Below are 114,641 nucleotides of genomic sequence, written 5' to 3'. Positions count from 1 at the left end.
AATGAAGCCGCGGAAATGGCGATTGAAGAGTTTGAGGCCGAAACGCCGGACTCCCCGAGTGTGTCATCGCATTCAGGGAGCCGGAAGACGGGGAACAGGTTCGTTGCGAGATTGCCTTCGCGGGGATCAGCCGCCGATTCTTCGCAGGTAGGCTTCCCAATCAGAGAGGTTCTTTTCGCATTCCCGTTTGTAGCGTTCCCAGTCCTGCTTTTCCGTAATCAGGGAGTTTTTCTTCACTTTCAACGCCGCCAGCGAGAGTTCCAGGACAAACACCGCCCCTTCGTTGTTTTCTTTCTTTTTCGCCTCGGCCACTGCCAGTTCGGCGGCGATGATCAACAAATCCCCGGCAAAAATCCGGTTGGTGCGGTCTGTGATTTCTGTGGTGGCCTTGCTGATGTTGGCCTTGCACTGGCTGATTTCGTAACGGGCCGTGCTGGCATCCTGCGCCCGGCCGGAACCGGGCAATCCCAACAGAACCGTGGCGGCACAAAGAATGCCAAAGAGGCCGCGAGCACGGTGCGAGTTTGCATAAGAGCGGAACATTCGATGTCTCTCCGAAAGGCGCCACGAAATAGAGCGATGGAACGAGTCGGGTCACTGGCAAACACCGCCTTGGCGCCGGGCGGAGACCCCATGACCGACATCACACTCGGGAACAAAACCGATTCGGGCTATCGTGGCTCTCTGACCCCGTTGTTTGCCGCCATCAAATGACTTCACACTTGATGTGTCGGCGAACGAAGAGGGCGTGACGGGTCGGCCGCGGCGTTTTTCCCTTGCCCAAAGGCAAGGAAAATGCCACCGGTGGTTTTGGCCACATTTCAGACCCGTTTGGCCCGCTTGGGACAGCGCCCGGAATGAGATTGCCCCCGCAATCTTCCACCGGCACGAACTTGCCCGACGAGTTTGACGCAAGCCAGCCATCATTGGGAATAGTCGATCAGATCGATTTGCGACTGAAAATCCCAATCAAGCAATTTTTCAATGGCTGGTTTGTGCGATAGGAAGGTCAAAAGACCTAACTTAAACTCTCTATCTTCAAGTTAGCCGCCGACAAACCAGCGGTCAACTTCAAAATAGAAATTATTTCATATTTATTGTTTAATTAGATTTATTGCGATTAATTGATTTCGGAAAGGATTTGCCCGTCAGCACCGCCGCCAGACTGTTTTGTCCCCATGATGTGCGGGGCTCGGCGGACAAGATCATGATCCCCGTTACAGGAGCATCCGCCGGGCGGAAATTGGCAGATTTTCAACAGTCCATCATTGCAACAACGCCGCAAGCGGCATCATCCTCGGCGACGGAATGCGTCCGTGGATGATACCGCTTGCGGCGTTGCTTCGGGGCGTCGCCCGGCGGTCAATCGGAGCCTCTCTTATGGCTTGCTTTCAGCCCCGACGCCGCTGAGCGGGTGATGGGTGACGGCATCCCATGCCAGTCTTTGCAGGAGGTGATTGAGCTTTTCCTCGTCATCCCCGAGTTTGGCCTGTTTGAGAATTCCCGGCACCGGCAAGCCCACCGGGCTGCGGCGATACATGACGGCGTAATTGCAATAACCGACCAAGGCCATCAGCGGCGGTTTGCCGTGGCCAAGGGGATCGGTGAACAAATCTTCCTGAGCCTTCAATCCGGGGGCCTGCCCCGCGATGACCTTTTCCCGCAGCGAGATCACGGCCTGTGGGGCTGGGACGATGTACAGCACAGTCTTGCCCTGTTGTTTGTTCAGGTTCTGAATGTGTTCGTCCATTTCCTTGAAATACACCGCGTGGCGCTTGCGCAGTTCTTCGCCGGTGATCGCGTTGTGATCGACCTTTTCAGGCCGCTTGGTCGTTGGCTCGTAAATGTCCCAACGCAACCAGATGGGCTGGACGAGAATGCGGATGTCTTTGTTGTGTTCGACGGCCAGCTTGGTGAAATTTTCAAGGCCCGGATCGGGGAGGAAGATCGGCGACAAAGTCAACACATCAACCTTGCCGGTCTTGAGGGCTTCCTTGGCTTTGTTCTTCTCCTCGGCGATGTCCCAATGTTGAATGACCCGCGAACCGCCGATGGAGGAGACGCCAAGTTGGGCGTGATCCGGAATCTTGGCCTGCTTGGCGAGATCGGCCACGATGCCGGGAACCCACACATGGAAACTGTGGCCACAGGTGAAGACCCGTTGCCCCTTGGTGATCGGCTCGGTCGGATTTACATTCTTGTCTTGGGCGAATGCCACGGCATTCGGCAGAAATGCGAGAGCCAAGACCGTCAAAACAGCGGCGATGGCTCCGCATCGGAAACTCATAACCATCATGCGGACTCCTTGCGTAGAGAGTTCAGAAAGGCCCCCGCCGATTCTAAAGCCACGCCGATCCGCACACCAGAACCATCTTCCGTCCGTTTTGATGAACAGATGCGGGCAAAGAGAGGAAAACGGGTTGGCGTCGTCGACGCAAATGGCTGGCTTGGCCCGGCAGGCGCTCTTCAGCAGGGTTTGCCCCGGCGTTTCGGCTTCTCTTAGGGGACTTCGGCGGCGAACTCCCCATACTCCAGTTCAAGGGCCGCCAGGGCAAGCCGGCACACCAGCGGCACAACCGCCAAGGGACTGCGTGTCTCGCCGGCCAGATGGTCGAAGGTCTCGAAACTGGTCAGCGTGTGGAGGACGTTGACCACTTCGCCAACGGCCTCCGGCAATGGCTTGCCGTGCTTCTCCGTGATCCGGCCGACGACCGTGCGGAATCCTTCCCGCCGATACTCTTCTCTCACGCGCACCGTCTGGGAAATATCGGCGTCAATCAGGGACAGACCCCGAATCCGGCGAATCACCAACCGGTCGGTTTCCCAGAAATTCCCGAACGCGCCAATGAGTTCCGTCAGCGCATCACGCGGCTCCGGCTGTCCGAACGCCGCCCGGAGCCGGTCAATGAGGCCGCGCGCCGCTAGGTCGTCGAAGAGGGCTTCGAGAAGGCCGGTTTTGGAGCCGAACTGGTTGTACACCGTCATCCGGGCCACCCCGGCCTGACTCGCGACGGCATCGACCGTGAAGGCCGTGACGCCATCAGGCGACGATAATAGTTCGCGGGAGGCGGCAACGATGCGGGCGCGAGTTTGCTCGGCGGCCGTCTGGCGTTGCCCAAGTCGGTAGGGCCTTGGGTTCATGAAACCTTGACGCCCTTTCAAGATTTAGTTAGATTCACAGTACAATCAAATTTCCGGCGTTGCTCGATCAAGACTGCCTCCGATTTTAGCATGAGGCTTTCGGTGGTCGAGGGCGCCGATCGGAAAGGGACTTTTCCATGACGATCCAAGAGAGCCTTTCGACCTCCCCGCATCATCTTCCGGAATCGGGAACCGGGGAAAAACCGGCGAAGCCGCCGCGCGTCTGGCCCCCCGTCTTGCTGCTCGGCATTTTCTGGGCCGCCTATTCGGTCCAGCGCTGGACGGAGTTGGGAATCTCCTTCGGATTCTTGGGTTTTCTAATTCTGATGGGGCTTGGCGCCCTCATCACTTGTCTGTTCGTCGGCTGGTGGCTGGGCGCCAGCCGGACCGGGATCAAGGAGAGGTTCTCGGTGTTCGCCGTCGTCATTTTCGCCGGCGCCGGCACGGTGGTTCTTGCCCACAAATCCGTTGCATTTTTCCTGCTGGTGCCAGGATTGCCGCTGGTGTTGACCGCTTGGGCGCTCTGTTTTCTCCTCATCCGAAAGCAACCTTCCGGGCTGCGAGGCGCCATCATGGCCGGGGCGATGGTCATGAGCTGGGGGGCGTTCGACCTGATCCGGGCGGAAGGCATGGGGGGCGACGGGCAGTTCGCGATTCGCTGGCGGTGGAGCGCGACGGCCGAGGAGGTGTATCTTGCGGAATTGGGACATACAGAGGCAACAGCCCCGGCATCGTTGACTCGATTGGAGTTGCGCGTGCAACCGGGGGATTGGCCCGGATTTCGCGGCCCGAATCGGGATGGAACCCTGCGGGATGTTCGCATCGCCACCGATTGGAATGTCACACCGCCGAAGATGGTCTGGCGCCGACGGATCGGGCCGGCTTGGTCGTCGATCATTGTTGTGGGTGATCGACTATTTACCCAAGAACAGCGAGGCGGGCAGGAAGCCGTTGTTTGCCTTGACGCCGCCACCGGGCGAACGCTCTGGTCGCATGAGGATGCCGCTCGGCATGAGGATGTGCAGGGAGGGGTCGGCCCGCGCGCCACGCCGGTGTTTGCCGATGGCCGCCTCTATTCCCTTGGATCAACCGGGTTGCTGAACTGCCTCGATGCCACCACCGGCGAGCGAAAATGGACCCGCGAACTTGCGGCCGACTCGGGCGCCAAAATTCCCATGTGGGGCTTTTCAAGCTCGCCGCTGGTGGTCGGAAACTTAGTGATCGTCTTTGCCGGAGGCGAGGGAGAAAAGACCCTGCTGGCCTATCGCACCGACTCGGGCGAACCGGCATGGTCCGCCCCGGCCGGTTCGATCAGTTACAGTTCGCCGCAACTCGCGTCGGTTCTCGGCGAGACGCAGTTACTTTTTGTCGGCGACCGGGGACTGTCGGCCTACGATCCCGTCACGGGGGCGGTACTCTGGCGACATGCCGCCCCGAGCAGCAATCCGGGGGTGCCGCGATCCGTCCAGCCGAGAATGATCGGGTCCGGCCGCATCCTGTTCGACGCCGGCCCCGACCGGGGGACGGCGCTCATTGATGTGACGAAGACGGACGGATCATGGGTCACAACGGAACGATGGGTTTCCCGGCAGTTGAAGCCTTCGTTCAACGACTTTGTGGTGTCCGGCGATGCCATCTACGGTTTCGACGGCCGAATCCTGAGTTGTGTCGATTTGCAAACCGGCAAAAGACGTTGGAAGGAAGGGCATTACGGCAGCGGGCAAGTGTTGCTGCTCGACGATCAACCGTTGCTCTTGGTGATCTCCGAAGAAGGCGAGGCGGTCCTTGTGGCGGCCGATCCGAAAGAGCATCGGGAACTTGGCCGGTTCAAGCCGATCGAGGGCAAGACATGGAATCACCCGACCATCACCAAGGGGCGGTTGTACGTCCGCAACGCCCAAGAAATCTCCTGCCACGAACTCCGGCCAGAAGGGGCGCCTTGAGAACCCAACAAGTTTGGGAAATGGCTTATTTACCGGCGATTTCGTGGCGATAGGTGACCATTGACCGGGCCGGAAGGGTGTCGGTGAAACTCCCGGCGACGACCTTCAGTTCCGGCAGGGCGGCCACATCTTCCGTGGCGCTGGTGCGGGTCCGTTCGACAGCAGGAACGGTCGCAAACTTGCCGGTTAGCTTGAGCGTGATCGGGGCATCCTTGCCGGTCATGTTCACGATATGAACGACAAGCGTGCGGCCGTCGGCAGAGAGAAAAGCCGTGGGCTTCGCGCCATCGGCCCCCTTTCCGGTGACGCCCGCTTCCACGACACGCATGCCGGGTTTGAGCGGCGAGGCCCATTGACGGAAGAGATGGTAAGGCTTCGTCAATGTGTATTCTTCCCCCCATTTCACATGAATCAGGGCTTCGCCGGTGTCGCGAGGCGGATAGACCCAGTCGTAGGCCATGAACACGTTCGCCCCGCCGACAAACGCCTCGTGCATGGCGTTGCCGTATTCCGTGGCCGAATTAATCATCCCCGGCGAGGAGTCCTTCGTGCGGGGACACCATTCCGTGACCCAGACCGGCCGTTTGTCGGCCAGTTTCCGAAGAGCGCCCCAGCGGTCGCCGCGCGGGTCGTAATCATGCGCCCCGACGACATCGAGATACTTTCCGGCGTTCTTCAAAATGAGCGGCACATAGTCCTTGGCGGCACCCGGCGCGCTCAGCGTGTTCGGCCCGACCAGTTTGGGCCGGGGAACTTCCGGGAACTTCTTCGCCATCTTGTCGAGGTATTCCCCCGCCGTCTTGAACAAGGCGGCATGTTTCTCCGGCGTGAGGCAATAGCCCGGTTGCGTGTGGGGCCAGTCCGGTTCGTTCGAGATGCTCAGGTATTTGATCGGCACATCGTTCTTTTGCATGTGCGCGAGAAATGCCCAGGCATATTCGGCCAGTTCAAGCTCCATTCCCGGCTTGATGGTGGCGCGGGCTTCGCCGCCGGCGGAGGCTTCGTTGTTGGTCTTCATCCACGGCGGCGGCGTGTAGAGCGTCGCATAAAGCTGGATGTCCGGCTGCCGTTTCAGCGCGGCCTTGGCAATGTCAATCGTGTGTCTGCAATACTCAAAGTTTTTGACATCAAACGCGGGCGTGAGCGGGTCGTTGTTGTCGTTCTGCGGCTCATGCGTTTCGCGAATCATGAGTTGCAAATATCGCGTCGGCACGCTCTTGAACATGTCGTCGTACAGTTGTTCCTGCCGCTCTTTCTTGTCGCGGGCCGACAGGCTGGTGATGTGGCCTTCGTAGAAAATGGCGCCGACTCCAAGCCCGTCAAAGACTTGTTTGGGCCGCGCGGTCTGCACGATGATTTGAGTCTTTTCCTGGGCGAGGACATCACCGCCGGGCATGGCGAATGCGGCCATGATCGCCGCGACGAGAACGTGAACAGGCGAGAAGTTTTTCTGGGACAAGCCGTGTTTCGGCGGGAATTCCTGTGCCATCCGCCACCTCTTCACCGATTTGGGGTTCGGGAGTTCCACATCACCCGCCGGGCGGCTGGCGGGGCGTTGCTCCGATGCGAGTCAGACTACCAGAAGCCTTGTCAGCCCCCAAACGAAATGCGCGTCCGGTATTGTAACGTGGTTCTTCCGATGGTGATTTGATCTCAATGATGAGGCTTGGAAGTTTTGCCCCCGACTTTCATGGTTGCCGCTTGAGTTCCGACTTCAGCCGGTCTTGCTCCGCCAAGAATTCTTCCCACTTTTCGCCGGGGATACAACTGATGGAGCCATCGAGAAGAGTGACCCAATGACGGCCGCCGTATTGCCGTTCGCCATTGTGGCCCAGTCCGGCTTTGTCCCAGAACAGGGCCAGCCGGGAATCGTCACCCGGTCGTAGTCCCTCGACATAATGCCAGCCGCATGTTTCCGGGGTGAGAAGATCCCCGGCATCGAGACGGGCTTGGACAACCTCAACCGGAACAGTCTTGCCCCGAAGCAGGTTCGCGGAAACTTCCTCGGGACTGTTCCGGTGCAGCAAACTTAAACTGGCTTCGGGAGTGGCCTCCCCTTTGGGAAACCAGCCGTCATGCTGATCGGCGTAGTTCAACAAAGCCATGTATAACTGCTTGTCACAACAGTGGCTCCAGCCGTGGGGGTAGCGATGGTCATAGATCACGCCCCCCACAACTCTCAACACGGCAACCAAGGCAATAAAAATGACCGCCCGTTTGGCCAGTCTTCGCATCCGCATGGTGGCCTCCGGGAACCGGGCCTGTCCCCGTCAGCTTACTTGGATTTGACCGGGTTTGCGTAGGTCAGAACCATGAGGAGCATGTCCGCGACTTCATCGTCCGACTTGGCCTTCCCGTAAAAATTCGCGTGAGTCTGCGTGAACGTCACGTACAACATGCGGTCTTTGGTGAGGGCCACACGCACCGTTTGACCGTCGATGACCTGTTCTTTGCGCCACAAGAGGGTGTCCTTGTCCAAGGAACCGGCGGCATCGCCCGCCAGTTTGCCGATGTCGTACCCGAAGGCGAAGCCGCTAGCCTTTGCGATCTTGCCGACACGGGTGTCTATTCCCTGAAGTTTCTCATGCTTGTAGCCCGGCAACAGTTTGATGCCGCCCGGCGTCGGGTCGGCGGGTTCCTCCGCGAAACCAGCCGGAACACTGAGCAACCCAATGACGGACAACGCAAGGACGACGGACGGAATACGCATGACGGCGGCTCCCAAGAGAAATTCGCTTACTTGAACGGCTCGGTGCTGACCTCGACTTTGCCGAGGACAAACGGGATCGATTGTTCCGGCCGAAGGGCAAAATCGTGGCCCCACATTTTCGAGAAACAGGCATTGGTCACATGCCACGTGTGCGTTTGCCAGCCGGAATCAGCGCTGGCGCCAAACCATTTCCCCACGTTGGCGTATGGCGAGCGTCCCTGACTGTCGGCGACCTCGTAAAAGAGATTCATCCCGACATTCCCGGCCGCCAATCGGCGAACAGTGGCGCGGACGTAATACTCCTTCGTTTGGAAGGATGCAAAACTCGGGTGGACATAAAACCGCACCGAATGCTCGATGTCGCCTTTCATCACGATTCCGGTCGAACCATCCGGGAATTTGACCGTCGGCGAGCCTGCCTGCCCGATCAGGAAGACACCGTCGTTCGGCTCGGCTGTTCCCGGTTTGTGGCTCACTGTCTTTGCCTTGGAATAATCGCCGCCCCAAGGGAAATTCTTGCCCGTGTTCGCCTTGGCCAACGAGACGAACTCCGCCGGAATGCCAGTGACAATCACCGGGGAATCGGTCAACGTAAAAGGCTGGTCCGCCTTGAGGGAGGCGACGCGGCCAAGGGAATCAATTATTTCCACATCGCCTGAGAACGACATCGTTTTGTCCGCCTGGCCGGAAGGCATCCACGCGACCAGCACCGGCGAGGTCTTTCCCTCGAAAACGAATCCGTATCCCTTTCTGTCCTTCCCCATCGCCAGCCATCCCACATACTTCGGCGCGAGACCCAAACTGGCTGACATCGCCTTCAGCATCTTGTAAGAGGCTCGCGGGCTGCCATCGCGGTTCAACAAGCCGAAGCCTTGATCTTCGCCGACCGGGTCTTGGGCCTCGAACCACTGAACCTTGGCAATCCCCTGCGCCAAGGCCATCGTGTAAATCTTGACAAACGCGCGGGCGGCTTCCTGCTCCGTCACGACGCGGTCCTTCCGCTTCTCAATCCGGCGGCCGACTTCGGTGATCCAGATTTCGGCATTCGCCCGTTCGGGGGCGCTGGTTTTCAGCATGTCCCGCAGCATTCGGCTCATCCACAGAAACGGGATTTCGCCATCGACTTCGTCGATGCCATCCGCGATTTCGTAGGGGTGAATGCAAAGGAAATCGAAGTTATCCGGCTTGCCCGCCTTGGCCATCGACAGGATGGCTTGATTGAGGTAAGGGGCGTCAAAACTGGCAACCGACAGGCCGACGGCCGCCTTGGGGTTGCCCTTCTTGGCGGCTGTTCGCGTGGCGATGGCGAGTTTCGCATAATCGGCCGTCGTATGGTGGCCATCGTTAAAGCCGCCGTTGCCTTCGTTCCAGACTTCCCAATAGCGAACATCCTTCTCGTACCGCCCCACGACTTCCGAGACATACTTGGACCAGCCTTCGAGGTTTTCCATCGGGAAAGCATGAGAAGCCTTGGCGCCCGGAGGCGATCCCATCAGGATGCCGTTAATCTCGATCTTGTTGGCGGCGGCATTCTTCACCAGCGTGTCGGCCTGATCCCACTTCCACTTCCCCTGCGGCGTTTCAAAGCCGTTCCATTCGGGAAACAGTCGAACCGTGCCAACCCCGGCCTCCGCCATTTTCGGCATCCAGGCCGCATGATCCCTGTACCCGCTCGCCGACGAACTGACGCCCCAGGGATTCCCGACGGGAGTCTGGGCCGACAGTGGGGAAGCCCCGGCAATCGCCGCGAAAATCAAAGCCGCCTTGCCCAGCCAGACACGAGCCACGCACATGAATAACCTCCGGAGAGTGAGACATCATCGTGGCCATCATGATATGCCCCCGCCCGCTCGAAAATGAGTCGCGGAAAGAGGCCACTCGGGAGGGCATCAGCTTCTCTTGTGTTCAGACGAAACAAACCGGCCAGAGTTTTCCCGCAGGCCAACACGCTACAGAGTCCCGATTTTTCCGATTTCAAAACCGATCAAAATGTGACCCAAAAGTGACCTGAAAAGGTGAAAAACAGTCGTCCGGCGACCATTTTTGAGTCATTTCACACCCCAAAAGTGGTCAAAAACAGTGGGCCAACTGAACACTATTTTTCAAAAACCCCGGAAAAACAAAGGAGTCGCCTGATGATTTTGGACAAATGCGCAGCGATTCTGGGCTGTCGAAAATGGCCCATTTCAAATGCTCAAGGTTGATACCCGGATGGTTGAAAGGGATTTGCGTGGCCGAAAAAGCGAATTAGCCCAAACTTGGAAGGCAGAGGTGACAGTTGCCGGCGGCGTCGAACATCGCCGCCGGATGTGATCGTTCACGGACGAGTTCGTCCATCATTCAACAGAGGCAAATCAAGGCTTGGCCGCCACGGCGTTCCAGACCTTGATGTCGTCAAAGAAGCCGTCCTTGCCGGCGACTCCGAGTTCGATCTTGGATTTGGTTTCGTGGCCGATGCCGGAGGACTTGAGATAACCGGCGGGCTTGCCGTCGATGCTCACTCGCATCTCATCGCCGACAATTTCGACGACGAGGGTGTACCATTTGCCGGTCTCCAGTTTGGCGGGGAAGGTGGCGCTGCGGCCGACGAGCAATTTGGCGACCTCGGCCTTCTTGGCGGGGTCTTTCTTCATCTCATAGATGTCGTTACGCATCCCGCCGTCGCGTTCATCCAGAATGGTGACGCCATTGAGGCGGACCATCGCGCGACAGAGGTGGCCGTAATGGGCGCCCATGTATTTGCGATCATCAAATTCGACATCAATCATGGACGCGCCTTCAAACCGAATCTTCACTTCGACGACGCAGTTCTTGGTGGGGATCTCCAGCCCATGCACGGCCGCATGGGCGGTGACGGCCGGCTTGCCATCGGCGGCGGGCGTTGTTTTGTCGCGGGTTTGCGTCCCCTTGAGCGTCCCCTTTTCGACAACAAACGTCGGGACGACCTTGTGCCAGACCTTGGTCGGCTCGGCCCCCTCGAAATCATCAGAGAACAGAAGTTCCTTCTTCTCGGCAATCGGCTTGGCCGGGATGACGGGCAAGTCGGCGGCCACGGCCGCGGCATTCACGGCGCAGAAGAGGGCCAACAGGATGCGGGATTTCATGGATGGCTCTTGTCAAAAAATGTTCGTGCGGAGGGTGTCAGCTATGGTACGCGATTTGACGTTCGCAAACGAGGAATGATTCAGCCAAGAACCAACCCCGGCCGATGATGACGGAGAATCGGACGTTCGATCGTTTCCTCAACTGTTTTCATCCAGCCAAGACGCGACCCTCATCCCTCATCCTTCATCCCTCATCCCTTCCTCTGCCTACTCGCATCGCATCCTTCGGCCAAATGTGATTTAATCACCCCATCACCAATCGCAAGGGGTCTGTTGTCGCGTGAATGCCGAGTTTAAGTCACCGGAGGCGCTTTCGGGCGTCGTCGAGCGGATCACGTTTCACAACGAGGACAACGGCTATGTGGTCCTGCGCGTGGTCGTGCCGGGGCAGCGCGATCCGGTGACCGTCGTGGGCACACTTTCCAACGTCGTTTCCGGGGAATACATCGAGGCGAGCGGCGAATGGATCAACGACCGCAACCACGGGCGGCAGTTCAAGGCGGGCGTGCTGAAGACCACCCCGCCGCACACCTTGGCGGGCATCACCAAATATCTCGGTTCCGGGCTGATTAAGGGAATTGGCCCCACTTATGCGAAGCGGATTGTCGAAGTGTTTGGCGAGCGGACGCTGGATGTCATCGACCGGTCGCCGTCATTTCTCTCGGAAGTGAAGGGAATTGGCCCGCAACGGCTGGAGCGCATCCGGCAAAGCTGGCAGGAGCAAAAGGGCGTGCGGGCAATCATGGTGTTCATGAACTCTTACGGGATCGGCACCGCCCGCGCCATTCGCATTTACAAAACCTACGGGGACAATGCCGTCGAACTGGTGAAGAGCAATCCCTATCGGCTGACGACGGACATCTGGGGCGTCGGCTTCAAAACCGCCGACGATCTGGCCATGCGGCTGGGGTTGCCCCCCAATTCGCCGTTGCGGGCGAGGGCGGCCGTGCGCTATGTGCTTCAGGATCTCGGCACAAAGGGGAACGTCTGCTATCCCGAGGCCGGGGTGATTGAAGAGACCATGCGGCTCACCAACATCACCCCGGAGATTGTCCGGGAAGTGATCGAGGCCGGGCGGGTGGAGGATGAGTTTGTCCGCGAGACGGCCACGGTTCCCGCCCCGGACAGCACGGAACCGGAGCCGTGGTTGTATCTCAAGCCGATGTTTCTCGCGGAACTCGGCGTCGCGCGGGCCATCAAGCACTTGGCGGCCGGGGATCACCCGCTGCCGGCCATTGACGCCGGTGCCGCGATTGATTGGGTCGAAAAAGAAATGAAGATCGCCTTGGCTCCGTCGCAACGGGAAGCCATTGAGGCAGCCACCACCGAAAAAGTGCTGGTCATCACCGGCGGGCCGGGCGTCGGCAAGACGACCATCGTTCGTGGGTTGATCGAGATTTTTTCCGCCAAACGACAACGCATCGCCCTCTGCGCTCCGACCGGCCGGGCCGCCAAACGTTTGAGCGAATCCACCGGAAGGGATGCTCGTACAATCCATCGGTTGTTGGAGTTCGACGCCGGGTTGGGCAAGTTCAAGCGGGACCGCGAAAACCCGCTCGATGCCGACTTGCTGGTCATCGACGAAACATCAATGGTGGACATGGTGTTGATGAACCAACTCCTGCGGGCCGTCCCCCTCTGGTGTTGTGTCGTCTTCGTGGGGGACGTGGACCAGCTTCCCTCCGTGGGGCCGGGGAATGTGTTGCGGGATCTGATTGACTCCGGCACGGTGCGGGTGGCCCGGCTGACGCAGATTTTCCGGCAAGCCGGTTCCAGCCATATCGTGCTGGCGGCCCACGCCATCAACGCCGGGGAAGAACCCCAATCGGCACCCGACCCCACCGGGGACTTTTTCTTCATTGATGTCGATTCCCCGGAAACGGTGGTGGACCGCATCATCACGATGGTGCGCGACCGCATCCCCGCCCGGTTTGGGTTCGACCCGTTTCGGGATATTCAAATCCTCAGTCCCATGAACAAGTCCGAGTTGGGGGTGAACAACCTTAACTTGCGGCTTCAGGAAGTGCTAAACCCGCCGGACTCGCGCAAGCCGCAGGCCGAACGGTTCGGCCGGACTTTCCGGGTGGGGGACAAGATCCTCCAATCGCAAAACAATTACCAGAAAGAAGTCTTTAACGGAGACATCGGCCGGGTGGCGGCGATTGACCTCACCGACCAGCTTTTGATGGCCGATTTTGACGGTCGTCAGGTTCCTTACGATTTTGGCGAACTGGATGAACTGACCCATGCCTATGCGACCAGCATCCACAAAGCGCAAGGATCGGAATATCCGGCAGTGGTGATCCCCCTGCACACCCAACACTTCGTCATGCTTCAGCGAAATTTGCTGTACACCGGCGTCACTCGTGGTAAAAAATTAGTGGTGATCGTGGGGAGCCGCAAGGCTTTGTGGATTGCCACGCAAAAACAGGAGACGGCCTTTCGATACTCTCTGTTGAAAGAACGCTTGAAAGCCGCCGACGCAACAACATAAAAGTCGGACGATGATTTGGCGAGCCGGACAGCGCAAGCTGATCGGATAGAGACATTCTCCCGTCGGCGGCAGACTCTCTCAACCCGATGCTTGACAGTGTTCGGCTCGCGGAAACCGGGTGTTTTGGGGACGGGAGACGACATGAACCGACGGAACGCCGACGAATGGCATCAATGGGTGGAGGAATTCGCCCAGGGTGAAAGCACGGAGGCGTGGCGGGGCATCATGTGCTTCCTGCGGTGGATTCAAATCCGCGCGGACAACGGCCACCCCATCCCTAATTTCCTCCCCGCGATCGAGGGGGATATCTTCCACAGCTACCTCCTTCGCCGGATGCTCCAAGGGAAGGAACCGCTAACCGCCCCGCCGCCGGAATCCTACGGGCAGCCGTGGTACGAACTCGTGGAATCCGGCCGGGGAACCGCGACGGATGTGAAGCCGTGGGAATGGGCGCCGGAACAGAAAATCTCGATCAACGAGGGGATCTGGACCATCGTCGAAAAGGTTTCCGACAAAGAATACATCATCATGTATCGCCTGAACCCCGGCAATTATCGGCTGACCAAACAGACGGACGGCGACACTTGGGTGATTGAACAAATCATTTAAGGAACCCGGTTTCTTTCCGCAAGCAGGCGATTCTCTTCGCGGTCATCTCTCCCGGCCGTGACTCCCGATCATCTTTCCGGGTTGCCGCATGTCTGTCCCGTCTGACGATGAATCCACCCTTTCCAAGCTTGGTTATGTGCAAGAACTCGCGAGGTGTCTCGGCGGGTTCTCGAATTTTGCCATCTCGCTTTCCATCATCTGCATTTTGGCCGGCGGGCTGACCTCGTTTCACCTCGGCTTTGCGGCCGCCGGGCCGGGCGGGGTGTGCATTGGCTGGGCGGCCTGCGGGTTGTTCTCACTGGCGGTGGCGGCCACGATGGGGCAACTGGCCTCCGCTTATCCCACCGCCGGGGGGCTATACCACTGGGCCTCCACCCTCGGCGGCCGGGGATGGGGTTGGGCGACCGCGTGGTTCAATCTCGCGGGCCTGATCGCGGTGCTGGCCGCCATCAATGTCGGCATGGTCCTGTTCGCCTTCGGGGCGTTCGCCCCGGACGACCCGCCTTCGCCGCTGACGCAGGCGATTCTCGTGGCGTTGGTCACGGCTTCGCAAGCCGCCATCAATCATTCCGGCATGCGGGTGACGCGGATTCTCACCGACTTGTCCGGCTATTGGATCATGTTGGTGGCGGTCGTCCTCACGATTAGCCTGTTCCTTGCCGCCCCGGCGATTGACTGGTCGCGGTTGCGGACCTTCCAAAACCTCACCGGAACCCCGGCCGGGGATGCGCCGGTCTGGCCCCGCGTGGAATCGGTCGCGTGGGCGTTTGCCTTGGGGCTGTTGCTCCCGGCCTACACCATCACCGGGTTCGATGCGTCGGCCCACACGGCCGAGGAAACCTTGTCGGCGGCCCTCAATGTGCCGAAGGGAATCATCCGCTCCGTATGGGTGTCGGGCGTGTTCGGCTGGTTCATGGTCGTCGGCATCGTGATGGCGATTCCCGATTTGAACGTGGCCGCCGAACAGGGAACCAATGTGTTTTTCCACACACTGCGGGGAGTGATGCCGCCCGTGTGGGCCAATATCCTCTTGGGCGGGTGTGTGCTGGCCCAATATCTGTGCGGGCTGGCGACGGTCACTTCCACGTCCCGCATGGCGTTCGCGTTCGCCCGCGATGGCGGCTTGCCGACGTCGCATTGGGTGCGCCGGGTGTCGAAGAAGTTTCAGACTCCCGCCGTCGCCATCTGGGGAATCTCCACGGCGGCCGTGCTGTTCACCATGTACACGCCGGTCTATTCCACCATTACGGCGGTCTGCACGATCTTCCTCTATGTCTCGTATGTTCTGCCAACGATCACCGGGTTCATCGCCCACGGCAACCGCTGGACGGTGATGGGGCCGTGGCATCTGGGCCGCTGGTATCGCCCGCTGGCGGCCATCAGCGTGCTGGGTTGCGCCGGGCTGATTTTCATCGGCATCCAACCGCCGAACGACCAAGCCGTGATCGTCCTCGGGGCGTTCGTGCTAACTCTGCTGGCCGGTTGGTTCGGCTATGCCGCGAAACATTTCCCCGGCCCGCCACACTTGCGCGAGAACCCGTGAAAAGGTGTTTCGTCAGTTCGCGGTTTGCCGGCTCGAACCTCGTTCTGATTTGGGCGAAACTCCCTCATTTCTTCGGGGCGAAGTCCGCGAACACATTGTCTCGCTCCAGCGGCAGCTGGAAACCATCGGAGATGCGGGTCATGTAGAGGCCACGGCAGAGCCACCAGAAGGTGTGCATCGCCTTGTCCGGGCCGAGTTCCTTTTCCAGTTCCCGATAGTCGCCGGCCGTCAGCGCCCACGGCGTCAGGGATAGTTTGCGGGCATACGCATAGGCCCGCTGTTCGGCCGGGGGAAAGCATGACCAATCATCACCGGCCAGTCGGCGGGTGCGGGCGGCGACGGCTGTTTTGTCCAGCCCGGCCAGTTCGAGCAGCATCTCGCAGTGGCCCATGCAGTAATTGCACTGGATGCTGCGTGTCTGAATCCAGAACAGGCTTTCCTCAAACACGCGATCCTGTTGAGACTCGGCCCACATCGTCCGGGTGGTGATGTTCCACGGAATCGCCAGTTCCGGGGCATAGCCATTGCACACCAAACTCCAGACGATCCGGGTCGGGTGGGTGGCGCTGGCCGGGGGCAGGTTCTTCTTCACGGTTTCCCAATCCGGGATCGGCAAGCGCGGGGTGCGGCCGCGTTGCTTTTCCAGCCGGGATTGGAGTTCCTCGTAGCTCAGCTTCGTCCATTCCGCATCCGGCGGGACAACGGCTTTCCCGTCCGGCAACAAGGCGGGCACTTCCTTTTGCTCGGGCAAGATCGGGGCGACTTGCAACGCCCCGGCGGCAAATTTGACGACGACCGGGGCCATCGGGCCGCCGTCTTCCAGCGGAATGTTCAGGCCCAGCAACAGACGGTCTTGGAAGTTGCCATAGGCGGCCAAAAGCACCATCGCGGCCACCTGCCTGTCCCCGTGGGTCTTGCGCAGGGTAGCGAACAATTCATCCTTGATCGTGGGGGCGGCCACGGTCAGCAACCGGGCGAACTCCAACGGATCTCGGTCGGCGGCCGGCCAGCCCGACGGATGGCCGGTGAGGAGGCGAACGGCGTCTTCATCAGCCGCCCGTTTCAAATCGGCGAGAGCGGTGGCTTGGGCATACTGGCACTTGTTCGCGTTGGCGACGACCCAGCGCATTTTCGCCCGCAACGCGGGGTCGAGCGGGCTTTTGGTCCGGTGGACGAGGTCGAGTTCCAGCATGGCCGCCGCCGTGCGCGGCAAATGCCCGACGACCGCCTTCGCCCAATTGGGCAGTGAAGTTCCGGCGCCGACATCCGCCTTCGGTAGTTTCGTCCAAGTTTCTTTGTCAGTCGGCAACGGTACAACCGACCGTTGATCGGTTCCCTTTTCACTTTCGAGGATGCTCATGACGAGGGCTTGCTCCATTTCACCGGGCTTGAATCCGAACGGGCCGCGGCCGTTCTTGAAGGCGATTTTTCCGTTGGTGTCAATCACATACAACCGGGTGGGCATGCCGCTGTAGGCCGTCCCGGCGGGGTCGGTGATGTCATCCACCAGCACCGTCATGCCGGGGTTGAGTTTCTTGCGGAACTGGGCGCACACGGCCACCCGCTCTTCTGTCGTGGTGGGCTGCTTCACCGCCACGCCCGCCCGCGTGTTCACTTCCATTTTCCAACCGTCCGTCGGGTGGGCTTCGCGGACATAGACCATCACGAACGTCGCCTTGTCCTTGTGCCGTTCGTAGACCGCCTCCACGTCGGGGAAGAGGGCACGGAACGGGCCGCAGGTGAAATTGCCAAAACAAAGCACCACCGGTTTTGGCCCGATCAGCGACGACAAGCGAACCGTTCCTTTCCCGTCGGCGACGCCGAGGGTGAAGTCCGGGGCCTTGTCTCCGAGCTTTGGCCCTTCGCCCATTGACCCGACTTCGCCCGAGAACAGGCCGCGAACCAAGGTCGGCACCGTCGGGGCATCCCCCGGCCCGAGACCGGAGGGGCCTCGCGGGATCAGCGCTCGCCGCAGGTCATCCGCGATGAGGGTTTCTTTGCCGCCGGCCGCCATTTTGAAGAAGGCGTCGAGTTCCTCCCGTGTGAGCCGGCCATCCCCGCCGGTGTCCATCCGGCGGAAAAACCGGGTGACCATGTTCGCTTGCATCACATACGGGTTCCGGTCGGACCAATCGAGGTCCGTCGGCGTGATGAAGCCATCCCCGTCCCGGTCAAGCCGGTCGAACAGAGAGGCCGGCCCCCGGAATTTTTCCTTGGGGATCTCGCCAGATTTCGGGTCCACACCCGCTTGAGCGGCGAGCCAGTCCCAAGTATACCGGCTGGTCGCCGGGCCGAACCACCCGTTCGAGCCGTCCATTTGCAAGCCCCGCAGGATGGCCACCAACATGCGAGTGGCTTCCGTCTGCGGGGCCGGATACTGTTTGTCCAACAGGTCGGCGACGCGGGCGGCCTCCTTCGGGTCCGCAAGGCTGTCGGGCGTCACCCCGTCGGGAAGTTTCAGACGGGGCGGGGTCATCGGCGGCGGCTCCTTCGCCCGGACGGCCTCCGGGCATGCGGCCGCCAGAATGGCAATAAGAGAGATGCGGAACAGTTTCATGTGGATTGACTCCTCAATAGCCAGCCTTGAGGACAGAGAATGAACGATGGACCGAAGGGATTGAATCAACCCCCGGAGCGGGGTCAGCCGCTCCGGGGAGGGGCGACGGTCATTTCTCGATGGCCAGCCCGGCCGCTTCCGTGATGCGGTCGAACGAGGCGCGGTTGGTCGTGTAGCTGATCAGTTGGACCACTTCCTTGGGGCCGGTCAGCTTCAAGGCCTTTTCCACATCGGCATCCGTCAGGACAACCGGGGAGGCGGCCAGTTTGCGGGCCAATGTGTACAAGGATTGCTCGGCCGGAGTGGCCTTGGACCAGTCGCCGTCGAGGGCGAAAATCTGGTCGTCGGTCTGGCCAAGAGCCTTCAACCGCTTTTGGGCTTCGCCGGTCGCGTACCACGCGCGATCCTGGCGGGCGATGATCCAGCTCACTTGGGCCTTCAACAGCAGGGTCAGATCACCCTTCTCCACGGCGCTCCGCTCGCTGGCGACCCGGCCTTTGCCCGAGTTGAAATTGACCACCAACCGGACCCATTGCGGCAGCGGAGTCTTGGCGGGCCACGTTTCCCCCAGAATTTCGCGGGCCTTGGCTTCCTCCACCAGCGGCAGCCGGGGAGTGCGGGCGGCGGCGGCGGCCAGTAATTTCTCCGTCTCGGCTCGCGGTTCGAGGGCCGGACGGATACATGCCGTCATTTGGGTCGGCTGATTGGTCTTCTCGTTGATCTGGAGAGGGGCAACTTTCGTCACCTTGCTTTTGAACGCCTCTGAGGTTGGGGTCAGATAGGTTTGCTTGCGCGGCGTGGCCGGTTCCGGTTCTTTTTCCTTCGGCGGGGCGCCATCCTTGCTGCGGAAGCCGCCACCGGATGCGGATTGCGGCACGCCCGCGCCTTCCTTCCAGCGATTGATGGAGTTGTTGCCGGCCATCGACAGGATCATTTCAAGGATCTGCAAATCCTTGTAGTGCTTGCGAAGTTCGTCAATGTCCGCGTCCGACAGTTTGTGCGGCTCATAGGTGAACTTGCGGGCAAAGGCATACGCGGCTTTCTGGGCCGGGGAATGTTCGGACCAGTCGCCGTCAAGGGCGGCGATCTCGTCCTCGGTCATGCCGGCGCCGAGCAGTTTCGACTCTTGATGACCGAGACAGTATTGGCAATTGTTGGTGCGGGAGACGATCCAGAAAAGCTGCGTCTTGAACTTGTAATCCAGCGAAATATTTGGGTCCGCTTCCCGGCCGCCGCCGCCCATGCCGAACGACTGCGAGGAACCGGCCGGCATGTACAGGGCGCGGATGCGGCCTTCGTATCCCCCGCCGCCACGTTCACCGCGTTCGCCGATCTTGGCCTTTTCCTCGGCCGTCAGTTCGGGAAGCGGAATCCGCGGCTTGCGGGCCTTCATGTCTTCCAACAGGACTTTCATGTCCGGCCGGGTCAGGGGGATGGGCCGGGGAACCGTCGGGTCGTCGGCCGCGAAGGCCGGGCTTGCAAAAGCGGCCAGACCGGCGGCGATCATGGAAAGTTTGCGCATGGGAGAGAATCCTCGGATGATGAATGCTGGCAAAAACTAGTCTCAATCGCCGGATCAGTTTCAGACGGAACACTCGCTTGGGATCAGTTCGCGGTTTCGCCGCCGTTGCGGGTGCCCATCGCCCGCCACACCGCCAGGTTCACGCTGTACGGGACCGTGCGAACGGAGCCATCAAACAAGGCGACGTTGACGACCTTGGAATGCCCGCTGTTGGCGGTCGTCGAAATTCGTTGCGGCGGATACATGCACGAGCGGTTTCCGGGGGGAAACGCATGATAGTAGCGGGTGCTGGTGTGCCCGCCGGAGGTCCAGTAGTCGCCGGCGGCCGAGTTGCCTTGGAACGAGAGATTGGTGATGTCAATGGCGTTGCATTGGGCGAGGGCTTCGTCCGGCGTGGCGGGATAGGTGCCGGGTTGGAACGTGTCCCCGTCGGCCGACGAGGCCGTGTCCGTCTGGTCTCCCTTGACGTGTTCGCTAAGCGCGGCGGTGTTGCTTGTTCCGTCGGTGATGTCCGCAAAGGCGTATGGCGTCGTGGGCCAGAAACCGCCGTCGTTCGGCGGCATGGTGGCATTCACCGATGTCGGGTAGCTGTTGACGATGCTCACGCCGTGGTTCAGGCGATAGTTCACCCCCGGCAACCCCGGAAGTGTCTGTCGCGGGTCGGAGGGGCAGAGGAACATCGGCACCACCGTGGCGCGGTAGGGCAGGTTCACCGCCGCGCTCGGGCTTTGGGTGATGTCGAACGACTTGTACAGATTGCCTTGCTCGATGAACGGGAGCAGATTGAAAAACGCGGCATAGCTCTTGGCATCCGTCCCCGCCGGGAAGGCGCCGACGGAATCATGGTGGTTATGCAACCCCAAGCCCAATTGCTTGAGGTTATTGGTGCATTTCATCCGGTTAGCGGCCTCCCGGATCTTCTGAACGGCCGGCAGCAACAAACCGATGAGGATGGCGATGATCGCAATCACCACCAACAACTCGATCAGCGTGAAGGCTTTTCTGGTTGTGGACATGGAACGAATCCTTCAAGGACGAAAAATAAATAATGGAGAGACTGCCCGTCGGGTAGCCCCGGACAGACACCAAAACAAGACGAGAAGAAAAACGCCATACGGCAAGCTGGCCCCGCGACGGGCGGCCCGGACACTCCCGGCGCGGACACGTCGGGGGAAAATCATGTCATGGGTAAACGATTGGAAGCCGGGAATCAGTCAACCGGCATGGGCGGACGACGGCGAAACGGAACGAACCCTGTGCGCGCGGTTTCCCGTAAGCAGAATGGAATCAACGGGGAGGATGGTAAATCATGTCCGTTAACCGGACAGGGGAAAGGAGGGCCTGATCGGTTGGGAACGGTCTGGAGACAATGGCGAGGTGGTTTGTGTCAAAAGCAATGCAGGCCAGATCATTTCCCCCGGTCGAAACCCGAACGGGAGTTTCGTGAAGCGGGGCTGGCGTGACCGGTTTCTTGGAACAGTCGGGGCCGTGGCATTTCGGTTTGACGGGAGCCGGGCCGTGGTTGGCGGCCAGGTGGCCGATTCCGGGAGGCATCTCCGGCATGTTGTAATCACCGCATCCCGCATCGGCCTTGTCGGGCACGAACGCCGCCCCGGCCAGCACCGCGATGGCGATGATGAGCTTGTGACGGACAGATGTGAGGGAGAGAGAGAACATACTCGTCCAAAAACGGCACCACCAAGTTCTAAACGGCCTGCAAACGAAACACAATCAAAATCTTAATAGTTTGTTAAAAGGACTTGTCCGGGCATCTGAAATCAGCCTGAAACACCTTCATTGATTGACCGCCGCTTAAGCCGATGGCCGTTGAAAGTCCGGACCATCCAACCAGACGGCCTTGCAACCGACACAAATTACCCGGACGGACCATTCCGCATTCCCGGCGATTCCGGCATGACCCTGATGTCGGGAATTCGAGAGGGCCAAATCCCATGTCTTTGCCGGAAAACCCGGCACCCCGGCTCCAACACGCGCCGACTGAATATACGGTCCCGCCGTCATTTCGCGCATCTTGATGAACATGCCCCGGCGGTCGAATTATTCACTCCTGCGAAGGATTCGTCGATGAACGTTCGATCCCTGTTGGGCGGGGCTTGCACCCTGCTCGTGACCGCCGGCGTTCAGGCCGAAATCCCGACGGTCGGCCCGGCGCTGGCTCCCCCCGCAAAAGTTTCCGACACCCCCCCGCTTCGTCCGGCGCCGACTTCCTACGCGAAGGTGAAAGTGAAGGGGGGCGAGGTGAAGCCCGCCAGCATGAAAGTGGAGGAGGACGCGGTCGTCTCCCCCGCCGAATCCAAGCCCGCGGACCCGGCCCTGGCGGTCAGGCCCCCGGTTCCGGTTTATTCGCCGCTTTGCCTGGATGAATTTGTCACCGGCCCCCGGATCTGGGCCAGCGCGGAAAGCGCCCTGTGGTGGATGAAACCGGGGCCGGTTCCACCGCTGGTCACCCGTGGAAACCTGGCGGACCCCATTCCGGGGGCGTTGGGTCAGCCCGGCACCCGCGTGATTTATGGCGGGAGCAACAACACCGTCGATTACGGCTCTCAAGGGGGTTTCCGGTTCAACGCGGGGGGCTGGCTGGATTCCGCCCATGATCTCGGACTGGAGTTCGGCGGGCTCTATTTCAGCAACAAAAGCGAGTCGCCGTTCTCCGCCGGTGGAAACGGCCTCTATCTGCCGGTCACGCTGGCCGGAACCAACACGCCGGGAACGTTCGTTGTTTCCGATTCGACGGTGGGTTTCAACGGCCGGCTGAGCATCACCGACGAGACGCAATTCTGGGGGCTTGAAGGGAACGCCCTCACGTCCTTCACCAGTAGAGAAGACATTTCCGTTGTGGGGATCGCGGGCTTTCGCTATCTCGATCTCAGCGAACGCCTGACCACAACCCTCACCTCGGCGGACACCATCTTCGGCGGTTCGCTGACGGCGACGGATAACTTCCGCACCCGCAATCAGTTTTACGGCGGGCAACTCGGCTTGCAGGCCGCTGTGTCCGAGGGGCGGTTCTTCGCCAGCATGCGGGCCACCGTCGCCTTGGGCGGCACGGTTGAATCCCGAGACGCCCGCGGCATCTCCTCCGGCGACGCCCCGCCCGCCGGGACGTTCCCGCACGGCGTCTACGTCCAGCAAACCAACTCCGGCCATTTCTCGGACGGCGAATTCAGCGTCGTGCCGCAAGTCGGCCTCAAGTTGGGGATGGACGTGCTGCCCTTCCTGCGGATCTTCGCCGGTTACGACTTCCTGTACTGGAGCAACGTGGTCCGCCCCGGCAATCAAATCGACACGACCGTGAACCCCACGCAAGCCTTCGGCGGCACCCTCGCCGGTCCCGCCCGCCCCGCCCCGATCATCCGCTCCTCGGACTTCTGGGCCCACGGCGTCACCCTTGGGTTGCAACTGCGGTATTGATTGGCCGCTGTCCCCGGCTTAACGCGATTCGGAACAGTCTGCCTGAATCAACAAATATTGGTCAGGCAGCGCTTCCAGCCCCTTTCGCAGGTTCTTGTTGAACTCGCTCCAGTCAATCTCGGCCAGCGTGAGATTTCGACCGCCAAAACCTGCGGAAACGCTGATGCCGCCACCCAAGCGTTTGTCGCCCACAATCACGCGGCTGCCATGACTCAACTGTGGTGACAATCCCTTGCGAGGAATCCGATCGGCGATCAACGTGACGACCAGAAGAACCCCGCTGTCGTCCGGGATTCGTTCCAGCGTGATCTTGAGGCCACGCGATCCCTCCGGAAGCGATCTCGCGGTTTCTTTGAGCAAATCCATCACCGTGCCTTCTGTCAGCGTTTTTCCTTGGAAGGCTTCCACTCGGGCGCGGGTGGCCTCATTTGGTTTCGCGGAATCGCTCGCAAAACGAACCTCGGCAACGATCAAAGACAGTCGCACGGCCAGCGATTTCACCTCGGCATGCGCCGGGTGATCCGGCTTAAGCGAGGCCAACAGCTTGCGGACAGCCGGGAGGGCCGGCAATCCAATTTCCGCAAGGGCTGACGAAGCCTGCTTTTGTTCGGCCGGAGTTTTCGCCGCCAGCATCGCCTTCAGAAGCGGTTCCAGCCTGGCCTCCGGCGCCGGCGTGATTCGACGCGGCGCCGGCACGGGCACCGGTTCTTTGCCGCGTTTCTTCAGCCAGATATTTTTGATCTCCAAATGCTGGCGTTCGCGAATTTGCATTGGTCCTGTGATGTCGAAGAGCTTCGGCTGATTCAAGCGTTGGGCCAGAGCCTCGGCGGCCAGATCACCAATCATGGGCTCGTTGACAGATTTGCCGTTGGCCCGGCTGGAATAAGAATGCACCCGTTCTTGGTCGCTCATGATTTTGACGAGAACATCCTCGATTGCCTCGGTGGCCTCTTTTGTCAGCGGGTTTTTGCGAAGATCATCCTCCACGACCCTCAATTGATTGACGACGAAAGATCGGACGAGTCCCTCAAGAAAGGACATCTCTTCCCCCAGAAGTCGGATCGTCGCCGGATCGCCGCTTTGGATGAGAGCATTGGCCAATCCGATGATGGCCCATCGATCTTCTCGCCAGTCGATGTCTTTGTCCGGTATTTGCTTCCATTCGCGGACCAAAGACTTGAGGCCTGTCGAATCTTCGCGGGCAACCAGTGCGGCGGCGGCTTTCACACGGGATTCCAAATAAGGCCCGCTCACCTCTTCTTGGAGAAAGGCCGTCACCTTTTCATCTTTCAATTGATCGGCGGCCAACACCAAACGAGATCGCGTCCAGGCTTTCTTGCTGGCTTTGGCGCCTTGGATGATTGGCATCAGAGCTGCCTCGGAATACTTCCCGACCAGTTTTTCGGCCAGTTCAGCACTGTCGCGGTCACCCCTGGCCACCCCCTCGACAAGCATTTGCTTTTCGCCCTTGCTCTGAAACTCCCGCCACCATTTCTCGGCATTTTCCCGAGATTCTTTGCCCTTGCCCCCCTGAATCGGATAATGGCCACCTTCAAAAATTGTCCGGCCGGTGATGCTCTCAAAGATCTGCTGGCAACAATCGCCATACCGGAGCAGGTGTTGCCCGTCCGGCGAGTAAATTCGCCAGTGGCCCTTGCAACGAGTGGGCCGGGCATCGTCCAAATGCGCGATGAGTTGAGGGACGGCGGCGAAGCCAAGTTTCTTCAATTCAATGGCGGCATTGATTTTCTTTGCCTGGTCGTCCGTCATAAATGCCTCACTCAAAACATAACATCGGCCGGGATTGGACCATTGGCCAATGTCCAGATCTCGCAAGCGATATAGCCAATAAGCAACACGTTGATCGACCGTCATTTTGGCGAGCATGGCGGGAGTCGGTTCGACCCAACGTGCATCCTCATCAATCAGGCTCTGATAGTGTTTGGCCATCTCCTTTGCTTCGTCACGGTATTGGTGGTGAGGAATAGCCGCGATGGTTTCCCACCGCTTCTGAAGTTCCTTGCGGGAAAGGCTGCCGTGCCCTGCATAGATCGCGTTGTTACGAAGTTGGGTGGCAAGCTGCCCGCCCACGAAGCGGTGGAGTTCGGCAATACGTTCATCGTCTCGAACGTATTGGTCCGAATAGGTCGTGTGCGCTTTGCGGGCATGGTTGTAAAGTTCGGCGGCGAGTTCCTTGCGTCCCGTTTGACTGGCAAAATGGGCGTACCGGGCCGCCTGAACCGCAAGTTGGGACCGCCCGTCAACGAATCCGAATCTGGCCTCGTTTTCCTGGTCCTTGGGCGGGCCATCATCAAGGAGCTTTTTGCAGGCGACAGAGAAATCCTGTGGTTCGATTTGCCACGCAACGGATCGGTCGGCATTCCAGATATCCGCTAATGAAAATTGTCCCTTCTCATCTTTCTTGATCTCCGGGCGTTTTTCATCAGGCATTGGCATCCGCAATTGATAAACATCGCCTTCTCGATCAAGAAGAGTGATTTCCTTTTCACCTTTCTTGACAAGCCAGCCGATCCGTTCGGATTCGTGCTTCGCCGGTCCGACGCTGATTTTCACCCACGGTTTGTCCTTCACATCCGGCGTTCCCGGCGGCGAAAACACTTCGGCCAGACGCTCGAAATCAACCGGCTGCGGTGATTTGTTTTTCCCATCCTCACCCCGCGCCGGTTCACGATTGGCGAGGAAAACGAGACATAAACCCGCAACGCAACAAAGGCGAACAAGACGAGGCGAGGGCATCAGCATCTTCCTTGAAAGGAATCGCCAAGATGAGCGGTCAATCCGATTGGTCGGCGACACAAGTGCGGATTATCCCATCCTGGCAAACCTGTGTCCGCCGGTTTTCCCTGCCGGGTTTTGGCGGATGCCTCATCACCGGCAATGATTGTTCCTTTGTCAGGATGAGCATATCAAGGTGAATAGCCCAAGAGCGTATTCACCCGAGGCGATCATGCGTTTCATTCCTCTCCTCTTGTTGGTCTCATTTCCACTGTTCGCGGAGGAGCCGAAGGGCCGCCGCGATGTTCCTTATGCCGAGCCGGTCCATGAACGGCGGACGCTTGATGTCTATGCCCCGGCCGAGGGCAAGGGGCATCCCGTCGTTTTCTGGATTCATGGCGGCGGTTGGCAGGCGGGGGACAAAAAGGAAGTGCAGTTGAAGCCGAAGGCATTCACGGACAAAGGCTTTGTTTTTGTCGCCACCAACTATCGATTCTTTCCCACGGTCACCATCGGGGAAATGGCGGGCGACATTGCCAAGTCAATCCGATGGGTCCACGATCATGCGAAGGAATTCGGCGGCGATCCGGACACGATCTTTGTCATGGGGCATTCGGCCGGCGCGCAACTGGCGGCGTTGATCTGCACGGACGACCGCTACTTGAAAGCGGAGAAACTGCCGCTGACCATCATCAAGGGTTGTGTGCCGGTGGATGGCGACACCTACGATGTGCCGATGCAGATTGCCACCGTCGAGGAACGCCGGGCGACCAGTTACAAGAAGAAGTTCGGCGACGAGAAACAGCAGAAGGAACTGTCGCCGGTCACGCATGTCGCCAAGGGGAAGAACATCCCGCCGTTTCTGATCCTCCACGTTGCCGACCATCCAGAAACCAAGGCGCAATCGCAACGGCTGGCGAAGGCCCTCATGGATGTCGGCACCCCCGCCAGCGCCTACCCGGCCGAGGGGAAGAATCATGGCACGATCAACTCGGAACTAGGGATGGCCGATGACAAACCGACGAAAGCCCTGTTTGAATTCGCGGACAAACTGCTGAAGCCCCGCTGAGATCACTCCTCCGGCCGGTTCTGCTTGGCTTTCGGCTTCGGCTCCGGCGGCACGTCTTTGCCGGCGAGGGCGGCGTATTCCTCTTGTTGTTTGGTCCAGATAACCGCCAGTTCGCGGGCTTTCTCCGGCTTGTCCTTGGCCAGATTTTTGGATTCAGAGCGGTCGGAACTCAGGTCGTACAACTCCCACGGGCTCTCTTTTCCGGCGGCGACGATCTTCCAGTCGCCGACGCGCAAGGCCCGGTTGCCCTCGTGTTGCCACCACAAGAAATCTCGTGAAACTGGCCCGTCTTTGGCGAACACCGGCACGAGGCTTTTGCCGGGCGGGGCAGGGACGGGCTTGCCTTCCCATGTTTCCGGGCGTTTGCCGCCGGTCACTTCGAGAATCGTCGGCACAAGATCGATGAGGTGGCCGGGCGTGTGCCGGGTTTCGCCTCGGGCGGCGATGCCTTTGGGCCAATGAACGATCAGCGGGGTAGAGATGCCCCCTTCGTGAACCCATGTCTTGTGTCGACGAAACGGGGTGTTGGCCAGGCTCGACCAACCCGGCCCGATGCTCAGAAAGGTCGCCCCGGTGCCGCATTCGGCGTGTTGGTCGTGGCCGTCCCCCCGGACCATGATCTCGGCGCTGGCCCCGTTGTCGGACATGAAGAAAACCAGCGTGTTATCGAGCGATTTGGCCGCCTTTAATTGATCCAGCACGCGGCCGATTTCGCGGTCCATGCGGTCAACCATCGCCGCATGAACCGCCATCTTGTCGGCTTGAAATTCCCGCTGTTCCGCGTTCAGATCCTTCCACGGAAGCGGGCGGTTCAACTCATTGGGGCCGAGTTTCTTGATGGCCTCGGGAAACGCATAAGGCGGCCCGACCTCCCGCTCGATGGCGGACAACGATGTCCCGCCGATCTTGAGTTCCTGCAACCGCCGCCAGCGGTCTTCCCGCATGGCGTCCCAGCCATCCAAATATTTCTTGCGGTACTTGGCGATATCCTCCGGAGGCGCTTGCAGCGGGAAATGCGGGGCGGTGAAGGCAAGGTATTCAAAGAACGGTTTGTCGGCGTGTTTCTCCGCGTGTTCCTTCAAGCATTTGACGGCATGATCGGCGATGGCCGTGCTGGAGTAATAACCGCTCTTGGCATCGGCGGGGGGCAGCGGCTTGTCGTCCTCCGTGTGTTTGCGCGGGGTGAAGTGCCGGTCGTGATCGTCGAGACTGTAGGAGTGGTCGAAGCCGTTTTCCAAAGGTTTGCCATCGACATGCCACTTGCCCGAGTGATAGGTGCGGTAGCCGAACGGTTTTAGCATTTCCGGCAGAAGTTTGGCCCAAGCGGGACGGACGCCCTGGCTGCCGCTCTTGATGCCGGGGACGGTGTCCCGGCGAACCTGTTGGGCGTAGTACCCGGTGAGGATCGACGCGCGGGACGGCCAGCACCGGGCGGTGTTGTAAAACTGCGTGAACCGCAGGCCATTTTTGGCGAGCATGTCCAGATTCGGCGTCGCAATCTCGCCGCCGTAACATCCGGCGTCGGAAAAACCCATGTCATCCGCGACGATGAGCAAAATGTTGGGCCGAGCGTTGTCGGCGGCTGCCACCGAGGTCAGCGAAGCCAGCATCAACCCGGTGAGCCAAAGCAGTTGTCGTGTCATGTGGTCAATCCATTTGGGAGAGATCAGAGCTTCTTCAACATCTCGGCGACCTTGGCGTAAAAGAGTTGTTCCCACTCGGGGGCGAGCAGGCAATCGCTGTCCTCTTGGGCGCCGCCGACGTTTTCGAGTTGTTTGGCCGTGGGCGAGTAGTAAATGTATCCGTTCGTGTAACCCGCCACGAAGGTTGTCTTGTGCGGGGACGATTTTTTGATGTTCAAGCCAATCTCGACCGTCAATTCGCCGGGGAAGGTCATCAACACAAAATCGCCGACACGAAGAGCCGTCATCTCCACTTCAATCGGCTTTCGCCCGGCGGCCAGATACGACGCCTGATGCTTTTGCAGCAGGGCCAGATTGGTTTGCAAGCGGGTCAGCTTCTCCATCGTGAAAATGTTGTCCAAATACTGCTTGAGGTTCTTCCGGTTGGTTTCGTCCATCTTCAGCAAATCATCGCGGCCAAGCATTTTCTCGGTGAGATAGCGGTGGGAGTAGTAGGAGGGGAATTCGGCCGAGAGATTGTGTTTCGCCGTCAGTTCGAGAAAGGTCTTCAAGTTCAAACTGGTTCCGTGAAGCGATTTCAACAGCTTGGTTTGCTCGGCGAGCATCGCGGCGATTCGTTCCGTGTGATCGGCCCTCGGCAGGTTGATTTTCTCATGCACGATCTTCAAGGCCGCTCCCTCGGCCCCTTTGATCTTCCGGGCCGCTTGCAGGACGGAGAGGCCGAGCATGTTGCCGAGCGGTTCCGCGTTGTGGGGTTGGTTGACATCCTTGTAAACGGTCGGGTTGATATCCCCGGCGCAGCCTTGGACGAACAGGGCCACCGTGTCGTCGCCCAGATTATTCTCGATCACCCCGGAAGAAAAACCGGTGATGTCCGCCGTGTTGCCGCCGTTCGGCATCCCCATGATGGGATGGCAGGCGAAATTGTAAACGACCGCCAGCGGTTGCCCGTTCTTCTTGTCCAACCGCAGGATGCCGATCTCGGGATCGATGGGGCCAACGGCCGCGACTTCCTCATCCGCCGGCATCGAATAGGCATGCCGGACATCGGCCTCTTTGCCGTTCTTCAACCGGAGCCGCCGGTTCTCCGAGATGCGTGTTTCCCGGCCAACGCCGACGCCGGCCGTCACCGGAAGCAGCTTTTTGACGGCCTGCCGAACCGCTTCGACTGTCTTCTCATCGACGTCGGCGCAGACGATGCCGTGGCAATGGCTGGCGTTGACCATCACACTGTCCGGCTCGATTTGCAATTCTTTTTGAAGCTTCCCCCGGACCTTGTCCAGGTAGTCATTGGGAATCGGCCCGATCCCGCCGATGGCGACGGCATCCACGGAGATCATCACCGCCGTGGCGCTGCCATTCTTGATGACGAGGGCGCGGGCATAGAGCGGATCGTTGGCCGGGAAGATTTGCTTGTTGGTGATCTCCACCTTCGCGGCCCCGGCCAGTAATTGCCCCGCTTTGGCCGGTTCGACAACTGGTTGCTTCTCGACGACCTTTGGAGTCTCGGAGGTTTTCACGCCCGGTTGCCGTGTGGCCTCCGGCCGGGGTTCTTCGCAACCAGCCATGAGAAAAACAAACAGCAGCAAGCCACAGCGGCAGGACATGTGAGCCACCTTCGCAGGAGGAATCGGCGCGCAAAGCCAAGAGCGGAAAATTGTACCCGGAGCTTTTGGACGAAACCATTTGGAGGTGAATTCAACGGTTTTGGAGGCGAGTCCAAAACTCCGGGGCGTTTTCAGCCAGTGCCCCGGTGATGCCAGTTTACCCGGCAGTGACCATTTCCGCATGAGTGGGAGCGGCCGCTTTCTCTTTCGACACCGGCTCCGCCTTGACCGTCAAAACGGGACAAGGGGCTTTGCGGACCACTTCTTCGGCCACGCTTCCGAGAATCAACCGGCCGATCCCGGTGCGGCCGTGGGTGCCCATCACGATCAGGTCGGCCTTCACATCGAGCGCCGTTTCGATGATCGCCGTCGTAGGCGAACCGGCGAGATGGATCTTCTCCATCCGCACCCCCGGCGAGGAGGACTGGATCTCCTGCATTTTTTGCTCGGCATCCGCATACAACTCGGACTCGTCGTAGGGAATGATGATGCCGTCGCCGACCATCTGGGTCACCGGCTCGATGGTGTGTAAAATAATCAGCCGGGCTTCATAATCACGGGCCATCTCGCAGGCATAATGAAACGCCGCCTCTGATCCGGCCGAGAAATCGGTCGGATGAAGAATAATGTGAAACTGTCTCATGGGAATACCTCCGAGGTTCCAGATTGTTCCGATGGCCGATATTTTTGTGCAACCCGCATACCATCGAACAATTTTCCGGGCTTCACACCTGAGAAATTCATCACCGGCTTGTCCGTCGGAAGCGCGCCCTCCACGCTTGGAATAAAACCGTCTAACTTTTGATTGGCTCTCAACATGCCACCATTTTCTCCGGCCGTTTGGAGTCTTCCCGTCGAGGATGTGCTGGCGCGGTTAAACGCCACGGCCGGGGGGCTTTCCCGCGAGGAAGGGGAACGGCGGCTCGCCACCAGCGGAGCCAACCGGCTCCGGCGAAACCGGTTCTCAGCCATCTCACTGCTGTTGGCTCAGTTCTCCAGCCCGATTATTTTGCTGCTGATCGGCGCCGCCGGGTTGTCGTTTGTTCTCGATGATCCGGTCGATGCCGGGATCATCATCGGGCTTGTGTTAGTCAGCGGGTTGCTGGGGTTCTTTCAGGAACGGGGTTCCTCGCTTGCCGTGGAAAAGCTCCTCTCGATGGTGCGGGTACGGGTCACGGCCATTCGTGATGGAGTCCCCGTTGATCTGGCCCTTGATGAAATTGTGCCGGGGGATGTCGTCCGGTTGAAGGCGGGCGACAGCATTCCGGGGGATTGCCGGGTACTGGAGGCGAAAGATCCGCACGTCAACGAGTCGGCGCTGACCGGCGAGACCTTTCCGGTCGAGAAAGCCCCCGGCGTGGCCCCGGCCGATGCGCCCCCCGCGAAGCGAGGCAATTCGCTGTTTTTGGGAACTCACGTCATCAGCGGGACCGTCACGGCCTTGGTCACGGCCACCGGATCGAACACCGAATTCGGGAAAATCGCGGAGCGATTGCGATTGCGACCCCCGGAGACCCAGTTTGAACAGGGAGTGCGGCACTTCGGCTATCTGCTGATGGAAATGACGCTCATCCTGGCGCTGGCGATTTTTGCCATCAACGTCACCCTGCATCGCCCGGCGCTGGATTCGTTGCTATTCTCCCTGGCGCTGGCCGTGGGGCTGACGCCGCAACTTTTGCCGGCCATCATCAGCGTCAATCTCTCACGCGGGGCAAGGCGCATGGCGGCGGCCAAGGTGATTGTCAAACGCCTCGCGGCTATCGAAAACCTCGGCAGCATGGATGTGCTTTGTTCGGACAAGACGGGAACCCTCACACTGGGCGTCGTCGAATTGCGAGGCGCCCTCAACGTCTCCGGCAAACCATGTGATGATGTTTTTCTGCACGCCTATCTGAATGCGTCTTTGGAATCGGGCTTCACCAATCCCCTCGACGAAGCGATCCGCAATCACGCCAAGCCGGATATCTCCGCTTACCGCAAACTGGACGAAGTACCCTACGATTTTCTCCGGCGACGACTTAGCATCTTGGTCGCCGGTGGCAACCAAAGTCTCATGATCGCCAAAGGTGCATTGGACAACATTCTGAATGTCTGCTCCCAAGTCCGAGTGGAGGATGGAAAAACGGTCCCCTTGGACGGAATGCGATCAGAAATCAACACACTGTATCATCGTCAAAGCGAAGAGGGGAACCGCGTCCTTGGCCTCGCCATCCGGGAAATGGGGCAGGCCGTCGGGATCGCCCGAGAGGACGAGAAAGGCATGACCTTTCTGGGATTCCTCGTCTTCTTCGACCCGCCCAAACCCGGCGTGGCAGCCACGATCACGGAGATGCGGCGAATGGGCGTCGCCTTGAAAATGGTGACCGGGGACAACCGGTTGGTGGCGGCCCATGTGGCGAAGGAAGTGGGGCTGACTCACGCAGAGGTTTTGACCGGTCCGGAGATCGGCAAGATGACGGCCGAGGCGTTGCGTAAACGAGTCGAAGAAGTGGACGTGTTCGCGGAAGTGGAACCGCAACAGAAAGAACTGTTGGTCGCGGCCTTGCGGAAGGGGGGCCATGTCGTCGGTTTTCTGGGGGATGGCATCAACGATGTCTCGGCCCTGCACACGGCCGATGTTGGCATTTCTGTGGATAGCGCCGTGGACGTGGCCAAGGAGGCCGCTGATATTGTGTTGCTGGAAAAGCAGCTCGGTGTCCTTTCCCAAGGAATCGAGGAGGGACGCCAGACTTTTGCCAACACGATGAAATACGTGTTTATGGCCACCAGCGCCAATTTCGGCAACATGTTCAGCATGGCCGGGGCCTCGTTGTTTCTGCCGTTTTTGCCACTGTTGCCCAAGCAAATCCTGCTGATGAACGTGATGACCGATCTTCCCGAGATGGCCATCGCCAGTGATTGCGTCGATCCTGAGATGGTGCAAAGCCCGCGGCGATGGGACATCCGTTTCATCCGCAAATTCATGCTGGTTTTCGGCGCCCTCAGTTCGCTGTTCGACTACCTCACATTCGGCCTGTTGATTTGGATCTGGGGCGAAGACGAGAACTTGTTCCGGACGGCTTGGTTCGTGGAATCGATCATCTCGGCCACGGCGATCGTGCTGGTGATCCGCAGCCGGCGCCCGTTCATCCGCAGCCAGCCCGGCCGGGCCTTGGCATGGGCCACCGCGACGGTCATTGGCCTCACGCTGGCGCTGCCCTATTCCTTCGCGGGCCGCTGGTTGAATTTCGTCCCGCTTCCCTTTTCACTGCTCGCCACCATCGGGGCGATTGTGCTGTGCTATGTCGTCGCCGCCGAGTTCGTGAAACGGGCTTTTTATGCCCGCGTCGATCCATGATACTCCGACTCGAAACCGCCAAAGCGTTACAAGCCCCCGGTTTTTCGGATTGCAAAACCGGTCAAAATCGGACCCAAAAGTGATGTGAAAACGCCGAAAAACACACTCCGGCGATCATTTTGGACAGTTGGACACCCCAAAAGTGGTCAAAAACAGTGGGCCAACTGAACACTATTTTTCAAAACCCCCGGTAAAACAGAGGGGTCGCTTAATGATTTTGGAGTAATGCGCAGCGATTTTGAGGCATTGGAAATGGCCCATTATGGGAAGAGCTGCTTCCAGACTTGTTGGCGGCGGGTTGAACGATCAGCTTTGGCGGCCCGAACAGCATGATCCGTTGCCGTGGGTATTTTTGCCAAGTTGGTCAAAAGATGATGGACGTGACAAAGGAACGTGTGCGTGTCGAGGAGCAACCTCACGGCATGTACTCGGTGAAGTCCTTCAGGTGATCCTCATCATCGGACAGGATGGTCAGCATCCCCTTGCATGAACCGAAAATTGGAATCGGCTTCTCCGGGGTTGGTTTTACCAACTTGGCGACAGGCAGATCGTCCCGCGTAATAACGAGTTCGTCACCGGGTTGGAGTTGTTCGATCAACAAGGACAATTGAGATTGCGCCTGATCAATGGTCAGTGTCGTCATGATGCGTCCTCCAACCCGGTTGTATCACAACCGACCCTTTACTTCTTCACCGGCTTGTCCTGACTTTCGACCCACGCCTTCCACTTGGCATGGGCGGTTTCCCGTTTGGCGTCGTCTTGGAAGCCATAGGCGCCGCAACTGTCGGGCCAGTCGATTCCGACGCGGTCGTCGTTGCCGAATTCCCAAGGTTTGCAACGTTTGTCGAAGCCGAAATCACCGGGTTTTTGCCCCGAAAGGATGATGCTGACGCCCAAGGCCATGTCGCGAAGTTGGACTTTCAGGGGCGGCACATCGCCAGCGAACAAATTTGTCTCAATCAATGTGTGGTCCGTAAGCGACGGTTCCAAATCTTTCAGGTTGTTCTTGTCGCCCAACTTTACCAAAGTCATCATCGCCCGGCCGCGAAAATGGCCTTCCAGTTTCTTGTCGGCGATGGCTTTCAACACGGCAGGCGATGCTTCTTTCATCTTGGCCGATCCGGCGAGCAAAAATCCATTCGAGGCCACATAGGGATCTTTTTCCTTCGGGAGCCAGTGCAAGAACAGCTTCTTCATGCCGGGGATTTCCTCCGGGCCGCTCACCGCTTGTTGCAGTTTCTTCGAGTTCATCAGCATTGCATAAGTAAAAGCATTTTCAGGATCGTCGATGAATCTCGGGTTCGCGCGGACGAACAAGAACAGAGCCATCTGGCTGCGTTCAGTAAACAACTGGTCGGTGCGAGTTTTGTTCGTGATGGGCTGGCGGGGCGGTAAATGACTCGACCAATGATCGTACAGTTTGTCAATGAACTTGTTCATCAGCATGGAACCGGCTTTCGGGTCCGATTCCATGGCCTCGATGATGGCATGGTGCGAATCCAGCATCTCCGCATACAGTTGCCGGGGCGCGAGGCCGTCTCCCGTGATGGCGATGAACTGTTCCAATCCGACAAGTCCCTTCGGCAGCGGGCCAAGAGGTTCCTTGAGCAACTGAGCCAGTTTTTCGTTCCGCTCTTTTGCGGCCGCAACAGGCAATAGCTGGCGGCACCGCTCGGCCACTTCCGAATTGGCGTCTTTGGCTCCAGCGGTTAGATAAGGAACCGCCTCCGTCCCCTTCTTCAACAAATCACGGGCGGCGATTTCCCGCACTTGGAAGGATTTATGCCCGAGTTGCCGGATTAATTCCAGCATTTTGGGGTCGGGTGAAACTGGCATGTCCGGCGGGGCACCGAGCAAGACGACGGCGGCGATAAGACCGAAAAGCGGGTTCATGGGCGTCAGCCTTTGGGAAACGTAATCTTCGGGCGGCCAAAATGTTGATTTGCAGAATTTACACCGAACTCTTTCGCCCGTCGAGGCCACCCGCCGGTTGACTCATCGGGGAGGGTGGCTATCATCTGCAAGGATGGATGGAACGTGTTTTTCCGGACCCAACCCATGATCCTTGCCGATGCGGTGCTGACCACCGCCGGAGTGGAGTCGGCCTTTAGCCTGGCCGACTATTACCCGGTGTTCATCTTCCTTGGCGTGGTGACTGGCTTCGCCTTGAGTTCGCTCATCGGCTCTCAACTCTTCTACCGCCTTGGATTGAAGCCGTTCAAGCCCACCGCCGTCAAGGCGATGGCCTATGAGTCCGGGATGGACCCGGTCGGCACCGCCCGGATGCAATTCGATGTGAAGTTCTACCTGATTGCAATTCTCTTCCTCGTGTTCGACGTGGAATTGCTGTTCTTGTATCCGTGGTCCGTGGTCGCCTATTCCGACGGTTCCTCCCCTGAGTGGAAGCAACTTTTCGGCCGGCTCGTGTTCTGGGAAATTGTCGTGTTCATGATCTCGCTCGGCATCGGTTACATCTATGCCTGGCGTAAGGGCGTCTTCAAGTGGAAGTGACCGGGCGGTTCCGGTCGGGGGTGGATTGATGGCCGCGAAGTTTCCCGATTTCCTCGTGACCAAACTGGATTGGGTCGCCAATCTCGGCCGGGCGAACAGCCTGTGGCCGATGCCCTTTGCCACGGCCTGCTGCGGCATCGAACTGATGGCCACCGCGTCCAGCCGGTACGACATCGCCCGGTTCGGGGCCGAGGCCATGCGGTTTTCGCCCCGGCAATGCGACCTGATGATCGTCGCCGGCCGGGTGGTGATGAAGATGGTTCCCGTGATGCAGCGCATCTGGCAGCAAATGCCAGAACCCAAGTGGTGCATTTCGATGGGAGCCTGTGCCTCCTCCGGCGGCGTGTTCGACACATATGCCGTTGTGCAAGGGATTGACCGATTCATTCCCGTTGATGTGTACGTCCCCGGCTGTCCTCCCCGGCCCGAACAACTCTTGCGGGCGGTGATCGACCTTCAAGAAAAAGTGCGGCGAACCGGGACCATCGACGCCCGCGAATTCGCCGACCGCAAGACCTACGAAGGCCCGGCCAATCTGGCCCGGCAGATCGCCCCGGAGGACACCATGATGGTCCCCGGCGACTTTACCACGGCCACCCGGTTGCGAGACTAACGGCATGACCGCCTGGCAAACCAAGCTGACCGAAACCTTCGGCGACGCCTGCAAATTCGAGACGTTCCGCGACAACATCCGCTGTGATGTCCGCACGGAACGCTTTCTCGAAGTCATGAAGAACCTGCGGGCGCAGGGCTTCGATTTGCTGCTCGACGTGACCGGCATCGACTACCTGCATTACCCGAAGGCCGCCGACCGTTACGGTGTGGTCTACTCGTTGGTGAACACGGAATCCGGGGAGCGGGCTTACATCAAAGTCCGGCTCAACGACCCGGACCCGGCGGTTCCCTCCGTCTATTCCATCTGGAAGGGCTGCGACTGGATGGAGCGGGAAACCTACGACATGTTCGGAATCGTCTTCGAGGGCCACCCGGACCTGCGGCGAATCCTGATGCCGGAAGAGTTTACGTCGTTCCCCCTGCGAAAAGACTACCCGTTGCGGGGGCGAGGCGAACGCCACAACTTCCCGACCGTGCTGCGTTCCGACGGTTGATGATATTTTCCGGATGACCGATCCGCCGGTGACCCATTGGACGATAAACGATGCCGCTAGCACCCGCCGCCCAATACCCGATTGACGCCGACGAGACGCCGGACCACGAGTATCTCTACACCCTGAACTTCGGCCCGCAACACCCGGCCACGCACACGACGCTTCGCCTGATCCTCACGCTGGACGGCGAAACCATCGTGAAGGCCGTGCCGGACATCGGCTACCTGCACAGCGGCTTCGAGAAACTGGGCGAAGACCTCGACTACAACCAGTATGTGACCATCGTCGACCGGATGAATTACATCTCGCCGATCTGCAACGAGATCGCGTGGCATCATTCGGTTGAAAAGCTGATGGGGCTGGAACTCACCCCCCGCTGCAAATATATCCGCACAATCATCGCGGAATTGGCCCGAATCAGTGACCACCTTCTCTGCGTCGGGGCCGCCGCCCTCGACCTCGGCGGCATCACGGCCTTCCTGTACGCCTTCAACATGCGAGAGAAGATTTACAACATCTTCGAGCGCATGGCCGGCCAGCGTTTCCACCCCAGCTACACCCGCGTCGGCGGGTTGATGTTCGACGTGGACGATGGCTGGGTGAGCCTGATTCGCACGTTCATCAAGGACGAATTCCCCAAGGCCCACACGGATGTCGCCCGGCTGCTGAACCGGAACAAAATCTTCATCGACCGCACCAAGGGCGTTGGCGTGCTGACGAAGGAAGAGGCCATCAACCGCAGCGCCAGCGGCCCCGTGGCCCGCGCCTCCGGCGTCGTGCGGGATGTCCGCAAGGAAGAACCGTATCTGGCTTACAAAGACCTTGATTTTCAAGTGATTTGCGGCACCGGCGGCGACTGCGCCTCCCGTTATCTCGTCCGCATGGGGGAGATGAACGAGAGCGCCAAAATCATCAGCCAGGCGGTGGAAAACATCCCCTCCGGCCCGATCAACATCGACGTGGAAGACAAGCTGACGGTTCCGGACAAGTCCTCCACTTACCGCAGCATCGAAGGGCTGATCCAGCACTTTGAACTGTTCATGTGGAACCGCCGCTGGAAGCCGCCGGTCAACGAATGCTACGGCGCGACCGAAGCTCCCAACGGCGAACTCGGCTTCTACCTCGTCTCCGACGGCGACGGCAAAGCCTACCGGGCCAAAACCCGCCCGCCGTCGTTCATTCATTTTTCACTGTTCCCGCACCTGATCGAAGGCCATGCAATCGGCGACGTTCCGGCGGTGCTGGGAAGTTTGAACATCATCGCGGCGGAATTGGATCGTTGAGGCAGGCGCCAAACAGTGACAAGCGCCAATAATCTTCGAGAGCCCCACTGCGTGAGCGGTGGGGGTGTTTTCAGAGTGTGACGGCCACCCCCACCGCTCACGCAGTGGGGCTCTTGGGGTTTTTACACTAACAGGGGACGTGATCCGGATTTTGCGAGATTCGTGCATCATTCGCTTGGTTCATTGATGGAAGCCGACTATTTCATCACTCTGGCGAAGGATTTGGCGTATCTCCCCGACGAGCGGGCGGAGGAATTTCACAACCAAATGAGCGAGGCACGCCGGATGTTGATTCGATTGCTGCAAACCTTGAAGTCTTAGTCTTTTGTTTTCGGTTTAGCTCACGGCTCATGGCTCACGGCTCATGGCCATCCCGCAGGGACCAATTACCAACGATTTGAAACATGGCCTTCCTTAGCGACGAAATCAGAGCCCGGATTCAAGCCTATATTCCGCGTTATCCCAACAAGCAGGCGGTGACGCTGCCGGCGTTACACATCGTTCACGATGAACTGCGGTGCGTGCCGAACGAGGCGATCCGCGAAATTGCGGATCTACTGGATTTGGCTCCGTCCGAAGTTCGCGACACGATGACCTTTTACCAGTTCTTCCGGGAATCGGATAACAAACTCGGGAAAACCCGGTTGTGGGTATGCCGTACACTGGCGTGCAATCTTCGCGGCGCGGACGACTTGCTGGAGCATTGCTCCCACAAGCTCGGCGTGCCCGTCGGCGGAACCACGACGGACGGGAAGATCACGCTGGAATTCGCCGAGTGTATCGGGGCCTGCGAGGGCGCCCCGGCCGTGCTGGTCAATGATGAGCATGTGATGAACGTCACCAATGATAAAATGGACGAGTTGATCGAAAAACTCCGCTCGGCCTGAGCGGGCCAACCCAGGCATTCCTTCAACGGGATTCGATCAACCTTTCGGTAAGAACTCATGGCATACGAACCTATTTTGCTCGCCCGCGTCAACAAGCCCGACAGCACCCGGCTGGAAGGTTATCGGATTGACGGCGGCTATGCCTCCTTCGAGCGGGCGCTGGCCGAGCTGAAACCCGAGGAAGTCACCACCCGCGTGAAGGACTCCGGTCTTCGCGGTCGCGGCGGCGCGGGCTTCCCCACCGGGTTGAAGTGGACATTTCTGCCGAAGGATCATCCCGGCCCGATTTATCTGTGCATCAACGCGGATGAATCCGAACCCTGCACTTACAACAACCGCATCTTGATGGAGAAAGACCCCCATCAAGTGCTGGAAGGGATCATGCTCGCATGTTACGCGATCAAGTCCCGCTGCGCGTATTTTTACATCCGCTACGAATACGGCACTGCTTACCGCACCTTGCAGTCGGCCATCGACGAACTGTATCAAGCCGGCTTGCTCGGCAAGAACATCCTCGGGTCCGGGTTTGATCTGGATATCTTCCTGCATCGCGGCGCCGGGGCCTACATCTGCGGCGAGGAAACCGGCCTGATCGAAAGCCTGGAAGGCAAACGGGCATGGCCCCGGATCAAGCCGCCGTTCCCGGCCATCGAAGGGGCCTTCCGCAAGCCGACCATCGTGAACAACGTGGAAACGATGGCTTGCGTCACCCAAATCATGCGTCGCGGGAACGACTGGTTCAAATCGATGGGCGTCCCGCCCGATCCCAAGAACCCGCGTGACGCCGGGAGCTATGGGCCGAAACTGTACACCATCGCCGGGCATGTCAACACGCCGAAATGCGTGGAACTGCCGATGGGCGTGACCATCCGCGAACTGGTCGAAAAGCACGGCGGCGGCGTCTGGAAGGGTTTAAAGGCCAAGGCCGTCAACCCCGGCGGGATTAGCATGGGGTTCGTCGATTGCAACCTGAAACTCAAGGACAGCGACCAAACGGAATACGACATCCCGCTGGATTTCAACGGCCCCGGCCGCGTCGGCTGTCTCGGGTTGGGCACGGCGGCCGTCACGGTGATCGACGAGCAAACCAGCATGGTGGACGTGCTGCACAACGTCTGCCAGTTCTTCGCCCATGAAAGCTGCGGGCAATGCACCCCCTGCCGCGAAGGCACCGGTTGGATGTTGAAGATGACCGACCGCCTCCGACGCGGACAGGGTCGCAAGGAAGACCTCGACATCCTCGTGGACGTGTCCGACCGGATCGGCATCATCCCCGGTACCACCATCTGCGGCTTGTCCGACGGGGCCGGCTGGCCAGTGAAGACCGCCATCCGCAAGTTCCGCAAGGAATTCGAGGATGCCATCCAGTCGGGCCGAAAGAGCGTCGTGAAGTCCTTGAAATTGCTGGGAGCCCACTGATCGTCTCCAAAAGGAGGCCAAGCCGATGGTTGTGAAGACAGACCCGGTTGAGATTGCGTCCCTGACGTTCCGTGATCTGCCGGACACGGACGGTGAGATCGTGAACAACCCTTATCAGGCTCCGCAATTGAACATCCTCTCGGCATCCATGCGGACATGGCTGGCCGAGCATCATCCGAGCGGGGATGCCTTCATCGGCCCGGACACCGGCATTTACTGGCTGCCGACCAATCCCCCGATGGCCGGTTGCCGGGCGCCGGACTGGTTTTATGTCCCCGGCGTGCCCGCCATGGAAGAAGGGGAGATCGTTCGCTCATATGTGATGTGGCAGCACGATTATGCCCCGCCGTACTTTCTGGTGGAGTTGGTGTCGGGGCCGGGAGGCGGCGAACACGACGACACGCCGAACTCAGGCAAGTTTTGGATCTACGAGCAACGGGTGCGGGCCGAATACTACGTGATTTTCGACACGTTCAGCGAAGGCGAATTGGAAGTTTTTCATCTGGAGAACGGTCGATATCGCCGGATGGAACCCAACGCCGCCGGACGGTATTTGATTCCGGCCTTCGGCTACGAAGTCGGCGTGGTGTACGAGACCCACGAACTCTTTTATGAAGGCTATTACATCCGGTTCTTCACCCCGGATGGCAAGATCGTGCCATTGCCGGAAGAAATCGCCGCGCAGGCCAATGAGAAGGCGGCTGAGGAACGAAAAGCCCAATTGGCGGCCACCCGCCGGATGAAATCCGAGCAAAAGGCCCGTCAGGCCGCCGACGAACGGGCTGAGTCCGAGAAGCAGAGAGCCGAAGCCGCCACCAATCAGCTTCAGGAACTCCTGAAGAAACTGCGGGAACAGGGAATCGACCCGGAAGCGTTGTGATCGGAAAACAGCCGCCCAACAGGGAGCGCCGGACCATGAAGTGGATCACGTTGAGTGTCTGCGTCTTCGCCGGATTGAGCGCCGGTTGCAAGAAGGCGATGGACAAAATCGAATCGGCGGCGACAACACCCTCCAGTTCGTCCCCGGCGCCATCATCATCGGGACCATATTCCGGCGGTGGCAATCCGACCGTACTCGGGGCCACGCAAGCCGTGCGGGGAGCGGCCGACCGAACGGTCACGCTCAACGAATTGAACAATCTCAAGTTGTTCATGTACAACGCCTATTCGGCGAACGGGCAGGTGCCGGATTCTAGGACAACCTTCGATCTCCTCAAAGAAGACCAGAAACTCTACAATCTGGTCAAGGATGGCTTGGTGGTGCTGGTTTCCAATCCCACGCCGGAAGGTGTTTGGGCTTATGTGAAGGAAGCGCCGACCACGGGGGGATTTGTCGTCACCCAACAAGGTGTCGAACGGATGACCCCCCAACAATTCCAAGCTCTCCCCAAGTAACTGACAGGCACCCTGCGTTCGTATCTGGTTTCACCGTCCTTCGGAAGAACTCATGGCCACGGTTTACGTGAACGACAAGCCGGTGGATATCGGCAACGAACGGCTCAATTGCGTGCAAGCGGCGGAAAAGGGGGGAATCCATATCCCCCATTACTGCTATCACCCGGATCTGACGGTGGTGGCTTCCTGCCGGATGTGCCTCGTCGAAATGGGCGATTTGAAAGACGGCAAAGTCGCCATCACGCCCAAGGTCTTCCCCGGTTGCCAGACTCCGGTGAAGGATGGCACGGTGATTGTCACCGGGGATTACGCCAAGCGGGACACCTCCCTGCCGGTCCTTGGCTATCCCGATAACTACAAGCCGGGTGACCGGGCGAAGAAAGCCCAAGCCGACACGCTTGAGGGGCTTTTGATCAATCACCCGCTGGATTGTCCGGTGTGCGACAAGGCCGGCGAGTGCAAGCTTCAGGATTACAGTTTTCAGTACGGCCGTTCGCAATCGCGGATGATCGACGAGAAGAACACCCCGCCGAACAAGCCGGAAATCAGCTCGAAAATCACGCTGTTCACCGACCGCTGCATCATGTGTACCCGGTGCGTTCGCTTCACCCGCGAAGTCTCCGGGCAGGCCGAATTGTCGGTGGTCAGTCGGGGGCATCACTCGGAAATCGACGTGTTTCCCGGCGAACCGCTGGAAAACAAGCTGGCCGGCAACGTCGTCGATCTCTGCCCGGTCGGCGCGCTCGGCTCGAAGGACTTTCTTTACAAACAACGGGTTTGGTATCTCAAGACCGAAGACAGCGTGTGCGCCGGGTGTTCGACCGGTTGTTCCATCAGCGCGGACAGCAACAAGGATGTGATCTTCCGGTTGCGACCCCGGCCGAATCCGCAGGCGCAAGGCTACTTCATGTGCGACGAGGGGCGGCATGGTTACCACTATGTCAACGCCGCCGAGCGCCTGAACCGGCCCCACGTCCGCAAGGATGGCAAACTGGCGCCGATTGCCTACACCGACGCCGTGAAGGCCGTTTCGGATGAATTCAAAGACGCCATCAAGAAGAACGCCGCCAGCGTGTGGTTGGTTCTTTCTCCGTTCCTGACGGTGGAAGAAGCCTTCCTCGCGGCCAAATGGCTCAAGGAATCCTCCAAGCAAGTGAAACTGGCCCTCGGGCCGGTTCCGTTTGTCGGCGAGGATGACACCTACCCGAAAGACCGTCGCGGCAAGGCCCTCCAGCCGGTGCGATTCACCATCCGGGCCGAGAAGTGCCCGAACCGTCGCGGAGTCGAAGAAGTCTTGCGAACCCTTCAGGGAGACGTGATTACTTTTCCGAAAGTCATTGAGGCGATCAAGAAGGGGGACGCCAAGGCGGTTTTCCTCGCCGGGGGCTATCCGGTGAAGGGTTCGTTCGATGTCTTCTCCGAAGTGAAGGCCGAAAACCTGTTGCTCGCCGTCTCCGATTTCTTCACCAGCCCGGCGACCGAACTGGCCAAATATGTGTTTCCGGCCGCCGCTTTCAGCGAAAAGGAGGGGACGTATCTTAACCATGCGAACCTCGCCCAGACGCTGCACAAGGTGTCGCATGCCCCGCAGGAAACCCGGCAGGAGGGGCAATTGTTCCAAGACTTGGCCCATCGCCGGGGGTTGTTCAACCTCGCGGCCGTTCGTAAAGAACTGGCGAAGGAAGTCCCGTTTTTCGGGAAGCTAGCCGATCAAGTGCCGGAATTGGGTGTCAAGCTGGTGTGAGCCGCTTGCACATGACCTCACCGACCCATAAACCTTGTGGGATATGACGGACTTCAACATCGTTTACACGCTGGCATTGATCGTGGTGGCCTTCGGGGCCGTCATGACCACCGTTGGCTACCTGACGCTCGCGGAACGCAAAATTTCCGCCTACGTGCAGGACCGCATCGGCCCCGACCGCGCCGGGCCATTCGGTCTGTTGCAGCCGCTGGCAGACGGCATCAAGATGTTCTTCAAGGAAGACTCCACGCCAAAGCACGTGGACAAAATCTTCTTCTTTCTGGCCCCCGGCATCGGTGTCGCCACCGCCCTGTTGGCGTTTAGCATCGTCCCGTTCGGCCCGTCCAGCCCGCCGCCCGGCCCGGTGTCGGTGGATGCCGGACGGCCATTGGAACTGGCGATCACGACCCACGAAGCCGAAATGAAGGCGTACCAAGAACACACGACCTTCGCCATCGCCCCCGGCCTCGACATCGGCATCCTGTTCAGTTTCGCCATCGGCTCGCTGGTGGTGTATGGCATCATCCTCGGCGGCTGGTCCGCGAACAACAAATACGCCCTGCTCGGGTCGCTGCGGTCCAGCGCCCAGATCATCAGCTACGAGATTCCGCTGGGCATGTCGATTCTCGGGCTGATCCTGTTCACCGGGTCGCTCAACTTGGAAGTGATTCTCGATTACCAGATCAAGCACGGCTGGTTCATCCTGTATCAGCCGCTGGCCTTCCTGTTGTTTTTGGTTTCCGTGTACGCGGAATGCAACCGGCTGCCATTCGACTTGCCGGAAGCGGAACAAGAACTCGTCGGCGGCTTCCACACCGAATTCGGCTCCATGAAACTCGGCTTGTTGTTGATGGTGGATTACATCCACATGATCACCACGAGTTTCTTCATGGCCATCCTGTTCTTCGGCGGCTGGCACCTGCCCTTCGGCCTCACGAACTTCGACGGAATCACCGGATTGGTCATCAAGGTCGCCGTGCTGGGCTTCAAGACGTTTATCTTCCTGATGCTCTACATGCTGGTGCGGTGGACGATCCCCCGCTTCAAGTTCGACCAACTGATGGGCCTCGCCTGGCAGGTGATGATTCCGCTAGCCATTATCAATCTGGTCACGGTGATGGTGATCCGTGAATTCAAGCTGACGCCGTGGATTCTGACGGCGACTTCGCTGGTGACCTTCTTCGCGGCTGCGACGATCAGCACCCGCGACAATCCGGCCGCCAACAAGAAGCGGGTGGTCGTCCGGAAGCCGGAACCTGTGACGACGTGATTGTTGGTTTTGCAAACACGCCTTGGTCATGAGAGAGAAAAGGAGGCGGATGATGATATGCGACGACATACGTGAAATCGCTTGCATCACCTCCCGTAGCTCAGCGGCCAGAGCATAAGCCTTATAAGCTTGTGGTCGCGGGTTCGATTCCCGCCGGGAGGATCACCGGCGGCGAGCGTTGGCAGCCTGAAACTTTGGAACGGTTAGCTTGGCGAGAACGGGGTATTGTTGATGTCCGCATCATCCGCGAGCGTGCGATTCATCGAGGAGCCGAAGATCGGCTTCCTGGAGCGAATGTACATCCCCGCCATCATGGAGGGGCTGTCCATCACGGTCGGCCACATCTTCAAGCCGCAGGTGAAGACCGAACAATATCCGGAGCAGGAACCGGAGCTTCCCCCGAACTATCGCGGCGTTCACCGGTTGAACCGGGACACGAATGACCGGGTGAAGTGCGTTGCCTGTTACATGTGCGCGACCGCCTGCCCGGCCCACTGCATCGATATCGTGGCCGCCCCGGCCCCGGCCGAATGGAAGGACCGCGAGAAGTATCCGGAAACCTTCGTGATCGACGAACTCCGGTGCATTTACTGCGGCATGTGCGAGGAGGCGTGCCCGGTGGACGCCATCGAACTCACCACGCTGTACGATCTCACGGGCCTGAGCCGTGAGCAGATGATCTTCGACAAGGAAAAGCTGTTGAGCGTGTTTGACCAGACGACGAAGCCCGACCCTCATCGGGGCAACAAGATCACCGACCCCGTGCGCACGCGATCCGGTCTGCTTGGACCGGCCGCCGAACTCCCGACCGTGAAATGAGACCCTCCGAGGCTCCCTTGATTCTTCTGGCTGACACCACCGACAACGCCCTCAACTGGACCGTGCTGACGCCCGTGGTCGCCGGGGCGTTAGCCATCTGGTATTTGCTGCCATCCCCGCAGAAGCGCCCCCTCTTCGGGGGCGCCATCGCCGGGGTGGTTGCTCTCGCCGGGCTGGCTGGCTTCCTGTTGCAAGGGTTGGGGCAAACCGTTCCCGCCACCGTGGAGGCCATCCTGTTCTTCGGCTTCGCCGGAACGGCCGTCCTGTTCGCGGCCCTGATGATCACCAACCCGAACCCCGGCCGCTCGGCCTTGTGTTTCGCAATGGTGGTTCTCAGCACATGTGGCTTGTTCCTGTTGCTGGCCGCTCCGTTCCTCATGGCGGCGACCATCATCATCTACGCCGGGGCGATCATCGTCACGTTCCTGTTCGTGATCATGCTCTCCCACCAAAACGGGCCATCAAACGCCGATTTGCGATCCCGCGAGCCCGTGCTGGCGGTCGGGACGGGTTTCGTGTTGCTGGCCACTTTACTGGTTGGCCTGCAACGGGTGTATGACAATCGAAGCGTCGAATCGGTGATCAGCGAGTCAATCCAACTGGCTGCCTCTGAGAAGGTTGATTCCGAATATCTGACCGTTCGCAAAGATGGCGACATGGGCAAGCCGGTGGAATTGACGCCGCGAGCCAAATCATTTGTCAGCCGATCAAAGGCCGCCTTGGCGAGAATGAAACTCGCCGCCCCGGAACCGGGAGACAAAGCCTTGGGTTGGGATATCCGCGTGCGGGCGGCCGAGAACGCCATTGCCGACTTGGAACGAACGCCGTTCAAAGACTCGGACATGGATGCCATCCGCGACGACACCATGACCATTGCCGCCTCGCTGACTTACCTGAAAAGGATTCGAGAAGGAGGCATTCCCCATGAGGGAGTGACTCTCTCGCCTTATGGCCAGGTGCGGCAAATCACGAAGCCCGGCGACAACCCCGAATCCTTCGCGGAACAACCGCCCGAGGCTCGGTCAACCCCCGTGCTGCTTGAGCCAGATCCAGATTTGAAAATGAAGAAGATGCCTTCCGCGAACATCGCCGCCCTTGGCCGGGTGTTGTTCACCGATCACTTGCTGGCGGTCGAACTGGCCGGAACCCTCCTGTTGGTCGCCACCGTCGGGGCCATCGTCATCGCCGGCGGACGGCGGGAGCATCCCCGATGATTACCATCTCGCATTACCTCGCGGTCGGGGCCGTGCTGTTCACCCTCGGCCTGATCGGCTTCCTGACCCGCCGGAACCTCATTGTGATGTTCCTCAGCGCGGAAATGATGCTGCAAGGCGTGGCCATCAATTTCGTGGCTTTCTCCCGGCATCATGGCAACATGCACGGACAGGTTTTCACTCTGTTCATTATCGCGGTGGCCGCGTGCGAGGCGGGGATTGCCCTCGCCTTGTTTCTGAGTCTGTACCGCAAGAAGCGGACCTTGGACGTGAGCGTGTGGCAGGATCTCCGCGAGGCGGGGATCGACGAAACGACGGACGCCCAGCCGTTGACGACCACCCCCGAGGACGCCGACCCCATTCTGACGAAAGCCGGCATCGCCCCGAAGCGGCCGTTGGAGGAAACCAATGTTTGAACCCTCCAATCTGTTGCTGGCGGTTCCCGCGTTGCCGTTGCTTGGCGCGTTGCTGTGCGTCGCCTTCGGTTCCGTGAAGGAACTGCGGAAGTGGGCGCATGTCCCGGCCGTGTTGTGTGCCGCGTTGTCCTGTGCCGCCGCCCTGACGGTGGTGAGCAACATCGGCGAAGCGGACGTGCATTTTCCGCAGGACCGCACCGGCGAACCGATCTCGTGGTTCTCCGTCGCCACAGCGACCACGAAACTCTCGGCCGATTTCGGCCTTGAGGCCGATCAACTGTCCGGCATCATGCTGATCGGCATCACGTTCATCGGCACCTGGATCGTTGTGTTCTCCATCGGATACATGCACGGTTCGCCGGGTTATCCCCGTTTCTTCGCGGCCGTGAGTTTGTTTCTGGCCTCCATGACCCTGCTGGTGCTGGCGGATAACTTCCTGCTAATGTTCGCCGGTTGGGAAGGGGTCGGCCTATGCAGCTACCTGCTCGTCGGCTACTGGCACGACAAGCCCTCGGCCGCCGCCGCCGCCCGGAAGGCGTTCCTCGTCACCCGGCTTGGGGACGTGGGATTGTTGCTCGGATCGTTCCTGCTCTGGCAGATGGCCGGCCGGAACTCCTTCAACTACCAGTTCATCTTTGAAAAAGCCGCGGAGATGGTGAACGCCCATCCGTACCTGTTCCCGGCCGCCTGTCTGCTGGTGTTCAGCGGGGCGGTCGGCAAGTCGGCTCAGTTCCCGCTCTACGTCTGGTTGCCGGACGCGATGGAAGGCCCCACCCCGGTGTCGGCCCTCATCCACGCGGCCACGATGGTGACCGCCGGGGTGTATCTGTTGGCCCGGTGTGCCGCCCTGTTCACGCTCTGCCCGGCGGTGCAAGCCACGGTGGCCGTCATCGGAGCGTTCACGGCCATTCTGGCGGCGTACATCGCCCTGACCCAGAACGATCTCAAGCGGGTGTTGGCCTATTCGACCGTGAGCCAGCTTGGGTTCATGTTCCTGGCCCTCGGTTGTGCCGGCCCGGTGGTTCCGTCGTTTGCCGTTACCGCCGCCGTGTTTCACCTGTTCACCCATGCGTTTTTCAAAGCCGTTCTGTTCCTGTCGGCCGGTAGCGTGATGCACGCCATGCACGATGAGATCGACATGCGGCTCTTCTCCGGCCTCCGGAAGAAGCTGCCGGTGACGCACCTCGCCTTTCTGTGCGGGGCGGCCGCCTTGGCCGGGCTTCCCTTGCTCTCCGGCTTCTGGAGCAAGGACATGATCTTGGAATCGGCCCTCGAAGCCGGAGAGAGCAAACGCTTCGGCACGCTGTATTACCTACTGTTTGGCGTGGCGATCACCACTGCCGCGATGACCGCTTTCTATACCTTCCGGGCCTACTTCCGTACCTTCTGGGGACCGCTGAAGATGCCCGAAGGGGCTCACCCGCATGAAACATGGGTGATGAACATTCCGCTGCTGGTTTTGGCCATTGGCGCGCTGGCCGTCGGTATTGTGGCCGAACCGTTCACGCATTGGTTCAGCCATTTCCTCGGCCACGCGAAGACGCTGGTGCAAGCCGACGCCGGGCGGGTGGCCGAGCATCATTTGAACTGGCCGTTGATGATCGGCAGCGGAGCGGTGGCCTTGCTGGGAATTGGCGTGGCGTGGGCGATGTACGCAGGCAATAGCCAGTCGGCCGACAATCTCGCCAAGAATCTGAAGACGCCGTATTACGCTTCGCTGAACAAGCTTTATGTGGACGAGATTTACAACGTCCTGATCGTGCAACCGTTCCTGATGATCGCGGGCTTTTGCAAATTGTGCGAGGCCATCGTGTATGACCTCGTTCGGTTGGTGGCGATGGTCCCCCGCTTCCTGGCGGATTTGATTCGTCCGCTGCAAAACGGACTGGTACAGTTTTACGCCCTCTCGATGGCGATGGGCCTGGCGGCAATTGTCGGTTACCTCGTGCTGGTGGCCAAGTAAAACGGATCCCGTGAATTACCGATGCTGACTTCCGACCTGATCCGAACCCTGTTGCCCGGCCTTCTGCTCCTGCCGATCGCCGCCGGCGTCGCGCTGCGATTTCTGGACGGCCAGAAAGCCCGCATGGCCGCGTTGAGCTTCGCCATCGCGCAACTGCTGCTCACGATTGTCATCGTGGCCGGGGGCATGTTCGAGGTGCAGGATACCGCCGGTTTGGAAGCTCTCACGAACATCCGTGAGAAGCGGAGCGGCCCGGTGTTCGCCCCCCGATGCGTCCCCGGCGATCCGATGACCAACGGCAAGCAAACCTTCACCACCAAATTTGACGTGATGCCGTTCTCCAGCGGCCATCCCAAGATCAAAGCGGCCCAGTTCTTCATCGGCATTGATGGCCTCAACATCTGGCTCATCGGTCTCGCCGGTGTGATGCTGCTCCCGGTAGTGTTGCTCTCGTGGGACACCGTCACGGATCGTCTCGGGGCTTACTACTCATGGCTGTTCCTCTTGCAAGCAGGCGTGACGGGAGCCTTCCTGAGCTTCGACTTGCTGTTCTTCTACGTCTGCTTTGAACTCACGCTGGTTCCCCTGCTGTTCCTCATCGGCGGCTGGGGACCGGGGCCGAACCGGCGGGATGCCGCCCGCAAATTGTTCCTGTACACGCTGGCCGGCGGTCTCATGACCCTCGTCGGCCTCGCGGGCACCGTGCTTTACGTTTACGACCGCACCGGCGAACTGACGTTCTCGATCCCGAAACTGGCCGAACTGATCGACGTGAACATGAAGCGGGCCGACGAAGCCGGCCAAGCCTCCTGGCAGAACGCCCAGATGTATCTGTTCTTGGCGATGGCTTTCGGGTTCATGGTCAAGATTCCGCTGGTACCGTTCCATTCGTGGTTGCCCGGAGCCTATTCGGAAGCCCCTCCCGGCGTGACGGTGATGCTCTCGGCGTTGCTGGCCAAGATGGGAACCTTCGGCCTCTTGCGAATCTGCCTGCCATTGGCCCCGGATGCGACCTTGTCCGTCGGCATGCCGCTCTTGGGTTTCCTCGGGGCCTTCGGCATCGTCTACGGGGCGATGTGCGCCTACATGCAGACTGACTTCCGGCGGTTGGTGGCTTACAGCTCCATCTCGCACTTGGGCTTCTGTGCGCTGGCCATCGTGTCGTTCAACTCGTTTGGGATTTCCGGCAGCGTATTGCACATGGTGAATCACGGCCTCTCGACCGGGGCCATGTTCGTGCTGGTGGGGATGCTCACCCGGCGTTATGCCTCGTCGCAGATTGCGGATTTCAGCGGCATCTGGCTCAAACTGCCGATGCTGACCTTCTTCATGATCTTCATCGCCCTCGCCACCGTCGGCCTGCCGGGGTTGAACAACTTCGTCAGCGAAGTGTTGATGATGGGCGGCCTGATCGACATGCGAAACACCAAGGTGACCGGCATCGTCTTCGCCGCTGTCGCCGGGTTCGGGATCTTCCTCAGCGCTTGGTACACCCTGACCATGATCCGCACGGCTTTCTTTGGACCGTTGAAAGAGCCGCAAGCCGCCGTGGGTGAAGTGAAGGATTTGACCGGCCGGGAACGCTTTGCCATTGGGCCGCTGGCCCTGTTGTGCCTGCTCTTGGGGGTGATGGCCCAGCCGGTGCTGGACGTGATGAAACGCGATTCGGACCGTCTTGCCCAAGTGGCCGACGATGCCCGTTTGCGAGTGAAGTGAATTGTTTGGACGGGGAAGACGGCCAAAAGTTAGAAAGGATGAAGGATGAAGGATGAAGGATGAAAACAAGACAAACAACCCATCAAAAGGCTTGTTGTCGATTTTCATCCTTCATCCTTCATCCTTCATCCTTGCATTCAGGGGTGTGAGTTGAATAGCCTCGAACACACGTTGCAACAAGCCTTTCAACTGGCGGTGCCGGAAGTGGCCCTGGTCGGGGTGGCCTGCGTGCTGTTCCTGCTGGGGACGGCTCGCGGCGTCAACCGGCACCTGGCCGGGTTCATCGCCTTGGGCGGTCTCGCCATCGCCGCCATCTCGCACTTCACCGCCTTGCCGCGGGTTCCGGGCATCGAAACCGTGACGCCGTTGCTTGGCGACAAGTTTGCCATGTTCGTGCGCATGGCGGCCTTCGCCACCGGAGCGGCGCTCGTGTTGTTTGCTTGGAATGAGTGTGATGACCGCCGTAGCTCCGATTACATGGCTTGCCTCTTGATCGCCACCGCCGGTTCCTCGCTGGTCGGGACAGCCAACGATCTCATCTTCCTGTTCCTCGCCCTCGAACTGGTCAGCATCCCGACCTATGTGATGCTGTATCTGCCGGGCTTGCAAAGCAAGAAGGGACAGGAAGCGGTCGTCAAATACTTCATGCTCAGCGTGATGTCCTCGGCCATGCTGTTGTTCGGCTTCAGCTACATCTACGGGCTGACGGGGACGACCAACCTCGCCGCCATCCAGGAAATTCTCCCCCGTCTCGTCGCCGGTTCCGAATCAACGACGGCCATCATTGCCATCGTCTTCGTCACCGCCGGTCTTGGCTTCCGTATCACGGCCTTCCCGTTTCACTTCTACGCCCCGGACGTTTACGAAGGGGGGCCGACCGGCACGGTGGCGTTCCTCGCCTTCGTCCCCAAGGTGTCCGGCTTTGCGGCCCTGTTGAAACTGTTCGCCTTCCTTGGCTCGGCCCATGCCGTCGCCAACGAATTCGTGAAACAAGCGATGATGCTTTTCTGGATTCTCTCGGCCATCACCATGACCGCCGGGAATGTGATGGGGCTGCTGCAAAACAACCTGAAGCGGATGCTGGCTTATTCCGGGGTGGCCAACGCCGGTTACATGCTGATCGGTCTCGCCGTGATGCCCACTCAAGCCTATCGCGGTATCGACGAAGCGGTGGTCGCCACCGGCCCCGAGGCGATCATGTTTTATCTGCTGGCATACGGGGCCATGACCATCGGCACGCTGACCGTCATCAGCCATCTGCACAGCCCCAACCGGCCGGTCGAAACCGTTGACGATGTTGCCGGTCTGCGGGAAACCCATCCCTACTCGGCCGCCCTGCTGGGCATCTTTCTGTTGAGCATGATCGGCCTGCCGTTGACGGCCGGTTTCGCCGGGAAGTTCCTGCTGTTCATGAGCGCACTGGCCGCTCCCGCCGCCGCCCCCATGCGGGACTTGTTTGTGGCCCTCGCCGTGATCGGCGCGGTAAACGCCGCCATCGGCGCCTACTACTACCTGCGGGTCATCAACGCCATGTTCCTGCGAACCTCCCTTAGTGCCCCGACGCCCCGACGCACGGCTGGCCCGCTCTGGGTGACGGCCATCATCTGCGCCGTCTTCACCGTGGCTTTTGGCGTCTATCCCCTGCCGATGATTAACCTTTCACGAGCCGCCGTCGGCGGGCTGTGAACAACGGGTTAACCCCGGCCGGAGGGTGGTCACCATCGGCCGGAAGATGATCCGCTGGCGGCGCCTCCGGTGTCATGCACCGCGAGGAATTCTTCCCAAGAGATGGCGTTGTCGCCGTCTTTGTCTAGTTCCGCGATGATGCCGTTGGCCCACAACCAGCGGGTGAGGCCGGTTCCGATCCCGGCGTCCATCAACAGCCGCTTCAATTCTTCTTTGTCCAGAACCCCGTTCCGATCAGTGTCGTAATCGTTGAACGCCGCCTTGTAGTTTCCGTTAAACCATGTGTTCACAAACACGGTCATTTTGTCGTCAATCATCCGACGTTGTTCTTTGGTGGCCATGATTTGCCCTCAAAAATTGTGCGGGAATCGTCTCCTGTGATTTGCGAGAGGTTAGAAGCCTCTCAAGTGAAAAAGGTGCAATTTGAGGGCCAATAGAAAAGAATTGGTAACGCTGCAGGCCATCCTTGGCCAAACTTGTGGGTATGACGCTTCCTTCAGGGAGGAAATTGCCCGCATGGCCTTGCGTGGCGGGGGCCCACATCGGGTCAAGCGGAGGAGCAATGAGGTGTCCTCAAGCGCTGACGGTCGATGACTCGATTTCGATGGCGGTTTCCACTTCTTCAATGTCTGGCAGGGTGTCGCCGTCCCGTTGAATCACCAGAGAGCCGTCCACAAAAACCAAGAAGATTCCTTCATCTCCGTCCTCGACTTCTGCCTCGATATCCAAATCTCTTTTCAATGCCTCGACGACCACATTGGTGAAATTGAGAACCGAAGGGCAGATAGAGCAACGTTTGATGAGAGCTTTCATGGGATTCTCAAAGTAGTTAGGTAAACCTTGATATGTTGGCATCTTCCGTGCCAAAGCCGGCACAAAGTGATTTGCGGACATGTTCAAACCCGGCTGATGCACAAAAATACACGCCTGAGTTATTACAATTCGCCCACACAATATCGTTTGCCGTTTTACAGGTTGGCAGGCCGGGTATAATGAACCCGACAAATCGAAATGCCCATTCCAATTCACTTCCCGGCAATTGGAGCAGGAACATGTCTGTGGATTTCCTGAAAAGCCCTCTTCCGACAGTGATGGTGATTGATGATTATCCCGATGCCGCCGAATCAATGGCCCTGTTGCTGCGAACGCACGGATACGATGCGAGCGTGGCCCTGACCAGCCACGAGGCGCTGGAAACCAACCCGGTTCCGGATGCCGTCATTCTGGAATTGCGTTTGCGCGATTCGGACGGGTGCGAACTGGTGCGGTCTCTGCGGGAAAAAGCCGGGGAAACCGATCCGACGTTTATCGCCGTCACCACTTGCGGACGGCCGGAGGATTTCGACCGGTCGGCGAGAGCCGGGATCAGCGCCCACCTTGTCAAACCCGCGAATGTGGATGATGTCCTGAGCGCTCTTTCGCACGTTAGTTTCGAGCACACATGGCGATATTGATGAGAGTTTCCGGATTGGTCGGCTTGACCAGGTGAATCACAAATCCCGCCTTGGACAATCGGCGGACATCTTCCTCGCGGCTCATCGCCGTCACGGCCACCAGAGTCATAGAGTGTTTTGGATCGAGTTCCCGCAGGCGCACAGCCAGTTCATCGCCATTCATCCCCGGCATGTTCAAATCAATGAAGCAAAGATCCGGCGGGTTGTCCCTGGCGATCTTCAATGCCTCAAAGCCATCGTAACAGGCTTCCGCGTCAAACCCCGACAGGCTGAGGATCAGGGCGTTTGAATCGGACACGTCGTGGTTGTCATCCACACAAAGAATGTGGGGAAAAGCGGGCGGCTCGGCGATCATGACTGTCCCCTCAGAGTTGATGAGCAAGCGAATCGTCGGCGATCACCGCTCAGGCAATTTAACGGCATGTTTCGTGCCGATTGCGCCAAAATAACCGGGAATAGAAATTGAGCAACTGCTGCCTGTGGCCAAGATTGCTTGTTCGATTTGGGATTCAAACTCCCTCGGCGGGGCAGAATCGTCCGAACTTGAAGCGGCAGAGAGAGGGCCAACCTTCCCGAATTACCGATCACCGACCATATGTCTGAAAGTCGCCGCTCACGACAGAGGCACACACTGATGAAAAATCGCGCATCAATCGCGGAAAACGAATTTCGTCTCGCCAAAAATTCAAAAAGATGCATTTCAAAAACACCGTATTTTACCGGCGTTTTGTGTGAATTTGAGGCAAAGATCCCGGCAAACGCGCATCATGGCACGTGGCGTGCTTTTAACTTGTTCGCTGAGTTGAATTCGTCAACTGAAGGATGGGAGAGGTCTTCCGGTTGATGGTTCGACTCGGTCAGCATAAAGACCATCCGGAGACCAGCCGAGGGAGAGACGGCCGGTAATCGGGTGGTCTTTTTTTCGTTTTCAACGGCATATCCAAGCGAATAATCAGAGTTGATTGTGATCGCCGATGAGGCAGTCCGTCTTCAACAACAAAAGTTAACAACAAACCCCGGCTGTGTGCCCAGGCTGACATCGTTGGGAATGGTCGCCGCTTGGGCGGCATTGGTTTCGCTTTTTCATCTCACCACGTCACCCCGTCATACAAATTCGTGACGTGGTCTTCGACTCGGAAATCCGGGGGCGAGTCCAACGCGGCGAGCACGGCCATTCCCCCCATTTCCGGCGATTCGCTGGATGATTCCCGGACATCGTGGGATGACGACATCTCCGGCAGGAGGAGGCCGGGTGAACTCATCGCATTGGTGTGATGCTCGCCCGAGGCCAGATTGAATCCGGCAGAGGATGGAATGATCCCCGTCGAGAGATCGTTGAACAGAGCAAGAGTCGGCACCGGGGAGGTTGAAGCGTGCGCCAGTGTCGAATTCGATTCGCTTGTCACCAACCCGACAGTGGAAATCGAGAGCGTGGGCAGCAGCGACGGGAAGATCAGGTCGGGGATGATGGTCGGGTCTCGCCGGTCGAGGCCGGGGTTGGTGTCAATCGGGCTGAATCCGGCGGGGCCCTGGCCGCGACCGCTGAGGACGCCGAGGAAGCGATTGTCGGCTTGCGGCACGATGGGCAGGACATTCGCGGCCAGTTGGGCGGCCGACAACCCGGCCGACGAGGCGGTCGGGTCGGGAAGGTTTCCCGGCGTCGGGTTCGGAAGGGCCGAAACCAGAGTCCCGCCGGGGGGAACCTCGTTTCCAACCGGTGTGCGGGCAACGGAACTCCCGGTTGACGCGCTCGCGGCCGCCGTCGGAATCGTCTGATCGAAGACCGGGGCTGACAGTCCGGCCAGCAATCCCCCGGTCGGGCTGGGGCCGACTTGAGTGCTGGCGGGAGTCGATCCCGTGGTGGCGACAAGAGTGGGCAGGCTGGCCGACGGCCCGTTCGGATCGGCGGCCACCGTGGCGGCCTGCACCGGCCCGACCCCGGCGACGGCCGGGGCGACCACTGCCGGGGTGTCCGAAACCTCGACGCCGATGCCGGGCGCGGAGCCGTCCGGCGTCAGGGGGACAATCAGCGCCGGATTGGTCCGGTCGTCAAACTCACTGATTTGAAGGCTGGCGTGATGCAGATGAGTGTTCATGCGGTGTTCTCTTCAGGGGCTTGAATAAGGCGAGCAATCGCCATGCCCCGGCGTGAAGAGAACACCGATACCGAAGAGATTTGTCGGGTTTTTAACCCGGCTGGTCAAAAGCGATGTTACTTTTGGGCAACCATCCTGTTGTGGAATTCCAGCAAAAAGCCGACCACTTTGGCCTGCGTGGCGAGATTGGGATTTTTCTGCTCCAAATATCGCATCATTTCGTCTTTGGTCATTTGAACGGCCAGTTTGCCGCGGGTCAGTTCGCCGTCGAGATGCAGGGTGATGATGTTTTTCACGCCGCTAATCACCCAAGGTTTCTCGTTGGGCATCACTTGGACCAGCGCATTTTCGATCACTGCGTCCCGCGCCATTCGCGCGAACATTCCCACGAGGACGGCCTCGAAGCCGGGTGTTTGGTCGTTTTCCTTGGCGAACTGGTCGAGGATGTGAGCCGCCAGCAATTTGGCGAGGAACGCGACAGCCGCTTTGTTTTCGTCCCATTCAGGGGCCGGGGCGTAATTGCCGGAGGGCCGGCCATACCCGCCCGCCGGATAGGGCGATTGATATGGAGGCGTGTACACCGGCGGGGGCGAATACGGGGGGATGCCTCCCGGCGACACCGAGCCGACCCCGCCGCCAAGAGGATAGTTCCCTTGGGCGACGGCGGGAGCCGGGACCGGGCGAACCGTCCGCACCACGGCGCCGCCGGAGGGTTCCGGATTGGAGGCTTGGAGAACCAAGATTCGCGGATCGACTTTGTCCCCGATGGCGTAGAGCTTTTGCCCCGGTTTCAAATCGGTCAATTCTGCCGTCCGGCCTTCCAGACGAATCTTGACTTCCTTTGGAATCCTGATGGTGATCCGGCCCTTGCCAGACGCAACCATCACCAGTTCGCCCTTGGCCAGATTGATTGATTCAATGGACCCGGTGGTGATGGTGGCCTCGGCACGGGCCATGCCAGTCCAAGAAGCCAAAACGAGCAGACCGGCGAAAACACGGGCAATATTGGGCATGATGCCTCGCCTATTTTGGGGAGGTAAATGGTTGGCAGAACCATTGAAACACAAACAAAAATATAATTGTCCGCGTCTGGATGGTCAAGCGATTTACTCTCCCCAAAACAGCCGATCTCCGTCCTGACAGGCAACATCAGCCCTATGTTCTCTCCCGGCCATCACTTCACTTTTTTCAACACAAACAAGTGTTGTTTCTCCCCGCCCTTGAACTCTGTCGGCACAAGGCCGCCCGGCAGGTTGTAGGCGATGGTAACCATGTCCCCGTCGACTTTGATGAGGCCGTCCGCCTTGTCCCCCACTTTGGGGTTTGTGCTGACCATTGAGATTTGGAAGGGCTTTTTGGTGGCGTCGATCTTGAAGAGGCAGGCGAAGAATTCCTTTTTGTCCTTGTCGGTCCCGTAAATCTTGTCCCCGTTGATCGTGACGACGGCCCCCGCCCAATGGTCGGCGGGAAGTCTTTTCCCATCCTTTTCGCCGCTGACAATTTGATAGACACCGTCGATTTTCAGGGCGGGTTGATTCTTAACATCGTTGGCCCGGCCGGAAACCGCGACGAAGCAAAACAGTCCCGCAAGCATGACCTGTCGCATGATGAACTCCTTTTGGAGATAGTGTGTTTAATCGACCGGGATGATGACATGCAAAAGCAATACCGTCCCGGCATTGGCGGGAATCTTCATGCGATTCGTCTTTCTCGGGGAAACCCCTTCGACATCAGGCGATTGCTCTTGTCCAAATCTCGAGCAAGAAAAATACGGCTGGAGACCCGTCGGCGTCATGGTAGAATCGCCGGGATTGCCCGCCCTCTCTCTCCGGAGTTTCCGATGCGCCGGTCTGTTATTCCCGTGATGTGTTGTGTTCTGTTTCTGGCCGGTTCGGCACGGGCCGAGGAGGCCAGTCTGGGCGGCCTTGTCACTTTTCAGGGCCAGCCGGTGATGGCGAAGGTCACGCTCCATCTTCCCAACGGGCAATTCGTCGGTTGCCTCGGCGACAAAGAGGGGAAGTTTGCCATCGATCATCTCCAGCCCGGCGTGTACAAGGTCACGATTGAGGGAAAGCAACTGCCGCCGAAATATGCCTTTGCGGATCAGACCAGCCTGACCGTCGAGGTGAAGCCCGGCAAGGGAACCGTTGCCTTTGAATTGAAGTGATCTCGGGGCTTCCCTTGTTGATTCGGAGGACGATCATTCTTCAAGGAGGTTGCGGCGATGAACAAGATTCGCGGGGAGTTTGAGGTCAAACTGGCGCCGCTTCCGACGCATGACACCGCCAAGGGTAGTCTGTTGGGGCGGCGGTCGATTGAGAAGCAGTTCCACGGGGAATTGCAGGCCATCAGCGTGGGGGAGATGTTGGCGGCCGGAACGACGGTCAAGGGATCGGCCGGGTATGTCGCCATCGAACGGGTGACGGGCGCCCTCGGCGGCCGGACCGGGTCGTTTGTGCTTCAGCACAGCGGGATCATGAACCGGGGGGAGCCGCATTTGGTCATCACGGTTGTCCCGGATTCGGGAACCGGGGAGTTGACGGGCCTGACGGGGAAAATGGCCATCGAAATCACCCAAGGCAGGCACTTTTACGAATTTGAATACGACCTGCCGACGGGCTGATTTTTTCAATTTTTTGCGACGAGATTTGGCCCGTCCAAACACTCAACCGACATGGGGATTTTCGCTCCGGCGGGGTAATATCCGTGAACCAATTCACCACGGATTTGCTCCATTGGAAGCACCCATGAACCATCTCATCACAGGCCTTGTTGCCGCTTCCTTGTTCTCGCCGTCAACGCACATCGCCGACCACCGGGTCGGCGGGGGGGACGACTTCCCGGCCGAGGTTCAAATCGGGGACACGATCCGCTTCGACCGCCCGGCGATGGGAGGGCGATACGCCGTCGAAGTGACCGTCAACGGCAAGCCGGCCACCGGGCGTCTCATCATGGAGCGCATGGCCGGCAAGGCCCTCATCGGCGGCGGCCGGTTGCGTTACGAAGTGCATGCCGAGGAAGCCGGGCTGCTGACGATCCAAATCACCATCACCCCGGCCGGCGAATGCGGCGAGACGAAGACGCACACGATCAAGGTGAAAGGCTGACGCTGCCCGGCCGTTTGGTTTTTGCGCGGCGTGTAGGCTTGCCCGGTCGTTTAGACCGGAGCGCCAACACGGCCGGCAAAAATCCTTCCCGGCATTCCTTTCTCTCCGCCGTCTCGGTCACACTTTCATGAAGTAGAAGGACCCGTCAATCGGGGCGGCCACGGGAATCCCGGTTCCATTCGTGAATGTGAGATCCTTGTTGAGCAAGAGTTGGTTGGTCAGCCCTTGAGCCACTCGGACGCTGCCGCCGGTGGTGTGGAACCGGATTCCGAAATTCGCCGCCGATTGGGGAGTCGTGTTGACACCGGTCAGGCGCACGGTGCCGATGGTGTCGGCCGCGATCTGGCTTCTCTGGAAGGACTGGTTCAGGCCATTGCTGGTGTCGCCGATGGTGATGGCCGTGGTCTTGAACGAACCCAGCTTGTAATGAAAATTCCCGCCTCCGAAACCGGGGATGGGGGTTTGGAATGTCCCGCCCGTCGGGGTGAAATTCAGATACAGATTGCTGTCGATAAAGCGGGCCGCTGAGAAGGACGACAGGCTTCCCTGCTTCAAATTGAAAGTGCTGTTTCTCACGTTTCCGAGAATGCTGACTGTTTTGATCCCGAAGCCATTTGCGTTGGCCGGGCTGTTCGGGAGATTGTTGCCGTTCAGGGTGAAGGTGGCATCATCGACATTGGCGTCGATGTCGGCCGCCACATTCCCCTTGACCGCCAGGCTGCCGAGGAAGAGGGCGTTGAAATCAAAAGAGCCGAATTCGCCAATGGCCCCGGTCGTGATGGAGGTCACTCCCTTGGTGATGTTCCAGCCAAGCGCGAAGTCGTCCAGGGAGCCGGCAATATTGACGGCCCCCACCGAGGCTGCCGTGACATCCGCAAAGAAGTCGCCTTTCGAGTTGATGGAGGCGACGCTCGTGCCGGCCGTGATGAATCCCCCGTTCACGTTACCCGCATTGATCGCGCCGATCGAACTACCGGCGGACAAAAGCGCCTGAAAAAATCCCTTGACGGTGACGTTTCCAATCGATCCGGCGGACATAATTGATCCGAACAAATTCTGGGCGGTGATCGTCCCGAATTTGGGGGCAATCTCGTTTCCGCCGAAAACTCCCGTCGTGGTGACCGAGGAAAGCGTGCTGCCACTCGTCACGTTGCCGCCAATATTGCGGCCTTTCAAGACGGCGCTGTTCGCGACGGTCCCCCCGATGGTGATCGGCCCAAGCGTGTCGCGAACGCTGATGGTCTTGGCCGGGCCGGTGATGTTGATTTCATCAAAGAAATCTGTGTTCGCGGCGTTGATGGCGTTTAATCCCGCCGCGCTGGTGACGATCAACCGGCCCGCCGCGAGGATCGCATCGGAGCCGTTGGCCTTGGTGGTCACCGTGAACGAACTGGCCGCCGTCGTGCCCTTGAGCACGAATGACGGCCCGCCAGACTCGACCACGCGATACAGCGTGCCCGGACCGGTCAGTTTGGCGGTGTAGAACGTTCCGTCGGCATCCGCGCCGGTCGCCGTTCCCTTTGGCTCCGCGGCTGCGGGGGAAATGGTGATGGAGGAATTCGTGCCGGTCCCGTAGCCGGAGACCTGGACCGTGTCGTCGCCCAAAATCAGCGAGGCGCCCACGGCGGCGTTGGCAAAGGCGCCGGTCAGCGTGCCCGAGTAGTTCACGATGCTGATCGGCCCCGCCGCGAGCAGGCCGGTTCCGTGGCCCCCCAAGTGAGAGCCGGTTTCGAGCGTCAGGTTGCCCGTGATGTCCAACTTGTCGCCTGTGCCCGAAATATCCGGGTCGTAGGCCCCGAAAACATCGACATTGCCGACAATCTGCAACGTCCCGACCGTTCCGACGCTCCCCGGAGTCAGGCTGCCGGAAAGATTCACCGTCACATTTCCGGTGACCGTGCCCGTCCCGTTTCCGAAGTTTGCCCCCAAGTCGGCGAAACCGGGGTTTGTGCTGCCAATCACAATGTTGGTGGCCGTGATGTCATTGACCCCGAAATTGACATCCCCGTTCGGATAGGACAATGTCCCCGTGCCGCCGCCGGTCACCAAGTCAATGGAGCGGTGAGTGATCGTTCCGGAATCCAGGGACAAATTCCCGACGCCGGTTGTCACCCCGTTGATGGTGATCGAAGCGCCGGCCCCGGAGCTGAAACCCATGAGAGGCTGAATCGCCGTGGAATCGGCCGATGTGTGAAAGTCCCCGTTGATCGCGACCGTGGAAAACGCTCCGTAGGCAAGCACAGAGGTCCCGGTTGAGACGATGTCGGCCGCGTTGAACGTGGCGCTCCCGTTCAGGTTGATGTTTTGATAAGTGACCGTTCCGCCTCCGGCGTCCACGGTGAGGTTTTGTCCGGCGTCAATCGAGGCGCCGCTCAGATCGACATCGCCGTCCGCCCTGGTCGAACTGTCTGTTTTGAATTCACAGGAAAGCAGGTCCATGTCCAGGCTCACCCCGCTGGAAAAGGTGATGTTGGCCACCTGATCCGAGTTGGAAACATCAAGGGTGAGAGTTCGGCCAATCGGGAGATTACCGGTGAGATCGTCGGCGAGCGAGGTATGTTTCCAATCGATGTTGCCCGCTTCCGCGACAGTGTTGTCGCTGCCGGTGCTGATGATGACATCCCCGGTCTGAAGGGCCGCGGCAATGTCCGCGACGGTCAACACGGCCGTCCCCCCACCCATTCCCGCGGCCGTGAATGTCGTCACATGGGTTTGCGGATCGGTCACGGGCGTGACATCCGTGGTCATCGCCGCGTCGCCATCAATCACCAAGTTGACGGCCGGGGTGATCCGGTTTTCCAGATCAAGCATTTGCAAACGAACAGACCGGGAGCGAGAGCGACTCATGAAGACAACTCGATTCTTAATGAAGAGGGTGCGGTCATCACTTGGGGAGTGAAGAGAAATATCCTCTTTGTCCGGCCATTCCCTGTCAAGCAGATTGCCCCACTGTTTGGAAGTAATATCGGCAAATTGGGGTGGATGGGTATTGGCTGTTGATTGTCACAGAATGGAAGTGTTCTCTGAATTGCTTTGGATATCAACCTCCGGCCCACCCGGACCGCCGCCAGCACCAGCGGGAAAAGCGGGAAGCCAAGGCCAGATAAATGACCGCCAAGCCCCATCCCCACGGTCCCGCCCGGATGATCCAAGTGCCGCCGCCAAGCACATGGGCGAAGGCCACCCCCGCCGCCAGCCAGCCGGTCCACGGGTGTCGCCACCACAGAACCACCACGCCCAAGATCGCCCCCCAGACAACCGACAGCCCGGCGAACAGCCACGGGCTGCGTGTCAGAATCAGGAAGGCCAGCGGGTTGATCTCGTTTGCGGTCGAGTAGTCGCCGGCCCAATATTCCTCGGGCTGGCCGATTAGCGTGAGGATCACATCGATTGCGAAAAACAGCCAAGTCGGAACCACCAACCAGACGCGACGACTGGCGCCCGCCTCTTGCGAAGGATTGGCCGGTTCGCCTACCATCCCTCCGGCCACCCGCCCGGCGGCGGGGCCAGTTTGCCTTGGAAGAACTCCAGATACTTCGGGTCGTCGTCCGCGAACAAGGCCCGCCCTTCGGACAGGTAGGCCGGCGTCAGCCAGTTGGCCGCCTCCGGTTCGTTGCCGAGTTCGTACAAACTCTGCCCAAGCCGCAACCGGAGAAACGGGTTGGCCACGTCGGCTCCGCACCGAAAGGCCTGTTGAACGGTTTCCCGACAGGCCTCCCATTGGCCGAGGTAAAACTGCGAATCGGCAATGGCCGCCAAGATCATGGCGGCCGGTTCTTGTTCGTCCCGAGGCTCCGGCAACGCGGCCCACGCCGCCTGAAACCGGGCGAGGGCTTCCGCCTCGTTCCCGGCATCGGCAAGCTCCTCGCCCTCGGCAAACAACCGGTCGGCTTCTTCCAGTGCGTCTGGCATGGCGCATCCTCCATGGCTTATTGTGGTAAAACCGGCCGATTTTGACGATTGATTAAACCCCCTCCGGGCCAATGCGGATCACTTCACGAATTGAATTAACGATCTTTTTATCAATTGATATTCATGGTAATCCCATCATGGCACGCGGGTTGCCGGATATTCCCTGCCTACTTTGCTTCATCAGGAGACAGCAACCATGACCAGCCAAGAAATACTCGACCAATCCATCGAAACAGCCCACCCGCCCCGGCAGCGAAGCGCCCGAACGGATGCCTCCATGCGGGACGGCGACTCCGGACGCGGCAATCCTTCCGAAGATGACGTGTCAGACTTCCTGACAGACGCCGACACCGGCGACGCCACGGGCGACGACACCAACCGCCCCCCGGAAGAACTGGAAGAAGGCCCCGGCCCCTCCGAAAGCCGCCCCCACGCCGAGGACGCCGTCGGCCAACCCCCGTTCAACGGCTACGACGGCCTCACCGTCGCCGCCCTGCGCAAAATGCTCGTCTCCATGCCCGAAGACTCCATCCGTCAAGCCGCCGAATACGAACGCAAACACCGCGCCCGCAAAACGCTGCTTTCTTATATGAATCAGCGATTGAATAATGCGTGATTGGAGCAAGTGATCCCCGTGAAGCCGCGACTCGGAGGCTTTGCGTAGAGGAGCGCGTCCTGAGACTGTCACCGAAGACAGTGATTCAAGGACTTGTGTGACGCTCTCGGGACGCGCTCCTCTCCACAAAGCCTCCGAGTCGCGGCTTCAGGGGGATTAGTTGAATCAAATGATGCCGTTGAAAAACGGCCGTATTAAAAATGCGATAAGACTACCAAATTTTGAGGTGAGGATCGTCCGGCAAAATATCGCAAAAGTGAATTTTCTCGGGAAGCTTGGGCGTCGCTGACGCAGCCGCCTCTGACAAGAAAACACCCTCCGCGCACTGCTCTTTTCACCCTTACTTCTTCTCCCCTTCCACCACCGCCTTCATGTTGGCCAGCCCCTTTTCAAAGTCACCGCCAACCATTTTGTCCATGTTCATGAAGAGGCACATGGCTTTGCCGATGAAGTTGTTTTTGCCGGACATGGTCCAAGTCACCACAGTCTGGCTGCCCTCGGGTTTGAAGGTGAAGTCCGTGTCGCAGGAGCTTTCAAAGGGTTTGATGAAATCGAGTTTGATGAGGATTTGCTCGGCCGGTTTGCTCTCGTTGATTTTCATCATGCCTTCGCCGACTTTGTCGTTGCCGGTCCATTTGTAAATGGCGCCGGCTCCTTCGGCCGGGCCTTCAAAAGTCATCTTGATGCTCGGGTCGAGTTTTGCCCACGGCGACCAGGCTTCCCATTTGTGGAAGTCGTTCACCTGCGCAAACACTTCGGATGGCGGGGCCGCCATCGTGGCGCTTCGGGTGACTTGGTAGTCGGAGGGTTGCATGGCCACCACCACGGCGAAAATGCCGATGACGACCAATAGCCCGAGGAGGATTTTCTTCCACATCACATAACCCCTTTGTTTGCCAACAATGCAACATTGATGCAGATATTGGGCTTCAAAGGGGCTTTTGTAAATGTCAGTTGCCGGTCATCGGCGGCTTCGATCAATCACCGCCCCCGCCGCAGCCGCCGCAGCCGCCGCAACCGCTGCCACCCCCATCCCCGCCGCCGGAACAACCGCTGGAACTGCTGCTTCCGTCGCTAGTCGAACTGGAGACGGGTTGCAGGGTTTTGCCGAGTTGATCGTAGGGGCTGCCAATCAGGACCATCGTGCCGAACAGGGCGACCGGCAGGCCGATTTCATCGTAAGTGGGCGAGAAGCGGGCTTTGTCCGTCCGCATCGCATAATGCCTTGACCGCAGGACGCCCAGATGGCGTTTGCCGAAACCCGAGAGGCGGGGGGCCGTGGCCATGACAACCAAGGACGTCACTAGGCAAACCACGCTCATGATGATCAGGAACGCGACGGACTTGTCCCGCTGGACACCCACCATGATCTTGGTCAGGCCGAAGAAGAACAACAGGACAAAGGGAATGGTCGTCATCAGCCGGATGGCCGACGCCTTGGCCGGGGCGATGAGAAGACCGGCTTCCAGCAGTTGTTGATTCATTTCTTCCAGCGAAAGCTGACAGGATTTTTGGGCCTTGGCCGGGTCCGTGTGCCGGGTGTACGCGGCCACCACTTCCCGCTCAATCGGGTGGGCGTTTTCGGGAAGGCGGGTTCCGAGGATCAATTGGCCGGAATCGTTCAGGGCGAGGTGCCCCCGTTGGGTGAGCTTGACGGTGGCCGTCAGGAAGATTCCTTCTTCTTTGTTTTGAAGATAGGCGATCTCGTAATCGGTCAGCGCCGGATTGGTGTCCGCCGGGATCGGGCCGAAGTTCAACAAGAGCCGCACCAGCACGTTCCAGATCATAAAAGCCACGCCAAGACCGGCGTAGAGGAAAAGGAAATCCTCCCCCTTCCAGTCCAGCGGGTTCGGCGCATCCGGGGCGCAGCCGATGACGGCCATCAGGGCGACGCCCGCCACCGCGAACTTCAGCCCCGCCCGCACCGGCCGTTTCGGCACCACCCAGTTTTCCTTCCAGTTTACCCGCCGGCAAGCCGGATCATGGTGGAAGCGGTCGGCCGCCGACGGCCAGATGTCCGTCGGCGGGGCCTCGCCGAAGAGGCGTTGATAACTGGCCCGAGTTTTTTCGTACCAGTCATGATGCTTGTGGCTTTCGGCCTCTCCACCCTTGGTCGGCCCGTGGTGCAATGGCTGGCCAAGGGCGTTGGGGCAGAAATCTTCCCAATAATTCCGGGTGTACACCAGATGCAGATGCCACGCCTGATCGATTTGTTCGGACGGCGTCACCGGGTGGCCGGCCTCCATCGCCAGAAAACAGAACCGCTTGTACTCCGCGATTACCCGCCGGGCGAATTGGGCCGTCCAGCCGTTTTCACGGGCCAGCCGGTCGGCGAACCGTAACCGGACGCCGGGGGCGTCGATTTCAAATTGTTCGATTCGTTTCAGCCGGTCGAGTTGGGAAGAATCCATGACCACCTCGGAAATGAGTGCGAGAACACTGCTTTTATGGGGAAATTCGCCGGCCGGGAAGCGGAATTGAACGGCCGCCAAGTTTTCTTGCAATCTTAACAGAGGCGGCCGATCCGGCATCACTGTTTTGACACTTATCAATTCTCGCATTCACTCGCGTCGATGGTTTTCGCCCCAAGGGGGCGCTCGAAAATAGCCAAGGGCGGTTGCCGCCCTTGGAAAATGACTCCCCCTGATCTCCGCCCCAAGGGGGCGGCACAATAGACAAGTGCCGCCCCCTTGGGGCAGAAACCCTTCGACGGTTGATGTTTCCAGGGGCGGCGACCGCCCCTGGCTATTTTCGAGCGCCCCCTTGGGGCGAAAACCATCAACGCGGTTTGATGCAACCGCAAAGGCATGAAAAGGCACCCGGAAGATTTGCCGCACCTTGGGGAATCGCCGTGATGCAATCGTTGGGGTGTCAGTTTTTCTTCTTCGCCACCGGCTGGCGGAAGCCGCGTTCCACCATGTCGTTCGGGTCGGTTGACACCGGGCCGTCCCGCCACAGCCAGCGCATCATCTCCGGCATGATGGCCCCGCCGAACTTCTGGCCGTGGTTGTTCATGCCCCAGGAATAATTCACGTCGTAGCCCTTCTTGGTGAGAGCTTTCATTAGCTTGACATTCTGGGCGAACCAGTCCCACGACTCGTCATACTTGCCGTTGCGGATGCCGCGATTGTCGTTTCGGCCGTCGCACAGGAAAACCCGGATCGGCTTCTTGTCGGCCGCCAGCACCAAGTCGGCATAGGCATGGCCGCCGCGAATGTTGGTGAAGCTGCCGACGTTGCTCAACACTTTGCGAAACTCGTTCGGCCGTTCCCAAGCGACCGTCCAAGCCGCGATGGCGCCGGAGCTGGAGCCGCCGATGCCGCGCATCTCCGGGTCTTTCGAGATGTTGTAATCCTTGTTCAACGCGGGCAGCAATTCCTCCGTGACGACGCGGGCGTATTTGTCGTCGAGCGAGTTGTACTCGGTGGGCCGATTGGTGTCGCGGTCGCCCCAGTTCGACGGCGACGGTTCCGGTTGATCCGGCCGCCGGCCGGGGTTGATGAACACGCCGATCATCACCGGGATTTCGCGGCGATAGATCAGATTGTCCATCACGTTTTGCGCCCGCATGTCCCCCTTCTCGTTCATGAAGGCCTGCCCGTCCTGATAGACCATCAGGGCCGTCGGAATCGCCGGGTCATACTGGGCCGGGACATACACCCAATACGTGTGCTGCGTGCCCGGATACACCTTGCACGGAAGCGTGAACGGCCCCCGAATCTCCCCCTTCGGCACTCCCTCTTGCGGCAACGAATCCGGCCCCAGCCGATATTGCGAATCCGGGTTGGGCGTCTTCGGCGACCCATCCTTGGCCTTCGGCGGCGTCGGCGCCTGGGCCAGGGCGATGACCGCCACGGCCACGCAACAGATGATGGGGGTGATTGCTTTTTTCACTTTGAATGACTCCGGGATGATGGTCAGGCGGGTATTGTAGTTGGGCTTCCGCCCTCGGCGTTAGCCGCGAAGCGGGGTTTCTTTCACCCGTCGTCAACATATCCCCCGAAACAAATTTCCCTCTTTTTAAAACTGGCGGATCAAACCGGGCCTCGTCGGAGAATACTTGACAGAAGGCCACAGCGACGAGGACGAAACCGATGACGAGCAGTCCGTTGAGCGTGGTCGTCCGGCAACTCCGGACGGCGGCCGAGCGGGACGGGGAGGGGAAGACCGATGCGGAATTGCTGACCCGCTTCCTCAGCCATCACGACGGCGATGCCCTGGCCACGCTGGTGCGACGGCACGCCCCGATGGTTTGGGGCGTCTGCCGCCGCACGTTGCACAATCCCCATGATGCCGAGGATGCGTTTCAGGCCACCTTTCTGGTGCTGGTACGGAAGGCGGCCACGGTCCGGCCGAGGGAGATGCTGGCAAACTGGCTGTACGGCGTCGCCCGCCAGACGGCCGTGCGCTCGCGGGCGACGGCGGCCAAACGCGGGGGGCGTGAAATGCAAATGGAACAACTGCCCGAACCCGTCGTGGCCGAAGCCCGCGCCAACGAACTGTTGCCGTTGCTGGATCAAGAGTTGAGCCATCTGCCGCAACGGTTTCAGGCGTTGATTGTCCTGTGCGACTTGGAAGGCAAAACCCGCAAGGAGGCGGCCCGGCAACTCGGCTGCCCCGAGGGGACGGTGGCCAGCCGCCTGGCCCGCGCGAGGGAACTGCTGGCGAAGCGGCTGGCCCGGCGCGGGCTGGCGGTTTCCGGCGCGTCGCTGGCGGCGGCGCTTTCCCAAACAACGGCCTCGGCGGATGTGCCGGTCGCCGTCTTGAATTCAACCATCAACATCGCCACGCAGTTGGCAACCGGCCAGTCGGCCGACATGATCTCCGCTCCCGTGGCCGCCCTCACCGAAGGAACGCTGAAAGCCATGCTCATCACCAAACTCAAAGCCGTTTACACCGTCGTGCTGGCGCTCGGATTTCTGGCCGCCGGGACAACCGGCCTGGTGTACCGCCAAGCGACGGCCCAAGACATCAAGCCCCCCGTCGCGGAAGAACGAGTGACACCGCCGCCAAAGCAGGAGCCGGAAAAAGAACCGTTCACCGCCTGGGGCAAAGAATCCGGCGGCCTGCAAGCGGGCCTAGGCTTTCACGCCGGCGAGAAGCGGGCCTACAGTCACGGCGAAACGGCCAAACTCGTCCTCCGGGTGCGCAACGTCGGCAAAGAAGAGGTCAAGTTTCAATATCTCCGGCAGTTCTTCATCGAACAACCTCCGGCCGTGACGGATGACGCGGGCAAGCCGGTCACTTTGCCGGGAGTGACCGCGTTTGGGAGACACATTCCGCAGGAGGTGACTCTGGCGCCGGGCAAGGAAATCGAACTTTATGAATTGGATCTCGAACTCAGGCCGTCCGATGAAAACGACGGCCGACGGCCCGCGACCCTATACGGAACGGGCAAGTTTGGCCTCCAATACGAGCGAGTGATTGGAAACACTTCGAGCGGGCAAATCAAGCCCGATCCCATCCTTGGCAAGCTCGCCACCGGGAAGCTGGAGTTGGAAGTCATTCCCAAGGAAACCGTCACCGCCTGGGGCAAGGAGGCCGGCGGCCTTCAGGCGGGCTTGGGTTTCCATCCCGGCGGCAAACGGGTGTATGGTTCCGGCGAAACGGCCAAGCTCGTCCTCCGGGTGCGCAACGTTGGCAAGGAAGAGGCGAAGTTTGAATACGTCTATGCGTTCTTTGTGGAGAACCCGCCCGAGGTGACGGATGACGCGGGCAAGAAGGTTCCCCTGATCCGCCTGGAGGCCGGGGGGCTTCACGCCCCGAAGGAGGCGAAACTGGCGCCGGGGAAGGAAATCGAGCTTTACGAATTGGAGCTTCAACTCAAACCGGCGGCCAAAGCCGGCGACATTGACTTGGCGCCCCTTAAGACGACGAGGAAATACCAGATTCAATACGAACGGCTCACCGGTCCGACCTCGGCGGGGCCGCGCAAACCGGACCCTCTTTTGGAGAAGCTCTCCACCGGGAAACTGGAACTCGAAGTCAAAACCGAACCGCCCGCCGACACCGGGAAGACGCCGCCGAAAAATGAGTCGGGGAAGGCCGACCCTTTCGCCCCGCCCGAGGCGCCCCCCACGCAAATGGAGATGCGGCTCGCGGCGACCGTCAAACAGTTTTTGGTGACGATGCGGAACCACCACGGCGACAAGAACGCCAACGCCCTGCGCGAGTTCATCGACCCGCGTTATCTCAAGATGCACGACCTGACTGATCGTGATCTGTCCGTGCCGATGCCCGCCGTTGGCTCCATCATCAACTTTGAAACAGCCGGCGACGGCCAAACCATCCTCTGCATCGTGGACGTGGAAGCCACCCCGCCCAAGAAGATCCGCGAAGCCCTCCTCCTTCGCGTCTCCGTCCACGAGGGCAAACCCTACATCACTCCCCAAAAGGCTCCCGACCCCAAAACCGGCGCCTTCACCCCTTGGATTCTTCGGACAAGAACCGATTATCCGTGAAGACGGAAGGCTGTCTTGGCGTGCCGCCTATGCTTGGCGAGCCGATGCCGGGAATGATTTTGACAGCGGGAAACATGTCGGTTAGCCTGTCAGCGTAGGCCGAAGTGGTTCAATAATCACCGGCCAACTTAATAATCGGGAATGTTCCTCCCAACACGTTGGACCGCAAAGAAGCGAGGGGGTTGGGTGCCGCATACAAACTCCACGGCGTTGGCGATCCAAGAGATGGTGCGGTTCTTCCTGCCGCATTGCGCTGACCAGTCCGCCATGCTCGAACTAGACGACATGGCTTCGGACGACCGGAAATGGCGGCATGCCCACGATCTGTTTGACAGGATCAGGCGTAGTTCACTCCAGGCGGAAGAAACCGAAACGTTACTTTTGCATCAGCGCAGTTTCGAGGAGATCTGCGCCAAAACCCTGTACAACATGGCGGGCCACATTCCTTCCAAAGAATTCCTGCCTCCGTTCGACGAGGATTCTCCGTTTTGGGTCATCCCCTTTGCGGTCGGGTTCGCGCGTGCGCTGGGCATTGCCGATCCATTCGGTATTTCATCTTTGCTCCGTCCATAAGCGGCCGGGCGCCCACCCATCCCGCTCGCCGCCCGGAATGATGGCTCGCATTGATCCGGCCCGGATCAAAACTCGATTTCATGTCGCCGCGAGCGGAGGGAGCATGTTGCCGCAAGCGGAGGGAGCCTGATGATTCCGATTGGAATACGCCACACCGCGAAACTGAGCGGCAAAAGCCTCAAGTTCGTGACCTGCGAAAAGTGCCGGCTGGAATACGTCTATGTGGTGAACGGAAGCGGCGTGGGTTCGGACAGCAACATTTTGTTTCTGAATCCGCTGGCCGAGGAAAAGGCCCGTTGGGAGGCCGAGGCCGACCTGAAACGGACGCTCGCCGGGAAGATCAAGGAAGTTCCCTGTCCCGCATGCGGACAAGTCCAGGAGAACATGCTCGCCCTCGCCCGGAATCGGAAGTTCGGGCATTCGCTCGACATGGCCGGTCTCGCGATCATCACCGGGAGAATCCTTGCCGGGTTCGCCGCCGTGATGCTGGCGCTTCATTTCGCGGAGGGGGGCCGAGACAAACTCATCCTGACGCCAATTTACGGCCCGCCGGCCTTGCTGGTGTTCGTCTGGGGCCTTCGGAAATGGCTTCGTCTGCGTCCAGTTGTCCGGCAATATGATCCGAACTCCGAAGACCTGGAAGAACGCCTGCGACTCGGCCGAGAAAACGCCATTCCGAGGGACGAACTGGTCCGGCAAATCGCGGCCATGCAACCCAAAAAGGAGGATCCGAAACAGGGCGAGCCAGGTTGGGGATGAAACCCGGCGATGGCCAAACCACCCTCTGCATCGTGGACGTGGAAGCCACCCCGCCCAAGAAGATCCGCGAAGCCCTCCTTCTTCGTGTCTTCGTCCACGAGGGCAAACCCCACATCGCTCCCCAAAAGGCTCCTAACCCCAAAACCGGCGCCTTCACCCCTTGGATTCTCGGGACGAGAACCGACAATCCGTGAAGGCGGCAATTGAACCACAAAAGCAGGCGGTACATGATGCGTATCTGGCGGACGGCTCCGGCAATCATCCTCGGCGGCGCGATTCTTCTCGCGGGGAAGGCAGCCGGGGAGGACGTTCTGCAAAAGCCGGACAAGAAATTCACGCCGATGGCATTGGGGATGGATTGGCCCGTTATCACTTCGGCTGACGACCTCGACAAACACGTCGGCCGGCTGGTGGCTGTTCGGGGCATCGTCGGTTCCTCAAAGATTGCGCGCATTCATGGGGTGGAGGTCCAGGCGCCTGATGAATTAAGGGGCCGGGAGGCGTATGCCATCGGAATCCTCGGAAAGTTCACGGTGACCGAGGACGCGATCCGAAAGACTAATGAACAGGCCCGAAAGTCCGGGAATCTGGTGGGGGTGGCGCAAACCGGGCCGGGCGTCTATTACACGCTCTATTTCGATCTGGCCGGAAAAAAAGCGGAAGCTCGGGAATTGCCGAAATAACGATTTCCGGACAACTGTAATTCAAACTCAATGAATCAGCATTCGTTGATTCATTGAGTTTTGACCCCGCCAATCTGTTGTGGTCGCTGATTGGGTGTGGCAAATCTTCCGGGCTTTGTCTTCACATCAAGCGCCGACGGAAACTGGATCATTTGCCGAGGGGTGGACTTCCGGCTTGTAGCCCGCCCGGATCACATTCACGGTGGATCGCGGGGTGAGAACCGTGACTTCTCCGTGTGCAAACGCCGGATTGCCGGCCGCATAGCCGCCGGGGGACCATGTGAGAAGTCGCCCCTTCCACAACAGGCGGGCCTCTCCCTCCGCATCATCGCACGTCACGAACACTCCGTCCGGGAGATCGGCGACCGTCGCCCGAAAGGTCCGCTGGCGACGGTCCGGGCCGACGCGCTCGGCATGAAGGCGTTCATCAATGACCGAGACCTTGGGCTTTGCCGCTCCGGGGTTTTCAGCCGCCCAAGCCTCGGCATAAGACGCGAATGCCTTTCGACGACACTCGACACAAGGACGGTGGCCGGCCGCCAGCCCGGTCGCTTCGTCAAGAAAGAAAAGCTCCGTGTAGCGGTCTGGAGACATGACGACCCGCCGCCTCTCGCGGAACTCCAACCGGCAAATGATCCACCGTTTCACCAGCCACGGGCGGCGAATGTGCCCCGCCGCGTCGTGGAGGACGCCGCGATTGCCCATCATCGTCCCCCGCTCGGAAACGGCAACGATCTCCCCGAAAGGCGTGACCCGGTTCTGTCTCGCCATGACGGCCCCTTTGGCAGATTTCTGTTGAAACCCTGCTCGACGAGAACACCCTTACGAGGGTTTGGCCCGCCGAGCCTGTCGCGCTTTGCGGGCGCCGATCATCTGGTTTCGTTTCCACTTCTTGAAATCGACACTTTCCCGCAAGGAAATGACGCCCCACTTCCGCACCTTTTTTCGGACAACGGTGGCGGCCAGCGTGTCGTCGCCGGTGGTCCGAAGGATTTGGCGCACCTTGTGGCGGGCGGCCCGGCCGGGGCGAATTTTCTTCCTAGGCCATGTTTTGCGAAAGCCGTGCGGGTATTCGGACGGCGAAACGTGGTCCCGGCAGTAGGCCAGCGCTTTCTTTTCCACGGGGGACTTCACCTTGCTCATCGCATGCCCTCTTGAAGCCTTCTTCAAAAAGTGACGGCGATTGAACGGGGGAAGTTCGCGCTCCGTCGCGAGGACTCCGCGTCGCGCCCGCACGGAGTTCTTCAAAAGGTGCGATCATGCGATTCACACGGCGAAGTCGCCGGTTCCCCGGAGGATTGGGTTTGTCGGGAAGTAAGTGAAGGCGGGGTTTTTCGTTCCGCGTTCGTTGCGTCCCTCATACAATCAATCAATTACGGTTCTCTCAGCTTGGAGCTACATCATGGCGTTGCCCGTCGTGGCCATCATCGGACGACCGAACGTCGGCAAGTCGTCCATTTTCAACTGGCTGGCCGGCAAACGCATCAGCATTGTCGATCCGACGGCCGGGGTGACGCGCGACCGCGTCACGGTCGTCGTCGAGCATGATGGCCGGTTCTTCGACCTTATGGACACGGGCGGCATCGGCATCGTCGATTCGCAAGACTTGAACGAAGACGTCGAACGGCAGATCGCCATCGCCATCGACCAGGCCGATTTGATCTTGTACGTGACCGACGCCCGCTCCGGGCCGGTGGCATTGGATGAAACCGTCGCCGAGCGATTACGACCCCTCGGAAAGCCGGTCATCTGCGTGGTGAACAAGTGCGACACGGAAGCTCTCGATCTGGCCGCCGGGGACTTCCACCGCTTCGGGTATGAACCCGTGGTTCCGGTGAGCGCCAACCAGTTTCGCGGGCAGGACAACCTGCTCGACACCATCGTCGAACATTTGCCGGCGCCCAAGGACGATGAACAAGCCCCGGTGGTCGAGACGCTGAAGCTCGCCATCGTCGGCCGACGGAACGCCGGAAAAAGCACGTTCATCAACGCACTGGCCCAGGAAGACCGCGTCATCGTCAGCGAAGTCGCCGGGACCACGCGGGACAGCGTGGACGTGCGGTTTGAACACGACGGCAAGACCTTCATCGCCATCGACACCGCCGGGGTTCGGCACCGCAGCAGTCTGGCCGGAAACGTCGAGTTTTACAGTCTCGCCCGCGCCGAGCGGTCGATTCGCCGGGCCGATGTGGTGCTGATGTTCTTCGACGCCAGCCAGCCCGTCGGCCGGATCGACAAGCAACTCACGGAATACATTTTGGAGAATCACAAGCCCGCGATTTTCGTGTTCAACAAATGGGATTTGGTGATGAAGCAGGAGGTCTCCACGAAGGAATTCGCGGAGTACGTGTACAAAGTCTACCCGATGCTCGACTATGTGCCGCTGGCGTTCGTCACGGCCAAGGAGTCGAAGAACGTTTTCCGGGTGCTGAACCTGGCCCAGAACTTGGTGAAACAGGCCCGCACACGGGTGACCACCGGAGAGTTGAATCGGGTGCTGCGGGACGCTTTGGAAGCCAACCCGCCGTCCCAGCGGGGGACAAAGCAGCCCAAGATTATGTTCGCCTCGCAGGTGGCTGTCGAACCGCCGACGATTGTGTTCTTCACGAACGGGCCGGAATTATTCGATTCGGTGTATCGGCGATACTTGATGAAGATCTTCCGCGATCACCTGCCGTTCCCGGAAGTGGCCATCAAGTTTGACTTCCGCAACCGCCACGACGGCCCTCGCAAGGGAGGCAAGGAAGACGACGATCCCGAAATGACCGCCGCCTCCGAGGAAGCCACCGCCGCGACCGCCGACCAGAAGATCGACAAGCCCAAGAAACCCCGCGATTCGACCGCCCCGCGCAAGCGCAAACGCGGGGACAAGTCTTCCTCGCTGTGGGACATCTAAAACCAAGGATGAAGGATGAAGGATGAAGGATGAAGGATGAAAGGAAAACCAAGACAATCATTGTGCCTTGGTTTTCCTTTCATCCTTCATCCTTCATCCTTGGTTTTTTGCCAGTCGTCTGTTTTCCATCGCCGAGGCGAAGTCGCCGGCCAGCAGGCAGACGCAGGCCCGGTAGCGGCTCACATCGGTGCCGTGTCTCAGGGTGTCGGCTGAGTTCAGTTCTTCCAGGGCTTCGTCAAAGCGACTGTCGGCGGCGGCGGCTCTTGCCTCGGTGATGTGGGCGGCCCGTTGTTGTTCGAGGGTCCACAGGATCGCCAGATCGGCCTTGCAACGGCGGCAGTTTGGCCCGGCGGAATTGTCGGCCCGGCAGACGGGGCAGCGGAGGGTACTCATGCGGGAAATGATACGGGTTACTTCTTCACGCGGGCATCATATCGCGAGTAACGCCACGGGTTTTTGCCATAGGTTTCGTCGATGAGGGCGAAGACGGCCGGATCGTATTTCGCCAGTTTCTCGCGGGTGTTGGCCTCGTTGTGCTGCGAGTCAGGCGGGTTGTTGCAATCAAAGTATGATTGCACGGCCTCGGCCCAATATTCTTTGTGGTTGGTGGCCGCGTAGGTTCCCTTCCACAAGCCCGCTTTGATTGCCTTGTCGTAACACTCCCGCAGGCGGGCATCGAACTTCTTGTCCACGCTGTTCAGCCCCATCTCGTGCATCGCATGGGAGAACTCGTGAACCAGAATGTTTTCCTTCGGGTAACGATCCCCCTTCAAGTTCAACAGGTTCTCCTCCCCGCAACTCACGGCCGGCCGGTGATGCGTCGCCCCCAGGCCGCGCGCCCGTTTGTCCCAATAATCCTTGGGCGTGAGATCGCTGTGTTCCGGCACGTCCGTCGTCTGTTCCTTCGGGGACATCACCGCAAAGCGGACCCGGTTTTTGACGAGGGCCTTCCGAACATCGTCCCGGCCGGCGAGCATGTGTTCGATGAGGTCGGCCGCCTCCAGCAGGGCCGCATCGGAGACCTTCTCGGAACTCAGCAGCGGGAACCCTTTGAGGTCGATGTGCTTCTTGTAAAAGGGCGAGAGTTTCCACTCCGTCCGGAGGGCGTCCGGCACCGGGCCGACCTTGGGTGTCTCCGCTCCTGGAACAGCGAGGAGAACGATGAGAAGGCAGGCGTGCATCACGATAATTTAAAACCACGGAACAAGACGATGGGACATAAAAAAGCCGGAGGATGGTTCCCCCGGCCGGCCTGTCGGCAAAGCAATGATTACTTCTTTTTTTTGTCCGCGTCGGGTTTGAGATCAAAGGTGAGCGGCTTTCCGTCCACGGTTGCCGTGAGTTCGGAACTGCTTCCCTGATATCGCGCCGGGATGTAGTTTCGCATTTCGTCCGGGGCCCCCTTGATCGTTGAGCTGGACTGCATCATTTTCTCGGCTGTCACGGAAACCTTGTACGATCCTCCGGGGACTGCGATGGCGAAATCGCCATTCTTGATCGGAGCCGACACCGAGGCGCCTTTTCCGTCCGACGGAATGAACACAATCGTTCCGTTGTCGACCAGAGCGCCGTCGAAAGTCACCTTGCCTGTTGTCTTGGCCCCTTCACAACCCACCATCGCGACGGAAGAAATGAAGAGGATCGGCAGGAAGAGCAAACGTGTCATGAAATCCTCGGCCGGAGAGAAAGAGGTCAACAAATTGTTGTGACAACACCAGATTGTTCAAAAACGAACACCGGGGCGTCAGCCGACGTCCCGGTGGAAGATCAACAAATCACTTGAGGCACATTTTGAATTACGGCAGTTGGAGGGCTTCGCCGCCGTTACGGGAGCCAACGGCTTTATAGACGTTAACATCGATGCTGTTGGAAACAAACTTCACCGAACCGTCGCCGAGCAGGAAGTTGCCGCCATTGGTGTGACGGCTGCCGAAGGCGTTGTTCGAGGCGATGCTGTTGAGGGGATAGGCCGGGTCCATGACGCGGAAAATGCCCCCGTTTTGGGAGGTGCCGTTGCAACCGCCACCCTGGCTGCCAGCCCAGACCGGGAAGTTGGGATCGTTGAGGTTGGTGGCGTTCACGTTGGCGCTGATGGACGCTTCGCCGACGGCGACCGTGTTGCTCAACCCGTCGGTCACATCCGAGAACCGGACAACATAGGTGTTGTTGTTTTCGTTGGCATGCAGCAACATGCCGTTTTGCGAGTTGCCCAAGACTCCGCCGCAACCGTAGGTGGTGCCGCCGCCCCAGTTGGCGGTGTTGCCAAGATTGGCCACATAGTTCGTCTTGCCGTAGGTGTTGTTATTTTTCTGGTTCGGCAGGCTGTCGCTCGGGCAGATGAATCCCTTGATGACGGTGTACGTCGCGGCCACACCGTTCACCAAGATGACGTTATTCACATCGCAACGCCCGAGGGAAGATGCGCCGTGAATGTTGTCAATGTTGGTGTTGCCGTACACGGGAACAATGTTGCTATTGGGGCCGCCGCCGGCCGGGGCGATATAGATGCGGTCTTGAGCGGATGAGTTGGTGAGGGCCGCCCACAGGTTGTCCTGCTCGACGTAGGGAAGGATGTAGACCATCCAGCCCCATTGATTGTTGTCGTCGTTGTAGGTGCCGATCGGAAGATTCCCGACGGTGTCATTGTGATTGTGCAACCCGAGACCAATCTGCTTCAGGTTGTTGGAACATTTCATCCGGTTCGCGGCTTCGCGAATCTTCTGGACGGCGGGCAGCAACAGCCCGATGAGGATCGCGATGATCGCGATCACGACCAACAGCTCGATCAGCGTAAAGCCGCGGCGTTTGGCCAGCATTTTAGAGAGAGTCATTCAGTACTCCTGCGCAGGAAAACAATAAAAAAGTACACACTGGACTTCAGTGTCAGATTCGGAAAGCCGTCAGATGGGCGAGCGAGACGTCAAAACACCCGAGGATCGCCTGGGGCAATCATCAATGTCTCACGCAAACTTCTTTTGTGACGGGAGATGATGCGGAAAAAATGGACTGGATTGTCCGCACCTTGTTTCAACCAATTGACACGAAATCACTGGTTAAAACCAGAATCTCCATACATGGGAAGATAGTGAGAGCATGTAAGGTTTTTTAATCCTAGCCTCATTATCGACCATCGAGAAGCCCCATGAACGAAATTTTTGAGAAATTCTGGCGAACCAATTGGGAACCGGGAACTATTCGAGTCCCGGCCTCGTCGTTGCTGGCGATTTGCAGATCACGGTTCTGACAAAGACAATTAAGAAACACCCCATCAGAACCCCTGTTTCACCAAAGCCGGGAAACGAAAAAAGCCGGGGATATCCCCGGCTTTTTTCGTTGTCGCATGTCGGCCGCAGTCATTTCTTGCCGGAGGCGTCGCTTTTCAAGTCAAAGTTGACCGGCTTGCCGTCCACGGTCGCGGTGAGTTCGGTCTTTTCCCCTTGGTAGCGGGCGGGGATGTAGTTGCGCATTTCTTCCGAGGCGGTCTTGCCGCCCCCGGTCGTCGGGAGCGATTTCACAGTCGTCATCTTTTCCGCCGTGACCTGGACCTTGTACGATCCGTGGGGCACGGTGATGGAATACTCGCCGTTCTTGATCGGGGCGCCTTCCGGCCGGCCCTTGCCGCCGGCCTCCACAAACACAATCGAACCATTCTCGATTGGATTACCGTCAAACGTGACTTTGCCGGTGACTTTGGAACCGCCGCCATCGCAACCCGCCGTCAAGCCGATGGCCGCGAGCAACACAGGGAAAAACAACAATCGGGACAACATGAGTTTTCTCAAAAAAGTGGGAGGAAGCGGCCGCCGGCCGTCGGAGGGTAATCACAATCTCGGGACGGTTGACGGACAAAAACAAAATGGCCGGAGCCTCGGAGGCCCCGGCTGAAAAATCCGCGCTGAAAGATCAGGCGGCGATCAAGGCAGTTGGAGCGATTCGCCGCCGTTCTTGGTGCCGGCCGCGCGATAAACATTGATGTCAACGGACTGGCTCACGAACTTGACGGAGCCGTCGCCCAGCAGGAAGTTGGCGCCGTTCGTGTGGGAGCTGTTGAAGGCCCGGTCCAGCCGCATGGCGCCGTTCTCGCCCGTGGTGGAGATGTCCTTCGAGTTGAGCGGATAATTGACGTCCATGAAGCGGAAGTAATTATGCTGGGCGCCCTGTCCTTGGTTGTTGGGGTTTCCACCGGCCCAAATGGGGAAATTGTTCGTCGCGCTCACGGCGTATTTGCTGCTGAGCTTGTTCGCGGAAGCCTCGCCGAGGAACACGGTGTTGCTCAGGCCGTCCGTGATGGAGGCGAAGTTGAAAGCCCACGTGTTGCCGTTGTCGTTGGCTTGGGCGATCGGGCCGGTGGCGAGGTCGCCACGCACCGGGCTGCCCCACGTGGTGTAGGTGCCGCCGCCAATGTCGCTGCCCATGTTGGCCACGTAGTTGGTCTTGCCGAACCCGGCCGTGGTCTTGGTGGGCCACGGGTCGCTCGGACAAATAAACGTGTTGACCACGGTTCCGGCGGCGCCGCCCCCGGCTGTCAGATTTACGATGGTGGCGGAGCTGTTGTCGGCGCTCCAGCCGGAGGTGCCGTTATAAACGTTGGGGCCGGTGCCGTTGTGAAAGGCGATGTAGTTGGCCGTGTCCTGGACGAGCAAGTTATAGATGTTGTTCTGCTCAAGACCGGGCAGAAGGGCCGTGCCCCAGCCCCAGTTCCGGTTGTCGTCGTTGCACTCGCCGGCGGGGAGTGTCGAATTCGTGTCTTGGTAGTTGTGAAGGGCCAGGCCGAGTTGCTTCAGATTGTTCGAGCATTTCATCCGGTTGGCGGCTTCCCGGATCTTCTGGACGGCGGGCAGCAACAACCCGATGAGGATCGCGATGATCGCGATCACCACCAACAATTCGATCAGTGTGAAACCGCGGCGTTTGGCCGGCATTTTGGAGAGAGACATCGTACTCCTGCGTCAAAAACGACAATAGAAAAATACACACCGAAATTCAGTGTCAACGTTAAAGCGGGCGTTGGCGTCCAAACAGACGTCAGTGTCAGAAATCATGATGGCGAATGCGGATCAAACCAATTCGACGTCAGCACATTCAACGCACGCCAAGGCGATTGTTGAAGTCTCACGCAAAAACACTCAAAGGTTTGGAGTGTGTGGAGGGTGGAAGCAGAACCCGCACAATGTTTTGAAACGGTGGGATCACAAATGACTGATTTACTGATGCAAAAACGACTCTCCGTACATGGAAAAAGAATGAGAGCATGTAGGGTTAGAAAATCATACACCTGACATCGACTTTTGAAAAGCCCCACATGTTAAAAACTTGGGAATCATTTGCGAAATGAAATTGCATGGCCACACATCAACAAGTCTTTTCAACTTGAAATTCGTTTGTTTCTAAAAGCCATCTTCGTTTCAAACTACCAGTTGCGTCGGTTTATCGGTCAGACGGCCGGAGGAATCCTTATTTTTCCTTGCCTGACAGGTCAAAATCAAAGCTCTTCTTGGAATCGGACACATCGGCGACGAGCGTGGATTTGTCGTTGTAAATGGCGGGAATGTAATTCACCCGATTGTCGACCGGGCGGACGGGGTCGTTGGCTTTGATCGTGGGGTCGATTTTGAAGGCCCGGATGACCACTTTGTTCTTGCCGGGCTTGGCGGCAATCTTGTAGGCGCCGTCGCGGATCTCCGCACTGCCGGGGACCGCACCGTCACCGGAGTCAAACGTGATTGTTCCCTCGGCCAGCGGCGACCCGTTATATGTCACCTTGCCGGTCACTTCCGAGCGTTTGTCCTCCGGACCCGAATTGCACCCGGAGGCGAGAATGACTGTGAACAGAGTGAGGGAAAGTGACAATCGCATGGGAGAGTTCCTTGCTTGGTTGGTTTGGTCAACGGCGAAAAACTCTCACAAGTCCGGGGACTTGTGAGAGCAACGGAGTTCATGGCAATCTTCGGAAGGATCAAGGCGGGGTAAAAGACGTGCCGTCGTCCCGGAAGGCGAGTTGGGCCAGCATCGTCAGGGTGGTGGCATTGGTCAGGAATCTCACGGAACCATCCCCCAAGGCGACATTCACCCCGCCGGTGTGCCCCGACCGCAAAGGAGTGTTGCTGCTGTTGTTCGTGCAAACGCCCAGCGTGCAATCATCCGCCCATCCCTTGCTCTGGTTGATCGAATAGCGGACGGTGGTGGTGTTGAACGGACGCTCGTTGCCATAACCGGAACCGGGGACGGCCGATTCGGCCGTTCCCATGCCGAAGCCGTGGCCGTTGGCCGACCGCCAGTCAACCTTGGCGCCGGTGTTCGTGGTGATCCAGTCGCCATGTTCCGAAACAACCATGGTGTTGCTGGTGCCGTCGGTGATGCCCGCGATGGTCACCTGCCCGTTGGGAGGCAAAACGCCACTGCCACTGACGATGCCGGCCCCGCAGCAACCGGAACCGGAGCCGGTGTATGTCCGGGAGTCCGTGTAGCCGGGAACCAGCGTGGGGGTCGCCCCGGCGATGGCCACGTAATCGCCCTGGATCTTGGTGCCTCCATTGGGGGCATAAGTCGGCGGCAGGGGAGACGACGGGCACATGTACACCGACAATTTGTCAACGGTGATGGCGACGTTGTTGGCGTTGTTCCACCCGGAATTCCCGGTGAATTGCCAGCGGCGATACAAATTGTCCTGCTCGACATAGGGGAGCAAAAAGATCATCCAACTGCTGCCATAACCGCCGCCGGTGCCGAAGACGCCCGCATCGCTGGCCGATCCGGGCGGGAAACGGCCGAGCGAATCATGATGGCCGTGCAACCCCAAACTGATTTGTTTAAGATTATTGGAGCATTTCATGCGATTCGCCGCTTCACGAATCTTCTGGACGGCGGGCAGGAGCAGGCCGATCAGGATGGCGATAATCGCGATCACCACCAATAATTCGATCAGGGTGAACCCTCGCCGATCAGCAGGCATTCGCCTGCCGGACAACAATTGGGGCATGGAGAGACCTCAAAAAATGGAAAAGAACCAATGAGAAATGCAGATTACCCTGTCCATCGGACAAGGGTCAATCAGAAATTGCGAAGAAATAGTGTGGGCGGGAAAAATTGAGGGCTGTTGATGCCGAATTCGGAATTGACATGACTTCCGGCTTACATGCTCGACCACTCGGGGCTTAACAGCCATGCCAGCACGCCGCAGCCTTTTTCGATCTCGTCCCCGTCCACGACGACGCGGGCGACGCCCCCTTTTTCCAGCATGATCTTTGCCTTTTTGCTGCCAATCAGCCAGGCGGTGAACTCACTCAGATCTGGTTCATGGCCGACGAGGCCGATGGTCTCCGCCCCGTATTTGCGGATCGCCTTGGCCAACCGCCGACACGACCGGCCGGGGGCCAGGGCTTCCGTGACGATCACATCCTCCGGCGGCAGCGTCCACACCGGGGCCAACAGGTCGGCGGTTTCCTTCGCCCGAACCAGCGGACTGGTCAACAATCGGTTGACACGATGCCCCTTGGTGATAAACGCATGGGCCAGCCGGCCGATTTGAACCTGACCAAACTCCGTCAGGGGTCGTTCGGCGTCCTCGGTAATGCCTCGTTCCCCCAGCGCGACGGCGTCGCCGTGTCGAATCAAATAAATTTGCATCAAACCCTCTTCTGGCGAACGGTTCCGAATAGCATAGCCGAACTCTTCATCGTTCGTTCGCTTGCGTTTCCCACTCTCCCCTATAATATGTTGTTTCGCGGGTTCCCCTGATGGACACCCGGGCCTTCACGCAATCTTCACCGATTGAGATTTGATGCTTCGTTCAGACATCCGCAATGTGGCCATTATCGCGCACGTTGACCATGGCAAAACCACCATGGTCGACCAGATGCTTCGTCAATCCGGCTTGTTCCGAACCGAGGAACTGGACAAGCTTCAGGGGGGACAGCATGGCTTGATCGTCGATTCAAACGATCAGGAGCGCGAACGCGGAATCACCATCTTGGCCAAGAATATCGCCATTCGTTTGGGCGATGTCAAAGTGAACCTGATGGACACGCCCGGCCACGCCGACTTCGGCGGGGAAGTCGAGCGGACGCTCCAAATGGCCGATGGCGTGTTCCTCTTGGTGGACGCCGCCGAAGGGCCGCTGCCGCAAACCCGCTTCGTGTTGCGCAAGGCGTTCGCCCGCGGCCTCAAGCCCGTCGTCGTCATCAACAAGATCGACCGGCCGGACGCGCGCATCCCCGACGTTCACAACATGATCTTTGATCTGTTCCTCGAACTCGGCGCCAGCGACGCCGACTTGGAATTCCCGCTGATCTATTCCAGCGGCAAGCAGGGCATCGCCACGCTCGACCTGAACGAGCCGGGCAAGAACCTCAAGCCGCTGCTCGATGCGATCCTGACCAAAGTTCCCCCGCCCGTCGGGGATGTGGACGGCCCGTTGCAAATGCAGGTGCTGAACCTGGAATACAGCGACTTCGTCGGTCGGATTGCCATCGGCAAGATTTACCGCGGCAAGGTGAAAAAGGGCCAGCGCATCAAGCTCATCAAGATGAAGGGCGGCAAGATGACTGACGACACCGTCGTCCAAGTCTTCGAGTTTGACCGTCTTGGCAAGAAGGAAGCGGACGAACTCGGCGCCGGCGACATCGTGGCGCTGGTCGGCTTGGACGACGCAGACATCGGCGACACGGTGGCGGATTTCGACAATCCCGAGCAACTGCCGGAGATCCACATCGACGAACCGACCATGGACATGGTCTTCCGCATCAACGACTCCCCGTTCACCGGGCAGGACGGCAAGCCGCTCACCAGCCGGGAATTGAAGGACCGGCTGGACAAGGAACTCCAGCGGAACGTCGCCTTGCGCGTGCGGCCGACCGAAGGGGCCGATTCCTACATCGTCTCCGGGCGGGGGATTCTTCACCTGTCCGTGCTGATCGAGTCAATGCGCCGGGAAGGCTCCGAGCTTTCCGTCGGCAAACCGCGCGTGATTATCAAGGAAATCGACGGCGTGAAGATGGAGCCGGTCGAGTATTTGGTGGTGGACGTGCCCGCCTCGCACGTCGGCCCGGTGATGGCGTTGGTGCTGGAACGGCAGGGCCAATGCACCAAGATGGAAGGGGGCGCCGAGCTGACCCACCTGGAATTCACCATTCCGGCCCGCGGGTTGATCGGCATGAAGACCCGCATGATGACCGCCACCAGCGGCATGGCCATCATGACGCACAACTTCCATGAATACCAACCCGTCAAGCCGAGCCTCGACGGCCGGGCCAACGGTGTGATGATTTCCCTCGAAACCGCCAAGGCAACCGCCTACGCCATCGAAGGTTTGCAAGAGCGTGGCATCCTGTTCGTCGAACACATGGAACCGGTGTACGAGGGCCAGGTGGTCGCCGAGCATTGTCGTGACAACGACTTAACGGTGAACGTGACCCGTGAAAAGAAGCTGACGAACATGCGGGCGTCGGGTTCGGAAATCAAGACCGTCATCAAGCCGCCGCGGACGTTCGAGTTGGAATCGGCCCTCGAATATATCGAGGAAGACGAACTGGTGGAAATCACCCCCAACCACATCCGCCTCCGGAAGTGGGCGTTGAAGGAAGCCGACCGAAAGAAGTCCAACCGCAACAAGGGGTGAACCTTTCAAGGCGAACCGTGGTCAGAACAGAAGACTAACCACAAAGGCACAAAGATCACACGAAGTTTCACAGAGAAGACCAACAAAACCTTTCTTCCGTCTTCTCTGTGAAACTTCATGTGATCTTTGTGCCTTTGTGGTTAGTCTTCTGTTTTTCTTCTCTTGATGACTTTTGACGAAATCTCTCATGGACGCGCATACGCTGGAATTGCTTGAGTTTGACAAGGTGCGGAGCCTTCTCGCTGATTGCGCTTCCACATCCCTCGGGGCCGAACTAGCCCGGCAGGTCGAGCCTTCCAAGAACATTCGGAAAATTCAGGATGATCTTGCCCTCGTCACCGAGATGGTGACGGCCCTAGAGGGGGGACAGTCGCCGCCGTTTGGCGGGGTGTACGATGTCCGGTTAATCGTCCGGCGGGCGGCCATCGGCACCATGCTCACGGCCGACGAACTTCTCCGCGTTTCGGACACGCTGACGGCCACCGGGACTTTTTACCGCTACCGGATGCGGCTCGACGGCTCGCTCGTGCGCCTGATCGAAATGCTGGCCCCGATTGAGGACATGGGGGCCATCGCCAAGACCATCACCGGGTGCATCGACGGCCGGGGGCATGTGCTAAGCGGCGCCAGCCCTGATCTGGCCGAGGTTCGACGCAAGCTCGACGCCTTGGAAGAGCGGGTTCAAAACGAAGTCAAACGACTCCTCCGTGACCCGCAAATGCGGGCCATTTTGCGATATCCCAACGCCACCGTGAACGGCGACCATTATGTGTTGCCGGTGGCCGCCAATCATCGGGCCAAGGTCGAGGGGGTGGTTCATCGCACCAGCCCCACCGGGGAGACGGTATTCATCGAGCCGGCGGCTGTCGCCCGGTTGTCGGCCGAGCGGGTGGTGTTGAAGGGCGAGGAAGACCGCGAGATTCGCCGGATTTTGCGGAAGCTCAGTGCCGAGGTTGGCCGGTATTCGCGGCACATCGACGCGGCCGTGAGCGTGATGGCGCAATGCGATTTTGTTTGCGCGAAAGCCCGATTCTCCCGTGATTATGGGATGAGTTGCCCGGAGATGAACAACGAGGGCCGTCTTTGGCTTCGGCATTCCCGGCATGTGCTTCTCGAACATCTCTTCCGCAATCAATCCCTCCCCCCCGAATCCGAAACCGGCAAAAAACCAACTCGCAAACAGGTGGTCCCCATTGATGTCCGGCTCGGGCTGGGCTTCAACATGCTGGTCATCACCGGGCCAAACACCGGGGGGAAAACGGTCACACTGAAAACGACCGGCCTCCTTTGCCTGATGGCCCAATGCGGGATGCACATCCCGGCCAATCAAGGCAGCATCGTCCCGGTTTGTTCCAATATCCTTGCGGACATCGGCGACGAACAAAGCATCGAACAATCGCTCTCCACCTTCAGTTCGCACATCTCCCGAATCGCCACCATCTTCAATTCCGCCGACGCCAACAGCCTTGTGCTGCTCGATGAACTCGGAGCCGGGACCGATCCGACGGAAGGCGCCGCCCTCGGTCGGGCAATTCTCGACCAACTGGATATCGTCCGCTGCCGGGCCATCGTGACCACCCACTTGGGCGACCTGAAAACCTACGCCTTCTCCAACGAGCGGGCCGAGAATGGCGCCGTCGAATTCGACATTGAAACCCTGCGGCCGACCTACCGCCTGCATATCGGCCAGTTCGGCATGAGCAACGCCCTGATGATCGCCCGCCGGCTGAAACTGCCGAAGGATCTGTTGAAACGCGCCCGCAAGTATGTGCGACGCCGCAAGGGAAAGACCGGCGAACTGAATCGCCTCCAGCAACTTCGCGAGGAGGCTGAAAAGGCCCGTACCGAAGCCCTCGCCCGGCAACACGAAGCCGATCTCCAGCGAGACGATTACGAAAAGAAACTGGCCGCCCTCGAACGCCGCAACGTGGAAGAACAACGCCTGAACGAATGGCGGGCGAAGATCCAAGTCGGCGAAACGGTGTGGGCCAACAAGTTCGGCAAGTCCGGCAAGGTGGTCCGCGTCAACCAAGCCAAGGGAACGGTCTTCGTCAGCATCGGCATCGGCCAATGGGAAGTGTTTCTGACGGAAGTGCTGCCGGAACAGCCGAAGACCAATATTCAATGAGCAGTCTCACCATAATTCCCCCTAAATCCGGGAGAAAATCATGGGCTTGGCCGTCTCTGTTGGCGCGATCGCGTATTTGAATATCCATGACCAGGAAGGAGCCGACGGGCTCCGCAAGTCTCTGGCAAAAGCAAATAGCGTCCTTGTCGAAAACGGTTTGCCGGAACACACCGAGCCGGAAGTGCTGCCGCCCGTGAAAAGCCGTGGGGCCGCGCTGGGTTTTCCATACTCATTCCCGCACTATCTACGTCGATTTGCCGCCCATGCTTCAACCAAGCCAAATTGGAAACCAAAACCTTTTCCGGCATCGAGTGATCCCGTCGATGATCCGGTGGTCATTGATGAACTGACCATGTTCCGCAGCCATTTGATTTGCCATTCAGACTGCGAGGGATTTTATTTGCCTGTTGATTTTGCCGAACCATTGTTCGCAAGCGAGAACCGCGTGCCGGGCGGAATGCTCGGCTCATCGCAAGGATTAATGCGAGAACTGATCTCCGTCGCCCCGTTTTTGGACATCAAACTATCCGATGGCCAACTCTCGGACACCGAGGCAGCCCGAATCAACGAAACTGCCTTCGCTGACGGGCCATTCCGGATTGAATTAATGGTTTGGCTCACATTGTTTGAGGCCGCCCGATTGAGCATCAAGCACGGAGCCGCGATCTCATTCGGCTAATCGCCAGCCAGAAGCGACATCGACGAATACCCGATCACCCAGCCCGACCGCATTCTCGGCGTGCTGCTGCATTGCTGCGGTGTCACTGTCTGACCCGCATTTTTTCCGGTTTCATCATCCCGCCCTCATACAACAATTCTCAATCTCTCCCCTGATCGGCGGCCGGGTCCATGTCCCATGAAATCACGCGGCGGGCGATGCTTGCCACCGGGGCGGCTGTGGTCGCCGGGTCCGCCCTTCCACTCCTCGCGGAATCTCCCATGAAAGCAATCAAGAACGGCCGAATCAAGCAATCCGTCGTGGCATGGTGTTTCACCGCCGCCGGGGACAAATGGTCCCTCGACAAGTTGTGCGAGATTTCCAAGGGGCTTGGCCTCACTTCCGTTGAGCTGATCGGGCCGGAGGATTTCCCCACGCTGAAAAAACACGGCCTGACCTGCGCCATCTCCGGCAACACCATGCCGGGGGCGCCGTTCAAGACCGGGTTCAACAACCCGAAGTTTCATGATGAACTCGTGGAACGCACCACCAAAGTCATCGATCAGTGCGCCGATTTCGGCTGTCCGGCCGTGATCGCCTTCAACGGCTACGAGTTCATGAACCCGGACGACCCCAAGAGCGGCAAAATCTCGCGGGACGACGGCGCCGCCAATTGCATCGCCGGGCTGAAGCGGGTGGTGGGCCATGCCGAGAAGAAAGGCGTCACCATCTGCGTCGAACACCTGAACACCCGCGACGGCAGCCACCCGATGAAGGGACACCCCGGCTATCAGGGGGATGATGTCGATTACGTCGCCGGGATTGTCCGCAAGATCGGCTCCCCCCGGTTGAAGGTGCTGTTTGACATCTACCACGTGCAAATCATGCACGGGGATGTGATTCGCCGGATCGAAGAATGCAAGGATGTGATCGGCCACATTCACACGGCCGGGAATCCGGGCCGGGGCGAACTGGACGACACGCAGGAGATCAATTTCCCGCCGATCATGAAGAAACTGCTCGACATCAAATACACCGGATATGTCGGCCAGGAGTTCATTCCGACCCGTGATCCGCTGGCGGGATTGACCCAAGCCGTCCAGCTTTGCGACATTTGACCGCCCGAATATTCGGGAATCGGGAACTAAAAAACCGTGACTTCCGGCGAATCATCTCTATTGCCGGAAGCAACGGTTCGGTAAAATGGGCATACCGGGCCAACCGTAACCTCGTCTCTCTTCCCTGTTTCCGAAGGCCCCAACACCCGCTCCGGGGATCGTTCACGAATGGGCCGGATGAATTTCCAGTTACCGACCGGCCTGAGCGAATCGGCCATCGACGCCCTTCCCCAATCCTACGTGGCGGGGGGCCATGACCGCTCCCCGACTCAAACACTTGCCGCCACGCACGACAACCGGCTGATTCTCGACCGGGACGCCGGGGAGAGCGGCCCCGTCTGGATTCCTTGGGAAATCCCCAAGTTCGGCCAGTTAATCACGCCGACCGGCTCGCTGATGGAGCGGCCGAGGCCCTATTATCTGCCCCTCGAACTGATTCGCGGCAAGCTCAACGGCGTGCGGAACCAATACGCGGATTGGGTGACCGGCGGCCTCACGATCTCCCCGCAAATCGAGGGGACGATTCGCCGGGCCATCCGCGCGATGAACGACACGATTCTGGACTCCACCACCAACCCGAATCCGGCCCGGTCGGCCGAGGCGCTGACGCTGGCGTTCACGGCCGCCGAGGAGATGGTGGCCGCCTATCAGGATCAAGTTTTCCGGATGCGCCATCAGCGGCAGCCCAAATTTGATTCCACGCTCGGATGCCGGCTCGGCCGCGTCCCCCCCCGCGGGCTGGACGACGTGTTTCGGCTCACATTCAATTCCGTGTGCATTCCGCTGACCTGGCGGCAAATCGAGCCGACCCAATCGAACTTCCGCTGGGAAGAGGCCGACGCGATGGTGGCTTGGGCCGCCGAACGCAACTTCCGCGTTCATGCCGGGCCGCTGATCGACTTCAGCGAACGCGGCCTCCCCGATTATGTGCTAAAGGGGGACAACGACCCGGTCACGCTCAAGAGTCTGATTTGCGATTACGTTGAAACAGTGGTGACCCGCTATCGCGGCAAGGTGGGCAAGTGGCTCATCACGGCCGGGGCAAACGGCTCCAACGTGATGAGACTGACCGAGGAAGACCTGATCCGCCTCTCGGCGATGGCCGCCGATTGCGCGTGGCAGATCGACTCGAATCTCTCTGTGACGCTGGGCATCGCTCAACCGTGGGGCGAGTACATGACCAAGCCCCCGTTTGAGTTTTCCGCGTGGGTCTATGCGGACACGCTGCTGCGGGCCGGCCTGCCCTTCGCGGGCCTCGACTTGGAAATGTGCTTCGGCTCCGGCCCCCGCGTGAGTTACGCGCGCGACTTGCTGGAAACATCCAAACAGCTTGACCTGTTCGGCCTGCTGGGCGTGCCGTTGCAAGTGACGGCCGCCTTCCCGGCCTCCCGGCTGCCGGACTCCAACGCCGAACGGGGCGACCCGCTCGGCTCGCACGGAACCTACAAAGATTTCTCCTCGGCCGGGCAGGCCGACTGGGCCGGGGCGTTTGCCTCACTGGCCCTGTGCAAGTCCTTCGTCAACGGCGTGACATGGGACAACTTCTCCGACGCCGACCCGCACCGTTACGCCAACTCCGGCTTGGTGGACGCCCGAGGAATGATCCGCCCCGCCCTCGACCGCCTCCGCGAACTGCGGGACAAACACTTGCGATGACGGATTGAACGACGAGGGGCCCCGGAGTGGCGCCCGGTGAATCTCGTGCGATCACGATTTATTTCTCTTCCGAGTCGCATCAATGAAGCAAGGATTGTTTGCCCTGATGACTTTGTCCGTCAGTCTCCTTGGTGGTTGTGGAAAAAAGGCTTCAAACAACTCTGGCGACCCAAAATCGAATCCGCCGACACAGGTAAAACCAATTTCGGCCAAACTCTCTTTTCAGCCGAAATTTTCCGAAATGGGAGAGTCGGACAGATACGCGGAGCACATGGCCCTTTCGCCGGACGGGCAACAAATCGTCGTGGTCGCGGACGATGTTCCAAACAAAAGGAACGCCCGTGTCATCAGCCTGCCCGGCAAGAAACTGGTGACGCAATTTGAATCACGCCCGGAGGATCTGAGTTTTTCATCCGACGGGCGGGCGGTGATCCATCAATCGGGAGGGGTTCGCTCGCTTCCAATCAACGGCGGCAAGGACACCTTGTGGGACCTGCGGCCCGGCTACCGTTTGGAAGTCTCGCCGAATGGCAAATATGCCGCCGCGACCAAGGCAGCCTTGCAGGGCTTCTCCGTGTGCGATGCGATGACCGGGAAAATTCTTTATTCCAAGGAAACCACCAAGAGCGGGTTCCCGGTTCTTTCCAACTTCTTTGACAACTCCCAAAAGCTGGCGACGGCCGACTCGGCGGGCGTGATTACCGTCTGGAATGTTGCCGACGGGACGCCGGTGAAAACGTTCGGCACGGAGGGCAAGCTCGACAATTGCGTCAATTCGTGGCTGGCCGCCTCGGACGACGGCCGGTACGTCGCCGGCGTCGGCAACAAACTCTGCGTCTATGAAGTGGCCACGGAGAGACTAGCGTTTGAAGGGAAGCCCGAGGGAGTCAGTTCCAATTACTGGAGAATCGGCTTCGTCCCCGGCACGCATTTGTTCGCAAAGCCCATGCTCGATGACTCCGTGGCCTTCATTGATGTGGATTCGGGCGAGACGAAGTTCTCGCTGGTCGGGCATACACGAGCCGTGAAAACGGTTTTGTTTTCGGCCAATGGCAAACTGGCGGTGACGATGACGGGTTCCGGCGAAATCAACGCCTGGGATTTGCCTTGAGTGGCGACGGAACGCCTTTCGATCAACACCTCATCCTTCCAGCGTTCCCATTCGTGTCTCGCCCAGTTCATTCGTCTGCCAGTATTCGCCGGTGGCCACATCCAGACAGGTCAGCCAGCCGTCGCCATAGGCATAGGTGTCGATGCCCACGGCGCCGGGGATCACTAGCGGGCGGCCGTTGCGTTGTTCGCTGTGGCCGCAGATCATCGTCTTGCCGGAGAAATGCGGCTTGAACATTTGCGGATTTAGAAACTCCCATTGGAGATAAGAAGTCTCTTGATGTTCCATTGGCAAGTCGTAATGGAGATTCGCATGAACGAAGATGTGGGTGTCCGTTTCGTACCAATCGAGGCAGCCTTGCCGCAGAAAATGCCAGTGGGCAGATGGGATGTCCTTGAGAGTGGCTTGATGTTCAAAGGTGGAATACGAGTCGAGGGCTTCCTGCCCGCCGCAGTATAGCCAAGACCGCAGGGCCGCGCGATGTTCGTTGGCTCCCAGCATCATCAGTTCGTGGTTGCCGCGAAGCGTCACCACCTGCCCGGTGAGGCGAAGCTGGATCATGCGATCCAGCACGCCTTTGGAGTCCGGCCCCCGGTCGATGTAATCGCCGAGGAAGATCAGGTGGTCGTCACTTTTGAGTTGGATGAAGCCCAAGAGCGTGTCAAGGGCTGTCAGACAACCGTGGATGTCGCCAATCGCCAATGTTCGCATGCGGTCATTTCCCAAGCAGGTACGCCGCCACTTCGTCCGGGGTCGCCTTTTCCGGCTTGCGCGTCAGGGCGTCCTTGGCGCTCGCCGTATCATACGCGGCCTTCGGCAGTTCACCCGTGTGCGTGCCTTGGTGATTGTGGGCGAACACCGCGTGCGGGGCGCACAGGGCCAGCATCGCGGGCAAGCCGCCGAGCTTCACCGCTCCCGGAAGGAGGTTTTCGTCCTGCGTGGAAGTGATGTTTTCAAAGCGGAACTGGTTCAGGTCCGCCACGGTCTTTTGCACCGCATCCCCGCACAACGCGCGGGCGGCCACCACCCACGGGCCGGCGCCGTCCCAGCCGATTATGTGAACATTCTTTACCTTTTCGATGTCCCGAGCCATCCGCACCGTGGTGAGAATGTCATGGACACGGTTGGCAAACACGGATCGATTGTAGCCGTAGGTGAATCCGGCAAAAGCGGGGTCCACCGGCATTGGTTTGTCCCCTTTGAGTTCGCCCGTCTGGAACACGTCGGGAGCCATAATGCCGTAACCGGCGTCCAGCAGTTTTTTGGCCGCCGGGTGGAGTTCCCCCTTTTGCAACAAGCTGGATTTGCCCTCGGGCGAAACCCAGATGACAACGGTTTCGGGAATGGTTTTGTCATCTTTGATCGCCATCAGCATCGGGACTTTGTCGCCCTGACCTTTGCGTCCGAAGGCGACGAGCGCGAACATGCCGCTTGGAATTTTGGCGGCCGCCGCCACCTGTTTCTTTTCAATCGACTGCGGGCCGGGAAGCGTTTCCCCGATCATCGCCTTCAAGCTCGTGCCGGCGACTTTGCGAAACTCGGCCAGACTGGCGGCATCCTTCGGGGTCAGGGCGGCCAGTTGTTTGTCGGCGGCGGCGGTCATGGTTTTGCGAAGTTCTTCCGCACCCAATTCATCCTTCGGCCGGGGATGCAAGTCGTCGTACACGCTCAGTTCCTTCCCGGTGAATGGCTTGAAGGGAAGTTCCTTCACCGGGCCGGTTCCGCCGAGCAAGTGTTGGTTGAACCACGAATACATGAACTCGCGGGCGACTTGATTGTAATTGTGCCCGAACTCCGGCCAGCACTTGCCCGCCACTTTGTCCTCGGCGCCGAGCATCTTGTACAGGGCTTTGAGTTCCGGCAGTCCTTTGGTTTCGATTTCCTTCGTCCAGTCGTTGGCGCCGCTCATGGCCAGCGGCTTGGGGGCGAACATCCCGGCGATTTCCACGTTGCCGGTGCCGACCCGCAGATAGGAACAATTCTCGCACACGCAGCCCCCTTGCATCGCGGTGGAGACCATCACCGCCGGGAACGCCGCCGCCGGGCGGTCGTCGAGGGCGCACAGGAGGAAGGTTTGCGTCCCGCCGCCGCTGGCCCCGGTCACGCCGATTTTCTTGTCGTCCACATCGGGCAGCGATGTCAGAAAATCGAGGGCGCGGATGCTGTTCCACGTTTGCAAACCCATGAAACTCTGGGACCGCAATTCCGCTTGGGCATCCGTGAAGCCGGTGCGGTGTTTGATGGCCTGACTGTCGGCATAGCCGACCATGTCGTAATGGAAGACGACGAAGCCCATCCGGGCGAGTTGGGCGCAACGGGCTTGCAGCGGGTGCCTGGCCCCTTCTTCCGTTTGCTCGGCCTTGGTCGTCAATTCGGTTTTGACCTTGGCATCGCCGGCATCATAGAACCGGCCCCCCTTCGGCCCCTCCGGCGGCCAGTGGCCGTGCCCCGTGAGAACCGCCGGCCGTTTCCCGGCGACCTTTGACGTGGGCCGGTACAGGTTCCCGGTGACATAGTGGCCGGGCATCGACGCGAAGTAAACCTTCTCGACGGTATACCCGTCACGGTCCATCTTGCCGTGAACGACCGCGTTCAACGGCGTCTTCTCCGGCATCGGCCAGAGCCCGAGGCCAACGAGTATTTGCTCCCGCAACTCGGCCTTCCGGGTGTTCCAGGATTCCTTGGTGGCGGGGACGGCAAACGGGAAGTAATCGTTCAGGTTCTTCGGCTTGCCGAGCCGGGTATCCGTGTTCTCGCTCTTGTCCTTGAACAACTTCGTCGGGTTGTCCTGGGCAAACCCCAGCGACGCGACGAGGAGCATGACGGGTAACGCGATTCTCATGAAGTGCTTCCGTGGGTAGGTTTCAGCCAACAACACATCTCTCGCAAAGCCGCAAAGTCGCCAAGAAACAATTGACACATCTTCGGTTTTTGTCGTCTCTTTGTGGCTTGGCGGCTTTGCGAGAGATATTCTTTTCTCCGGGTTTATCCGGGGTTGGTCACATAGTCCCCGCGCATAAAGCCCGAGTCCTTCGGCGGGGAGTAGGTCACATCCAAGTCCGGGGTTTCCAGCGGTTTCTTTTGCACCCGTGATTCCAGCACCCAATCGAGGATGCCGCCGGTCAGCATCGTTCGCTCGACGGGCAAGGGTGATTTGCCGGTGTCCATCATCGTTTCCGCATGGATGGCGAGGGCTTCCAAAAACGCGGCGCCGGGAGGCGGGGGAAGCCAGAACAGCGTGCTGGCGGGCTTCTTCTCACCGTCGACATGGGCGGCAAAAGTCATGTCGCTGACATGGCCGTCGAGTTGCAAGACGGTGGCCTTGAGGCCGTCCCGGTATTCGATCAGGAAGGCCCGCGGGGAAGGAAGGCTGTAACCCCATGCCGGCGGGGACGTGAAGTGTTTGCAATTCTCCTTGGGATCGCCGACATTGCGGGACTGGCTTCGGCCGAGGCAGCTTTCCAGCAATTCCCATGACCAGCGTTTGTCGTCGCCGGCCTTCCACACGGCCTCGCCTTCGAGATATTCGACCCGCTTCACACCCTGCTGGCCATCTGTGCGGCGTTCGACCATCGCCTGTAGCGGTTCTAATTGGTGGATGCCGTAAATCTCCAGTTCGCCGGGGCCGACGACCATCGCCTCGTTGATCTTCTTGCCGAGGGGGATTTCGATTTCCGGCCGACGCCAGGTCACCGGGAGGCTGGAGCCCGCGAGCAGGGGGAAGCCCATCTTCTTCGCGGTGGCCACCATCTCGAAACCCTTCTTGCGGTCATACGAGAGATGTTTGTCGTTAAACACCGGAACCACGCGACCCGAATCGGCAAACACCTTCACGACTTGCTGGAAGAGTTCGTATCGCGGGTAAAGTTTCTGCCCCTTCGGGTTGTACGGGTAATTGCCGTGTTCCGCGATGAGAAGAACGCCATCGACGGCCAGTTTCCCGGTGCCGAGGGTGAGGGCGTCTTCGACGGTCTTGCAATGCCGGATGCCGTTTGTTTTGGCGATGCCGACACTCAAATCCTTCGGGCCAATCTGCTCGACACACATCGAGGCAATATCGGACGCCGGGAAATGGTGCTGGCCGTTCCGTTGATAACCGTTGATGAATCGGCCGGCGATGTGATAGGCATGGGAGAGATAGCCGTAGACCGTGGTGATGACGGCCAGATGTTTCTTCGCCGGCTGGCTACGTTTGGGAGGCTGCGAGAGGGAGAGATCTTGCGCCGAGGCAAGGCTGGGGCTGATGGCCGGAATCACGGCCATCGCCGGGGCGGTGGTGAGAAAAGCACGTCGGTTCATGGGCACGATGATAACCGATCAGGCGGCGGGAATCAGCCAGGAATTTTTCATCAGCGGAAAGTCACCGCCAGATGCCCGATTCACTTCCGCGAACCGCCCGTCAACTCCCGGAACTTCTCCACGATCAACGGCAACACCACCCCCGAGGGGGCGTAGATTCCCACATCCGCGTGGCTGGCGGCCTCCGAGGGTTGGATGTTCACCTCGATCACGTCGCCCGCCGGGCGGGAGCCCCATTCGATGCGGCGTTTCACCATGCCGATCAGACCGGCGGCCGGGTAGACCACGGCGCTGGTGCCGACCACGATCAGAGTGTCGCATTCCTCGGCGGCTTCCTGGGCCTTTCGCCAGATGTCCGGGGGAAGCGTTTCACCGAACCAGACGATGTCCGGTCGGACGGCCCGGCCGCAGGACTGGCACTCCGGCCGGTTGGAGAGGACTTCCAACCCGCGATCCGCGATCTGGCCACAGTTCACGCAGCGTGTGCGGCGAAGACTGCCGTGGACCTCCAGCACGTTTTTGCTTCCGGCTTGTTGATGCAATCCATCCACGTTCTGGGTGATGATGGTGAAATTGTCCCCGAAATGGTTCTCCAATGTCGCGAGGGCTTCGTGGCCGGGGTTCGGCTTCACGGTGGCGACGTTGGCCCGGCGGGCGTTGTAGAACGTCCAGACCAGTTCCGGGTTCCGGGCATAACCCTCCGGGGTGGCCACTTCCTCAATGCGATGGCCTTCCCACAAGCCATCGGAGGCTCGGAAGGTGGGGACACCGCTTTCGGCCGAGACACCGGCCCCGGTAAGGACGGCCACCCGTTTGGAAGTCGCCAGCATGGCCGCCGCCCGCCGGATCAATTCGGGGGCCGGTGATTGCTCATTCATGATTGAAACTCCTTGGTTATTTTCGTCTTGATGCTGAGAAACCCAATCGGCCTCGCAAATGGCCAAATTCACACACGAGACATCAGATTTCCGGTCTGGTCGCAATTATTCATCCCGCGCCCGCCGTCTTCATCATTCTCTCTGGACAAAACAGAAGCCATAATTCCGCATTAGGGACAGAGCCGCTTTTTACCCCAGAGAGACGAACATGCAGGATGCGACGTTCGTGAGACAGACACCCCCCGTGATTCGATCCTTGACGATTTCGCCAATCATCCGCCCGATGTTCATCATTGCCGGGGCGGCCGTTGTCTTGGTGGCCATCAATGGTTGGGGGCCGGTGCCGTTCCCCAATTTCTTGGTGATCCTGATTCTCGTTTGTGTCCTGGCTTATCAACTCCTGGCCCTCACCCGGCGGGAGCGAATCGCGGCCGAACGCCGGGCCTACGACGCCAGTTCGCGACGGCTGCAGGAGTTCGCGCGGGCCAACGCGGAACTCAACCGGGAACTGACCGAGAGCCGACTCTTGGAGGAAGAAACCAACCTCCAGGTTCGGGCCTTCGACGCGCTGCTTCAGGGCGTCATCATCACCGATCCGCACAAGACCGGCAATCCGATCATCTACGCGAACGAGCGGTTCACCTCGCTCACGGGTTACTCCCGCGAAGAAATCCTTGGCAAAAGCATTGATTTTCTTCACGGCAAGGACACCAGCCCGCAGACCGTCGCCGCCATTCGCGAGGCCCTGCGGACGGCCAAACCCTGCCTCGTCGAAACGCTGAGCCACCGGAAAGACGGGTCCAATTTCTGGAACTCCCTGAGCTTGGCGCCGATCACTGATTCGGGTCGCCACACACATTTCGTGGTGGTGATGACGGACATCTCCGTCTTCAAAAAGTTGGAGGAACAACTCCGGCAGGCCCAGAAGATGGATGCCGTCGGCCATCTGGCTGGGGGCGTGGCCCACGACTTCAACAACCTGTTGACAGTCATCAACGGCTGCTGCGAGTTGCTGCACCTTGGCGGCGATGTCAGCGAGGAAGGCAAGCCGCTCGTCGATGAGATTCACAAAGCCGGAGAACGGGCCGCGAATCTCACGCAGCAATTGCTGGCCTTCAGCCGCAAAACGGTGCTGCAGCCAAAGATTCTTTGCATGAACGAACTCGTGCGGAACCTCGTGCGGATGCTCCAGAGACTCATCGGCGAAGACATCCAACTGACCACCGACATGCCTGCCGAGATCGGCTCGGTTCGCGTTGACGCGGGACAAGTCGAACAAGTGTTGATGAACCTGGCGGTCAATGCCCGCGACGCGATGCCGCAGGGGGGGAATCTGTCGATCGAAACGCGGGAAGTGTATCTGGACGAAGACTTCACCCGCCAGACGCCGCAACTCCGGCCCGGCTCTTATGTCCGGGTGTCCGTCCGGGACACCGGGCACGGCATGGACAAGGCCACGATGGAACGCCTGTTCGAGCCGTTCTTCACCACCAAACCCGTGGGCAAGGGAACGGGCCTTGGCATGGCGATGGCCTACGGCATCGTCGAAGCCAGCAAGGGCCACATTGAGGTGAGCAGCAAGCCGGGCAAGGGAACGACGTTCCGCTTGTATTTCCCGGTCTGCGAGGACCACTCCCGCTCCCGCTTCACGCCCGTCAAAGACGAAAGCCGAGGCGGCGAAGAAACCATTCTCGTCGTCGAGGATGAGGATGGCGTCCGCTCGCTCACGGTGCAATCACTGCTGGCGAAGGGCTATCGAGTGTTGCAGGCGGCCAACGGCGCCGAGGCCCTGCGGGTGGCCGCCGCCCATCGCGGGCTCATCGACCTGATGGTGTCCGACGTGGTGATGCCCGGCATGAGCGGCAGCGATCTGCGATCCCGGATGCTCGCCGAATACCCGAACCTGCGGGTGATCTTCATGTCTGGCTACACGAACGACGCCATCGTGCGAAACGGCGTGATTCAACTGGAATGCGACTTCCTGCCCAAGCCGTTCACTTTGTCAATGCTCTCCCGCAAAGTCCGCGAAGTGCTTGATCGGCCGCCCGCCCCGGTGTCGCAAGCCACCACCTCGGAATTCGCCGATACGGTGGCTTGAAGCCGGAGTTGAGGGTATCGAAGATAGAGTCTGCGGGGACGAATGATCGCGGTTGTTCCGAAATTGGCCGGGCAAACGCTTTCAAATCGGATGACACCGTCAAAACAATCGATTTCACATATCATTTCACTCAACTTTCCGGCCATGATGCGTCCGGAAAATCGGAGTGTCGCCGATGATTCCAACTGCAAAATCAATTCTCTTGTGTGATCGCTGTGTCAGCCAAGCTGACGGAAAAATTGATTTGCTGGGTGCTTTCAATGGTATTCGTCCAAAGTCTGGTTATCCACACATCCATGAACGATTCTGTGTTTATGCCCAACTAACCGATAGTTTGGGAGATGTGCCATTTTTCTTTGACATCCGCTTTTTGGAGACGGATGAATTGATATGGACAACAGAGACGAGAATATTGAAGTTCCCGGATCGAATGATGATCGTTCATCTTGCCTGCTCCATCGAGGGATGTCGTTTTGAAAAACCCGGACTGTATGTGGTGGAGCTTTTCTGCGACAATCAATGGGTGTGTGACACTCGGGTTATGCTTCGATGAGTGAGGCTTAGAGGAGCAGCAATGATTGAAAACAATCAGGCCGAAACGTTTCTGGAAGGCTTTTCGCCGCTTCAAGAATTCACCACCTCGGTGATTTCTCCCGGTTCTGGAGACCGTCATGGGCGACCGAAACGAACAAAACCGATTCAGGGATTGGCTTTCGGCGATGCGACCACCACATCACCGATGGCTGCCAAAGTCATTGGGAGCGGCAAAGATGCGGACGCGAATAAATTTTCCCCGGAACATTGATTGGAATCGAAATTCAATCAATGGATTGAAGACAATAGCTTTCGATTAGATCGTTGACGATTTCCTCGTCTTGAAGCCCAAACCGGGATCACATGCCACAACTTACTGCCTCGGCCGGACCGGCGGCACGTCCTTCGGGGCACGGAGCGTGTTCAGGAATGCGATGACGGCGGCCTGATCGTCGGTGTTCAGGGCTTGGTAAGCCTTCGTGACCGTGGCCGCGTCGCCTTGGTGTCGGCTGATCGCTGACGCCAACGTGGGGGATGCCCCGTCGTGGAAGTAGGGAGCCGAGTCGGCCACCCCCCACAGCGGCGGGGTCTTCCACTCTTCCGGCTTTGGTTTGTCTTCCGGTCGTGGCGGCAGATTGAGGAGGCGGGGCGGGTCCGAACCGTATCCCCCTCCGGACGGGTTGGGATTGTCGAGCGTGTAGAGCAAGAAGTCGCTGTAGACGCCCTTCACGCCCCCCAAGTCCGGGGTATGGCAGGCCGCACATCCGACGGTTTTAAACAAATCTTTGCCGTGGGCGGCCGCCGCGTTTGACGGGATCTCTTCCGGTTTCGGCAGCGTCTTCACGAATGCCACCAACGCCTTGACCTGTTTGCGATCCAAGTCTGGTTCCACGTCCGAGGCCGAGCCACGCAGCGGCGTTGCCTGCCGGACGGTCGGGGTGCCGAGGCCGAGTTCGTTGGCACAGGCGGCGGAGACGAATTCCGACAGGCTGGCCGTCTGCCCCTTCCAGCCAAACTTGCCGACCCGGCCGTCGTCCGTCGTCGGCACCCGGCCGACGGGAACGGAAGTGAAATCAAGTTGGAACTCGCGGGCCACGGTGCTCGCCCGGCGGTTCCGTTGGTTGTTGTAAATCGCCTTGTCGGAGATCAAGTCGATCCATCCGGCCCCGAACAACGCGGTTGCCTGCACGGTCTGTGTGCGGACCGGGTCGAAGTCCGGGACCGTTTCGGGCGCGCATCCCTCCATCCGCTGAACACTACGCCCGCGCACAATCGGGTACACGCTCTTGAGGGCCGCGAGCGATTCCTTGGACGTGGAATCAATGCTAAACGCATGGATCGTGCCGGTGTGGAATTCCGGGTCGTTGGGCCGGGGAAAAATCTCGTAGCCAACGGCGTTGTTCGCCAAAGAGCCTCCTCCGCCAAGCCCGCCTTGGAAATGGCAGGCGGCGCACGATTTGGCGTTGAACACCGGCCCAAGTCCGTCGCCGTGGGCCAACGGGTCATTGGCGGCCCACTCGTGTTCAAACAATTCCCGGCCCGCCTGGATGTCAGCCGCCCGCGCGGACGGCCCAAAGAAAACGGGCAGCCCCGGCGACCAGACCCAAAGGGCGATGGCAACAATAGGGATCGGGATGCCCCAGCCAAAAAGCCGACGCTGGGTTGCGAGAGACAGGCGCGACATGAGACGGCCCCGGATGTGATGGGTATGAACAGAAGGTAACCGGCGGCGCGAGGCGTGTCAAGTTTGACATCAGCCATCAAGGCGGTTACGCTGATGGTTGATCAGCGGTTGCGTAAATCAACTGACGGTGGAGGAGAAACTGCCATGAACGCGACAGCCACGAACGAATTGTTGGAGATTCTGGTGGAACTGCGGCTCGCGCAACCTGAACCGAAGTTGGGGCAACTGGTGGCGGCCTTGACGATGGTGTCATGAGGGGACTCGCCCGGCAGAGTGTGGGAAGTCGAAGACGGGGAACTCGCCGAGGCGGCCCGGTGGCAATTGGAACAGTTGGGGTGTTTCGGTCACGGAGCCGAATGCCTGACACACTCTGGCGATTGCCTTTCGCTATTGGTGAAGATGGTCGCCTTTTGCGGGGTAGACGAGTGTGATTGTGCGGGCTCGCGGCTTCCGGATTGGGAGGCCACTGATAGAATAAATCAACTTCCGGGTTGGTGTTTGACATTAACCGAATCAGTCGCTAAAGCGAGACCCTCGCCACAGAACAGGTTTTGCAGTTAGCGTCGCTCGGCGTCCCCGGCGAGCTTGCGGTATAAATCCCTCGTGTTTCATTGCTATCTTAAATCGAAAAACAGGATATTTAATGAACTTCGATCTCGCCGAACTCAAAGCGGACATATTAGCCCTAAGCATATATGTTTGGGCAATTATCTTGCCTGTCTATTTCTTTCCAACGATAGTCGCCGTCTGGCGAGGCCGACGGAACTGCCTCCCAATTTTTCTGGTCAATCTTTTTCTTGGCTTTATGTTCATTGGCTGGGTTTTGGCGTTGGTTTGGGCGACGCTCGCAGTCTCTCCAATTATATCGGACAAAGGCACGCTCGTAGTCAGGGTGAGCAAATTCAGGTTTTACTTGCAGAAGGGGTTGATAGTTTTGCTGGGCATAGGCATTCTGGCGATACTGATTTTTTCATACTTTAGTTCTACGAGCGTGATTTTTGCGATCCTGTCTGTTGAGATGTTCGTTTTGTTTGTGGGATTGCCCCTTTCTTTCGCTTCTCACGAACATTTTCCCTGCGCCTATTGTGGCTCAAGTACCAGTGCGTTCTTTGATGCAGATGTAATTCCCCGCAGAAGAATGGCAACTCAAAAACAATGCTTGAGATGTGGCGGGATGCATACCATTACGTTCCTCATGCCAGACCAGTATGACTACCACGATGAAGGAAACGGAAATAGTGTGGGTGAGAAAAATTCTCATTCTCAACTAAGCGAATTTCAGGCAAGCATGCGACGCATACTCGATTCCGATGATGACAAAGATCGCAAAGAAAAAAAGTAGAATTGCAACCGGGCAACTTCATGTCGTCGCCTACCAAACCCTAAACCCCAACCGCGAAGCGGTCCCGCCTTATCCCAACAACCATTCCAAAATCGCCTTCTGGGCGTGCATTCGGTTGCCGGCTTGTTGGAAGACAACGGAGGCGGGGCCTTCGATCACGTCGTTGGTGATTTCCTCGTCCCGGTGGGCGGGGAGGCAGTGCAGCACTTTGGCGTGTTTCGGGGCCTTCTTCAACAGGGCGCCGTTTACTTGATAAGCGGCGAACTCGCGCAGGCGTTGCTCGCGTTCGGCTTCCTGGCCCATGCTGGTCCAGACGTCCGTGTAAATCACGTCGGTATTCCGCACGGCCTCGGCCGGATCGCGGATCTCGGGGGGAAGCTGGCCCCCGACGCTCTTGCGGTATCGCTCCGCGAAATCGGCGGGGAAGCCATAACCCGGCGGGCACGACAGGATAAACTTTACCCCGAGTTTGCCGCAGGCCACGGCCAGCGAGCGGGCGACGTTGTTGCCGTCGCCGATGAAGGTCAGCGTGCGGCCTTTCAGGTCGCCGAAGCATTCTTCCATCGTCTGGAGATCGGCCATCGCCTGACAGGGGTGCGACGTATCCGAGAGGCCGTTGACGACGGGAACTTTCGACGCCTCGGCCACGCCGACCACCGTGGTGTGCTTGAACACCCTCAAGATGATCACGTTGACAAACTGGGACATCGTGCGGGCGAAGTCCGCCAGCGATTCCCGGACACCCAAGCCGACCTCGCCGCCGGCTTGAAACAAACTGGTGCCGCCGAGTTGAGCGACGCCGGCCTCGAAGCTGACGCGGGTTCGCAGAGACGGTTTCTCGAACACCAAGCCGACAATCTTGTTCTTGTAAGTCTCCGCGAACTGGCCGCGGGCGATCTCGGCCTTGAGGCGACGGGCCTCGTCGAGAAGATGTCGAAGGACTTCCGGCGAGTGATCGATGACCGTGAGAAAGTGCCGCATGAGGTTGACTTCAATCGCGTTCGGGTCGGAAAAGTTTCGAGTTCCAAGTTTCAAGTTCCAAGTTCCGGCACAAACGCCTTTGACAACTTGGATGTTTCAAGTTTCGAGTTCCAAGTTTCAAGTTCCGGCACAAACGCCTTTGACAACTTGGAACTTGAAACTTGGAAGTTGGAACTTATTTCATGGCGAGGACGACTTCGTCAATGATGTCGCAGCCCTCGTTGATCTCGGCATCCGTGATGTTCAAGGCGGGCAGCAAGCGGATGACCGTTTGATGCGTGGCGTTGATCAATAGTTTCCGTTTCAGACACTCGGCCACCACCGGGGCGCCGTCCGTCGCCAGTTCCACGCCGATCATGGCCCCCTTCACCCGCACTTCGCGGATGAGATGGCTCTTTTCGGCCAAGGCGTTGAAACGGGCTGCAAATTGCTCGCCAACATGAGTGGCTCGCTTCAGCAACCCGTCCTGGTCGATGGTTTCGATGGTTGCCAAGGCCGCCGCGCAGGCAATCGGGTTGCCGCCGAAAGTCGCGGCATGGGTGCCGGGCTTCAGTTTCTCGGCCACTTCCGGCCGGGCCAGCAATCCCCCGACGGCGACGCCACCGCCGACGGCCTTGGCCAGCGTGATGATGTCCGGCTTCACGTTCCAGTGTTGGTGCGTGAACCATTTGCCGGTCCGGCCCATGCCGGTCTGCACTTCGTCGAAAATCAGCAGCAGTTTGTAGCGGTCGCAGAGTTCCCGCAAGCCTTCCAAGTAACCTTCGGGGGGAAGGTTCACGCCCCCCTCGCCTTGAATCGGTTCGACCATGATGCCGATGGTTTCCGCATCGACGGCCTGCGAAACGGCGTCGAGATCGCCGAACGGGGCATAGTTGAAGCCCGGCAACATCGGGCCAACACCCGCATGATATTTCGGCTGGGCGGTGGCGCTCAACGCCCCCATTGTGCGGCCATGAAAACTGTTCAGCATGGTGATGATCTTGTAACGATCGCCCCCATTGGAACCGCTCCCCCGGCCGTTGAGCCGGGCCAGCTTGATGGCCGCCTCGTTGGCCTCGGCCCCGCTGTTGCAGAAGAACGCCCGGCCGTCAAAAGTGGTCCGGGTGCTGAGGGCTTCGCCGAGCGCGCCTTGCGATTCGGTGTACCACGTGTTCGGCACATGGATCAGCTTGGCGACCTGATCCTGAACGGCCTTCACCACACGAGGCGGACAATGCCCCAACAGGCCACAGCCCCAACCGGGGAAGAAATCCAGATAGCGATTCCCCTCAATGTCCCATACCTGCGACCCTTCGCCGCGGGACAGACACACCGGATACCGGGTGTAGTTGCCGATGACGTACCGTTGAAACTGGGAAATCACATCCGTCGATGTCATGGATTCTCGGTTCTCGAATGGGGGTGACAAATCGCGAAGAGGACGGGCCAAACGCCCGGCTGGTTCGCCGTTGTCACAGCACGATCTCCGTGCCGACGCCCGTGTCCGTGAAAATTTCCAACAACAATGAATAGGGCTGCCGACCGTCGATCACGTGAATTTTTCCGACGCCCGCCCGCAACGCCTCGAAACAGGCTTCGACCTTGGGAATCATCCCGCCGTCGATCACGCCCTCCGCCACCAACTGCCGGCACTCGGCCGAATCAAGATGTTGGATGAGGGTGGCCGGGTCTTTGGGGTTCCGCAGGATGCCCGGCGTGTCCGTGAGCATCACAAACTTGGCCGCTTTCAACTCGGCCGCCACGGCACAAGCCGCCGTGTCCGCGTTTACATTCAGCCAGCCGCCATCCGCATCATAGGCGAGCGACGGAATCACCGGCACCACCCCGGCGTGGGCGAAGTCGCCGATCAACCCGCCGTCTACTTTCGTCACCTGCCCGACACGGCCCAAATCAATCGGCTCCCCGCCGGGGTTCGGGAGCATCAGCCGTTCGCCGTGCAGGGCTTGGAGAGTGCTGGTATGAAGACCAACCGCCCGGCCCCCCAACTCGCGGATCTGCCGGACGATCCCGGCGTTCACGTCATGAGTCAATACGTCGACGACGATCCCGAGGGTCGCGTCGTCCGTGTAGCGTCGTCCTTGGATTTTCTTGGGCACCAATCCGCTGGCAGCCATCGCCCGATCAATGGGTTTGCCGCCGCCGTGAACCAGCACCGGCCGAAGGCCGACCGTTTCGAGGAAGACCACCGATTGCAGCGTGGCCCGCAGGGCGGCCGGTTCCTCCATGGCGCTGCCGCCGAGCTTGACCACCGTGAGGCGGTCCCGAAACCGGCGAATGTAGCTCAGGGCCTCGACAAGGGCCTCGGCTTTGCGAATCGCGTCGTCCATTGGCTTGGGTCAGCCCGCCTTAGGTTCCAAAACGGAAAAAACCAATGTAGGCGACCGGCGAAAAATCGTCAATGGTCCAATACGATTGCGAATTTTGAAAAGATAGAGAAGAGTTTCACGCAAAGTTCGCCAAGAAGCGAAGTTCGCCAAGGATCAACGAAATAACGATCAATCATTGCTTGGTGACGACTTCCATTTGTTCATCGATCCTTGGCGAACTTTGCTTCTTGGCGAACTTTGCGTGAAACTCTTCTCTTTATCGCACCAGTCCCCGGTTACGGAGGTAGTTCAACACCAGTCGGTCGAACGGCACTTGGGTGGTGGTGAACAGATAGTTGATGCCTCGGCGGGTGCAGAAGTCTTGCAACTTGCCCCGGAAGGCGTTGAGGGTTTCCTTGTACCGCTTCAAGAGCGGGGCGCTGATGGTCACTTCGGCCATGTCGCCGTCTTCGATGTCGGTCAGTTTCAAATCGCCGGTCATCGGCGGATCGACCTCCTCGGGGGCAAGGATCTGGATGACATAGATGTCCATGTTGCGGGCGAGCAAATAACGCAGGCCGGTTTCGTAGCCCCCTTTGTCCAGGAAATCGCTCAGGATCACCACGACACCTTTGCCGCTCGCCTTCATGCTGAAGGTCTTGAGGGCTTGGGAGAAATCCCCGGCCCCGGCCGGTTCGAGGGTGTCCAGAAAACTCGTCAGCCGCCAGAAGGTGCGTCGGCCCCGGAGAGCCGGAGGACCGGCGGGTTTGTCGTTGAAGCCCTCGACCACCACGCGGTCCATGTTGCACAAGGCCACGAACCCGAGGGCGGCGGCCACCTGCTTGGCGTAATGCAGTTTGGCCGGGGAACCGAACCCCATTGAGAGGCTGTTGTCCACCAGCAAATAAACGTGCAAATCTTCCTCTTCCAAGAAGATGCGGAGGAAGAGGCGGTCAAGCCGGGCGAACAGGTTCCAGTCCAGGAACCGCAGATCGTCCCCGACGCAATAGTTGCGGAAGTCCGCGAATTCGACACTCTGGCCCTTGCGTTTGCTCAGGCGTTCGCCCTTGGTTTTTCCCAAAAAGATTTTTCGGGAGACAATCTCCAATCGTTGCAACCGGGCCAGAAACTCGGGTTCCAAAAGCGGAATGGTCGCGGACATTGGAAATCCAGTGGGGCCAAGGTAATAATAAGAATAGTTTTCCAAATGATTATCGCACAAAGGTGCGTTACAATCGCCGGAATTGAATCCGCCAGATGATTTTTTCCTTGCCACCCCAAATCATTGGGTGGTCGTTTTGAATCTGAATGATCGTTTCAGAGTCTAGAGCGAACTAAAACTCTTCCGCCCAACCTGTGGAAGAAAGTCCCTTTCACCCGAATGACGCCATGCCACGCCCCGCTAGCTTGTCTCCGGAATTGTTAAGCACCTTTGTCACCATCGTCCGCACCGAGGGGGACGCGACACTGGCCGCCGAGGTGCTCAAGATCAACCAACCCTCCATGAGCAAACGGCTCGCCTTCCTGCAACATGCGGGACGGATTCTTCGCCGTCCCTGGATCGAACGTGTCGGCAAGACATGGATCATCACGGAGGAAGGCCGCCGGGTGTTGCCGGCCGCCGAGGAACTCGTCCACCGTTACAAACTGCTGGCGGAATCCATCGAAGAAGAACGGGCGGGAATCGTGTTTGGCACCGGGGCCAGCCTGGCGGTGCGTTATGTGCGGAACACACTGGAAGCCTTCCGCAAACTACTGCCAACGGAAACAGTGAAGATTTCCCAGCGGCCCGCCCGCGAACGGGTGGAGGGAGTGGCCAACGGCTCGCTTGACCTCGCCGCCGTCCGGATGGCCGACGCGGATATTCTGGAAATCGCCCATCGGCCGTTGCACATCGAAACGCTTTGGGATGACCCAATGCTGCTCGTCGCCGAATCGGAAAAGCCCTTTACGGATGCCGGGGAAGACCGGCCGACCCCGAAGTCGGTCGCCAAGATGCCCTTGCTTGTCCCCCCGCCGGGTTCGCCGTTGCGGATCGAGTTCGACCGCCGTTGCCGGGACGCGGGCGTCGGGGACCGTTTGAACATCGTCGCGGAAATCGGCCCGTGGCCCACGGTGTTGGAATACGTCAAAGACGGCCTCGGCGTCGGCCTGTTGCCCCGCTCGGCCGTGCCGGAAAACAACGGGCTTGTGTCCCGGCCGCTCCCCGCCAAACTGGCCCCGCTGACCAAGTGGCAGGCAATCTGCCGCAAGCGCGCCGGGGAGGACGAATTCGACCTGTCAGCCGCCGGTCATGCGTTTTTGAAGTCGATGCGAACCGCGGCCAACTCCGTCACGACAGAACCCGATGAGTGAAAACCGGGGGCCGCAGGTTATTGCGGCTTTTCGATTGCCGGCCCGTAGATGGCTTCGAGGAACGGGCCACTGTCGAAAACCTGCCGCATTTTGACCACTTTGCCGCCGGAGATGGTGTACGTTTGCACCCAATTCGTCTCATAAGGCCGGTCATTCGGCTTGTAACGTCCTTTTTCGCGAGCAACGACCACCACCGTGTCCCCTTGGGCGACCACGGAAATAATCTCGGGCTTCAAATCCCCAATGACGGAAAAGTTGCGAGGAATGGCGACGGCCAGTTCGGCGCGTCCCTTCCACCGGCCGACGAAGGGAACCACCGGCGGCCCGACGATTTCCAATTCCATGTCCTCGGAAAGCATGCTCAGAAAAGCCTTGAGGTCGCCTTGGTTGAGGGCTTCGTAAACGGCTTTCACCAGACCGAAATTCGCGGCCTCCGGTGATTTTGTCCTCGCATGCGCATCCCCGGCCTCAAAGGCCGGTTGCAAATCGTCGATGAACTGATTGACCGGGATTGGTTCCATGATTGGCTTCCTGTGAGTCAGCGAGAACATCAATGAAACAGATCAAGTCTTGTTAGATTATTCAATGATGAATGAATTTGCCGAGGCTGAACGGGCAAAAAGCGAAACCGCCACATTCCCCCCGCAAATAACCCCCGGTTTGCCTGTCTTGACCGTGTAAAAATTTCGCGGAATCGACACGGAACCGGCTTCGGGTTCTATCCTTCCCCCTGTGGTGGTTTCTCGCCCTGTCCGAACGGTTCCCCGACCCGACATGCTTGATCGCGTAATCATTCAACTGGACGCCCTGCTCGTTCGGTACGGCGATTACCGGGCCGTGGACAACCTTGACTTGCAACTCTTCAAGGGGGAACTCTTCGGCCTGCTCGGGCCGAACGGGGCCGGCAAAAGCACCACCGTCCGCGTGCTGATCGGCCAGCGGCGGCCGGACGGAGGCCGGGTGACCATCGGCGGCTTCGATTCCGTCGCCCAGTGGCAGCAAATCAAACCACTCTTCGGCTATGTGCCGGACCGCGACAATCATTTCGACGAATTCACCGGCTGGCGAAACCTGAAGATCTTCGCGGATCTCTACGGCGTTCCCAAGGCGAGAATCGACGACTGTCTGGACATGGTGCAACTCAGCGACGCCGCCGAGATCCCGGTGAAGGGCTATTCCCTCGGCATGAAGAAGAAACTGCTGCTCGCGCGGGCCTTGCTCCACGACCCGCCCATCATGTATCTGGACGAACCGACCGCGAATCTCGACATCGCCTCCTGCGGGGTCGTCCATCGCATCCTGCGGCAACGGGTGAAGGCGGGGAACACCGTCTTGCTGACGACCCACAACATGAAAGAAGTGGAAGAAATTTGCGACCGCGTGGGCATCATGTGCCGGGGAAAGCTGGTGGCGCTCGATTCCCCGCTGAACCTGCGGCAGAACCACACGGAACGAAAGGTAGACGTGATCCGGCACAACGGCGAACGGCTGGCTTTCGACTTGGACGATCCGGCCCAGCGCCGCGCTTTGGCGGCTCTCACGGAAGCCGGAGACATCGGCAATATGCACACGCGGGAATTTGATTTTCATTCGACGTTTCTGAAACTCACCGGCACGGAATTTGAATGAGGGCGACCGGGTGATTTTGATCCGCTGGCGAATCTTGAAAACGCTCCTCCACAAAGAGGGCTTGCGCCACGCGACCAACCGGGGAGGCCTGGCGCTGGCCGCCTTGCTGGTGACGGCCTCGCTGTTGCTCGCGGCCCTCAACCCGGCCGGGAACGATCAGGAAAAAGCCATCCCGCTTGTCGGCGGCGTCCACCATTGCATCATCTGGCACGACGATCAATCGGATTGGGTGAAGCATCTTCAGGACACGGTGCCGAAGGGTTTTGAAAACAACATTCTCTTCTACCAACTCACCGAACCAATCGGCCCCGAGGAAAAGATCCGGTATGTGCCCGGCACTGTGGGCATCGAAATCCGAACCGGCGTCGCCTCCGACCGGCATCAAAACGTGGCCGTGTGGATTCGCCACCCCGACGGCGACCGCGCCGGCATGGCCATCTACGAACAATGGTTCTGGCGGGAAACGTACCGTTTCTTCCAACAACGGGCCGATGAATCTCTGAAAGCCGACGGCAGCGGCGCCGAACTGGCGCCCCTGCCCATCGGCGAACACGATCAACTGTGGGCGCAGCGGCAAGCCTTCCAAAATTTGTTCAACAATTACGCGAGCCAGGCGCCGCCGGATCGGTCGCTGGCGATTCCGGCTCTCGAATTCAGGGAAGCCGCCGTGACGGGTGGCAACTTCGACATCCGGGCGGCCATCGCCACCGCGCTGGTGATGTTCTCCCTGTGTTTCACCTGCGTGTATCTGATGCCCTCGCTGACATGCGAAGAACGCGAACGGGGCCTGCTGCTCGCCCAAGCCCTCAGTCCGGCGACGGCTTTCGAGATTCTGGCGGCCAAATTTCTGTTTTACCCGGTGTTCGGCATGGTCTTGGCCACGCTGCTCGCGGGCATCCACAATCCGGGCGTGCTGACCCGGCCGTTCTTTTGGCTGGCCCTGTTTATCTTTTCCGTGGGCACGCTGGGCATCGGCATCACGATCGCGTGTCTCGCCAGGACACAACGGGCCGCGAGTCTCGGGGCGTTGTGTTACATGCTGGTGATCGCCATGATCATGCTGGTGTGCCAGCAAAACAACATCACGGTGATTCCCCCGCTGGCCTTGGAATACCACGCCCCGCATTTGCTGCACGCCACGCTCACGAACCAAATCGGCCCGCAACACTGGTTGAATCTCGGCGCCAGCGCCTTGCTGGCGACTGGTTGGGTGACGCTGGCGACCGTCATGTTCCGGCGCCGCGGCTGGCAGTGATCAATCACGTCTCCCTATAAAATCACCTTCTGGTGTTTGACCCGACGCTCATTTCCCCAAGAGTTTCTCCCATGCGTTGCCTCAGTTTCGTTTTCCTGCTCCTCATGGCCGGAATGGTCCCGGCACAGGAAACCCCGAAGACCCCGCCCAAAAACCCGTCCGGCCCGAAACTCCCGGAGGGAACGAGCGTCAACAAGGATCTGGCCTACGGCGATCATGAACGCCAAAAGCTCGACCTGTATGTGCCCCAAGGGGACGGGCCGTTTCCGATCGCCCTGTGGGTTCACGGCGGCGGTTGGGAAGCCGGCTCCAAGGATTCCGGCAACCCGCTCATCGGGCTTTTGGCAAAGGGCTACGCCGTGGCCTCCACGAATTACCGGCTCAGCCAGCATGCCAAATTCCCCGCTCAAATTCACGATGTGAAAGGGGCGGTGAAGTTCCTGCGGTCGAACGCCAAGAAATACCATCTCGACGCGGATCGCTTCGGCGTGGCCGGTGCCTCGGCCGGGGGGCATTTGGTTGCGTTGCTCGGCACGGCCGGCGATGTGAAGGAACTGGAGGGGGACGTTGGCCCAAAGGGGGTCAGCAGTAAGGTGAGTTGTGTGCTCGATTTCTTCGGCCCGACCGACTTGGAAGCCCTGACCGGCGGGAAGCCGATTGCCCCGCTCGTCAAACTGCTCGGCGGCACGACCGAAGAGAAGAAAGACCTGGCAAAACAGGCCAATCCGATCACTTTCGTGGCCAAAACCAACCCGCCGTTTCTGATCGTCCACGGGGACAAAGACCCGCTGGTTCCCGTGAGCCAGTCGGAACTGTTGAACGATGCCCTCAAGAAAGCCGGCGTGGACACCACCCTGATGGTCATCCCCGGCGCCGGCCACGGCAACGGCGTCTTCACCCCGGAACTGGTGCTGAAATACGTCGAGTTTTTTGAGAAGCATTTGAAGCCGAAGAAATCGTGAAATCGGATGGTCGGGCGTGCGGGTGGTACTCGTCTCTGATTTTGCTACGCTGAGGGTGATTGCCTATCGGGACGGCCAACCCCCGCAGGCATTTGGCCCGGATGAGCAACTCACCGTGCCGGACCTGTTGCCAGACTTTGCCGTGCCCGTTCGTTCGTTGTTCCCGTGACTTGATCCGCAGTCCTTTGGGTTCATCCATGTCGTTGCCATACAAGATCGTCGTCGGCCTTGAAGTCCACGTTCAACTGCTCACGAACACCAAGCTGTTTTGCGGGTGTTCGACAAAATTCGGCTCCCCGCCCAACTCGCAGGTTTGCCCCGTGTGCATCGGCATGCCGGGCACGCTGCCGGTGATGAACCGCAAAGCCTTTGACTTGGCCCTGCGGGCTGCCCTTGCATTGAACTGCTCCATCGCCGAGTTCACCAAGTGGGACCGCAAGAACTACTATTACCCGGACTTGCCGAAGAACTATCAGATCAGTCAGTACGATCTCCCCTTCAGCTACGAGGGTTTTCTGGAGATCAACGCGGCGGCTGATCCGAAGAAGGAATACACGCCGAAACGCATCGGCCTGTTCCGCGCCCACTTGGAAGAAGACGCCGGCAAGAACACCCACGACGAATCCGGCCGTGGCGCCGATTCCAAGGTGGACCTGAACCGCACCGGAACGCCGCTCTTGGAAATCGTTAGCAAGCCGGAGATCAACAGCCCCGAGGAGGCGAAAGCCTACTTGGAAGAAATCCGGCTGATGCTCCGCGAGATCGGCGTCTCCGATTGCGAAATGCAAGAAGGCAGCCTCCGGTGCGACGCCAACGTGAACATCCACATCGAGCATGAAGGTGGTATCGCCGCCACGCCGCTCGTCGAGGTGAAAAACCTCAACAGCATTACCAGCGTCGGCCGGGCCATCGCGTATGAGGCCGAGCGGCAATACAAGGAATTCAAGAAAGACCCGGTGAACTACCGATTCGGAAACATGTTCAAGACCACCGCCGGATGGAATGACGTGAAGGGCATCACGGTGATCCAACGGCACAAAGAAAACGCTTCTGACTACCGCTATTTCCCGGAACCGGACTTGGTTCCGGTGGTGGTGACGCCCTCCGAGGTTCAGGCGGCGAAGATGGCGATGGGTGAACTCCCCTCCGAGCAGCGCAAGCGGTTGCAGTCGGCCCCGTTCAACCTGACGCAGTATGACTCGCAAGTGCTGACGGCCAAGGGCCGCCGCATGGTGACTTACTATGAGGAAGTGACGGCCGTCATCGGCGACGGTAAGCAGGTCATCAACCGCATGAGCGACTTGGTGATGGGGGCCTTGAACGACCGCAAGGAAGAAATCGACCAGTTCCCGCTAAGTTCCCAAACCTTCGCGGACTTCATGAAGAAAACCGCCAGCATCACCCAACAGGGCCGCCGGGATGTCTTCAACCACATGCTGGAAAAAGGAACGGATGCCGCCACATCGATAAAAGAATTGGGAATCCAGACAGATTTCGACGAATCGAAGTTGCTGCAAGCCGTACTGGAGGCCATCGCCGCCAACGGCCCGGCCGTCGAGGATTACAAGAAGGGGAAGACAGCCGCCGCGAACCGCATCAAGGGGCACGTCATGAAGACGGCCAAAGGCGCCCCGAACGATGTGGTGCAACGGTTGCTGGAGGCCGAACTGGCGAAGTTGATGGGAACTTGAGATCATCTGTCCGGTTGATGACGCCAGAGAGTCTTTTTTCATGGCCAAGCAGTTCGACGCGACATTGAATTCGATGATCGACGTTCGATCCGGTGATTGGGCCGCCTGCTTCGCCCGGTTGACCGGCATCCCGCCCGGACCAAGTGTCTCGCTCGACACGGATTTGGCCACCACTCTTCAAGCGGACAAACTGTTTCGCATTGACGGAGAACGCCCGTCCTTGTTGCATCTCGAACTGCAATCCAACTCCCGGCTCGGCATTCCCGCCGAGTTGATGCGTTATAATGTCCTGGCCGGCCATCAGCAGAACCTGCCTGTGGAAACAGTGCTTGTCTTGCTGCGCCCCAGAGCGATCGCCAGTGACATGACCGGCGTGTTCCGCCGGGTTGGGGTCAATGGAAATCTTATTCTTGAGTTCCGCTACCATGTGGAACGAGTATGGGAGCGGTCCTCGCAGTTTTGGCTGGACGCCGGTGTCGGATTGGCCCCCCTGTCGTTGTTGACCGACGAGGCAGACGCCGATTTGGAAACGGCTCTCGTCCGCTTCAATGCTTCCCTGCAAAGCCGGGGAATCGACGAGGCGACGACCAAAAGCCTGTTGGGATCGTCTTATGTGCTGTGCGGATTGCGTTATGAGCGGGACCGAATCGCAAACGCGTATCGGAGGCTGAGCATGCTGCTGGAAGATTCAACCACTTATCAGGAAATTTTGAACAAGGGAATCTCCCAGGGAATCTCCCAGGGGGAGAGACACACCCTCTTAAAACTGGGCACGAAACGGTTCGGCCCTCCCTCGCAAGCAATCATGGACACGTTGCAGGGAATCGCAGACCCGGCGATTCTGGATCGGTTGATCGACCGGGTTCTTGATGCCGCCGGTTGGGACGATCTATTGTGTGCTGAT

At 59.3% G+C, this 114,641-nt stretch carries 103 protein-coding genes, 1 tRNA gene and 1 pseudogene; 53 read left to right on the top strand and 52 right to left on the bottom strand.

What is annotated here, in order from left to right; all coding sequences use genetic code 11:
• Positions 1-126 precede the first annotated feature (126 nt).
• Positions 127-543: a hypothetical protein gene (locus BGIM_RS0126165; RefSeq protein WP_020472665.1), complete on the bottom strand. Its 417-nt coding sequence runs from the start codon at positions 541-543 to the stop codon at positions 127-129.
• Positions 544-579: 36 nt separating this feature from the next.
• Here BGIM_RS0126165 and BGIM_RS67860 point away from each other — a divergent pair, with 36 nt between their 5' ends.
• Positions 580-714 (top strand): hypothetical protein, encoded by a 135-nt coding sequence (locus tag BGIM_RS67860; RefSeq protein WP_020472664.1) that lies wholly within the window; start codon positions 580-582, stop codon positions 712-714.
• Between the two features lie 664 nt (positions 715-1,378).
• Here the strand turns inward: BGIM_RS67860 and BGIM_RS0126145 are convergent.
• Together BGIM_RS0126145 and BGIM_RS0126140 are read right to left on the bottom strand one after the other, a co-directional pair.
• Positions 1,379-2,296, bottom strand: a complete 918-nt coding sequence (locus BGIM_RS0126145) for a hypothetical protein (RefSeq protein ID WP_157369433.1) — start codon at positions 2,294-2,296, stop codon at positions 1,379-1,381.
• A gap of 203 nt (positions 2,297-2,499) precedes the next feature.
• Positions 2,500-3,141, bottom strand: a complete 642-nt coding sequence (locus tag BGIM_RS0126140; protein WP_020472661.1) for a TetR/AcrR family transcriptional regulator — start codon at positions 3,139-3,141, stop codon at positions 2,500-2,502.
• A gap of 137 nt (positions 3,142-3,278) precedes the next feature.
• On the opposite strand from BGIM_RS0126140, the gene BGIM_RS52455 reads away from it, so the two are divergent.
• On the top strand, positions 3,279-5,084 hold the full coding sequence (locus BGIM_RS52455) for a PQQ-binding-like beta-propeller repeat protein (protein ID WP_020472660.1): 1,806 nt from the start codon (positions 3,279-3,281) through the stop codon (positions 5,082-5,084).
• 25 nt (positions 5,085-5,109) lie between these two features.
• On the opposite strand, the gene BGIM_RS0126130 is transcribed toward BGIM_RS52455, so the two are convergent.
• The 5 genes from BGIM_RS0126130 to BGIM_RS0126105 form a co-directional block, all read right to left on the bottom strand.
• Positions 5,110-6,573: a glycoside hydrolase family 30 beta sandwich domain-containing protein gene (locus BGIM_RS0126130; protein ID WP_020472659.1), complete on the bottom strand. Its 1,464-nt coding sequence runs from the start codon at positions 6,571-6,573 to the stop codon at positions 5,110-5,112.
• 199 nt (positions 6,574-6,772) lie between these two features.
• Positions 6,773-7,324 carry a hypothetical protein gene (locus tag BGIM_RS0126125; protein WP_020472658.1) on the bottom strand — a complete coding sequence of 184 codons (552 nt, stop codon included), beginning with the start codon at positions 7,322-7,324 and terminating at the stop codon, positions 6,773-6,775.
• A gap of 35 nt (positions 7,325-7,359) precedes the next feature.
• Positions 7,360-7,794, bottom strand: coding sequence for a hypothetical protein (locus tag BGIM_RS0126120; protein WP_020472657.1), 435 nt, complete (start codon positions 7,792-7,794; stop codon positions 7,360-7,362).
• A 26-nt stretch (positions 7,795-7,820) separates the two neighbouring features.
• Positions 7,821-9,587, bottom strand: a complete 1,767-nt coding sequence (locus BGIM_RS0126115) for a hypothetical protein (RefSeq protein WP_029630553.1) — start codon at positions 9,585-9,587, stop codon at positions 7,821-7,823.
• A 561-nt stretch (positions 9,588-10,148) separates the two neighbouring features.
• On the bottom strand, positions 10,149-10,898 hold the full coding sequence (locus BGIM_RS0126105) for a hypothetical protein (RefSeq protein ID WP_020472654.1): 750 nt from the start codon (positions 10,896-10,898) through the stop codon (positions 10,149-10,151).
• A gap of 280 nt (positions 10,899-11,178) precedes the next feature.
• Here BGIM_RS0126105 and recD2 point away from each other — a divergent pair, with 280 nt between their 5' ends.
• From recD2 to BGIM_RS0126090, 3 genes are all read left to right on the top strand, one after another.
• Complete coding sequence (gene recD2 / locus BGIM_RS0126100) at positions 11,179-13,392, top strand: SF1B family DNA helicase RecD2 (protein ID WP_020472653.1); 2,214 nt, start codon at positions 11,179-11,181, stop codon at positions 13,390-13,392.
• 141 nt (positions 13,393-13,533) lie between these two features.
• Positions 13,534-14,001: a hypothetical protein gene (locus BGIM_RS0126095; protein ID WP_020472652.1), complete on the top strand. Its 468-nt coding sequence runs from the start codon at positions 13,534-13,536 to the stop codon at positions 13,999-14,001.
• A gap of 88 nt (positions 14,002-14,089) precedes the next feature.
• The gene (locus BGIM_RS0126090) at positions 14,090-15,544 is read left to right on the top strand and encodes an amino acid permease (protein ID WP_020472651.1); all 1,455 of its coding nucleotides are present in this window, start codon (positions 14,090-14,092) and stop codon (positions 15,542-15,544) included.
• Between the two features lie 64 nt (positions 15,545-15,608).
• On the opposite strand, the gene BGIM_RS58290 is transcribed toward BGIM_RS0126090, so the two are convergent.
• The 4 genes from BGIM_RS58290 to BGIM_RS0126070 all read right to left on the bottom strand — a co-directional run bounded on the left by BGIM_RS58290 (position 15,609) and on the right by BGIM_RS0126070 (position 21,300).
• On the bottom strand, positions 15,609-18,101 hold the full coding sequence (locus tag BGIM_RS58290) for a deiodinase family protein (protein ID WP_020472650.1): 2,493 nt from the start codon (positions 18,099-18,101) through the stop codon (positions 15,609-15,611).
• A gap of 109 nt (positions 18,102-18,210) precedes the next feature.
• A complete protein-coding gene (locus tag BGIM_RS0126080; RefSeq protein ID WP_020472649.1) occupies positions 18,211-19,623 on the bottom strand; it encodes a carboxymuconolactone decarboxylase family protein in 1,413 nt (470 codons plus the stop codon).
• Positions 19,624-19,706: 83 nt separating this feature from the next.
• Complete coding sequence (locus tag BGIM_RS0126075; RefSeq protein ID WP_020472648.1) at positions 19,707-20,639, bottom strand: DUF1559 domain-containing protein; 933 nt, start codon at positions 20,637-20,639, stop codon at positions 19,707-19,709.
• A 271-nt stretch (positions 20,640-20,910) separates the two neighbouring features.
• On the bottom strand, positions 20,911-21,300 hold the full coding sequence (locus tag BGIM_RS0126070) for a hypothetical protein (RefSeq protein ID WP_020472647.1): 390 nt from the start codon (positions 21,298-21,300) through the stop codon (positions 20,911-20,913).
• A gap of 408 nt (positions 21,301-21,708) precedes the next feature.
• On the opposite strand from BGIM_RS0126070, the gene BGIM_RS0126060 reads away from it, so the two are divergent.
• Positions 21,709-23,055, top strand: a complete 1,347-nt coding sequence (locus tag BGIM_RS0126060) for a BBP7 family outer membrane beta-barrel protein (RefSeq protein WP_029630548.1) — start codon at positions 21,709-21,711, stop codon at positions 23,053-23,055.
• Between the two features lie 18 nt (positions 23,056-23,073).
• Here BGIM_RS0126060 and BGIM_RS0126055 read toward each other — a convergent pair whose 3' ends face one another.
• Positions 23,074-25,812 carry a hypothetical protein gene (locus tag BGIM_RS0126055; protein ID WP_020472645.1) on the bottom strand — a complete coding sequence of 913 codons (2,739 nt, stop codon included), beginning with the start codon at positions 25,810-25,812 and terminating at the stop codon, positions 23,074-23,076.
• A 211-nt stretch (positions 25,813-26,023) separates the two neighbouring features.
• On the opposite strand from BGIM_RS0126055, the gene BGIM_RS0126050 reads away from it, so the two are divergent.
• Complete coding sequence (locus BGIM_RS0126050; RefSeq protein ID WP_020472644.1) at positions 26,024-26,860, top strand: alpha/beta hydrolase; 837 nt, start codon at positions 26,024-26,026, stop codon at positions 26,858-26,860.
• Positions 26,861-26,862: 2 nt separating this feature from the next.
• Here the strand turns inward: BGIM_RS0126050 and BGIM_RS52440 are convergent, their stop codons facing one another.
• From BGIM_RS52440 to BGIM_RS63325, 4 genes are all read right to left on the bottom strand, one after another.
• Positions 26,863-28,503, bottom strand: a complete 1,641-nt coding sequence (locus tag BGIM_RS52440; protein ID WP_020472643.1) for an arylsulfatase — start codon at positions 28,501-28,503, stop codon at positions 26,863-26,865.
• Between the two features lie 23 nt (positions 28,504-28,526).
• Positions 28,527-30,110, bottom strand: a complete 1,584-nt coding sequence (locus BGIM_RS0126040) for a hypothetical protein (protein ID WP_020472642.1) — start codon at positions 30,108-30,110, stop codon at positions 28,527-28,529.
• A gap of 157 nt (positions 30,111-30,267) precedes the next feature.
• Positions 30,268-30,753, bottom strand: coding sequence for a universal stress protein (locus BGIM_RS0126035; RefSeq protein WP_020472641.1), 486 nt, complete (start codon positions 30,751-30,753; stop codon positions 30,268-30,270).
• A complete protein-coding gene (locus BGIM_RS63325; RefSeq protein WP_020472640.1) occupies positions 30,750-30,929 on the bottom strand; it encodes a hypothetical protein in 180 nt (59 codons plus the stop codon). The genes BGIM_RS0126035 and BGIM_RS63325 overlap by 4 nt, the downstream gene beginning before the upstream one ends.
• Here BGIM_RS63325 and mgtA point away from each other — a divergent pair.
• On the top strand, positions 30,928-33,447 hold the full coding sequence (mgtA, locus tag BGIM_RS0126030) for a magnesium-translocating P-type ATPase (protein ID WP_020472639.1): 2,520 nt from the start codon (positions 30,928-30,930) through the stop codon (positions 33,445-33,447). The genes BGIM_RS63325 and mgtA overlap by 2 nt on opposite strands.
• A gap of 415 nt (positions 33,448-33,862) precedes the next feature.
• Here mgtA and BGIM_RS0126025 read toward each other — a convergent pair whose 3' ends face one another.
• Both BGIM_RS0126025 and BGIM_RS0126020 read right to left on the bottom strand, forming a co-directional pair.
• Positions 33,863-34,090, bottom strand: coding sequence for a type II toxin-antitoxin system Phd/YefM family antitoxin (locus tag BGIM_RS0126025; RefSeq protein WP_020472638.1), 228 nt, complete (start codon positions 34,088-34,090; stop codon positions 33,863-33,865).
• 38 nt (positions 34,091-34,128) lie between these two features.
• Complete coding sequence (locus BGIM_RS0126020; protein WP_020472637.1) at positions 34,129-35,340, bottom strand: hypothetical protein; 1,212 nt, start codon at positions 35,338-35,340, stop codon at positions 34,129-34,131.
• Between the two features lie 165 nt (positions 35,341-35,505).
• Between BGIM_RS0126020 and BGIM_RS0126015 the strand changes: the two genes are divergently transcribed.
• From BGIM_RS0126015 to BGIM_RS52420, 18 genes and pseudogenes are all read left to right on the top strand, one after another.
• Positions 35,506-35,958 (top strand): NADH-quinone oxidoreductase subunit A, encoded by a 453-nt coding sequence (locus BGIM_RS0126015; protein WP_063607915.1) that lies wholly within the window; start codon positions 35,506-35,508, stop codon positions 35,956-35,958.
• Positions 35,959-35,986: 28 nt separating this feature from the next.
• Entirely contained in the window at positions 35,987-36,571 is a 585-nt protein-coding gene (locus tag BGIM_RS0126010; RefSeq protein WP_020472635.1) for an NADH-quinone oxidoreductase subunit B, read from the top strand.
• A gap of 4 nt (positions 36,572-36,575) precedes the next feature.
• Entirely contained in the window at positions 36,576-37,067 is a 492-nt protein-coding gene (locus BGIM_RS0126005) for an NADH-quinone oxidoreductase subunit C (RefSeq protein WP_020472634.1), read from the top strand.
• A 50-nt stretch (positions 37,068-37,117) separates the two neighbouring features.
• The gene (locus BGIM_RS0126000; RefSeq protein WP_020472633.1) at positions 37,118-38,350 is read left to right on the top strand and encodes an NADH-quinone oxidoreductase subunit D; all 1,233 of its coding nucleotides are present in this window, start codon (positions 37,118-37,120) and stop codon (positions 38,348-38,350) included.
• 141 nt (positions 38,351-38,491) lie between these two features.
• Positions 38,492-38,671, top strand: a pseudogene (locus BGIM_RS60525) (four helix bundle protein); the annotation flags it as partial.
• Between the two features lie 83 nt (positions 38,672-38,754).
• Complete coding sequence (locus BGIM_RS0125990) at positions 38,755-39,237, top strand: NADH-quinone oxidoreductase subunit NuoE family protein (protein ID WP_020472631.1); 483 nt, start codon at positions 38,755-38,757, stop codon at positions 39,235-39,237.
• A 57-nt stretch (positions 39,238-39,294) separates the two neighbouring features.
• Positions 39,295-40,656, top strand: coding sequence for an NADH-quinone oxidoreductase subunit NuoF (gene nuoF / locus BGIM_RS0125985; protein ID WP_020472630.1), 1,362 nt, complete (start codon positions 39,295-39,297; stop codon positions 40,654-40,656).
• A 25-nt stretch (positions 40,657-40,681) separates the two neighbouring features.
• Positions 40,682-41,536 carry a Uma2 family endonuclease gene (locus tag BGIM_RS52435; RefSeq protein ID WP_020472629.1) on the top strand — a complete coding sequence of 285 codons (855 nt, stop codon included), beginning with the start codon at positions 40,682-40,684 and terminating at the stop codon, positions 41,534-41,536.
• A 35-nt stretch (positions 41,537-41,571) separates the two neighbouring features.
• Positions 41,572-42,051 (top strand): hypothetical protein, encoded by a 480-nt coding sequence (locus BGIM_RS0125975; RefSeq protein WP_157369432.1) that lies wholly within the window; start codon positions 41,572-41,574, stop codon positions 42,049-42,051.
• 52 nt (positions 42,052-42,103) lie between these two features.
• Positions 42,104-43,795 carry a molybdopterin-dependent oxidoreductase gene (locus BGIM_RS0125970; protein WP_020472627.1) on the top strand — a complete coding sequence of 564 codons (1,692 nt, stop codon included), beginning with the start codon at positions 42,104-42,106 and terminating at the stop codon, positions 43,793-43,795.
• Between the two features lie 43 nt (positions 43,796-43,838).
• On the top strand, positions 43,839-45,065 hold the full coding sequence (gene nuoH / locus BGIM_RS0125965; protein ID WP_020472626.1) for an NADH-quinone oxidoreductase subunit NuoH: 1,227 nt from the start codon (positions 43,839-43,841) through the stop codon (positions 45,063-45,065).
• A gap of 89 nt (positions 45,066-45,154) precedes the next feature.
• Positions 45,155-45,227: transfer RNA gene (locus tag BGIM_RS0125960), tRNA-Ile, on the top strand.
• A 69-nt stretch (positions 45,228-45,296) separates the two neighbouring features.
• Positions 45,297-45,884, top strand: a complete 588-nt coding sequence (locus BGIM_RS0125955) for a NuoI/complex I 23 kDa subunit family protein (RefSeq protein ID WP_020472625.1) — start codon at positions 45,297-45,299, stop codon at positions 45,882-45,884.
• Between the two features lie 17 nt (positions 45,885-45,901).
• The gene (locus tag BGIM_RS58285) at positions 45,902-47,098 is read left to right on the top strand and encodes an NADH-quinone oxidoreductase subunit J (protein ID WP_020472624.1); all 1,197 of its coding nucleotides are present in this window, start codon (positions 45,902-45,904) and stop codon (positions 47,096-47,098) included.
• Positions 47,095-47,514 (top strand): NADH-quinone oxidoreductase subunit NuoK, encoded by a 420-nt coding sequence (nuoK, locus tag BGIM_RS0125945; protein ID WP_020472623.1) that lies wholly within the window; start codon positions 47,095-47,097, stop codon positions 47,512-47,514. The genes BGIM_RS58285 and nuoK overlap by 4 nt, the downstream gene beginning before the upstream one ends.
• The gene (nuoL, locus tag BGIM_RS0125940) at positions 47,507-49,477 is read left to right on the top strand and encodes an NADH-quinone oxidoreductase subunit L (protein WP_020472622.1); all 1,971 of its coding nucleotides are present in this window, start codon (positions 47,507-47,509) and stop codon (positions 49,475-49,477) included. The genes nuoK and nuoL overlap by 8 nt, the downstream gene beginning before the upstream one ends.
• Before the next feature lie 21 nt (positions 49,478-49,498).
• Entirely contained in the window at positions 49,499-51,193 is a 1,695-nt protein-coding gene (locus BGIM_RS52425) for a complex I subunit 4 family protein (protein WP_020472621.1), read from the top strand.
• 150 nt (positions 51,194-51,343) lie between these two features.
• Positions 51,344-52,879, top strand: a complete 1,536-nt coding sequence (locus tag BGIM_RS52420; protein WP_020472619.1) for an NADH-quinone oxidoreductase subunit N — start codon at positions 51,344-51,346, stop codon at positions 52,877-52,879.
• 29 nt (positions 52,880-52,908) lie between these two features.
• Here BGIM_RS52420 and BGIM_RS0125925 read toward each other — a convergent pair whose 3' ends face one another.
• Entirely contained in the window at positions 52,909-53,220 is a 312-nt protein-coding gene (locus tag BGIM_RS0125925; RefSeq protein WP_020472618.1) for an EF-hand domain-containing protein, read from the bottom strand.
• Positions 53,221-53,452: 232 nt separating this feature from the next.
• Positions 53,453-53,773 carry a hypothetical protein gene (locus BGIM_RS0125920; protein ID WP_238537720.1) on the bottom strand — a complete coding sequence of 107 codons (321 nt, stop codon included), beginning with the start codon at positions 53,771-53,773 and terminating at the stop codon, positions 53,453-53,455.
• A gap of 158 nt (positions 53,774-53,931) precedes the next feature.
• Between BGIM_RS0125920 and BGIM_RS0125915 the strand changes: the two genes are divergently transcribed.
• Positions 53,932-54,333, top strand: coding sequence for a response regulator (locus BGIM_RS0125915; RefSeq protein WP_020472616.1), 402 nt, complete (start codon positions 53,932-53,934; stop codon positions 54,331-54,333).
• Here BGIM_RS0125915 and BGIM_RS0125910 read toward each other — a convergent pair.
• The 4 genes from BGIM_RS0125910 to BGIM_RS58280 form a co-directional block, all read right to left on the bottom strand.
• Positions 54,305-54,688 carry a response regulator gene (locus BGIM_RS0125910; protein WP_020472615.1) on the bottom strand — a complete coding sequence of 128 codons (384 nt, stop codon included), beginning with the start codon at positions 54,686-54,688 and terminating at the stop codon, positions 54,305-54,307. The genes BGIM_RS0125915 and BGIM_RS0125910 overlap by 29 nt on opposite strands.
• 733 nt (positions 54,689-55,421) lie before the next feature.
• Positions 55,422-56,429, bottom strand: coding sequence for a hypothetical protein (locus BGIM_RS0125905; protein ID WP_020472614.1), 1,008 nt, complete (start codon positions 56,427-56,429; stop codon positions 55,422-55,424).
• 116 nt (positions 56,430-56,545) lie between these two features.
• The gene (locus BGIM_RS0125900; RefSeq protein ID WP_020472613.1) at positions 56,546-57,442 is read right to left on the bottom strand and encodes a sulfur globule family protein; all 897 of its coding nucleotides are present in this window, start codon (positions 57,440-57,442) and stop codon (positions 56,546-56,548) included.
• 161 nt (positions 57,443-57,603) lie between these two features.
• Complete coding sequence (locus BGIM_RS58280) at positions 57,604-58,035, bottom strand: TIGR03067 domain-containing protein (RefSeq protein WP_020472612.1); 432 nt, start codon at positions 58,033-58,035, stop codon at positions 57,604-57,606.
• 234 nt (positions 58,036-58,269) lie between these two features.
• On the opposite strand from BGIM_RS58280, the gene BGIM_RS0125885 reads away from it, so the two are divergent.
• The 3 genes from BGIM_RS0125885 to BGIM_RS0125875 all read left to right on the top strand — a co-directional run bounded on the left by BGIM_RS0125885 (position 58,270) and on the right by BGIM_RS0125875 (position 59,536).
• The gene (locus BGIM_RS0125885; RefSeq protein WP_020472610.1) at positions 58,270-58,596 is read left to right on the top strand and encodes a carboxypeptidase-like regulatory domain-containing protein; all 327 of its coding nucleotides are present in this window, start codon (positions 58,270-58,272) and stop codon (positions 58,594-58,596) included.
• Positions 58,597-58,653: 57 nt separating this feature from the next.
• Positions 58,654-59,052: a DUF3224 domain-containing protein gene (locus BGIM_RS0125880; RefSeq protein ID WP_020472609.1), complete on the top strand. Its 399-nt coding sequence runs from the start codon at positions 58,654-58,656 to the stop codon at positions 59,050-59,052.
• Between the two features lie 124 nt (positions 59,053-59,176).
• Entirely contained in the window at positions 59,177-59,536 is a 360-nt protein-coding gene (locus BGIM_RS0125875; protein WP_020472608.1) for a hypothetical protein, read from the top strand.
• Between the two features lie 117 nt (positions 59,537-59,653).
• On the opposite strand, the gene BGIM_RS0125870 is transcribed toward BGIM_RS0125875, so the two are convergent.
• From BGIM_RS0125870 to BGIM_RS0125860, 3 genes are all read right to left on the bottom strand, one after another.
• On the bottom strand, positions 59,654-62,383 hold the full coding sequence (locus BGIM_RS0125870) for a beta strand repeat-containing protein (RefSeq protein ID WP_157369431.1): 2,730 nt from the start codon (positions 62,381-62,383) through the stop codon (positions 59,654-59,656).
• A gap of 193 nt (positions 62,384-62,576) precedes the next feature.
• Entirely contained in the window at positions 62,577-63,014 is a 438-nt protein-coding gene (locus BGIM_RS0125865) for a hypothetical protein (protein ID WP_020472606.1), read from the bottom strand.
• Positions 63,008-63,448 (bottom strand): hypothetical protein, encoded by a 441-nt coding sequence (locus BGIM_RS0125860; protein ID WP_020472605.1) that lies wholly within the window; start codon positions 63,446-63,448, stop codon positions 63,008-63,010. Before BGIM_RS0125860 ends, BGIM_RS0125865 begins: the two co-directional genes overlap by 7 nt.
• A 196-nt stretch (positions 63,449-63,644) precedes the next feature.
• Here BGIM_RS0125860 and BGIM_RS0125855 point away from each other — a divergent pair, with 196 nt between their 5' ends.
• A complete protein-coding gene (locus BGIM_RS0125855) occupies positions 63,645-64,064 on the top strand; it encodes a hypothetical protein (RefSeq protein ID WP_020472604.1) in 420 nt (139 codons plus the stop codon).
• A gap of 340 nt (positions 64,065-64,404) precedes the next feature.
• Here the strand turns inward: BGIM_RS0125855 and BGIM_RS0125850 are convergent, their stop codons facing one another.
• The 3 genes from BGIM_RS0125850 to BGIM_RS0125835 form a co-directional block, all read right to left on the bottom strand.
• Positions 64,405-64,941, bottom strand: a complete 537-nt coding sequence (locus tag BGIM_RS0125850; protein WP_020472603.1) for an SRPBCC family protein — start codon at positions 64,939-64,941, stop codon at positions 64,405-64,407.
• Positions 64,942-65,041: 100 nt separating this feature from the next.
• Positions 65,042-66,475 (bottom strand): TIGR04222 domain-containing membrane protein, encoded by a 1,434-nt coding sequence (locus tag BGIM_RS0125840; protein ID WP_029630536.1) that lies wholly within the window; start codon positions 66,473-66,475, stop codon positions 65,042-65,044.
• 460 nt (positions 66,476-66,935) lie between these two features.
• Positions 66,936-67,958, bottom strand: coding sequence for an alpha/beta hydrolase (locus BGIM_RS0125835; protein ID WP_020472600.1), 1,023 nt, complete (start codon positions 67,956-67,958; stop codon positions 66,936-66,938).
• 200 nt (positions 67,959-68,158) lie between these two features.
• Between BGIM_RS0125835 and BGIM_RS58275 the strand changes: the two genes are divergently transcribed.
• From BGIM_RS58275 to BGIM_RS0125805, 5 genes are all read left to right on the top strand, one after another.
• Positions 68,159-70,525 carry an RNA polymerase sigma factor gene (locus BGIM_RS58275; protein ID WP_052640007.1) on the top strand — a complete coding sequence of 789 codons (2,367 nt, stop codon included), beginning with the start codon at positions 68,159-68,161 and terminating at the stop codon, positions 70,523-70,525.
• Positions 70,526-70,711: 186 nt separating this feature from the next.
• Positions 70,712-71,098: a hypothetical protein gene (locus tag BGIM_RS52405; RefSeq protein WP_020472599.1), complete on the top strand. Its 387-nt coding sequence runs from the start codon at positions 70,712-70,714 to the stop codon at positions 71,096-71,098.
• A gap of 129 nt (positions 71,099-71,227) precedes the next feature.
• A complete protein-coding gene (locus tag BGIM_RS0125815; protein ID WP_020472597.1) occupies positions 71,228-71,857 on the top strand; it encodes a hypothetical protein in 630 nt (209 codons plus the stop codon).
• On the top strand, positions 71,854-72,051 hold the full coding sequence (locus BGIM_RS0125810) for a hypothetical protein (RefSeq protein WP_020472596.1): 198 nt from the start codon (positions 71,854-71,856) through the stop codon (positions 72,049-72,051). The genes BGIM_RS0125815 and BGIM_RS0125810 overlap by 4 nt, the downstream gene beginning before the upstream one ends.
• A gap of 33 nt (positions 72,052-72,084) precedes the next feature.
• Complete coding sequence (locus BGIM_RS0125805) at positions 72,085-72,540, top strand: hypothetical protein (protein WP_020472595.1); 456 nt, start codon at positions 72,085-72,087, stop codon at positions 72,538-72,540.
• A 126-nt stretch (positions 72,541-72,666) separates the two neighbouring features.
• On the opposite strand, the gene BGIM_RS0125800 is transcribed toward BGIM_RS0125805, so the two are convergent.
• Both BGIM_RS0125800 and BGIM_RS0125795 read right to left on the bottom strand, forming a co-directional pair.
• Positions 72,667-73,311 carry a hypothetical protein gene (locus BGIM_RS0125800; protein ID WP_020472594.1) on the bottom strand — a complete coding sequence of 215 codons (645 nt, stop codon included), beginning with the start codon at positions 73,309-73,311 and terminating at the stop codon, positions 72,667-72,669.
• A 51-nt stretch (positions 73,312-73,362) separates the two neighbouring features.
• The gene (locus tag BGIM_RS0125795; protein WP_020472593.1) at positions 73,363-73,683 is read right to left on the bottom strand and encodes a hypothetical protein; all 321 of its coding nucleotides are present in this window, start codon (positions 73,681-73,683) and stop codon (positions 73,363-73,365) included.
• Positions 73,684-73,942: 259 nt separating this feature from the next.
• Between BGIM_RS0125795 and der the strand changes: the two genes are divergently transcribed.
• A complete protein-coding gene (gene der, locus BGIM_RS0125790; RefSeq protein ID WP_020472592.1) occupies positions 73,943-75,436 on the top strand; it encodes a ribosome biogenesis GTPase Der in 1,494 nt (497 codons plus the stop codon).
• A 93-nt stretch (positions 75,437-75,529) separates the two neighbouring features.
• Here the strand turns inward: der and BGIM_RS0125785 are convergent, their stop codons facing one another.
• The 9 genes from BGIM_RS0125785 to sixA form a co-directional block, all read right to left on the bottom strand.
• A complete protein-coding gene (locus BGIM_RS0125785; protein ID WP_020472591.1) occupies positions 75,530-75,829 on the bottom strand; it encodes a hypothetical protein in 300 nt (99 codons plus the stop codon).
• A 17-nt stretch (positions 75,830-75,846) separates the two neighbouring features.
• Positions 75,847-76,617, bottom strand: coding sequence for a hypothetical protein (locus BGIM_RS52400; RefSeq protein WP_020472590.1), 771 nt, complete (start codon positions 76,615-76,617; stop codon positions 75,847-75,849).
• A gap of 89 nt (positions 76,618-76,706) precedes the next feature.
• Positions 76,707-77,102, bottom strand: coding sequence for a hypothetical protein (locus tag BGIM_RS0125775; RefSeq protein ID WP_020472589.1), 396 nt, complete (start codon positions 77,100-77,102; stop codon positions 76,707-76,709).
• 130 nt (positions 77,103-77,232) lie between these two features.
• Positions 77,233-78,267, bottom strand: a complete 1,035-nt coding sequence (locus BGIM_RS67265) for a DUF1559 domain-containing protein (RefSeq protein WP_072022282.1) — start codon at positions 78,265-78,267, stop codon at positions 77,233-77,235.
• 522 nt (positions 78,268-78,789) lie between these two features.
• The gene (locus BGIM_RS0125765; protein ID WP_020472586.1) at positions 78,790-79,206 is read right to left on the bottom strand and encodes a hypothetical protein; all 417 of its coding nucleotides are present in this window, start codon (positions 79,204-79,206) and stop codon (positions 78,790-78,792) included.
• A gap of 144 nt (positions 79,207-79,350) precedes the next feature.
• Entirely contained in the window at positions 79,351-80,373 is a 1,023-nt protein-coding gene (locus tag BGIM_RS0125760; protein ID WP_020472585.1) for a DUF1559 domain-containing protein, read from the bottom strand.
• Between the two features lie 517 nt (positions 80,374-80,890).
• Positions 80,891-81,292, bottom strand: coding sequence for a hypothetical protein (locus BGIM_RS0125755; protein ID WP_020472584.1), 402 nt, complete (start codon positions 81,290-81,292; stop codon positions 80,891-80,893).
• A 100-nt stretch (positions 81,293-81,392) separates the two neighbouring features.
• Positions 81,393-82,415 (bottom strand): DUF1559 domain-containing protein, encoded by a 1,023-nt coding sequence (locus BGIM_RS0125750; protein WP_020472583.1) that lies wholly within the window; start codon positions 82,413-82,415, stop codon positions 81,393-81,395.
• Between the two features lie 152 nt (positions 82,416-82,567).
• Positions 82,568-83,062, bottom strand: a complete 495-nt coding sequence (gene sixA / locus BGIM_RS0125745; RefSeq protein WP_020472582.1) for a phosphohistidine phosphatase SixA — start codon at positions 83,060-83,062, stop codon at positions 82,568-82,570.
• A 154-nt stretch (positions 83,063-83,216) separates the two neighbouring features.
• On the opposite strand from sixA, the gene typA reads away from it, so the two are divergent.
• From typA to BGIM_RS0125715, 6 genes are all read left to right on the top strand, one after another.
• Positions 83,217-85,052, top strand: coding sequence for a translational GTPase TypA (typA, locus tag BGIM_RS0125740; RefSeq protein ID WP_020472581.1), 1,836 nt, complete (start codon positions 83,217-83,219; stop codon positions 85,050-85,052).
• Between the two features lie 187 nt (positions 85,053-85,239).
• On the top strand, positions 85,240-87,180 hold the full coding sequence (locus tag BGIM_RS0125735) for an endonuclease MutS2 (protein WP_020472580.1): 1,941 nt from the start codon (positions 85,240-85,242) through the stop codon (positions 87,178-87,180).
• A 40-nt stretch (positions 87,181-87,220) separates the two neighbouring features.
• A complete protein-coding gene (locus tag BGIM_RS0125730) occupies positions 87,221-87,859 on the top strand; it encodes a hypothetical protein (protein WP_020472579.1) in 639 nt (212 codons plus the stop codon).
• Between the two features lie 170 nt (positions 87,860-88,029).
• Positions 88,030-88,956, top strand: coding sequence for a hydroxypyruvate isomerase family protein (locus tag BGIM_RS0125725; protein WP_020472578.1), 927 nt, complete (start codon positions 88,030-88,032; stop codon positions 88,954-88,956).
• A 177-nt stretch (positions 88,957-89,133) separates the two neighbouring features.
• Entirely contained in the window at positions 89,134-90,612 is a 1,479-nt protein-coding gene (locus tag BGIM_RS0125720) for an endo-1,4-beta-xylanase (RefSeq protein ID WP_157369430.1), read from the top strand.
• Between the two features lie 271 nt (positions 90,613-90,883).
• Positions 90,884-91,723 (top strand): WD40 repeat domain-containing protein, encoded by an 840-nt coding sequence (locus tag BGIM_RS0125715; RefSeq protein WP_157369429.1) that lies wholly within the window; start codon positions 90,884-90,886, stop codon positions 91,721-91,723.
• Positions 91,724-91,753: 30 nt separating this feature from the next.
• On the opposite strand, the gene BGIM_RS0125710 is transcribed toward BGIM_RS0125715, so the two are convergent.
• The 4 genes from BGIM_RS0125710 to BGIM_RS0125695 form a co-directional block, all read right to left on the bottom strand.
• Entirely contained in the window at positions 91,754-92,434 is a 681-nt protein-coding gene (locus BGIM_RS0125710; RefSeq protein WP_020472575.1) for a metallophosphoesterase family protein, read from the bottom strand.
• 4 nt (positions 92,435-92,438) lie between these two features.
• Positions 92,439-94,565, bottom strand: coding sequence for an acetylxylan esterase (locus BGIM_RS0125705; RefSeq protein ID WP_157369428.1), 2,127 nt, complete (start codon positions 94,563-94,565; stop codon positions 92,439-92,441).
• A gap of 143 nt (positions 94,566-94,708) precedes the next feature.
• Positions 94,709-96,022, bottom strand: coding sequence for a hypothetical protein (locus tag BGIM_RS0125700; RefSeq protein WP_020472573.1), 1,314 nt, complete (start codon positions 96,020-96,022; stop codon positions 94,709-94,711).
• Between the two features lie 80 nt (positions 96,023-96,102).
• Positions 96,103-96,900: an NAD-dependent deacylase gene (locus BGIM_RS0125695; protein ID WP_157369427.1), complete on the bottom strand. Its 798-nt coding sequence runs from the start codon at positions 96,898-96,900 to the stop codon at positions 96,103-96,105.
• A 244-nt stretch (positions 96,901-97,144) separates the two neighbouring features.
• Between BGIM_RS0125695 and BGIM_RS52395 the strand changes: the two genes are divergently transcribed.
• Positions 97,145-98,998 (top strand): ATP-binding protein, encoded by a 1,854-nt coding sequence (locus BGIM_RS52395; protein ID WP_162136290.1) that lies wholly within the window; start codon positions 97,145-97,147, stop codon positions 98,996-98,998.
• 175 nt (positions 98,999-99,173) lie between these two features.
• Positions 99,174-99,551, top strand: coding sequence for a DUF6941 family protein (locus BGIM_RS63315; RefSeq protein WP_157369426.1), 378 nt, complete (start codon positions 99,174-99,176; stop codon positions 99,549-99,551).
• A 354-nt stretch (positions 99,552-99,905) separates the two neighbouring features.
• Here BGIM_RS63315 and BGIM_RS0125660 read toward each other — a convergent pair whose 3' ends face one another.
• Positions 99,906-101,216 (bottom strand): di-heme oxidoredictase family protein, encoded by a 1,311-nt coding sequence (locus BGIM_RS0125660; RefSeq protein WP_020472567.1) that lies wholly within the window; start codon positions 101,214-101,216, stop codon positions 99,906-99,908.
• A 643-nt stretch (positions 101,217-101,859) separates the two neighbouring features.
• Here BGIM_RS0125660 and BGIM_RS59920 point away from each other — a divergent pair.
• Complete coding sequence (locus BGIM_RS59920; RefSeq protein WP_020472565.1) at positions 101,860-102,558, top strand: superinfection immunity protein; 699 nt, start codon at positions 101,860-101,862, stop codon at positions 102,556-102,558.
• 69 nt (positions 102,559-102,627) lie between these two features.
• Here BGIM_RS59920 and argF read toward each other — a convergent pair whose 3' ends face one another.
• The 4 genes from argF to BGIM_RS0125625 all read right to left on the bottom strand — a co-directional run bounded on the left by argF (position 102,628) and on the right by BGIM_RS0125625 (position 107,007).
• Positions 102,628-103,539: an ornithine carbamoyltransferase gene (gene argF, locus BGIM_RS0125645; RefSeq protein ID WP_029630522.1), complete on the bottom strand. Its 912-nt coding sequence runs from the start codon at positions 103,537-103,539 to the stop codon at positions 102,628-102,630.
• Between the two features lie 175 nt (positions 103,540-103,714).
• A complete protein-coding gene (locus BGIM_RS0125635) occupies positions 103,715-104,917 on the bottom strand; it encodes an aspartate aminotransferase family protein (protein ID WP_020472562.1) in 1,203 nt (400 codons plus the stop codon).
• Positions 104,918-104,990: 73 nt separating this feature from the next.
• Positions 104,991-105,866 carry an acetylglutamate kinase gene (gene argB, locus BGIM_RS0125630; protein ID WP_020472561.1) on the bottom strand — a complete coding sequence of 292 codons (876 nt, stop codon included), beginning with the start codon at positions 105,864-105,866 and terminating at the stop codon, positions 104,991-104,993.
• Between the two features lie 256 nt (positions 105,867-106,122).
• Positions 106,123-107,007 (bottom strand): DUF58 domain-containing protein, encoded by an 885-nt coding sequence (locus BGIM_RS0125625; protein WP_020472560.1) that lies wholly within the window; start codon positions 107,005-107,007, stop codon positions 106,123-106,125.
• A 227-nt stretch (positions 107,008-107,234) separates the two neighbouring features.
• On the opposite strand from BGIM_RS0125625, the gene BGIM_RS0125620 reads away from it, so the two are divergent.
• Positions 107,235-108,200: a LysR family transcriptional regulator gene (locus BGIM_RS0125620; protein ID WP_084760072.1), complete on the top strand. Its 966-nt coding sequence runs from the start codon at positions 107,235-107,237 to the stop codon at positions 108,198-108,200.
• A 17-nt stretch (positions 108,201-108,217) separates the two neighbouring features.
• Here BGIM_RS0125620 and BGIM_RS52385 read toward each other — a convergent pair whose 3' ends face one another.
• Entirely contained in the window at positions 108,218-108,721 is a 504-nt protein-coding gene (locus BGIM_RS52385; protein ID WP_020472558.1) for a nuclear transport factor 2 family protein, read from the bottom strand.
• A 253-nt stretch (positions 108,722-108,974) separates the two neighbouring features.
• Here BGIM_RS52385 and BGIM_RS52380 point away from each other — a divergent pair, with 253 nt between their 5' ends.
• From BGIM_RS52380 to BGIM_RS64990, 6 genes are all read left to right on the top strand, one after another.
• Positions 108,975-109,829: an ABC transporter ATP-binding protein gene (locus BGIM_RS52380; protein ID WP_020472556.1), complete on the top strand. Its 855-nt coding sequence runs from the start codon at positions 108,975-108,977 to the stop codon at positions 109,827-109,829.
• 10 nt (positions 109,830-109,839) lie between these two features.
• Positions 109,840-111,084: an ABC transporter permease gene (locus BGIM_RS0125600; RefSeq protein ID WP_157369425.1), complete on the top strand. Its 1,245-nt coding sequence runs from the start codon at positions 109,840-109,842 to the stop codon at positions 111,082-111,084.
• Positions 111,085-111,155: 71 nt separating this feature from the next.
• Entirely contained in the window at positions 111,156-112,046 is an 891-nt protein-coding gene (locus tag BGIM_RS52375) for an alpha/beta hydrolase (protein WP_020472554.1), read from the top strand.
• Between the two features lie 16 nt (positions 112,047-112,062).
• Positions 112,063-112,215: a hypothetical protein gene (locus BGIM_RS63310; RefSeq protein ID WP_157369424.1), complete on the top strand. Its 153-nt coding sequence runs from the start codon at positions 112,063-112,065 to the stop codon at positions 112,213-112,215.
• A gap of 28 nt (positions 112,216-112,243) precedes the next feature.
• Entirely contained in the window at positions 112,244-113,737 is a 1,494-nt protein-coding gene (gene gatB, locus BGIM_RS0125585; protein WP_020472552.1) for an Asp-tRNA(Asn)/Glu-tRNA(Gln) amidotransferase subunit GatB, read from the top strand.
• Positions 113,738-113,777: 40 nt separating this feature from the next.
• The coding region (locus BGIM_RS64990; RefSeq protein ID WP_020472551.1) for an RpnC/YadD family protein at positions 113,778-114,641 on the top strand (864 nt) is incomplete at its 3' end.

It is taken from the genome of Zavarzinella formosa DSM 19928 (genome assembly GCF_000255705.1).
GTDB lineage: Bacteria > Planctomycetota > Planctomycetia > Gemmatales > Gemmataceae > Zavarzinella > Zavarzinella formosa.
The sequence above is the reverse complement of the archived record's forward strand: the minus strand, read 5'-3'. Positions and strand labels throughout refer to the sequence as shown.

What these genes read in the sequence shown, in the direction of transcription:
- BGIM_RS0125705 (WP_157369428.1), bottom strand. Translation starts at nt 94,565, where the DNA reads ATGAGAATCGCGTTACCCGTCATGCTCCTCGTCGCGTCGCTGGGGTTT.
- BGIM_RS0126115 (WP_029630553.1), bottom strand. Translation starts at nt 9,587, where the DNA reads ATGTGCGTGGCTCGTGTCTGGCTGGGCAAGGCGGCTTTGATTTTCGCG.
- BGIM_RS0125765 (WP_020472586.1), bottom strand. Translation starts at nt 79,206, where the DNA reads ATGTTGTCCCGATTGTTGTTTTTCCCTGTGTTGCTCGCGGCCATCGGC.
- BGIM_RS0126000 (WP_020472633.1), top strand. Translation starts at nt 37,118, where the DNA reads ATGCCGCTAGCACCCGCCGCCCAATACCCGATTGACGCCGACGAGACG.
- argB (WP_020472561.1), bottom strand. Translation starts at nt 105,866, where the DNA reads ATGGACGACGCGATTCGCAAAGCCGAGGCCCTTGTCGAGGCCCTGAGC.
- BGIM_RS0125750 (WP_020472583.1), bottom strand. Translation starts at nt 82,415, where the DNA reads ATGCCCCAATTGTTGTCCGGCAGGCGAATGCCTGCTGATCGGCGAGGG.
- BGIM_RS0125700 (WP_020472573.1), bottom strand. Translation starts at nt 96,022, where the DNA reads ATGAACCGACGTGCTTTTCTCACCACCGCCCCGGCGATGGCCGTGATT.
- BGIM_RS0125725 (WP_020472578.1), top strand. Translation starts at nt 88,030, where the DNA reads ATGTCCCATGAAATCACGCGGCGGGCGATGCTTGCCACCGGGGCGGCT.
- nuoK (WP_020472623.1), top strand. Translation starts at nt 47,095, where the DNA reads ATGATTACCATCTCGCATTACCTCGCGGTCGGGGCCGTGCTGTTCACC.
- BGIM_RS52435 (WP_020472629.1), top strand. Translation starts at nt 40,682, where the DNA reads ATGGTTGTGAAGACAGACCCGGTTGAGATTGCGTCCCTGACGTTCCGT.
- BGIM_RS0125730 (WP_020472579.1), top strand. Translation starts at nt 87,221, where the DNA reads ATGGGCTTGGCCGTCTCTGTTGGCGCGATCGCGTATTTGAATATCCAT.
- mgtA (WP_020472639.1), top strand. Translation starts at nt 30,928, where the DNA reads ATGCCACCATTTTCTCCGGCCGTTTGGAGTCTTCCCGTCGAGGATGTG.
- BGIM_RS67265 (WP_072022282.1), bottom strand. Translation starts at nt 78,267, where the DNA reads ATGACTCTCTCTAAAATGCTGGCCAAACGCCGCGGCTTTACGCTGATC.
- nuoH (WP_020472626.1), top strand. Translation starts at nt 43,839, where the DNA reads ATGACGGACTTCAACATCGTTTACACGCTGGCATTGATCGTGGTGGCC.
- BGIM_RS0125975 (WP_157369432.1), top strand. Translation starts at nt 41,572, where the DNA reads ATGAAGTGGATCACGTTGAGTGTCTGCGTCTTCGCCGGATTGAGCGCC.
- BGIM_RS52455 (WP_020472660.1), top strand. Translation starts at nt 3,279, where the DNA reads ATGACGATCCAAGAGAGCCTTTCGACCTCCCCGCATCATCTTCCGGAA.
- BGIM_RS0125755 (WP_020472584.1), bottom strand. Translation starts at nt 81,292, where the DNA reads ATGCGATTGTCACTTTCCCTCACTCTGTTCACAGTCATTCTCGCCTCC.
- BGIM_RS0125915 (WP_020472616.1), top strand. Translation starts at nt 53,932, where the DNA reads ATGTCTGTGGATTTCCTGAAAAGCCCTCTTCCGACAGTGATGGTGATT.
- BGIM_RS0125920 (WP_238537720.1), bottom strand. Translation starts at nt 53,773, where the DNA reads ATGTCCGCAAATCACTTTGTGCCGGCTTTGGCACGGAAGATGCCAACA.
- BGIM_RS0125760 (WP_020472585.1), bottom strand. Translation starts at nt 80,373, where the DNA reads ATGTCTCTCTCCAAAATGCCGGCCAAACGCCGCGGTTTCACACTGATC.
- BGIM_RS0126125 (WP_020472658.1), bottom strand. Translation starts at nt 7,324, where the DNA reads ATGCGGATGCGAAGACTGGCCAAACGGGCGGTCATTTTTATTGCCTTG.
- gatB (WP_020472552.1), top strand. Translation starts at nt 112,244, where the DNA reads ATGTCGTTGCCATACAAGATCGTCGTCGGCCTTGAAGTCCACGTTCAA.
- BGIM_RS0125620 (WP_084760072.1), top strand. Translation starts at nt 107,235, where the DNA reads ATGCCACGCCCCGCTAGCTTGTCTCCGGAATTGTTAAGCACCTTTGTC.
- BGIM_RS0126005 (WP_020472634.1), top strand. Translation starts at nt 36,576, where the DNA reads ATGACCGCCTGGCAAACCAAGCTGACCGAAACCTTCGGCGACGCCTGC.
- BGIM_RS67860 (WP_020472664.1), top strand. Translation starts at nt 580, where the DNA reads ATGGAACGAGTCGGGTCACTGGCAAACACCGCCTTGGCGCCGGGCGGA.
- BGIM_RS52375 (WP_020472554.1), top strand. Translation starts at nt 111,156, where the DNA reads ATGCGTTGCCTCAGTTTCGTTTTCCTGCTCCTCATGGCCGGAATGGTC.
- BGIM_RS0125875 (WP_020472608.1), top strand. Translation starts at nt 59,177, where the DNA reads ATGAACCATCTCATCACAGGCCTTGTTGCCGCTTCCTTGTTCTCGCCG.
- BGIM_RS0125815 (WP_020472597.1), top strand. Translation starts at nt 71,228, where the DNA reads ATGATTCCGATTGGAATACGCCACACCGCGAAACTGAGCGGCAAAAGC.
- nuoF (WP_020472630.1), top strand. Translation starts at nt 39,295, where the DNA reads ATGGCATACGAACCTATTTTGCTCGCCCGCGTCAACAAGCCCGACAGC.
- BGIM_RS52385 (WP_020472558.1), bottom strand. Translation starts at nt 108,721, where the DNA reads ATGGAACCAATCCCGGTCAATCAGTTCATCGACGATTTGCAACCGGCC.
- BGIM_RS0126015 (WP_063607915.1), top strand. Translation starts at nt 35,506, where the DNA reads ATGATCCTTGCCGATGCGGTGCTGACCACCGCCGGAGTGGAGTCGGCC.
- BGIM_RS0126055 (WP_020472645.1), bottom strand. Translation starts at nt 25,812, where the DNA reads ATGCCCTCGCCTCGTCTTGTTCGCCTTTGTTGCGTTGCGGGTTTATGT.
- BGIM_RS58290 (WP_020472650.1), bottom strand. Translation starts at nt 18,101, where the DNA reads ATGAAACTGTTCCGCATCTCTCTTATTGCCATTCTGGCGGCCGCATGC.
- BGIM_RS0125925 (WP_020472618.1), bottom strand. Translation starts at nt 53,220, where the DNA reads ATGGCCACCAAAGAACAACGTCGGATGATTGACGACAAAATGACCGTG.
- BGIM_RS0126095 (WP_020472652.1), top strand. Translation starts at nt 13,534, where the DNA reads ATGAACCGACGGAACGCCGACGAATGGCATCAATGGGTGGAGGAATTC.
- BGIM_RS0125695 (WP_157369427.1), bottom strand. Translation starts at nt 96,900, where the DNA reads ATGAATGAGCAATCACCGGCCCCCGAATTGATCCGGCGGGCGGCGGCC.
- BGIM_RS0126075 (WP_020472648.1), bottom strand. Translation starts at nt 20,639, where the DNA reads ATGTCCACAACCAGAAAAGCCTTCACGCTGATCGAGTTGTTGGTGGTG.
- BGIM_RS0125625 (WP_020472560.1), bottom strand. Translation starts at nt 107,007, where the DNA reads ATGTCCGCGACCATTCCGCTTTTGGAACCCGAGTTTCTGGCCCGGTTG.
- BGIM_RS0125910 (WP_020472615.1), bottom strand. Translation starts at nt 54,688, where the DNA reads ATGATCGCCGAGCCGCCCGCTTTTCCCCACATTCTTTGTGTGGATGAC.
- BGIM_RS0126035 (WP_020472641.1), bottom strand. Translation starts at nt 30,753, where the DNA reads ATGAGACAGTTTCACATTATTCTTCATCCGACCGATTTCTCGGCCGGA.
- BGIM_RS0125710 (WP_020472575.1), bottom strand. Translation starts at nt 92,434, where the DNA reads ATGCGAACATTGGCGATTGGCGACATCCACGGTTGTCTGACAGCCCTT.
- BGIM_RS0126080 (WP_020472649.1), bottom strand. Translation starts at nt 19,623, where the DNA reads ATGCGCAAACTTTCCATGATCGCCGCCGGTCTGGCCGCTTTTGCAAGC.
- BGIM_RS0125785 (WP_020472591.1), bottom strand. Translation starts at nt 75,829, where the DNA reads ATGAGTACCCTCCGCTGCCCCGTCTGCCGGGCCGACAATTCCGCCGGG.
- BGIM_RS0125720 (WP_157369430.1), top strand. Translation starts at nt 89,134, where the DNA reads ATGAATTTCCAGTTACCGACCGGCCTGAGCGAATCGGCCATCGACGCC.
- BGIM_RS63315 (WP_157369426.1), top strand. Translation starts at nt 99,174, where the DNA reads ATGATTCCAACTGCAAAATCAATTCTCTTGTGTGATCGCTGTGTCAGC.
- BGIM_RS0125880 (WP_020472609.1), top strand. Translation starts at nt 58,654, where the DNA reads ATGAACAAGATTCGCGGGGAGTTTGAGGTCAAACTGGCGCCGCTTCCG.
- BGIM_RS0125660 (WP_020472567.1), bottom strand. Translation starts at nt 101,216, where the DNA reads ATGTCGCGCCTGTCTCTCGCAACCCAGCGTCGGCTTTTTGGCTGGGGC.
- BGIM_RS0125800 (WP_020472594.1), bottom strand. Translation starts at nt 73,311, where the DNA reads ATGGCGAGACAGAACCGGGTCACGCCTTTCGGGGAGATCGTTGCCGTT.
- BGIM_RS58280 (WP_020472612.1), bottom strand. Translation starts at nt 58,035, where the DNA reads ATGCGACAGGTCATGCTTGCGGGACTGTTTTGCTTCGTCGCGGTTTCC.
- BGIM_RS52400 (WP_020472590.1), bottom strand. Translation starts at nt 76,617, where the DNA reads ATGCACGCCTGCCTTCTCATCGTTCTCCTCGCTGTTCCAGGAGCGGAG.
- BGIM_RS0126130 (WP_020472659.1), bottom strand. Translation starts at nt 6,573, where the DNA reads ATGGCACAGGAATTCCCGCCGAAACACGGCTTGTCCCAGAAAAACTTC.
- BGIM_RS0125855 (WP_020472604.1), top strand. Translation starts at nt 63,645, where the DNA reads ATGACCAGCCAAGAAATACTCGACCAATCCATCGAAACAGCCCACCCG.
- BGIM_RS0126040 (WP_020472642.1), bottom strand. Translation starts at nt 30,110, where the DNA reads ATGTCCTGCCGCTGTGGCTTGCTGCTGTTTGTTTTTCTCATGGCTGGT.
- BGIM_RS0125840 (WP_029630536.1), bottom strand. Translation starts at nt 66,475, where the DNA reads ATGGATTCTTCCCAACTCGACCGGCTGAAACGAATCGAACAATTTGAA.
- BGIM_RS0125795 (WP_020472593.1), bottom strand. Translation starts at nt 73,683, where the DNA reads ATGAGCAAGGTGAAGTCCCCCGTGGAAAAGAAAGCGCTGGCCTACTGC.
- argF (WP_029630522.1), bottom strand. Translation starts at nt 103,539, where the DNA reads ATGCGGCACTTTCTCACGGTCATCGATCACTCGCCGGAAGTCCTTCGA.
- BGIM_RS0125735 (WP_020472580.1), top strand. Translation starts at nt 85,240, where the DNA reads ATGGACGCGCATACGCTGGAATTGCTTGAGTTTGACAAGGTGCGGAGC.
- BGIM_RS0125865 (WP_020472606.1), bottom strand. Translation starts at nt 63,014, where the DNA reads ATGGTAGGCGAACCGGCCAATCCTTCGCAAGAGGCGGGCGCCAGTCGT.
- sixA (WP_020472582.1), bottom strand. Translation starts at nt 83,062, where the DNA reads ATGCAAATTTATTTGATTCGACACGGCGACGCCGTCGCGCTGGGGGAA.
- BGIM_RS0126050 (WP_020472644.1), top strand. Translation starts at nt 26,024, where the DNA reads ATGCGTTTCATTCCTCTCCTCTTGTTGGTCTCATTTCCACTGTTCGCG.
- BGIM_RS0125970 (WP_020472627.1), top strand. Translation starts at nt 42,104, where the DNA reads ATGGCCACGGTTTACGTGAACGACAAGCCGGTGGATATCGGCAACGAA.
- BGIM_RS0126140 (WP_020472661.1), bottom strand. Translation starts at nt 3,141, where the DNA reads ATGAACCCAAGGCCCTACCGACTTGGGCAACGCCAGACGGCCGCCGAG.
- BGIM_RS58275 (WP_052640007.1), top strand. Translation starts at nt 68,159, where the DNA reads ATGACGAGCAGTCCGTTGAGCGTGGTCGTCCGGCAACTCCGGACGGCG.
- BGIM_RS0125900 (WP_020472613.1), bottom strand. Translation starts at nt 57,442, where the DNA reads ATGCCCAATATTGCCCGTGTTTTCGCCGGTCTGCTCGTTTTGGCTTCT.
- BGIM_RS0126020 (WP_020472637.1), bottom strand. Translation starts at nt 35,340, where the DNA reads ATGAACCCGCTTTTCGGTCTTATCGCCGCCGTCGTCTTGCTCGGTGCC.
- typA (WP_020472581.1), top strand. Translation starts at nt 83,217, where the DNA reads ATGCTTCGTTCAGACATCCGCAATGTGGCCATTATCGCGCACGTTGAC.
- BGIM_RS0125870 (WP_157369431.1), bottom strand. Translation starts at nt 62,383, where the DNA reads ATGAGTCGCTCTCGCTCCCGGTCTGTTCGTTTGCAAATGCTTGATCTG.
- BGIM_RS0126010 (WP_020472635.1), top strand. Translation starts at nt 35,987, where the DNA reads ATGGCCGCGAAGTTTCCCGATTTCCTCGTGACCAAACTGGATTGGGTC.
- BGIM_RS0125805 (WP_020472595.1), top strand. Translation starts at nt 72,085, where the DNA reads ATGATGCGTATCTGGCGGACGGCTCCGGCAATCATCCTCGGCGGCGCG.
- BGIM_RS0126120 (WP_020472657.1), bottom strand. Translation starts at nt 7,794, where the DNA reads ATGCGTATTCCGTCCGTCGTCCTTGCGTTGTCCGTCATTGGGTTGCTC.
- BGIM_RS0125990 (WP_020472631.1), top strand. Translation starts at nt 38,755, where the DNA reads ATGGCCTTCCTTAGCGACGAAATCAGAGCCCGGATTCAAGCCTATATT.
- BGIM_RS0125850 (WP_020472603.1), bottom strand. Translation starts at nt 64,941, where the DNA reads ATGTGGAAGAAAATCCTCCTCGGGCTATTGGTCGTCATCGGCATTTTC.
- BGIM_RS0125775 (WP_020472589.1), bottom strand. Translation starts at nt 77,102, where the DNA reads ATGACACGTTTGCTCTTCCTGCCGATCCTCTTCATTTCTTCCGTCGCG.
- BGIM_RS0125635 (WP_020472562.1), bottom strand. Translation starts at nt 104,917, where the DNA reads ATGACATCGACGGATGTGATTTCCCAGTTTCAACGGTACGTCATCGGC.
- BGIM_RS0126060 (WP_029630548.1), top strand. Translation starts at nt 21,709, where the DNA reads ATGAACGTTCGATCCCTGTTGGGCGGGGCTTGCACCCTGCTCGTGACC.
- BGIM_RS0126165 (WP_020472665.1), bottom strand. Translation starts at nt 543, where the DNA reads ATGTTCCGCTCTTATGCAAACTCGCACCGTGCTCGCGGCCTCTTTGGC.
- nuoL (WP_020472622.1), top strand. Translation starts at nt 47,507, where the DNA reads ATGTTTGAACCCTCCAATCTGTTGCTGGCGGTTCCCGCGTTGCCGTTG.
- BGIM_RS0126070 (WP_020472647.1), bottom strand. Translation starts at nt 21,300, where the DNA reads ATGTTCTCTCTCTCCCTCACATCTGTCCGTCACAAGCTCATCATCGCC.
- BGIM_RS52440 (WP_020472643.1), bottom strand. Translation starts at nt 28,503, where the DNA reads ATGACACGACAACTGCTTTGGCTCACCGGGTTGATGCTGGCTTCGCTG.
- BGIM_RS0126025 (WP_020472638.1), bottom strand. Translation starts at nt 34,090, where the DNA reads ATGACGACACTGACCATTGATCAGGCGCAATCTCAATTGTCCTTGTTG.
- BGIM_RS52425 (WP_020472621.1), top strand. Translation starts at nt 49,499, where the DNA reads ATGCTGACTTCCGACCTGATCCGAACCCTGTTGCCCGGCCTTCTGCTC.
- BGIM_RS0125860 (WP_020472605.1), bottom strand. Translation starts at nt 63,448, where the DNA reads ATGCCAGACGCACTGGAAGAAGCCGACCGGTTGTTTGCCGAGGGCGAG.
- BGIM_RS0126145 (WP_157369433.1), bottom strand. Translation starts at nt 2,296, where the DNA reads ATGATGGTTATGAGTTTCCGATGCGGAGCCATCGCCGCTGTTTTGACG.
- BGIM_RS0125810 (WP_020472596.1), top strand. Translation starts at nt 71,854, where the DNA reads ATGAAACCCGGCGATGGCCAAACCACCCTCTGCATCGTGGACGTGGAA.
- BGIM_RS0126090 (WP_020472651.1), top strand. Translation starts at nt 14,090, where the DNA reads ATGTCTGTCCCGTCTGACGATGAATCCACCCTTTCCAAGCTTGGTTAT.
- BGIM_RS0125955 (WP_020472625.1), top strand. Translation starts at nt 45,297, where the DNA reads ATGTCCGCATCATCCGCGAGCGTGCGATTCATCGAGGAGCCGAAGATC.
- BGIM_RS59920 (WP_020472565.1), top strand. Translation starts at nt 101,860, where the DNA reads ATGAACTTCGATCTCGCCGAACTCAAAGCGGACATATTAGCCCTAAGC.
- BGIM_RS0125885 (WP_020472610.1), top strand. Translation starts at nt 58,270, where the DNA reads ATGCGCCGGTCTGTTATTCCCGTGATGTGTTGTGTTCTGTTTCTGGCC.
- BGIM_RS52380 (WP_020472556.1), top strand. Translation starts at nt 108,975, where the DNA reads ATGCTTGATCGCGTAATCATTCAACTGGACGCCCTGCTCGTTCGGTAC.
- BGIM_RS0125715 (WP_157369429.1), top strand. Translation starts at nt 90,884, where the DNA reads ATGGCCCTTTCGCCGGACGGGCAACAAATCGTCGTGGTCGCGGACGAT.
- der (WP_020472592.1), top strand. Translation starts at nt 73,943, where the DNA reads ATGGCGTTGCCCGTCGTGGCCATCATCGGACGACCGAACGTCGGCAAG.
- BGIM_RS0126105 (WP_020472654.1), bottom strand. Translation starts at nt 10,898, where the DNA reads ATGAAATCCCGCATCCTGTTGGCCCTCTTCTGCGCCGTGAATGCCGCG.
- BGIM_RS63325 (WP_020472640.1), bottom strand. Translation starts at nt 30,929, where the DNA reads ATGTTGAGAGCCAATCAAAAGTTAGACGGTTTTATTCCAAGCGTGGAG.
- BGIM_RS0125905 (WP_020472614.1), bottom strand. Translation starts at nt 56,429, where the DNA reads ATGAACACTCATCTGCATCACGCCAGCCTTCAAATCAGTGAGTTTGAC.